Source organism: Thermoactinospora rubra (assembly GCF_002093975.1).
In the GTDB taxonomy this organism is placed as follows: domain Bacteria; phylum Actinomycetota; class Actinomycetes; order Streptosporangiales; family Streptosporangiaceae; genus Nonomuraea; species Nonomuraea rubra_A.
This window is the reverse complement of record NZ_MSZZ01000024.1, coordinates 1-114,384: the sequence shown is the minus strand read 5'-3', so window position 1 is coordinate 114,384 and position 114,384 is coordinate 1. Positions and strand designations below refer to the sequence as shown.

Annotated in this window: 96 protein-coding genes, 1 tRNA gene, 2 other RNA genes and 1 pseudogene; 53 read left to right on the top strand and 47 right to left on the bottom strand. The window is 72.3% G+C overall.

Annotated elements, in window-relative coordinates:
* Position 1: 1 nt before the first annotated feature.
* On the bottom strand, positions 2 to 1,567 hold the full coding sequence (locus BSB02_RS24105; RefSeq protein WP_084962110.1) for a penicillin-binding transpeptidase domain-containing protein: 1,566 nt from the start codon (positions 1,565 to 1,567) through the stop codon (positions 2 to 4).
* Between the two features lie 87 nt (positions 1,568 to 1,654).
* Here BSB02_RS24105 and BSB02_RS24100 point away from each other — a divergent pair, with 87 nt between their 5' ends.
* From BSB02_RS24100 to BSB02_RS24090, 3 genes are read left to right on the top strand one after another with little or no spacing between them, the layout of a single operon-like run.
* The gene (locus BSB02_RS24100) at positions 1,655 to 2,563 is read left to right on the top strand and encodes a LysR family transcriptional regulator (RefSeq protein ID WP_084962108.1); all 909 of its coding nucleotides are present in this window, start codon (positions 1,655 to 1,657) and stop codon (positions 2,561 to 2,563) included.
* Entirely contained in the window at positions 2,560 to 3,411 is an 852-nt protein-coding gene (locus BSB02_RS24095; protein ID WP_084962106.1) for a serine hydrolase, read from the top strand. Before BSB02_RS24100 ends, BSB02_RS24095 begins: the two co-directional genes overlap by 4 nt.
* Before the next feature lie 56 nt (positions 3,412 to 3,467).
* Positions 3,468 to 5,420: an acetoacetate--CoA ligase gene (locus BSB02_RS24090; RefSeq protein WP_084962104.1), complete on the top strand. Its 1,953-nt coding sequence runs from the start codon at positions 3,468 to 3,470 to the stop codon at positions 5,418 to 5,420.
* On the opposite strand, the gene BSB02_RS24085 is transcribed toward BSB02_RS24090, so the two are convergent.
* The 6 genes from BSB02_RS24085 to BSB02_RS24060 form a co-directional block, all read right to left on the bottom strand.
* Positions 5,395 to 6,045 (bottom strand): GNAT family N-acetyltransferase, encoded by a 651-nt coding sequence (locus tag BSB02_RS24085; RefSeq protein WP_084962102.1) that lies wholly within the window; start codon positions 6,043 to 6,045, stop codon positions 5,395 to 5,397. The genes BSB02_RS24090 and BSB02_RS24085 overlap by 26 nt on opposite strands.
* Before the next feature lie 18 nt (positions 6,046 to 6,063).
* Complete coding sequence (locus BSB02_RS24080) at positions 6,064 to 7,476, bottom strand: FAD-binding oxidoreductase (protein ID WP_158088714.1); 1,413 nt, start codon at positions 7,474 to 7,476, stop codon at positions 6,064 to 6,066.
* 96 nt (positions 7,477 to 7,572) lie between these two features.
* Positions 7,573 to 9,042, bottom strand: a complete 1,470-nt coding sequence (locus tag BSB02_RS24075; RefSeq protein WP_084962098.1) for an NADH-quinone oxidoreductase subunit NuoF family protein — start codon at positions 9,040 to 9,042, stop codon at positions 7,573 to 7,575.
* Positions 9,039 to 9,764 carry a hypothetical protein gene (locus BSB02_RS24070; RefSeq protein ID WP_143591067.1) on the bottom strand — a complete coding sequence of 242 codons (726 nt, stop codon included), beginning with the start codon at positions 9,762 to 9,764 and terminating at the stop codon, positions 9,039 to 9,041. The genes BSB02_RS24075 and BSB02_RS24070 overlap by 4 nt, the downstream gene beginning before the upstream one ends.
* 61 nt (positions 9,765 to 9,825) lie before the next feature.
* Positions 9,826 to 11,196: a DUF1996 domain-containing protein gene (locus BSB02_RS24065; protein WP_084962094.1), complete on the bottom strand. Its 1,371-nt coding sequence runs from the start codon at positions 11,194 to 11,196 to the stop codon at positions 9,826 to 9,828.
* On the bottom strand, positions 11,193 to 11,801 hold the full coding sequence (locus BSB02_RS24060; RefSeq protein WP_206184856.1) for a DUF4142 domain-containing protein: 609 nt from the start codon (positions 11,799 to 11,801) through the stop codon (positions 11,193 to 11,195). Before BSB02_RS24060 ends, BSB02_RS24065 begins: the two co-directional genes overlap by 4 nt.
* A 109-nt stretch (positions 11,802 to 11,910) precedes the next feature.
* On the opposite strand from BSB02_RS24060, the gene BSB02_RS24055 reads away from it, so the two are divergent.
* The 4 genes from BSB02_RS24055 to BSB02_RS24040 are packed head-to-tail and all read left to right on the top strand — an operon-like array spanning position 11,911 to position 18,373.
* A complete protein-coding gene (locus BSB02_RS24055; RefSeq protein WP_084962092.1) occupies positions 11,911 to 12,441 on the top strand; it encodes a sigma-70 family RNA polymerase sigma factor in 531 nt (176 codons plus the stop codon).
* Positions 12,441 to 12,614, top strand: a complete 174-nt coding sequence (locus BSB02_RS24050; RefSeq protein ID WP_084962090.1) for a zf-HC2 domain-containing protein — start codon at positions 12,441 to 12,443, stop codon at positions 12,612 to 12,614. Before BSB02_RS24055 ends, BSB02_RS24050 begins: the two co-directional genes overlap by 1 nt.
* Positions 12,615 to 12,670: 56 nt before the next feature.
* Positions 12,671 to 13,465 carry a tryptophan 2,3-dioxygenase gene (locus BSB02_RS24045; protein WP_206184855.1) on the top strand — a complete coding sequence of 265 codons (795 nt, stop codon included), beginning with the start codon at positions 12,671 to 12,673 and terminating at the stop codon, positions 13,463 to 13,465.
* 45 nt (positions 13,466 to 13,510) lie between these two features.
* On the top strand, positions 13,511 to 18,373 hold the full coding sequence (locus BSB02_RS24040) for an NAD-glutamate dehydrogenase (RefSeq protein ID WP_084962088.1): 4,863 nt from the start codon (positions 13,511 to 13,513) through the stop codon (positions 18,371 to 18,373).
* A gap of 7 nt (positions 18,374 to 18,380) precedes the next feature.
* Here the strand turns inward: BSB02_RS24040 and BSB02_RS24035 are convergent, their stop codons facing one another.
* Positions 18,381 to 19,409 (bottom strand): DUF8094 domain-containing protein, encoded by a 1,029-nt coding sequence (locus BSB02_RS24035; protein WP_084962086.1) that lies wholly within the window; start codon positions 19,407 to 19,409, stop codon positions 18,381 to 18,383.
* A gap of 36 nt (positions 19,410 to 19,445) precedes the next feature.
* Between BSB02_RS24035 and prfB the strand changes: the two genes are divergently transcribed.
* The 6 genes from prfB to ssrA (BSB02_RS24000) all read left to right on the top strand — a co-directional run bounded on the left by prfB (position 19,446) and on the right by ssrA (BSB02_RS24000) (position 26,013).
* Positions 19,446 to 20,561: a peptide chain release factor 2 gene (gene prfB / locus BSB02_RS24030; protein ID WP_084962084.1), complete on the top strand. Its 1,116-nt coding sequence runs from the start codon at positions 19,446 to 19,448 to the stop codon at positions 20,559 to 20,561.
* A gap of 482 nt (positions 20,562 to 21,043) precedes the next feature.
* Positions 21,044 to 21,733, top strand: a complete 690-nt coding sequence (ftsE, locus tag BSB02_RS24020) for a cell division ATP-binding protein FtsE (protein WP_084962080.1) — start codon at positions 21,044 to 21,046, stop codon at positions 21,731 to 21,733.
* 33 nt (positions 21,734 to 21,766) lie between these two features.
* A complete protein-coding gene (ftsX, locus tag BSB02_RS24015; RefSeq protein ID WP_084962078.1) occupies positions 21,767 to 22,672 on the top strand; it encodes a permease-like cell division protein FtsX in 906 nt (301 codons plus the stop codon).
* Between the two features lie 23 nt (positions 22,673 to 22,695).
* Positions 22,696 to 23,163, top strand: coding sequence for an SsrA-binding protein SmpB (gene smpB, locus BSB02_RS24010; RefSeq protein WP_084962076.1), 468 nt, complete (start codon positions 22,696 to 22,698; stop codon positions 23,161 to 23,163).
* Between the two features lie 35 nt (positions 23,164 to 23,198).
* A complete protein-coding gene (locus tag BSB02_RS24005) occupies positions 23,199 to 24,998 on the top strand; it encodes an NTF2-like N-terminal transpeptidase domain-containing protein (RefSeq protein WP_240506615.1) in 1,800 nt (599 codons plus the stop codon).
* 627 nt (positions 24,999 to 25,625) lie between these two features.
* Positions 25,626 to 26,013, top strand: a transfer-messenger RNA (tmRNA) gene (gene ssrA / locus BSB02_RS24000).
* A 148-nt stretch (positions 26,014 to 26,161) separates the two neighbouring features.
* On the opposite strand, the gene BSB02_RS23995 is transcribed toward ssrA (BSB02_RS24000), so the two are convergent.
* The 3 genes from BSB02_RS23995 to BSB02_RS23985 form a co-directional block, all read right to left on the bottom strand.
* Entirely contained in the window at positions 26,162 to 26,683 is a 522-nt protein-coding gene (locus BSB02_RS23995; RefSeq protein WP_084962072.1) for a phospholipase, read from the bottom strand.
* A 205-nt stretch (positions 26,684 to 26,888) separates the two neighbouring features.
* Positions 26,889 to 28,070: an ROK family transcriptional regulator gene (locus BSB02_RS23990; protein WP_084962259.1), complete on the bottom strand. Its 1,182-nt coding sequence runs from the start codon at positions 28,068 to 28,070 to the stop codon at positions 26,889 to 26,891.
* Positions 28,071 to 28,125: 55 nt separating this feature from the next.
* Entirely contained in the window at positions 28,126 to 29,952 is a 1,827-nt protein-coding gene (locus tag BSB02_RS23985; protein WP_206184854.1) for a glycoside hydrolase family 9 protein, read from the bottom strand.
* A gap of 384 nt (positions 29,953 to 30,336) precedes the next feature.
* Between BSB02_RS23985 and BSB02_RS43650 the strand changes: the two genes are divergently transcribed.
* Entirely contained in the window at positions 30,337 to 32,502 is a 2,166-nt protein-coding gene (locus BSB02_RS43650; protein ID WP_143591063.1) for a cellulase family glycosylhydrolase, read from the top strand.
* Positions 32,503 to 32,635: 133 nt separating this feature from the next.
* Here the strand turns inward: BSB02_RS43650 and BSB02_RS23970 are convergent, their stop codons facing one another.
* Positions 32,636 to 32,836 carry a hypothetical protein gene (locus tag BSB02_RS23970; protein ID WP_084962070.1) on the bottom strand — a complete coding sequence of 67 codons (201 nt, stop codon included), beginning with the start codon at positions 32,834 to 32,836 and terminating at the stop codon, positions 32,636 to 32,638.
* Between the two features lie 542 nt (positions 32,837 to 33,378).
* Between BSB02_RS23970 and ssrA (BSB02_RS23965) the strand changes: the two genes are divergently transcribed.
* Positions 33,379 to 33,766: a transfer-messenger RNA gene (gene ssrA, locus BSB02_RS23965) on the top strand.
* Between the two features lie 98 nt (positions 33,767 to 33,864).
* On the opposite strand, the gene BSB02_RS23960 is transcribed toward ssrA (BSB02_RS23965), so the two are convergent.
* Complete coding sequence (locus BSB02_RS23960; RefSeq protein WP_084962068.1) at positions 33,865 to 34,983, bottom strand: FAD-dependent monooxygenase; 1,119 nt, start codon at positions 34,981 to 34,983, stop codon at positions 33,865 to 33,867.
* A 92-nt stretch (positions 34,984 to 35,075) separates the two neighbouring features.
* Between BSB02_RS23960 and BSB02_RS23955 the strand changes: the two genes are divergently transcribed.
* Together BSB02_RS23955 and qcrB are read left to right on the top strand one after the other, a co-directional pair.
* The gene (locus BSB02_RS23955; RefSeq protein WP_240506614.1) at positions 35,076 to 36,011 is read left to right on the top strand and encodes a TetR/AcrR family transcriptional regulator C-terminal domain-containing protein; all 936 of its coding nucleotides are present in this window, start codon (positions 35,076 to 35,078) and stop codon (positions 36,009 to 36,011) included.
* Between the two features lie 90 nt (positions 36,012 to 36,101).
* Positions 36,102 to 37,397 carry a cytochrome bc1 complex cytochrome b subunit gene (gene qcrB / locus BSB02_RS23950; protein WP_084962064.1) on the top strand — a complete coding sequence of 432 codons (1,296 nt, stop codon included), beginning with the start codon at positions 36,102 to 36,104 and terminating at the stop codon, positions 37,395 to 37,397.
* Positions 37,398 to 37,409: 12 nt separating this feature from the next.
* Here qcrB and BSB02_RS23945 read toward each other — a convergent pair whose 3' ends face one another.
* The gene (locus tag BSB02_RS23945) at positions 37,410 to 38,153 is read right to left on the bottom strand and encodes a poly-gamma-glutamate hydrolase family protein (protein ID WP_084962062.1); all 744 of its coding nucleotides are present in this window, start codon (positions 38,151 to 38,153) and stop codon (positions 37,410 to 37,412) included.
* 25 nt (positions 38,154 to 38,178) lie between these two features.
* Positions 38,179 to 38,340: a hypothetical protein gene (locus BSB02_RS40700; RefSeq protein WP_158088713.1), complete on the bottom strand. Its 162-nt coding sequence runs from the start codon at positions 38,338 to 38,340 to the stop codon at positions 38,179 to 38,181.
* Between the two features lie 110 nt (positions 38,341 to 38,450).
* Here BSB02_RS40700 and BSB02_RS43075 point away from each other — a divergent pair, with 110 nt between their 5' ends.
* Together BSB02_RS43075 and BSB02_RS43645 are read left to right on the top strand one after the other, a co-directional pair.
* The gene (locus tag BSB02_RS43075) at positions 38,451 to 38,573 is read left to right on the top strand and encodes a hypothetical protein (RefSeq protein WP_276206348.1); all 123 of its coding nucleotides are present in this window, start codon (positions 38,451 to 38,453) and stop codon (positions 38,571 to 38,573) included.
* Positions 38,574 to 38,617: 44 nt separating this feature from the next.
* Positions 38,618 to 38,746: pseudogene (locus tag BSB02_RS43645) on the top strand (CHRD domain-containing protein); the annotation flags it as partial.
* 67 nt (positions 38,747 to 38,813) lie between these two features.
* Here the strand turns inward: BSB02_RS43645 and BSB02_RS23940 are convergent.
* Positions 38,814 to 39,863, bottom strand: coding sequence for a S1C family serine protease (locus tag BSB02_RS23940; protein ID WP_084962060.1), 1,050 nt, complete (start codon positions 39,861 to 39,863; stop codon positions 38,814 to 38,816).
* Positions 39,864 to 39,907: 44 nt separating this feature from the next.
* Positions 39,908 to 41,335 carry an AMP-binding protein gene (locus BSB02_RS23935; protein ID WP_084962253.1) on the bottom strand — a complete coding sequence of 476 codons (1,428 nt, stop codon included), beginning with the start codon at positions 41,333 to 41,335 and terminating at the stop codon, positions 39,908 to 39,910.
* Positions 41,336 to 41,506: 171 nt separating this feature from the next.
* Between BSB02_RS23935 and BSB02_RS23930 the strand changes: the two genes are divergently transcribed.
* Together BSB02_RS23930 and BSB02_RS23925 are read left to right on the top strand one after the other, a co-directional pair.
* Positions 41,507 to 42,142 carry a hypothetical protein gene (locus BSB02_RS23930; RefSeq protein ID WP_143591059.1) on the top strand — a complete coding sequence of 212 codons (636 nt, stop codon included), beginning with the start codon at positions 41,507 to 41,509 and terminating at the stop codon, positions 42,140 to 42,142.
* Between the two features lie 46 nt (positions 42,143 to 42,188).
* The gene (locus BSB02_RS23925; protein ID WP_084962056.1) at positions 42,189 to 44,342 is read left to right on the top strand and encodes an acyl-CoA dehydrogenase family protein; all 2,154 of its coding nucleotides are present in this window, start codon (positions 42,189 to 42,191) and stop codon (positions 44,340 to 44,342) included.
* Here the strand turns inward: BSB02_RS23925 and BSB02_RS23920 are convergent.
* Positions 44,339 to 46,216: a hypothetical protein gene (locus tag BSB02_RS23920; RefSeq protein ID WP_084962054.1), complete on the bottom strand. Its 1,878-nt coding sequence runs from the start codon at positions 46,214 to 46,216 to the stop codon at positions 44,339 to 44,341. The two genes, BSB02_RS23925 and BSB02_RS23920, sit on opposite strands and share 4 nt — an antisense overlap.
* A 92-nt stretch (positions 46,217 to 46,308) precedes the next feature.
* Here BSB02_RS23920 and BSB02_RS23915 point away from each other — a divergent pair, with 92 nt between their 5' ends.
* The 5 genes from BSB02_RS23915 (at position 46,309) to BSB02_RS23900 (ending at position 54,124) form a co-directional block, all read left to right on the top strand.
* Complete coding sequence (locus BSB02_RS23915) at positions 46,309 to 47,835, top strand: MmpA family trehalose lipid delivery protein (protein WP_143591057.1); 1,527 nt, start codon at positions 46,309 to 46,311, stop codon at positions 47,833 to 47,835.
* A gap of 141 nt (positions 47,836 to 47,976) precedes the next feature.
* Complete coding sequence (locus BSB02_RS43070; protein WP_276206347.1) at positions 47,977 to 48,111, top strand: hypothetical protein; 135 nt, start codon at positions 47,977 to 47,979, stop codon at positions 48,109 to 48,111.
* Between the two features lie 10 nt (positions 48,112 to 48,121).
* Entirely contained in the window at positions 48,122 to 48,937 is an 816-nt protein-coding gene (locus BSB02_RS23910) for a glycosyltransferase (RefSeq protein ID WP_084962052.1), read from the top strand.
* The gene (locus BSB02_RS23905) at positions 48,934 to 50,040 is read left to right on the top strand and encodes a glycosyltransferase family 4 protein (protein WP_240506613.1); all 1,107 of its coding nucleotides are present in this window, start codon (positions 48,934 to 48,936) and stop codon (positions 50,038 to 50,040) included. The genes BSB02_RS23910 and BSB02_RS23905 overlap by 4 nt, the downstream gene beginning before the upstream one ends.
* The gene (locus BSB02_RS23900) at positions 50,033 to 54,124 is read left to right on the top strand and encodes an alpha-(1->3)-arabinofuranosyltransferase domain-containing protein (protein WP_084962050.1); all 4,092 of its coding nucleotides are present in this window, start codon (positions 50,033 to 50,035) and stop codon (positions 54,122 to 54,124) included. The genes BSB02_RS23905 and BSB02_RS23900 overlap by 8 nt, the downstream gene beginning before the upstream one ends.
* Here the strand turns inward: BSB02_RS23900 and BSB02_RS23895 are convergent.
* Together BSB02_RS23895 and BSB02_RS23890 are read right to left on the bottom strand one after the other, a co-directional pair.
* Entirely contained in the window at positions 54,024 to 55,160 is a 1,137-nt protein-coding gene (locus BSB02_RS23895) for an acyltransferase family protein (protein WP_158088712.1), read from the bottom strand. The genes BSB02_RS23900 and BSB02_RS23895 overlap by 101 nt on opposite strands.
* Positions 55,161 to 55,165: 5 nt before the next feature.
* A complete protein-coding gene (locus tag BSB02_RS23890) occupies positions 55,166 to 55,873 on the bottom strand; it encodes a class I SAM-dependent methyltransferase (protein WP_084962046.1) in 708 nt (235 codons plus the stop codon).
* Positions 55,874 to 56,001: 128 nt separating this feature from the next.
* On the opposite strand from BSB02_RS23890, the gene pgfA reads away from it, so the two are divergent.
* Entirely contained in the window at positions 56,002 to 56,922 is a 921-nt protein-coding gene (gene pgfA / locus BSB02_RS23885) for a cell envelope lipid trafficking protein PgfA (RefSeq protein WP_084962044.1), read from the top strand.
* Between the two features lie 143 nt (positions 56,923 to 57,065).
* Positions 57,066 to 58,169, top strand: a complete 1,104-nt coding sequence (locus BSB02_RS23880; RefSeq protein WP_084962042.1) for an NAD(P)H-dependent flavin oxidoreductase — start codon at positions 57,066 to 57,068, stop codon at positions 58,167 to 58,169.
* Between the two features lie 45 nt (positions 58,170 to 58,214).
* Here BSB02_RS23880 and BSB02_RS23875 read toward each other — a convergent pair whose 3' ends face one another.
* Positions 58,215 to 59,024, bottom strand: coding sequence for a crotonase/enoyl-CoA hydratase family protein (locus tag BSB02_RS23875; protein WP_084962040.1), 810 nt, complete (start codon positions 59,022 to 59,024; stop codon positions 58,215 to 58,217).
* A gap of 171 nt (positions 59,025 to 59,195) precedes the next feature.
* Between BSB02_RS23875 and BSB02_RS23870 the strand changes: the two genes are divergently transcribed.
* From BSB02_RS23870 to BSB02_RS23850, 5 genes are read left to right on the top strand one after another with little or no spacing between them, the layout of a single operon-like run.
* Entirely contained in the window at positions 59,196 to 60,752 is a 1,557-nt protein-coding gene (locus BSB02_RS23870; protein ID WP_084962038.1) for an acyl-CoA synthetase, read from the top strand.
* Positions 60,753 to 60,778: 26 nt separating this feature from the next.
* A complete protein-coding gene (locus tag BSB02_RS23865) occupies positions 60,779 to 61,675 on the top strand; it encodes a Zn-ribbon domain-containing OB-fold protein (protein ID WP_084962036.1) in 897 nt (298 codons plus the stop codon).
* Entirely contained in the window at positions 61,676 to 62,704 is a 1,029-nt protein-coding gene (locus BSB02_RS23860; protein ID WP_084962034.1) for a lipid-transfer protein, read from the top strand.
* Between the two features lie 41 nt (positions 62,705 to 62,745).
* Positions 62,746 to 63,894, top strand: coding sequence for a thiolase domain-containing protein (locus BSB02_RS23855; RefSeq protein WP_084962032.1), 1,149 nt, complete (start codon positions 62,746 to 62,748; stop codon positions 63,892 to 63,894).
* Entirely contained in the window at positions 63,894 to 65,477 is a 1,584-nt protein-coding gene (locus BSB02_RS23850) for an acyl-CoA synthetase (protein ID WP_084962030.1), read from the top strand. Before BSB02_RS23855 ends, BSB02_RS23850 begins: the two co-directional genes overlap by 1 nt.
* Here BSB02_RS23850 and BSB02_RS23845 read toward each other — a convergent pair.
* From BSB02_RS23845 to BSB02_RS23835, 3 genes are all read right to left on the bottom strand, one after another.
* Entirely contained in the window at positions 65,474 to 66,094 is a 621-nt protein-coding gene (locus tag BSB02_RS23845; RefSeq protein WP_084962028.1) for a LysE family translocator, read from the bottom strand. The two genes, BSB02_RS23850 and BSB02_RS23845, sit on opposite strands and share 4 nt — an antisense overlap.
* 148 nt (positions 66,095 to 66,242) lie before the next feature.
* On the bottom strand, positions 66,243 to 66,605 hold the full coding sequence (locus BSB02_RS23840) for an NYN domain-containing protein (protein ID WP_084962026.1): 363 nt from the start codon (positions 66,603 to 66,605) through the stop codon (positions 66,243 to 66,245).
* A gap of 293 nt (positions 66,606 to 66,898) precedes the next feature.
* Positions 66,899 to 67,804 carry a LysR family transcriptional regulator gene (locus BSB02_RS23835; protein WP_084962024.1) on the bottom strand — a complete coding sequence of 302 codons (906 nt, stop codon included), beginning with the start codon at positions 67,802 to 67,804 and terminating at the stop codon, positions 66,899 to 66,901.
* A 64-nt stretch (positions 67,805 to 67,868) separates the two neighbouring features.
* On the opposite strand from BSB02_RS23835, the gene BSB02_RS23830 reads away from it, so the two are divergent.
* A complete protein-coding gene (locus BSB02_RS23830) occupies positions 67,869 to 68,399 on the top strand; it encodes a cysteine dioxygenase family protein (RefSeq protein ID WP_084962022.1) in 531 nt (176 codons plus the stop codon).
* On the opposite strand, the gene BSB02_RS23825 is transcribed toward BSB02_RS23830, so the two are convergent.
* Positions 68,378 to 71,299 (bottom strand): AfsR/SARP family transcriptional regulator, encoded by a 2,922-nt coding sequence (locus tag BSB02_RS23825; RefSeq protein WP_084962020.1) that lies wholly within the window; start codon positions 71,297 to 71,299, stop codon positions 68,378 to 68,380. The two genes, BSB02_RS23830 and BSB02_RS23825, sit on opposite strands and share 22 nt — an antisense overlap.
* A 63-nt stretch (positions 71,300 to 71,362) precedes the next feature.
* Between BSB02_RS23825 and BSB02_RS23820 the strand changes: the two genes are divergently transcribed.
* A complete protein-coding gene (locus BSB02_RS23820) occupies positions 71,363 to 72,223 on the top strand; it encodes an NAD(P)-dependent oxidoreductase (RefSeq protein WP_084962018.1) in 861 nt (286 codons plus the stop codon).
* Here BSB02_RS23820 and BSB02_RS23815 read toward each other — a convergent pair.
* From BSB02_RS23815 to BSB02_RS23800, 4 genes are all read right to left on the bottom strand, one after another.
* Entirely contained in the window at positions 72,210 to 72,749 is a 540-nt protein-coding gene (locus BSB02_RS23815; RefSeq protein ID WP_084962016.1) for a TetR/AcrR family transcriptional regulator, read from the bottom strand. The two genes, BSB02_RS23820 and BSB02_RS23815, sit on opposite strands and share 14 nt — an antisense overlap.
* Entirely contained in the window at positions 72,746 to 74,965 is a 2,220-nt protein-coding gene (locus BSB02_RS23810) for a YhgE/Pip domain-containing protein (protein WP_084962014.1), read from the bottom strand. The genes BSB02_RS23815 and BSB02_RS23810 overlap by 4 nt, the downstream gene beginning before the upstream one ends.
* Entirely contained in the window at positions 74,965 to 75,528 is a 564-nt protein-coding gene (locus tag BSB02_RS23805) for an ABC transporter ATP-binding protein (protein ID WP_158088711.1), read from the bottom strand. Before BSB02_RS23805 ends, BSB02_RS23810 begins: the two co-directional genes overlap by 1 nt.
* Before the next feature lie 90 nt (positions 75,529 to 75,618).
* Positions 75,619 to 76,128, bottom strand: a complete 510-nt coding sequence (locus tag BSB02_RS23800) for a nuclear transport factor 2 family protein (RefSeq protein ID WP_084962010.1) — start codon at positions 76,126 to 76,128, stop codon at positions 75,619 to 75,621.
* A 120-nt stretch (positions 76,129 to 76,248) separates the two neighbouring features.
* Here BSB02_RS23800 and BSB02_RS23795 point away from each other — a divergent pair, with 120 nt between their 5' ends.
* Positions 76,249 to 77,166, top strand: coding sequence for a LysR family transcriptional regulator (locus BSB02_RS23795; protein WP_084962008.1), 918 nt, complete (start codon positions 76,249 to 76,251; stop codon positions 77,164 to 77,166).
* Positions 77,167 to 77,207: 41 nt separating this feature from the next.
* On the opposite strand, the gene BSB02_RS23790 is transcribed toward BSB02_RS23795, so the two are convergent.
* A complete protein-coding gene (locus tag BSB02_RS23790) occupies positions 77,208 to 78,047 on the bottom strand; it encodes a nitroreductase/quinone reductase family protein (protein ID WP_084962006.1) in 840 nt (279 codons plus the stop codon).
* A 211-nt stretch (positions 78,048 to 78,258) separates the two neighbouring features.
* Here BSB02_RS23790 and BSB02_RS23785 point away from each other — a divergent pair, with 211 nt between their 5' ends.
* A complete protein-coding gene (locus BSB02_RS23785) occupies positions 78,259 to 78,750 on the top strand; it encodes a COG4315 family predicted lipoprotein (protein WP_206184853.1) in 492 nt (163 codons plus the stop codon).
* A 19-nt stretch (positions 78,751 to 78,769) separates the two neighbouring features.
* Here the strand turns inward: BSB02_RS23785 and BSB02_RS23780 are convergent, their stop codons facing one another.
* Together BSB02_RS23780 and BSB02_RS23775 are read right to left on the bottom strand one after the other, a co-directional pair.
* Positions 78,770 to 79,495, bottom strand: coding sequence for a phytanoyl-CoA dioxygenase family protein (locus BSB02_RS23780; RefSeq protein ID WP_084962245.1), 726 nt, complete (start codon positions 79,493 to 79,495; stop codon positions 78,770 to 78,772).
* Between the two features lie 48 nt (positions 79,496 to 79,543).
* Positions 79,544 to 80,212: a class I SAM-dependent methyltransferase gene (locus tag BSB02_RS23775; RefSeq protein WP_240506612.1), complete on the bottom strand. Its 669-nt coding sequence runs from the start codon at positions 80,210 to 80,212 to the stop codon at positions 79,544 to 79,546.
* Between the two features lie 39 nt (positions 80,213 to 80,251).
* Here BSB02_RS23775 and BSB02_RS23770 point away from each other — a divergent pair, with 39 nt between their 5' ends.
* Positions 80,252 to 80,524 (top strand): MerR family transcriptional regulator, encoded by a 273-nt coding sequence (locus tag BSB02_RS23770; RefSeq protein ID WP_084962003.1) that lies wholly within the window; start codon positions 80,252 to 80,254, stop codon positions 80,522 to 80,524.
* 66 nt (positions 80,525 to 80,590) lie between these two features.
* On the opposite strand, the gene BSB02_RS23765 is transcribed toward BSB02_RS23770, so the two are convergent.
* A complete protein-coding gene (locus BSB02_RS23765) occupies positions 80,591 to 81,940 on the bottom strand; it encodes a dipeptidase (protein WP_084962001.1) in 1,350 nt (449 codons plus the stop codon).
* A 226-nt stretch (positions 81,941 to 82,166) separates the two neighbouring features.
* On the opposite strand from BSB02_RS23765, the gene BSB02_RS23760 reads away from it, so the two are divergent.
* Positions 82,167 to 83,546, top strand: coding sequence for an aspartate aminotransferase family protein (locus BSB02_RS23760; RefSeq protein WP_084961999.1), 1,380 nt, complete (start codon positions 82,167 to 82,169; stop codon positions 83,544 to 83,546).
* Between the two features lie 55 nt (positions 83,547 to 83,601).
* On the top strand, positions 83,602 to 84,711 hold the full coding sequence (gene ald / locus BSB02_RS23755) for an alanine dehydrogenase (protein ID WP_084961997.1): 1,110 nt from the start codon (positions 83,602 to 83,604) through the stop codon (positions 84,709 to 84,711).
* Between the two features lie 372 nt (positions 84,712 to 85,083).
* On the opposite strand, the gene BSB02_RS23750 is transcribed toward ald, so the two are convergent.
* The 5 genes from BSB02_RS23750 to BSB02_RS23730 all read right to left on the bottom strand — a co-directional run bounded on the left by BSB02_RS23750 (position 85,084) and on the right by BSB02_RS23730 (position 89,786).
* A complete protein-coding gene (locus tag BSB02_RS23750) occupies positions 85,084 to 86,475 on the bottom strand; it encodes a tetratricopeptide repeat protein (RefSeq protein WP_084961995.1) in 1,392 nt (463 codons plus the stop codon).
* Positions 86,476 to 86,544: 69 nt separating this feature from the next.
* Entirely contained in the window at positions 86,545 to 87,519 is a 975-nt protein-coding gene (locus BSB02_RS23745) for an urease accessory protein UreH domain-containing protein (RefSeq protein WP_084961993.1), read from the bottom strand.
* A 187-nt stretch (positions 87,520 to 87,706) separates the two neighbouring features.
* Positions 87,707 to 87,955 (bottom strand): SHOCT domain-containing protein, encoded by a 249-nt coding sequence (locus BSB02_RS23740; protein ID WP_084961991.1) that lies wholly within the window; start codon positions 87,953 to 87,955, stop codon positions 87,707 to 87,709.
* Between the two features lie 95 nt (positions 87,956 to 88,050).
* On the bottom strand, positions 88,051 to 88,698 hold the full coding sequence (locus BSB02_RS23735) for a response regulator transcription factor (protein WP_084961990.1): 648 nt from the start codon (positions 88,696 to 88,698) through the stop codon (positions 88,051 to 88,053).
* Positions 88,695 to 89,786 (bottom strand): sensor histidine kinase, encoded by a 1,092-nt coding sequence (locus BSB02_RS23730; protein ID WP_084961988.1) that lies wholly within the window; start codon positions 89,784 to 89,786, stop codon positions 88,695 to 88,697. Before BSB02_RS23730 ends, BSB02_RS23735 begins: the two co-directional genes overlap by 4 nt.
* A 94-nt stretch (positions 89,787 to 89,880) precedes the next feature.
* On the opposite strand from BSB02_RS23730, the gene BSB02_RS23725 reads away from it, so the two are divergent.
* Positions 89,881 to 91,587 carry a gamma-glutamyltransferase family protein gene (locus BSB02_RS23725; RefSeq protein WP_084961986.1) on the top strand — a complete coding sequence of 569 codons (1,707 nt, stop codon included), beginning with the start codon at positions 89,881 to 89,883 and terminating at the stop codon, positions 91,585 to 91,587.
* A gap of 39 nt (positions 91,588 to 91,626) precedes the next feature.
* Positions 91,627 to 93,141 (top strand): alkaline phosphatase family protein, encoded by a 1,515-nt coding sequence (locus tag BSB02_RS23720; RefSeq protein ID WP_084961984.1) that lies wholly within the window; start codon positions 91,627 to 91,629, stop codon positions 93,139 to 93,141.
* Here BSB02_RS23720 and BSB02_RS23715 read toward each other — a convergent pair.
* Entirely contained in the window at positions 93,135 to 94,598 is a 1,464-nt protein-coding gene (locus BSB02_RS23715) for a flavin-containing monooxygenase (protein WP_276206346.1), read from the bottom strand. The two genes, BSB02_RS23720 and BSB02_RS23715, sit on opposite strands and share 7 nt — an antisense overlap.
* A gap of 171 nt (positions 94,599 to 94,769) precedes the next feature.
* Complete coding sequence (locus tag BSB02_RS23710) at positions 94,770 to 94,943, bottom strand: flagellar basal body-associated FliL family protein (protein WP_206184852.1); 174 nt, start codon at positions 94,941 to 94,943, stop codon at positions 94,770 to 94,772.
* Between the two features lie 104 nt (positions 94,944 to 95,047).
* Here BSB02_RS23710 and BSB02_RS23705 point away from each other — a divergent pair, with 104 nt between their 5' ends.
* Together BSB02_RS23705 and BSB02_RS41570 are read left to right on the top strand one after the other, a co-directional pair.
* Positions 95,048 to 95,827 carry an SURF1 family protein gene (locus BSB02_RS23705; protein ID WP_084961980.1) on the top strand — a complete coding sequence of 260 codons (780 nt, stop codon included), beginning with the start codon at positions 95,048 to 95,050 and terminating at the stop codon, positions 95,825 to 95,827.
* A complete protein-coding gene (locus BSB02_RS41570) occupies positions 95,827 to 96,075 on the top strand; it encodes a DUF3817 domain-containing protein (RefSeq protein WP_240506630.1) in 249 nt (82 codons plus the stop codon). Before BSB02_RS23705 ends, BSB02_RS41570 begins: the two co-directional genes overlap by 1 nt.
* Positions 96,076 to 96,135: 60 nt before the next feature.
* Here BSB02_RS41570 and BSB02_RS23695 read toward each other — a convergent pair whose 3' ends face one another.
* The 3 genes from BSB02_RS23695 to BSB02_RS23685 form a co-directional block, all read right to left on the bottom strand.
* A complete protein-coding gene (locus BSB02_RS23695; protein ID WP_084961977.1) occupies positions 96,136 to 96,330 on the bottom strand; it encodes a hypothetical protein in 195 nt (64 codons plus the stop codon).
* Positions 96,331 to 96,419: 89 nt separating this feature from the next.
* Positions 96,420 to 97,817 carry a protein kinase domain-containing protein gene (locus BSB02_RS23690; protein ID WP_084961975.1) on the bottom strand — a complete coding sequence of 466 codons (1,398 nt, stop codon included), beginning with the start codon at positions 97,815 to 97,817 and terminating at the stop codon, positions 96,420 to 96,422.
* A 49-nt stretch (positions 97,818 to 97,866) separates the two neighbouring features.
* A complete protein-coding gene (locus BSB02_RS23685) occupies positions 97,867 to 98,796 on the bottom strand; it encodes a GlxA family transcriptional regulator (RefSeq protein WP_084961973.1) in 930 nt (309 codons plus the stop codon).
* Positions 98,797 to 99,513: 717 nt separating this feature from the next.
* Between BSB02_RS23685 and BSB02_RS41565 the strand changes: the two genes are divergently transcribed.
* Complete coding sequence (locus BSB02_RS41565) at positions 99,514 to 99,777, top strand: Rossmann-fold NAD(P)-binding domain-containing protein (protein ID WP_206184851.1); 264 nt, start codon at positions 99,514 to 99,516, stop codon at positions 99,775 to 99,777.
* Here BSB02_RS41565 and BSB02_RS23675 read toward each other — a convergent pair.
* On the bottom strand, positions 99,763 to 100,593 hold the full coding sequence (locus BSB02_RS23675; protein WP_143591055.1) for an arylamine N-acetyltransferase family protein: 831 nt from the start codon (positions 100,591 to 100,593) through the stop codon (positions 99,763 to 99,765). The genes BSB02_RS41565 and BSB02_RS23675 overlap by 15 nt on opposite strands.
* Positions 100,594 to 100,666: 73 nt before the next feature.
* Here BSB02_RS23675 and BSB02_RS23670 point away from each other — a divergent pair, with 73 nt between their 5' ends.
* From BSB02_RS23670 to BSB02_RS23645, 6 genes are all read left to right on the top strand, one after another.
* A complete protein-coding gene (locus tag BSB02_RS23670) occupies positions 100,667 to 101,467 on the top strand; it encodes a response regulator transcription factor (protein WP_276206345.1) in 801 nt (266 codons plus the stop codon).
* A complete protein-coding gene (locus tag BSB02_RS23665) occupies positions 101,464 to 104,733 on the top strand; it encodes a DUF4153 domain-containing protein (RefSeq protein ID WP_084961971.1) in 3,270 nt (1,089 codons plus the stop codon). The genes BSB02_RS23670 and BSB02_RS23665 overlap by 4 nt, the downstream gene beginning before the upstream one ends.
* 17 nt (positions 104,734 to 104,750) lie before the next feature.
* Positions 104,751 to 106,289 (top strand): N-acyl-D-amino-acid deacylase family protein, encoded by a 1,539-nt coding sequence (locus BSB02_RS23660; protein ID WP_084961969.1) that lies wholly within the window; start codon positions 104,751 to 104,753, stop codon positions 106,287 to 106,289.
* Between the two features lie 32 nt (positions 106,290 to 106,321).
* Positions 106,322 to 107,380 carry an alanine racemase gene (locus BSB02_RS23655; protein ID WP_240506611.1) on the top strand — a complete coding sequence of 353 codons (1,059 nt, stop codon included), beginning with the start codon at positions 106,322 to 106,324 and terminating at the stop codon, positions 107,378 to 107,380.
* Positions 107,377 to 107,757, top strand: coding sequence for a RidA family protein (locus tag BSB02_RS23650; protein ID WP_084961967.1), 381 nt, complete (start codon positions 107,377 to 107,379; stop codon positions 107,755 to 107,757). Before BSB02_RS23655 ends, BSB02_RS23650 begins: the two co-directional genes overlap by 4 nt.
* 112 nt (positions 107,758 to 107,869) lie before the next feature.
* On the top strand, positions 107,870 to 109,000 hold the full coding sequence (locus BSB02_RS23645; protein WP_240506610.1) for a hypothetical protein: 1,131 nt from the start codon (positions 107,870 to 107,872) through the stop codon (positions 108,998 to 109,000).
* A gap of 17 nt (positions 109,001 to 109,017) precedes the next feature.
* Here BSB02_RS23645 and BSB02_RS23640 read toward each other — a convergent pair whose 3' ends face one another.
* Complete coding sequence (locus BSB02_RS23640; protein WP_158088710.1) at positions 109,018 to 109,926, bottom strand: alpha/beta hydrolase; 909 nt, start codon at positions 109,924 to 109,926, stop codon at positions 109,018 to 109,020.
* Positions 109,927 to 110,001: 75 nt separating this feature from the next.
* Positions 110,002 to 110,619 (bottom strand): LysE family translocator, encoded by a 618-nt coding sequence (locus BSB02_RS23635; RefSeq protein ID WP_084961961.1) that lies wholly within the window; start codon positions 110,617 to 110,619, stop codon positions 110,002 to 110,004.
* Between the two features lie 188 nt (positions 110,620 to 110,807).
* Here BSB02_RS23635 and BSB02_RS43065 point away from each other — a divergent pair, with 188 nt between their 5' ends.
* Positions 110,808 to 113,534, top strand: coding sequence for a helix-turn-helix transcriptional regulator (locus BSB02_RS43065; RefSeq protein ID WP_084962237.1), 2,727 nt, complete (start codon positions 110,808 to 110,810; stop codon positions 113,532 to 113,534).
* A 90-nt stretch (positions 113,535 to 113,624) separates the two neighbouring features.
* On the opposite strand, the gene BSB02_RS23625 is transcribed toward BSB02_RS43065, so the two are convergent.
* Positions 113,625 to 114,026: a response regulator transcription factor gene (locus BSB02_RS23625; protein ID WP_084961960.1), complete on the bottom strand. Its 402-nt coding sequence runs from the start codon at positions 114,024 to 114,026 to the stop codon at positions 113,625 to 113,627.
* Positions 114,027 to 114,141: 115 nt separating this feature from the next.
* Between BSB02_RS23625 and BSB02_RS23620 the strand changes: the two genes are divergently transcribed.
* A tRNA-Arg gene (locus BSB02_RS23620) sits at positions 114,142 to 114,216 on the top strand.
* Positions 114,217 to 114,384 lie beyond the last annotated feature (168 nt).

The following is a 114,384-nucleotide window of genomic DNA, read 5'->3' as shown; positions in this document are numbered from 1 at the left end:
GTCACGAGAGGCGGGCGAGGAAGCCGGCGGCGATGGGCGCGGCGACCGCGGCACCCTCGCCGCCGCCCTCCACCACGACCGCGAACGCCAGGTCGCCGCGGTAGCCGATGAACCACGAGTGCGTCGGGGGCTCCTCGCCCGAGCCGTACTCCGCCGTCCCCGTCTTGCCGGCCGTGCCGGGCGGGAACCGTACGGCGTGCGCCGTCCCCTCGCTGACGACGGCGGGCATCAGCTCGCGCAGCGCCTCGACCACGGCGGGCTCCAGCGCGCGCTCCTGCGTGGGCACCAGGCCGGCGGGCACCAGCCGGGGCGAGCGCCACACGCCGCCCGCGATCGCCGCGGCGACGCCCGCCATGTTGAGCGGGCTGGCCAGCACCCGCCCCTGGCCGATCGACGCCGAGGCCAGGTCGGTGTCGTCCTTGGGCGCGGGGAAGTCGGCGCGTACGGCGGGCACGCCCGGGTCGATCGGCACGCCGAAGCCGAAGTCGCCCGCGACCTTGGCCAGCCGCCGCGCGCCCAGCCTGGCGACGGCCTGCGCGCCGAAGGTGGTGTTGCACGAGTGCGCGAAGGCATCGCGGAACGGCAGGCTGCCGAAGTCGTGGAAATGCGCGTTGTGGAACGTGAAGCCGCCGATGTTCTGCTCGGCCGGGCACCGGACGATCTGCCCGGGGCGCATCCCGGCGGCCACGAGCGCCGAGGCGGTGACGACCTTGAAGGTGGAGCCGGGCGGGTACTTGCCCATGAGCGCCCGGTCGAACCCGCCGCGGTTGTTGACCACGGCCAGCACCTCGCCGGTCGAGGCGCGCATCGCCACCAGCGCGGCGGGCTTGCGGGTGCGTTCCAGCGCCGCCGCGCCCGCGCGGTGGTGGCGCAGGTCCAACGTGGTCCTGAACGGCTCGCGCCGGGCGGCGGCCCGCTCGGCGAGGGTCCTGACGGCCCTGTCGCCCTCGGACAGGACGATCCGCGAGACGCCGGGCACGGTCAGGCGGTCCCCGTGCCGCGCTTTGAGCGAGGCGACGATCTGCTGGATGGAGCCCGGGGTGCCGGGCGTGTCGATCCGCGTGCCGTCGGCGGCCAGCACCGGCACGGCCTCCTCCCGGGCGGTGACCAGGGTGAGCCGGCGTCCCGGCGCCAGCTCCGGGTGGATGGCCGCCGGGCTCCAGGCGACCTTCCACTCGCGGTCCCGCTCCACCAGCCGGAGCCGCCCGTCGTAGGCCAGGTCGGGGCCCCGCCCGCTGAGCGTGGCGTGGAACCGCGCCCGGCCCTCGCCGGTCTCGCGCAGCTCGGCGGCCACGCGCGTCAGCTTGAGCCCGGCCTCCACGTTCCTGTGCCACCGCTCGAAGTCGGCCGGCGGGTCGGCGACGAGCCGGCGCATGGCCGGGTAGTCGCGCCGCTGCCAGGCCGCCAGATAGTCCCGCGCGGTCTGCGCCGCCGAGCCCCGCGTGCGCGTCACCCAGATCACCGCCGCGGCGACCAGGGCCGGGACCAGGACGGCCGCGACGACGAGGGGCCAGCGCCGCCGTACCGGCCGATGGCTCCTGAGCTGGGACAGCTGGTCGATCGTCATGGCCTTGAGCCCACCAGACGCCCGCCCGTGCTGTCCAATACCGATATCGAGGAAGGACCAATATGAAAAGCGATATAATACGAGGTCGTGGACCTCGTGCGGCACCTCCGCTACTTCGTGGTCGTGGCCGAGGAACTCCACTTCGGTAACGCCGCGATCCGCCTGGGCATGGCCCAGCCGCCGCTCAGCCAGCGGATCAAGCGCCTGGAGGAGGAGCTCGGCACGCGCCTGTTCGACCGCTCGGCCCGCCAGGTGCGCCTCACCGAGACCGGACGGCTGCTGCTCGCCGAGGCCCGCGAGATCGTCGCCCGCGTCGACCGCCTGCACGAGCTGGCCAGGCAAGGCCAGGGGACCGTGCTGCGCGTGGGCGTCCCGCCCGACCTGGCCGCCACCGTCGTGGCCGCGCTGGTGGCCGCCTTCCGCGAGAGCGATCCCGACGTACGGCTCGCGCCGGTCGAGCTGTGGACGGCCGACCAGGTCGCCGCCCTCGCCGAGGGGACGCTCGACGCGGGCCTGCTGCGGCAGCCGGTCGCCGCGCCCGGCTTGCGGTCCGGCCCGGCGCTGGTGCAGACTCCCGGCGTCCTGCTGCCCGAGGGCGATCCCCTGGCCAGGCTGGGCGAGGTGCACCTGACCGACCTGGCCGGGCGCGAGCTCGTCATGCTGCCCGAGGACGGCCTGGTCGCCGAGACCCTGGCCGAGTGCCGCAGGCGCGGCTTCCTGCCCGCCCGGGTGCACCAGGGCCTCGGCCTGGGGCTGGTGGTAGCCGGGTCCGCGGTGGCGTTCGGCGGGCCGGCGCAGGTGCCCGGCGTGGTCTGGCGGCCCCTGCTCGGCTCGCCGCTGGCCTGGCGCGTCGCCGTCGCCTGGCGCACGGACACGCCGCTGGTCACCCGGTTCGCGGCGGCGGCCGCGGGAGCCTTGAAGGAGAGGGCGGGAATGCGCGACGAGGGCGCGGCCCCGGGACGGCGGGTCAGCCGCAGGCCGGGGCTCCTGGCATGATCGACTTCGCGAAGGAGTTCGGCGCCGCCGGGGTGGAGGGCTGGCTGCACGCCGTCGACCTCGACACCGGGGCCGAGGTCGGGCACGGCGCCGACCGGCCCGTGGTGCTCGCGTCGGTGTTCAAGCTGCCGCTGCTGGTGGAGTTCGCCCGCCAGGCCGACGCCGGCGCGCTGGACTGGACCGAGCCGGTCACGGTCGGCCCCGGCGAGCGCGTCTTCGGCCCGACGGGGCTGTCGGCCATGCTCGACGAGGCCACCCTGTCCCTGCGGGACCTGGCCTACCTGATGATCGCGGTGAGCGACAACACCGCCGCCGACGCGCTGCTTCGCCGCGTGGGGCTCGACGCCGTCAACGCCATGCTGGACCGGTTCGGGCTGGAGCGCACCCGGCTGGTCGGCGGCGCCGCGGACCTGTTCCGCAGCATGCGGCAGGACGCCGGGAGGGAATGGCCCGTCGTGGACCCCGACGACCTGGCCCGGCTGCGCGTGCTCGATCCCGCGCGCACCAGCCGCGGCACGCCCCGCGAATGCACCCGCCTGCTCGCGCTCATCTGGCGGGACCAGGCCGCCTCGCCAGAACGGTGCGCCTGGATGCGCTCGGTGCTGGGGCTGCAGGTCTGGCCGCACCGCCTGGCCTCGGGCTTCCCGTACGACGACGTCGAGGTCGCGGGCAAGACCGGCACGCTGCCGACGCTGCGCAACGAGGTGGGCGTGGTGGAGTACCCCGACGGCGGCCGGTACGCCGTCGCGGTCTTCACCAGGTCGTTCTCCTCCGCGGTCAACCAGCCGCGGGCCGACGCGGTCATCGGCACCGCCGCGCGTATGGCTGTGGACCACCTGCGTGGGTAGCCCGATGTGTGTGCCCCGATGATGACTTGGGGCGGGCTCGACGCCAGGATGGGGCTATGGTTGCTGAAGGTGCGCTGCTCTGGGAGCCGACCCAGGAGGTCGTCTCCCGAGCCAGGATCACTCGCTATCTCGAGTCTCGCGGATTCGCCGACTACGACGCGGCGTGGCAGTGGTCCGTCGACGACCTCGAGGGGTTCTGGACCTCCATCTGGGACTACTTCGGGGTGATCGGCGAACGTGGTGACGGGCCCGTCATCACTGGGACGATGCCCGCGGTCGAATGGTTCACCGGCGCGTCGCTCAACTACGCCGAGAACGTCTTCCGCCGCACCGAGGGCACCGCGGTCGTCTTCCGCTCCGAGAGCGGCGCCCGTCAGGAGCTCACCTTCGCCCAGCTGCGGGAGGAGGTGGCCAGGGTCAGGGCCGGTCTGGTACGGCTCGGCGTCCGCCGCGGCGACCGCGTGGCCGCCTACCTGCCCAACATCCCCCAGGCCCTCATCGCCTTCCTGGCCACCGCGTCCCTGGGCGCGATCTGGTCGGCCAGCTCGCCCGACTTCGGCGTGCCCAGCGTGGTCGACCGCTTCCGGCAGATCGAGCCCAAGGTGCTCATCGCCGTGGACGGCTACCGCTACAACGGCAAGAGCTTCGACCGCTCCAAGGCCGTCAGCGACATCGCCGAGGCCCTGCCGTCCCTGCGCGCCACGGTCTGGATCCCCTACCTGACGGCCGCCGACGAGGGCCGCCCGCCGCAGCAGGCCGTGCCCGAGCCCGGCCACGCGGCGGCGATGCCGCGGGGGGAGGTCCTCGGCTGGGAGGGCCTGCGCTCGGAGGAGGGCCCGCTGGAGTTCGAGCGCGTGCCGTTCGGCCACCCGCTGTGGATCCTGTACTCCAGCGGCACCACCGGCCTGCCCAAGCCGATCGTCCACGGCCACGGCGGCGTCGTGCTGGAGCACCTGAAGGCCCTGACCTTCCACCAGGACCTGGGCGAGGGCGATGTGTTCTTCTGGTACACCACCACGGGCTGGATGATGTGGAACTACCTCATCGGCGGCCTGCTGGTGGGCGCCGTCCCGGTCCTCTACGACGGCGCGCCCAACGACCTGTGGCGGCTGGCCGCCGAGGAGGGCGTCACCTACTTCGGCGTCGGCGCGCCGTACATCCTGTCGTCGATGAAGAGCGGCGCACGGCCGGAGGGGCTGCGGGTCAAGGGCATCGGCTCCACCGGCTCGCCGCTGCCGCCCGAGGGGTTCGCCTGGCTGGCCGAGACGCTGCCCGGGGTGCCCGTGGGGTCGTTCTCCGGCGGCACGGACGTGTGCACCGGCTTCGTCGGCTGGACGCCGCTCCACCCGGTGCGCGCCGGGGTCATCCCGTGCCGGTCGCTGGGCGCGCGGGTGCGGGCGTTCGACGCCGCGGGCAAGCCGGTCGTCGGCGAGGTGGGGGAGCTGGTCATCACCAGGCCCATGCCCTCCATGCCGGTGATGTTCTGGAACGACCCCGACGGCTCCCGCTACCGCGACAGCTACTTCGACGTCTATCCGGGCGTCTGGCGGCACGGCGACTGGATCAAGATCAACGAGGACGGTTCCTGCGTGATCTACGGCCGGTCCGACTCGACGCTGAACCGCGGCGGCGTGCGGATGGGCACCAGCGAGTTCTACCGGGTGGTCGAGCGCTTCCCCGAGGTGGCCGACAGCCTGGTGATCGACACCGGGCAGCTCGGCCAGGAGGGGCGGCTGCTGCTGTACGTGACGCTGGCGGAGGGCGCCCGGCTGACCGACGACCTCGCCGGCGCCCTGCGCAAGGCGCTGCGCGAGGAGCTGTCGCCGCGGCACGTGCCGGACGAGATCATCGAGGTGCCGGGCATCCCCCGCACGCTGTCGGGCAAGAAGCTGGAGGTGCCGGTGCGGAAGATCCTGCTCGGCACCCCGGTGGAGGAGGCCGCCAACCCGGACGCGATGGCCAACCCCGACGTGCTGCGCTACTTCACGAAGCGCTCTCCGGCGGGGTGACGCCCAGCAGCGGCAGGCAGGGCTCCAGCCCGTGGATCTCGATGTCCGGCCTGGGCGTCCAGTCCTCCCTGGCCAGCCGCAGCCGCCGCGACGTGGCCCGCCTGCCCTGGCGGTTGTACAGCTCGACGCCGTCGTCCCGGTAGCCGAGCTTGCGGCTGACCGCCAGGGAGGCGTGGTTGTCCTCGAAGGCGCCGGAGACGGCGTGGTCCGCGCCGAGCCCCTCGAAGGCGAACTGCAGCACGGCCGCCCGCATCTCGGTGCCGATGCCCTGGCCCTGGAACCGCCTGCCCAGCCAGGAACCGGTGGCCACCTCGCGAGTGACGGCGAAGTCGGTGGCCCACACCTCCTGGGTACCGGCCACCTGTCCGTCGCCGATCACCACGAAGGGGCAGGTCCACTTCTCGGGCGTGATCTCGGCCCACTTGCCGAAGTGGTACCGGATCGTGGACAGGGCCCGCTTGTCCGGCGTGGTGTCCGTCCAGGGCATCAGGAATGGCATGACCCCCTCGTCGTGGACACCTTCGGCGGCGCGCTCCGCCAGGTCGTCGAGGTCCTCCAAGGTCGGGAAGCGCAGTTCCAGCCGGGGCGTGGTGATCCGGAGAGAAAACAATGGGAAGTGCCGCATCTCCCCATGCTCCCGGCGTCAGAAACCCTGGGGCAACCGAAATACCCGGCCGGGGTCGTAGGCGGCCTTCACCTGGGCCAGGCGGGCGGCGTTGGGGCCGTAGTAGGCCTCGCGCCAGGAGGCGATGTCGGGGTCGATGTAGTTGACGTAGGCGTGCTCGCCCAGGTGCGGCCGCATGGCGGCGCGGGCGCCGCGGATCCAGGAGCGGTCCGAGCCGGAGGCGTAGTACTGCACGCTGAACAGCGCCTGCCGGTGCGGGAAGGCGGTCGCGCCGGCCGGGACCCGGGCGATCGCCCCGCCCATGGCGTCGAGCAGCACCATGTGGCTGCCGCGGCGGGCGACCTGGTCGACGAGCGCGCGGACGCCCTCGGCGGACAGAGGGCGGTAGGCGACGTGGGAGGTGGCGACGAACGCCGCGCGGGACAGCCGCCCGTCGCGGGTCTGCCCGGGCAGGTGGCACTGGGACGGCGTGAGCCCCGAGCAGCCCGCCATGGTCATCATGGCCCGCAGGTGCGAGGTGTCCCTCGCCGACACCCACGACGGCGCCACGCGGGAGGTCAGCGGCCGGAGCAGCCGGCGCAAGGCGTCGGACCGGCCCAGGTAGACGCCCGCGAGCTCGACGGTGAGCTCACCCCGGTCGCGGGACAGGTGCAGCGTGGACCACAGCTCGTCGGGCGCCTCCACGGCCCAGGACTGCCAGGCGCGCAGCACGGCCCCCGCCTTGGACCAGGGCCAGCCGGCGAAGAACACGGTGACGCGGCCGGCCCGGTGGGTCAGGAACGTGAAGGAGACCGCGACGCCCACGTTGCCGCCCCCGCCGCCGCGTGCCGCCCAGTACAGGCCCGCGTGGTGGTGGGCGTCGCAGGTCAGCAGCCGCCCGTCGGCGGTGACGATCCGCACCGACTCCAGCGCGTCGCACGTCAGGCCGTACTTCCTGGACACCACGCCGATCCCGCCGCCCAGCGTCAGGCCCGCGATGCCCACCGTGGGGCAGGTGCCGGCCGGGATGCTGGCGCCATGGGCGGCCAGCCGCTCGTAGACGTCGACGAGCCTGGCGCCCGCGCCCACCACCGCCCGCCCGTCGCGGTAGCCGACGTCGTTCATCCGGGCCACGTCGACGACCAGGCCGGGACCGGTCGACCAGCCGGCGTAGGAGTGGCCGCCCGACCGGACGTGCACCGGCACCCCGGCGGCGCGGGCGAAGGACAGGCACGCGGCCACGTCGGCGGGGTTCTCGCAGTAGGCCACGCCGCCCGGCCTGACCCGGTCGAAGGACGGGTTGAACAGGCGGCGGGCCGTGCCGTACGCCCTGTCGCCGGGGAGCACCAGCGTGCCCTTCAGCGCGCGACGCAGCCTCGCCCAGTCCGGCGGCGGGGCCGCGGCGAGCAACGGCACCGCCGCGGCGGCCTGCAGGAACTGGCGTCGGTCCACACCTGGTGAGACGGGCGGGCGGCGACTCCGGTTCGTCACAGTCGTGTCACTTCCCGACAAATCACTTCCCGGCAAAAGGGGATCCGTGCCGGCGGCTCACCCGGTGTCGGCCAGCCGCAGGGCCAGCGCCGGGCACATCTCCACCGCCCTGCGCGCGTCCTTGACCATCCACCCGGGGATCTCCCGGAACGACGGGTAGCCGAAGGCGTCCAGGTCGACGAACTCCGGCAGCAGGTGCGCGCACAGCCCGTGCCCCTCGCAGCGCGTCCAGTCGATGTCCAGGTGGTAGGACGGCTCGGCCTCGGCCTCCGGCAGGGGCAGCACGCCGCGCACCGGGCGGCCGCAGGGGCCGTGCTCCAGGTGCGTGGTGACGTGGTCGGCGAACACCTCCAGCGCCGACAGCACGAACCTGGCCGTGCCGTCGGGGTGGAAGCACGCGCCGCGGCGCTCCACGGCGCGCACCGCCCGCCGTACCGCGTCGACGGACCCCTGACCCGAGCACAGGCCCGAGACGGCGCGCGCCGCCTCCGGCAGGCCCAGCCGGCACGGGCCGCACTGGCCGGAGGACTGGCCGGCCAGGTACGCGGTGACCCTGGCCAGCTCGCCCAGCGGGCACGTCGACTCGCCGACGGGCACGATGATGCCCGCGCCGAGCGTGCCCCCGGCCAGCGCGACGCCCTCGCGGGACAGCTCCACCCCGGCCGCGGTCCGCGCGTCGAGCCAGGCGCCGTGGTAGCCGCCGATGAGCACGCCCTCGCCCAGCTCGGCCCCGCACAGGTCGAGCACGCTCGTCAGCGGCATGCCGACGGCCGCCTCGACCACGGCCGTGCCGCCCACGGTCAGCAGCAGCGTGCCGGGCTCACGGGCGGTGCCGACGCCGGCGTACGTCGCGGGCCCCAGTTCGGCCAGGACGGCGGCCTGCGCGAAGGTCTCGGCGTTGGACAGCAGCGTGGGCAGCCCGTCCACGCCCTCGACGGCGGCGCGCCGCTTGCGCCCGGGTGGGACCGCGGCCAGGCCGTTGACGCCCCGCACCAGCGCGCCGCCCTCGCCGGTGATGAAGCGTTCCGGCAGCCCCACGACCCTGACGCGCAGGCGGCTCTCCGCCGCGCCCGCCACCGCCGCGGCCCGCCGCTCCTCGACGGCGGCCGTGACCGAGGCGTGCGACACGCTGTCCTCGGGGACGGCGATGACCACCTCGCGGGCGCGCAGCGCGTCCGCGGCCAGCAGCGCGCCGTCGATCACGAGGTGGGGCGTGCGCACGAGCAGCATGGCGTCTTTGGAGCTGGCTGGCTCGCCCTCGGTGGCGTTGACCAGCACCACGCTCTCCCGCGCCCTGGCCGCCTCGGCGACCGCGCGCAGCTTGCGGGCGAAGGGGAAGTGGGCGCCGCCGCGCCCGCGCAGGTCCACCTCGTCGGCCATGGCGATCAGCTGCTCCAGGTCGAGCGTGGGAGGAGTGCCGTGGACCGTGCGGTGCGCCGGCAGGTCCAGCCGCCTGGTGTGGTCCAGCCCGGCGGTGAGCCTGGCAGGTCCCAGCCGCAGCACCGGCGGCACCCTGTGGGGAATCATCCGGCCCTCCGGTACCGCGCCATGTCGATGACAGGATCGGCCGCGGGCGCCGGCTCGGCGGCCGCACCGGCCTCCGGAGCCTCGACGTTCTCCGGTACGGCCGGCGGCCGCATCAACTCGGCCCAGGCGCGCACCAGCAGGGCGGCGCCGACGGCGGCCAGGCAGGCGACGTAGGACCAGGCCACCCATCCGGCAGGGGTACGGCCAGCGGTCAGGCCGTGGAGGATGGACAGCGGCCAGGCGAGGTAGGAGGCGCCGTGCATCACCCGCCACAGCCACGGCCGTGCCGTACCCGCGAACCTGCCGCGCAGCAGGCCGCTCACGGCCACGGCCGCCATCAGCGCGGCGGCCACGACGCCCAGCTGGACGTAGAGCCCGGCGGGCGAGCCGAGCTTCATGATGACGTGGACGGCGAGGAAGACCATCCCGGCGGCGGCCGCGGCGCGGTGGGCGAACTGGGCGCGGACGCGGCCCGCCGCCGGGAGGAACACGCGCTCGCTGGCCAGCAGGCCCAGCGCGACCGTGAGGGTCAGCGTGACGAGCGCGAAGACGCCGACGTAGAAGTCGAGGAAGGCCAGCAGCTCGGCGCCCTTCCGCGAGCGCGTCAGCGCGAAGACCGACAGCAGCAGCGCGGTGATGGACGCGATCATGCCGATGCGGACGTTCCTGGTGTCGAGCCCGGTCGCGAGGGGAGCGTGCCGGGGTTGTCGTCGGTGAAGCAAGTGATCCCTCCCTGGGTTCGCGTGAGGGTGCGGCTCGGAAAGGACCCGGAAAGGAGCGATCTCAGCAGCGGCGGCCGCGGTTGATGCAGGACACGACGAAGTTCATGAGCCGGTCCGGCATGACGTTGGCGAAGTCGGCGTGGTCGGTGATCGGGTTGTGCTTCTGCTCGGGGAAGGCGTCGAGGGCGTAGGACAGGCCGGGCGCGACCGAGTACGTCAGGATCATCCTGAGCTGCGGGATCGCCCTGAAGCCCTGGGGGCACGACCCGCCCTGCGGGAACACCACGTGGGTGCGGTGGTTGGCGCTGTCGGTGTTGCGCCCGTCCCAGCAGCTGGGGAAGTCGAGGATGCGCACGACCTGGCTGCCGCGCGGGCACAGCGGGTACTTGGTGGTGATCCGGTTGGTGAAGCCGGTGCAGGTCCACTTGGCGTTGGCGTTCGCGCCGCCGTTCGTGGCCGCCTTGGCGTCACCGGTGATCATGCGAAGGAACCGGGGCATCGCGGTGACCCGGCCGCTGCCGCGGAACAGCATGATCGCCTGGCGTGGACGCAGGACCCGGCCGACGTTGCCGTCGGGGTCGCCGATGTTGTCGTCCACGCGCCGGTCGCGCAGGACGGGCCAGAAGTAGGTGGACTTGTCGCCCAGGCGGCACGTGGTTCCGGCGGCGGCCAGCGACTCGTCGGTGGAGAAGGCGTCGGTCGACAGGTTGCCCACGTAGTCGTGCAGGTGGTGGGCGCCGTTGCGGACGCCGGGGGCCACGATGAAGTTGTCGGGGTTGTTGTGGCCGTTGGCGTTGGTGCCGCAGCGGGAGATGAAGCTGCCGCGGGAGCGGCCGAGGACGTCGCCGCCCGGCGGCACCCGGCGGATGTCGATGAAGTCCTCGGGGAAGGGCCCGAGGTCGGCGCACTCGTTCTGCTCCTGGGTCGCGGTGGGCGAGGGCGACCCGCCGGGCTCCTCGGTCGGCTCGTCGGTCGGCTCCTGGATCGGGTCGGCCTGGCCTTGCTGACCTTGCTGACCTTGCTGGTCCTGCTGGTTCTGCTGACCTTGCTGACCTTGCTGGTCCTGCTGGTTCTGCTGGCCGTCCTGACCTTGCTGGTCCTGCTGGTTCTGCTGGCCGTCCTGACCTTGCTGGTCCTGCTGGTTCTGCTGGTCCTGCTGGCCGTCCTGGCCCTGCTGGCCCTGTTGACTCTGCTGGTCTTGTTGATCTTGCTGGTTCTGGTTGTTCTGCTGTTGCTGTTGCCGGTTCCGCTGGTCCTGCTGGTTCTGCTGGTTCTGCTCGGCGGCGTTGTGGTCGCCGGGCAGGCAGTGGTCGGCCAGAGCCGGAGCGGCGCCGACGACCGTGACGGCTCCCGTGGTGCCGACGGCCACCAGGCCGCCGGCCACGAAGGCCAGCGTCGAGATGACCGCGGTCGCGCGATTGGATCTTCTCATCGTGTCCCTCCTGGAACGGACGAGGGTGTGGGTGGTTCGGGCAGCGTGTGGTAGTCGACGAGCCCCGTGGACTCCAGCAGCGTCATGTGCTTGAGCACGACCGCGTTCGCCTTGGTGGCGAACGCGCGGATCTCGTCGTTGCGCGTGCCCGCCCGGACCTGGGCCACCACGGCGAAGACCTTGCCGTGCGCGGCCCTGAGCAGGTTGGCGAAGTCCCTGTCGTAGTCGGCGCCGCTCACGCTCGACAGCTGCGCCATCCAGCGCTGCTGGTCGGCGCTGGGCTGGCTGGGCAGGGCCACGTTCAGCCTGGCCGCCAGCGCGACGACCTCCTTGTCGAGCTTGGTGTGATCCTCGACCAGGTGCATGCCGACCTCCTTGACGCGCTGGCTCAGCGCGCGCTGCTGGGCCTGCTGGCCGGTGGGGATCTCCCACAGGCCCGCCTGCCGTACCTTGATCAGCAGGTCGCGGTCGGCGGCGGAGAGCGAGCCCGTGGCTACGTCGGCGCCCGCGGTCGGCAGGACGAGCACCACCGTGACGGCGGCCGCCGCGGCGAAGCCGCCGAGCATGACAGCCGTGCCGGCGACGTCGGCGAAACCTCTTCGCATGCCCCGAGGTACGCGGACCCCTGGGGAGCGGTTCACCCGATGTGGCGAGATAGTCAGAAATGACTGGAGTTATCGGAGTGACTACCGATGCGATAACGAAGGTGTAAAGATGTGCGCCGTGTTAGCTCACTCCAAGGAAGAGGAGCAACGCATCGCGCTGCTCTATCAGCAGTTCGGTGGCCCGCTGCTGCGCCACGTGCGCCGGTCGACCGGCAACGACCTGCAGTGGGCCGAGGACGTCGTCCAGGAGACCCTGGTCAGGGCCTGGCGCAACTCCGCGCGGCTGCGATGGGAGCCGGGACTGCTGTGGGCCTGGCTGCTCACGGTGGCCCGCCGCATCGTGATCGACGGACGGCGCCGCCGCAGCGCCCGGCCCACGGAGGTGGAGCCGCCGGAGGCCGACAGCATCGCCGTGCCCGACACCTCCGAGCGGGCCCTGTCGGCCATCGTGGTCGCCGAGGCCCTTCGGCAACTATCGGATGAACACCGGGAAGTAATTGAACAGACTTACCTACGGGACCGTACGATAAAGGAGGCGGCGGAGACTCTGGGGATCCCGCCGGGCACGGTGAAGTCTCGGCTCTACTACGCGATCCGAGCCCTCCGTGAACTGCTGCGCGAGAAGGGGGCAGCCGGCTGATGCATGAGGAGGTGGCCGCCTACGTCCTGGGCGTCCTCGACGAAGAGGACCTCGAGGCGTTCGAGCGCCACCTCGACGGCTGCGCCCGGTGCCAGCAGGAGCTCAAGGACCTCGCCGAGGTCCCCGGAGCGCTGGACGAGCTCAAGCGACAGTCCTCCCACGTTGACGATTAGCGGCTTTTCGGGTGATATCGGAACGGCCCGGTAAGTCTTTCGGGGAGGAGCCTCCGGTGGCAGTGAGCCAGATGCCACCCGACAGGCAGTTCGGCGAAGAGGGCGGCCGCCTGTCGTACGGCGCCTACCTCCGGATTCCCGAGCTGCTCAAGCAGCAGGTGCCGCAGTCGGAGGCACCCGACGAGCTGCTGTTCATCACCATCCACCAGGTCTACGAGCTGTGGTTCAAGCTGCTGCTGCACGAGCTCGAGGCCGCGCGCGACGCCATGCTCAAGGGTGAGCTGTGGCGTGCCCGGCACCTGTTCCGGCGCGTGCACGCGGTGGAGCGGGTGCTGATCGAGCAGGTGGAGGTCCTGGAGACGATGACGCCTCAGGACTTCCTGGAGTTCCGGTCGAAGCTGGCGCCCGCCAGCGGCTTCCAGTCCGTCCAGTTCCGCGAGCTGGAGTTCCTGTCCGGCCTGAAGGACCCGCGATACCTGACCGGCCTGCGCGACGCGACCGAGGAGGAGGTCGCCCGGCTGTGTCGCCGCATGGACGAGCCCACATTGTGGGATGCTTATCTCACCGCTCTCGCCCAGCGTGGCCTCGGCACCTCCGACCAGGAGATCATGGGCTCCCTGCTGGCCGTGGCCCGGGACCGCGGGACGTACGACGACCTGTGGCAGCTGGCCGAGGATCTGCTGACGCACGACGAGACCGCCGCGCTGTGGCGCATGCGCCACGTGCAGATGGTCGAGCGGCAGATCGGCACCAAGTCCGGCACGGGCGGCTCGACCGGCGCTCCCTACCTGCGGGATCGCGCGCGCCTGCACTACTTCCCCCTCCTGTGGGAACTAAGGGCCTGGCTGTAATTCACCACAAAACATGGCAAAACCTCACAAAGGAGTGAGAGCGACATGCCGCTTGACGAGGCCAAGGACGAATTGCTCCGGCGCGCCGCGGAGCAATGCGGGGACGTGACGACCGAGGAGGCCTTGGCGTTCCTGCGGACCTACTACCGGCACGTCGCACCCGAGGACCTGCTCGAGCGCAACCCCGTGGACGTGTACGGCCCGGCGATGTCGCACAAGCACCTGGCGGAGGTGCGCCCGCAGGGCAGGCCCGTGGTCCGCGCCTACACGCCCACGGTCGACGAGTACGGCTGGGACCCCGGGCACTCCGTCGTCGAGGTGGTCACCGACGACATGCCGTTCCTGGTCGACTCGGTGACCATGGAGCTGGCCCGCCACGACATCGGCGTCCACCTGATCGTCCACCCCCAGATGAAGGTCCGCCGCGACATGACCGGGCGCCTGCTGGGCCGCGGCCAGGAGGACGTGACCGGCCAGCTGCTGAGCGAGTCGTGGATGCACATCGAGATCGACCGGCAGAACGATCCGGCCGTGCTCAAGGAGCTGGAGAACGACCTGCAGCGCGTGCTCGCCGACGTGCGGCACGCGGTCGAGGACTTCAGGAAGATGCGCAGGCTGGCGGTCCAGACCGCCGACGACCTGGCGGAGAACCCGCCGCCGCTGGAGCCCGCCGAGGTCGAGGACAGCCTGGAGCTGCTGCGCTGGCTGGCCGACGGGCACTTCACGTTCCTGGGCTACAAGGAGTACCGCTTGGAGCGCTCCGAGGAGGGGGAGACGCTCCGGGCCGTGCCGGGCGCCGCGCTGGGCATCCTGCGCGACGACAAGATCAGTTCCGAGAGCTTCTCGTCGATGCCCGCCGAGCTGCGCGCCAAGGCGCGGGAGAAGCACCTGCTGATCATCACCAAGGCCAACTCGCGTGCCACCGTGCACCGCCCGGCCTACCTGGACTACATCGGGGTCAAGATGTTCTCGCCCGAGGGCGAGGTCATCGGCGAGCGGCGCTTCCTCGGCCTGTTCACCCACGTCGCCTACAACGAGTCGATCTCCCGCATCCCGGTCGTGCGCCGCAAGCTCGCCGAGGTCCTGGAGCAGGCCGGGCTGGACCCCGACTCGCACGACGGCAAGGACCTCATCGAGATCATGGAGACGTTCCCCAGGGACGAGCTCTTCCAGACCTCGGTGGAGCAGCTGGTGCCGGTCGCGCTCGGCGTGCTGCGGCTGCGCGAGCGCAAGCAGGTCAAGCTGTTCCTGCGCCGCGACGACTACGGCAGGTTCATCTCCTGCCTGATCTACCTGCCGCGCGACCGCTACACCACCAAGGTCCGGCTGAAGATGCAGGACCTGCTGCTGAAGGCCCTCGGCGGCACCACGCTCGACTACAGCGCGATGATCGGCGAGTCGGTCCTGGCCCGGCTGCACGTCGTGGTCCGCGGCGAGCGCGGCAGGCCGCTGCCCCCGCCCAGCGTCGACGTGGAGGAGCTGGAGGCTCGCCTGGCCACCATCGCCCGCGCCTGGGAGGACGACCTGGCCGACGCGATCCGCGAGATGACCTCCGAGGAGGAGGCGCCCGCGCTGACCCGCCGCTACCAGGCCGCCTTCCCCGAGGGCTACAAGGCCGACTTCCCGCCCAAGGTCGCCGTGATGGACCTCAAGCGGCTGGAGTCCCTCGCCGACCAGCCCGACGACGTGGTCGGCATCAACCTCTACGAGCCCTACGACGCCGCCGAGGGGGAGCGGCGCCTGAAGATCTACAAGCTCGGCTCGCCCATCTCCCTGTCCAAGGCGCTGCCGCTGATTCAGCGGCTGGGCGTGGAGGTCGTCGACGAGCGGCCCTACGAGATCGACCGCGACCAGGACCCGGCCACCAAGAACGCCTGGATCTACGACTTCGGCCTCCACTACACCCCCTCGCCCGAAGTCGACCGCCACGACTTCAAGCGGCTGTTCCAGGACGGCCTGGAGGCGCTGTGGCGGGGCCGCGTGGCGGCCGACAACTTCAACGCCCTCATCCTCAAGGCCGGGCTGAACTGGGAGCAGGTGGAGATCCTGCGGGTCTACGCCAAGTACCTGCGCCAGGCCGGCGCCACCTTCAGCGAGCGCTACATGGAGCGCGTGCTGCTGGGCAACGTACGGCTGGCGCGGCTGCTGGTGAGCCTGTTCGAGGCGCGCCTGGACCCCAAGCGGCCCGAGGAGACGCGCAACGACCTCAGCGCGGCGCTCAGGGAGGAGATCCTCGGCGCCCTGGACGAGGTCGCCTCGCTGGACGAGGACCGCATCCTGCGCGCCTACCTGGAGATGATCCAGGCCACGCTGCGCACCAACTACTTCCAGCGCGACGCGGAGGGGCGGCGCAAGCCGTACATCTCGCTGAAGGTGGACCCGCAGGCCATCAGCGTGCTGCCGCTGCCGCGGCCGCAGTACGAGATCTTCGTCTACTCGACGCGGGTCGAGGGCGTCCACCTGCGCTTCGGCAAGGTCGCCCGGGGCGGGCTGCGCTGGTCGGACCGCATGGAGGACTTCAGGACCGAGATCCTCGGCCTGGTCAAGGCGCAGATGGTGAAGAACACCGTCATCGTGCCCACCGGCTCCAAGGGCGGCTTCGTCGTCAAGCGGCCGCCGCGGTCGGGCAACCGGGAGGACCTGCTCGCCGAGGGCGTGGCCTGCTATCGGATGTTCATCTGCGGCCTGCTGGACGTCACCGACAACCTCGTCGACGGCGCCGTGGTGCCGCCTCCTGACGTGGTACGGCACGACGGCGACGACCCCTACCTGGTCGTGGCGGCCGACAAGGGCACGGCCACCTTCTCCGACATCGCCAACAGCGTGGCCAAGGAGTACGGCTTCTGGCTGGGCGACGCCTTCGCCTCCGGCGGCTCGGTCGGCTACGACCACAAGGCGATGGGCATCACGGCGCGCGGCGCCTGGGAGTCGGTCAAGTACCACTTCCGCACCATGGGCAAGGACGTGCAGACCACCGACTTCACGGTGGTGGGCATCGGCGACATGTCCGGCGACGTCTTCGGCAACGGCATGCTCCTGTCGGAGCACATCCGGCTCGTGGCCGCCTTCGACCACCGGCACGTTTTCGTCGACCCCACGCCCGACGCCGCCGCCTCCTACGCCGAGCGCAGACGGCTGTTCGAGCTGCCGCGCAGCTCGTGGGCCGACTACGACCCGGCGCTGATCTCGCCCGGCGGCGGGGTGTGGCCGCGCACGGCCAAGTCCGTCCCGATCTCGCCGCAGATGCGCCAGGTGCTGGGCATCGACACCGGCGTCACCGCCATGACGCCCAACGAGCTCATCAGCGCCATCCTCAAGGCCCCCGTGGACCTGCTGTGGAACGGCGGCATCGGCACCTACGTCAAGGCGTCGTCGGAGTCGCACGCCGACGTGGGCGACAAGGCCAACGACGCCGTGCGGGTCAACGGCAACGAGCTGCGCTGCAAGGTGATCGGCGAGGGCGGCAACCTGGGGCTCACCCAGCTGGGCCGCATCGAGTTCGCCCTCAACGGCGGCCTGGTCAACACCGACTTCATCGACAACTCCGCCGGCGTGGACACCTCCGACCACGAGGTCAACATCAAGATCCTGCTGGACCAGGTGGTGCGCGACGGCGAGCTGACCGACAAGCAGCGCAACCAGGTCTTCATGGAGATGACCGACGAGGTCGCCCAGCTGGTGCTGCGCGACAACTACGCGCAGAACGTCGTTCTGGCGGCGGCCCGCGCCCAGGCCGTGGACATGCTCCACATCCACGCGCGCTACCTGCGCAAGCTGGAGCGCGACGGGCTCGTCAACCGCGAGCTGGAGTTCCTGCCGTCGGACAAGACGCTGGCCGAGCGGCGCCAGGCCAGGCTGGGCCTGACCGCGCCGGAGTTCTGCGTCCTGCTCGCCTACACCAAGCTCATGGTCGACGCCGAGCTGCTGAACTCCGACCTGCCCGACGACCCCTACCTGGCCGGCTGGCTGGTGTCGTACTTCCCGTCGGCGCTGCGCGACCGGTTCCGCGCCTACATGGACCGCCACCCGCTGCGCCGCGAGATCATCACCACCTGCGTGACCAACGAGCTGGTCAACTCCACCGGGACGACGTTCATGTTCCGCCTGGGCGAGGAGACCGGCGCCTCCGCCGCCGACATCGCCAAGGCCTGGCTGGTCACCCGCGAGGTGTTCGACCTGCCCAGCTTCTTCCGCGCGGTGGAGGAGCTGGACAACAAGGTCGAGACCGCCACGCAGATCTCGATGCTGCTGGAGGCCAGGAAGCTGGCCGAGCGGGGCACCCGCTGGCTGCTGACCAACCGGCGCCCGCCGCTGGACATCGCCGGGTCGGTGAGCTTCTTCGTCAAGGGCGTCAACGGCCTCCTCGCGCACCTGCCGAAGCTGCTCACCGGGCCCGACCTGGCCGCCTTCGAGGAGCGCAGAGACTCCTTCGCCGCCCGCGGGGTGCCCCTGGAGCTGGCCGAGCGCGCCGCCGCCATGGTGCCCGCCTACTCCACCTTCGACCTGGTCGAGGTGGCCGCCATGACCGGCCGCCCGGTGGGGGAGGTGGCCGAGGTCTACTTCGACCTGGCCGACCGGCTCCAGCTGGCCCGGCTCCGCGAGCGCGTCATCGCGCTGCCGAGGGACAACCGCTGGAACTCCATGGCCCGCTCGGCGCTGCGCGACGACCTGTACGCCGCCCACGCCTCGCTCACGCGGGACGTGCTGGCCCACAGCGCCTCGGGGCTGTCGCCGGAGGAGCGCCTGGCCCGCTGGACGGAGGCCAACTCGGCGGCCGTCGGCCGGGCCCGGCAGACGCTGTCGGAGATCTGGGAGAGCGACACCTTCGACCTGGCGACGCTGTCGGTGGCGCTGCGGGCCATCCGCACGCTGGTGGCCTCCAGCAGCCTGCCGCGCACCGAGGCCTAGCCGCCTCTCAGCCTGGGGCGGTGGCGCGGGTCACCGCGCCGTCGTGGGCGACCACGACGGCCGGCTGGCTCGCGCCCGCGGGCGGTACGGCTGTCGCGTACTGGTGCATCTCGAAGACCTTCAGCGGCTCCAGCTGCGCCACCGACACGTAAGACCGGCCGACCGCCCACTGCGCCGCCTTGGGCACCCCGATCGGCGTCGACGCGGCCGAGTCGGTCACCGGGGTGATCGTGGTCTGCCGGGACAGGGAGTACTGGACGAGCGCGCCGCCGTCCTCGGTGCGCAGGGCGTAGACGGGCAGCTCGCCGGTGGAGAAGATCGAGTCGTAGTCGTAGCCGGTGCCCTTCCACCGCTCCCGGTCCTCGGCGATCTGCTCGGCCACCTCGGTGGTGAACGGCCCCGGCGCGATCAGCCCGGCGGCGATGCCCTGGGGTCCGGCCTCGGCGATCGTGGCGTGCAGCGGCGCCATGAACTTCGGGCTGATCGCCACGCTCTGGTCGCCGCTGGCCAGCGGCTCGGCGTAGCCGTCGGCGTCGAGCTTGACCGCGGGGAGGCGCCGGTCCCTGGCGAGCGCCGCCGCCGAGCTCAGCCGCCAATCCTCGCCGGCCCGGACGAACGTCAGGATGGCGGGCGTGCCGTCGCGCTCGACGACCACCGAGAACCACGGGTTGCGGTCCCCGGCCGCCAGCCGGGGCACCAGCACCGTGGGCTCGCCCCACGCGGGACGGCGCGGCTCGCCGCCGGTGGACTCGTACTCCGCCTTCGTCAGGTCGTGGCGCCCGCCCGTGACGGTGTCCAGCGCCCAGCTGAGGTCGCCCGCGCCGCGGACCCGGTCATCGGTGGCGACGTACGCGGCGAACGCGGCCCGCGCCTTCGAGGGGGTGATGGGCGGCTCGCTGGGAGTGGGGCTGGGCGTGACCGTGGACCGCGCCGCCACCTGCGTGGAGCGGGGGGCCGGCTGGCTGGTGCAGCCCGCCGCCCCGGCCACGAGGCCGAGGGCGAGGGCGAGGAACCGCCGCCGACCGTATGCACGCACCTCGACATGGTATTGCGTGCCGTACCCTTGGTAGACGTGGCAGTCAACGATCCGGCAGAAGAGATCACAGAGCTCGCGAACACCATGGCGAGCATCAAGGACGTGCTCGACCTCGACTCGATGCGCAAGCAGATCGCCGAGCTCGAGACGCAGGTCGCTGCGCCGGATCTGTGGGACGACCCCGAGCAGGCGCAGAAGGTCACCAGCAAGCTGTCCCACCTGCAGGGCGAGCTCAACCGCGTGGAGGGGCTGCAGCGCCGCCTCGACGACCTGGCCGTGCTGTACGAGCTGGCGGCCGAGGAGGACGACCCCGACACCCGCGCCGAGGCCGACAAGGAGCTGGCCGCGCTGCGCTCCGAGGTCAACGCGCTGGAGGTCCGCACGCTGCTGTCGGGCGAGTACGACTCGCGCGAGGCGCTGATCACGATCAACTCGCAGGCCGGCGGCGTCGACGCGGCCGACTGGGCGCAGATGCTGCTGCGCATGTACCTGCGGTGGGCCGAGCGCAAGGGCTACCCGACGGAGGTCTACGAGACCTCCTACGCCGAGGAGGCCGGCATCAAGTCGGCGACCTTCACCGTCAAGGCCCCCTACGCCTACGGCACGCTCCGCGGCGAGCACGGCACCCACCGGCTGGTCCGCATCAGCCCGTTCGACAACCAGGGCCGCCGCCAGACCTCCTTCGCCGGCGTGGACGTCGTGCCGGTGGTCGAGCAGACCGACCACATCGAGATCAACGAGGACGAGATCCGCGTCGACGTCTACCGCTCCAGCGGGCCCGGCGGCCAGGGCGTCAACACCACCGACTCGGCCGTCCGCATCACCCACCTGCCGACCGGCATCGTGGTCTCCTGCCAGAACGAGCGCTCCCAGCTGCAGAACCGCGCCACCGCCATGGCCGTGCTGCAGGCCAAGCTGCTGGAGCGCAAGCGGCAGGAGGAGGCGGAGAAGATGAACGAGCTGCGGGGCGCGACGACGACGTCCTGGGGCACGCAGATCCGCAACTACGTGCTGCACCCCTACCAGATCGTCAAGGACCTGCGCACCGGCACCGAGGCGGGCAATCCGGCGGCCGTCCTCGACGGGGAGATCGACGAGTTCATCGAGAGCGAGATCCGCTGGATGCGCCGCCAGGAGGCGGGGGCCGAGTAGGCGGGTTCGTCCGCGACCCGCCGTGGGTCACAGGGAGCTCATGGCGAAGGCCCCCGCGGCGCGGGGGCCGGCGCTCGCGAGGCCGCGTCAGCCGTACACGAGGTGCCGCAGCGCCAGGGTGAGGAGCAGCGCCGCCAGCAGGACCGCGGCGACGAGAGCCGGTGACAGCGCGCCGAAGCCGTGCTGGTGCATGCGCTCCCGGCTGGCGCGGCAGACCGAGCAACGGCCCTCGATGACAGGGTGGGCGCACTGTGCGCAGACAAGGTGTTCGCAACTCATACTGCTCCCCAGTCTAAGCGCTCAATCGTTTTGTTTCCGTTATGGACCTTCCATGCCAGTCTTCCCCCTAGACTGTCCTCCAGCCCATCGGAACGTCGATCAACAGTAAAGATAGACGCCCCCGATAGGTGAGCGGTGGGAAGTGGGCATGTGCCACCCTCCCCTCCAGCTTGGCCCCTAGACTGGTACGCCGTGATGCTCTCGTGATCCATTTCGACAACGTCACCAAGGTCTACGCGAATCAGAACAGGCCCGCGCTGGACCATGTCTCCGTAGACATCGACAAGAGCGAGTTCGTGTTCCTCGTCGGCCCCTCGGGGTCGGGCAAGTCCACCTTCCTGAGGCTCATCCTCAAGGAGGAGAAGCCCAACTCCGGGACCATCCACGTGGCCGGCAAGGACCTGTCCAGGCTGTCCAACTTCAAGGTGCCTCACCTGCGCCGCCGCATCGGCTGCGTGTTCCAGGACTTCCGGCTGCTGCCCAACAAGAACGTCTACGAGAACGTGGCGTTCGCGCTGGAGGTCATCGGCAAGCCCAGGCGGTTCATCCGCAAGGTCGTGCCGGAGGTCATCGAACTGGTCGGCCTGGAGGGCAAGGCGCACCGGATGCCCGAGGAGCTGTCCGGTGGCGAGCAGCAGCGCGTCGCCATGGCGCGCGCGTTCGTCAACCGTCCGATGATCCTGCTGGCCGACGAGCCGACGGGAAACATCGACCCGGCCACCAGCATCGGCATCATGAAGGTGCTCGATCGCATCAACAGGACCGGCACCACGGTCGTCATGGCCACGCACGACGCGGCCATCGTCGACTCCATGCGCAAGCGTGTCGTGGAGCTGGAGGACGGCAAGATCGTCCGTGATCAGTCGCGCGGCGTGTACGGCCAGGCGTACTGAGCGTCCAAAGATAGAGGGAGCTGCAGGACGAACATGCGGGCGAATTTCATCCTCTCCGAGGTCTGGATCGGCCTTCGCCGAAATCTGACCATGACCATCGCGGTGATCGTCACCGTGGCGGTCGGCATGGCCATGTTCGGCGTCGGCCTGTTGATCTGGGCTCAGGTCAATACCATGAAGGACTTCTGGGATGACAAGGTGGAGGTCTCGGTGTTCATGTGCACCAAGAACTCCGCCGACTCCGACTGCAAGGGCAAGGCGATCACCCCCGACCAGGTCACCGCGCTGCAGGAGCGGCTCAAGAGCACCCCGGGCGTGACCGAGGTCATCTACGAGGGCCAGGAGGCGGCCTACCGCCGCTTCCAGGAGAACCAGGCCGTCGAGAAGACCCTGCGCGAGGTCACGCGGGTCGAGGACATGCCCACGTCCTTCCGGGTGAAGCTCGCGAACCCGGATAACTCCGACGTCGTGGTGAAGGCGGCCGAGGGCCAGCCGGGCGTCTCGTCGGTCAAGAACCACCGGGACCTGCTCGACGACTTCTTCGGCCTGCTCGACTCCCTCCAGCTGGCCGCCTTCGCGCTGGCCATCATCGTGGTGATCGCCTCGATCCTGCTGATCGCCAACACCGTGCGGCTGTCGGCCTACAACCGCAGACGCGAGACCGCGATCATGCGGCTGGTGGGCGCGTCCAACGTCTACATCCAGCTCCCCTTCGTGATGGAGGGCATGATCGCCGGGCTGGTCGGCGGCGTCGTGTCCTCCGTCATGCTCATCGTCGCCAAGATCGTGATCTTCGACAGGTTCCAGGCCTACCTGGCCATCGGCTCGCAGCTGCAGTGGGACACCGTGGCGTCGGCGATCCTCGGGTCGCTGGTGGCGGGCGTGTTGATCTGTGTGCTGGCCTCCTTCGTCACGCTCCGCCGCTACCTGCGGGTGTGACGCGACGCCGGTAAGGTCGAGGTATGCCACGTGAAACCGGGCGGAAGCTCATCGCCCAGAACAAGCGTGCCCGGCACGACTACCACATCTCCGACACGTTCGAGGCGGGCCTCGTGCTCCAGGGCACGGAGGTCAAGTCGTTGCGCCAGGGGAGGGCCACGCTGACCGACGGCTACGCCACGGTCGAAGGCGGCGAAGCGTGGCTGATCAACGTCCACATCCCCGAGTACGCCCAGGGGACGTGGACCAACCACGCCGCCCGCCGCAAGCGCAAGCTCCTGCTGCACCGCAAGGAGATCGACAAGCTCGCCGCCAAGCTCAAGGAGGGCGGGCTGACGATCGTGCCGCTGTCGCTGTACTTCAAGGACGGCAAGGCGAAGATCGAGATCGGCCTGGGCCGCGGCAAGAAGGACTGGGACAAGCGGCAGAGCCTGGCCGAGCAGCAGGCCAAGCGGGAGATGGCGCGCGCTCTGCGGTACCGCACCCGATGAGCACGAGGCGCTTGAAGCGGGTCGTCTCCGCGACCGTGACTCTCGCGGTCGCGAGCATGACGCTGACCGCCTGCTTCGAGGAGCCCTCGCCGCACGACGCCATCCGCGACTTCCTCGTCGGCTGGAAGGAAGAGGACTACGCGCTGGCGGCCGGCCGTACCGACGCCGACCCCAAGGCCGTGGCGAAGGCCCTGGCGGACGCCAAGCTCGACCTGGACGCCACGTCGTTCCGATTCAAGATCAAGAACGTGGCGCGCAGCGGCGGCCAGGCCCGCGCGGACTTCACCGCCGAGGTCGACCTGGGCGAGAACAACCCGCTGTGGGTCTACGACGGCACGCTCCCGCTGCGGCTGGTCGACGGCGTGTGGAAGGTGCGCTGGTCGCCGTCGGTGCTCCACCCCAGGCTGCAGCCGGGCCAGCGCTTCGCGGTGCAGGTCAAGCCCCTGTCGCGGCGCCCGATCGTCGACCGCGACGGGGCGGCCCTGCAGCAGGACACCACCCTGTACGTCGCGGGCGTGGTGCCCAGCCGGCTCGGCGACCGCGCCGAGGAGGTGGCCGCCCAGCTGTCCGCGCTCACCGGCTACGCCTCCGACCGGCTGCTCAGCAAGATCAGGTCGGCGCCGCCCTCCGACTTCGTCCCGCTCGTGACGCTGGGCCGCCTGCGCTACGCCCAGCTGGAGGCGCGGCTGAAGGCCATCGAGGGCATCGAGATCGACCCGCAGAAGCACCCGTTCGCCCCCGCCGACCCCAAGCAGATCATCGGCACGGTGAGCACGCTGACGGCCGAGGGCGAGCAGCGGCTGGGCGGCCCCCAGCGCGCCGGCGACTCCATCGGCCGCACCGGCCTGCAGAAGGCCTACCAGGACTACCTGACCGGCTCCACCGTCACCCGGGTGATCACCCTCGACCTCCAGACCGGCCGCCAGGTGGCCCAGCTCCACGAGCTCGCGGGCCAGCGCGACGCCGTCGAGGTGCACACCACGATCGACTCGGCCCTGCAGCAGGCGGCCCAGACGGCCGTCACGGGCACGCAGTCCAGCGTCCTGGTCGCCGTCGACGCGGCCAACGGCCACATCCGGGCCGTGGCCTCCGAAGGCATGGCGCAGGACAAGCACGGGCTGGGCGGGCGCTTCCCCGCCGGGACCGCGATGTCCATCGTCGCCACCGACGCGCTGATCAAGGCCGGGGTCCAGCTGGGGCTCAAGGTGCGGTGCGTGCCCGAGCGGACCGTGGGCGGCGCGCGGTTCCGGTACGCGGGCCTGCCGCCCACCACCGAGACCTTCCTCAACGGCTTCGCCAGCGGCTGCGTCACCGCGCTCGCCGCGCTCGCCCGCCGCGTCAAGGCCGCCGACCTGACCAAGAGCGCGCAGATCTTCGGCATCGAGGGACCGTGGACCCTGCCGCTGCGGTCGTTCAGCGGCTCGTGGCCCGCGCTGTCCGGCGACGCCGACAAGGCCATGGCCATCGCGGGGCAGAACGTCGAGGTCAGTCCCCTGTCCATGGCGCTGGTCGCCGCGGCGGTCGCCGACGGCACCTGGCACCCGCCCGTGCTGGTCACCAAGCCCGCCAGCCCGGCCCCCGCGCAGCCGCAGACCCTCGACCCGCAGGTCCACGCGGCGCTGAAGGCCATGATGCGGGCGGGAGTCGTGTCCGGTACGGCACGCGCCGCGGGCGCCACGCCGGGCGTCCACGGCATCCGCGCCGACGTACCCGGCAAGGACCTGTCGTGGTTCGTCGGCTGGCAGGGCGGCGTGGCGGTGGCCGTCCTGGCGGAGAAGACCGACCCTTCGGCCATCGCGGGACGGTTCTTCTCGGCCGTGCGTGACGTTTCGTAAGATTTCTGTAACGGTAAGCAACCTTCGTGGGCTTCTCGGGCGTCTTACCTAGTGACTGGACCGCTCGGGGGGTTGCGGGTTCCAGTCACCGTGAGGGCCAGGGCTTCATCTCGGGGGAAGCCCTGGCGTCCGGACCGGCTCGACCCTGCCGGTCGGCCCCCGGGGATGTGCGCGGTTCGCCGCATCCCCGGGGGATTCGTCTCTGTTGATTTGTCGCGCCTGGCGGCGCGACGGTGCTCGGGGCGCCGGGAAGGCTCGGTCTTCCCTCGTCGCGGCTCGGGCGCTGGGCGCCCTCACCGCTCCTCAGTCCAGACCGAGCCGCGCCCCTCGCGGCCTCGGGCGTTGACCGCCCTCGGCACCCCTCAGTGGTTGCTGTCTTGGGTTCTGCCGGCGTTTGCAGGCGTTGGTTGGTGGGGTACCACTGCTCTGTCCTTTGTGCTGGCCTCGGCCGGGGCGAGGTGGTGTACGGCCAAGACGGCTTCGCGGCCACCGGGGACGGTCGGAAGGGTCAGCCGGCCGTACGGTGCGGAGTCATGTCGTGGGCGGGAATGGAGTTGGCGTCATCGGTGTTGGGAAAGTATGGTTCTTGCTGCGCGCCTCTTCGTGAGGCGTGTTGATAACTCCACAGGGGGTGACTGGTCTCGACTTTGACCTTGCAAGTCAGGGGAAGCGGGCCGAGGACGGCGGACATAACCTCGTTAATCCTGTGACCGCGACAAATAAGTGCCAACTCTAAGCGCACTGCGGTTAGCCAGGACTCCCTGGCTCTCGCTGCCTGATCGCAGCGACCCGCTGTCAGCCTGAGAGCGCCTTCGGCTCAGGATCTGGCATCGACTAGAAGGCTCAACCGGTAGCCCCGGCCACGGGGGCTGCCGGGAAATCTCACAGTGGCTGAGCCTGTCGGCGACTTGCCTGCGTGAGCGCCGGGGCTGAGAAAAGCGACCAGCAGGCTGCGCCCGGAGAAGCCCTGATTTGGGGTTGAAGGACGCGGGTTCGATTCCCGCCACCTCCACCACATCAGACCGCCCCTGGCCCGCCGAGACATCGGCGGGCCAGGGGCGGTTTCGTGTCCGCCGCCGGCGTCGTGGACGCGCCGGCCGTGTCGCGACGCGCGTCACGGTCCTCTCGCAACACCGAGAGGACCGTGGTTCGTGCCGGATCGGTCAGGCGTCCGTGTTCTCGTGGGATTGTTCGGCCGTTTGGCGGATCTGCTCGATCTCGGCCTCGCTGACGTTGAGGTCGCCGAATTGCCTGACCGCCTGGTAGTAGGTCCACGCAACGCTGTTGCACGTGGATCTGGAGGCGCCGGAGTATCTGGCGCAGACCTGGCGCATGTCGAAGTAGAAAGCGTCGTCCACGCGCGCCTTGTTCTCCGGGAACCGGTTCACGGCCTTGTAGTTGCGGTATCCGAAGTCGTGGCGCCGGCACGGCATTCTGAAGTCGAAGCCGAGTGGCTGGTCGGGGCTGCTGCTGCACAGGTCGGTCGACCAGTCGAAGGCGTAATCGGCCCACGCCGCCTGGTTCTCCCAGGCCGAGCGCCAGCTGGAGAAGCTGGCCGAGGTGGGCTGGGTGAAGCTGGAAAGCGCGGCGAGTTTTTGCTCAAGCGTCACCGCGTATGCGGGTAGCGTTAATCCGGATAAGGTCGCGAAGGAGAGCGTGACGACGGCGAGGGAGCGTCTGACCATGGGGCCTGCCTGTCTTCGGGGGGGTGCCTTTCGCGGCCGTTGACTGTGCCGCGGCATAACAATGAGGCGTGAGTTCCCACGGTGTCGAAGCCGATCCTTATCAAAGATCGTCCCCTGGTTTCGGGAACAATCGCTCTTTACAGCAGGGCTGCCTTCTGTCAGCGGCCCGGTCATGCGAAAAGGACCGCTCCAAAGAAGGGTCGCGCTACAGCGCGGCGCCGAAGATCTCGTCGCGAACCGTGGTGAGGGCGAGGCTCAGGGCGCCGGCGAGCACCGGGTTGCCTTCGACGGCCGACAGGCGGACCTGCGGCCGCGGGATGGTGAGCGCGTAGAGCTCGCGTTCGACGAGATCCCGCAACAGCTCGCCGCCGGCCTGGGGCACGCCACCCGCCAGGACGATGAGCCCGGGATCGACGACCGATGTGATGGAGGCCAGGCCGAGCGCCAGCCGGGCGGCCACGACACGCAGCCCCGCTCGCGCGTCGTCCGCCCTGGCGCCGGATCCCTGCTCGGCCAGCCGGACCGCCGTGGCGACCGCCCGCTGGAAGTCGTGGCTGCGCACGCCGTACGACCGGAGCAGGTCGCGTACGGCGGGGCCGCCGACCAGCGCCTGGTAGCCGTGGTTGGCCAGCGGCCCGGTGTCGCGAGCCGTCGGGGCGCCGGGGGTGGGCATGTAGCCCACCTCACCCGCGCCTCCGGTGACGCCGCGATGCAGCCGGCCGTTGATGACGAGCGCCGCGCCGAGCCCCTCGTCGGCCCACAGCAGGACGAAGTCGGAGCAGCCGGCCGCCACACCGTGCGCTTGCTCGGCCAGCGCGGCGAGGTTGACGTTGTTCTCGACGTCGACCGCCACGCCGAGCTCCTCGCTGAGCGTGGACACCAGGTTGGGGATCTGCCAGCCCGGCATGTCGCCGGCGGTGGCGTAGCCCAGCTCGCCCGTGGTCGGGTCGAGCGCTCCCTGCACGCCGATGACCACGCGGCGCAGCGGCCCTGGGGCGGCCGCCCCCTCGAGGGCGGCCTGGAGGCGCTCGACGAGCCTGTCCGCGGGCCGGCGGGGCGTGGGCAGCTCGTGCTCGCCCACGGTGGCGCCGGTGATGTCGGCCACCCGGGCCGCAATGCCCTCGGGCGTGACGTCGAGGGCGGCGACGTAGGCGGCGGCCGGGTTGATGCGGTAGGTCTCCGCCACCCGGCCAGGCTGCCCGGACCTGACCCCGTCGCGGATCACCAGCCCCGCCGCCTGCAGGCGGGCGAGCAACTGGAACGCTGTCGGCTTCGACAGCCCGGTGAGCTCGCCGATCTGCGGGCGGGTCAGCGGGCCGCGCTCCAGCAGGACCCGCAGCGCGGCATGGTCGTTGATCGCGCGCAGCAGGCTCGGTGTTCCGGGCATCGGGGTCTTCACGTCACCTCACGTCATGGGCGGTCCGACATCCCAGCAGCTCACGTTAGCGCGAGTGCAAGGTGAGCGCGTAGAGGGCGATCGCGGCGAAGTCGTCGGCCGGTTCGGAGGCCTGCCAGGAGCGCACGTCGTCCACGAAGCGGCTGCCGCGTCCGGTGAACGGCTCGTAGCGGTCGACGCCGTCGGCCGGGCACCTGGTCATCTCCTCGAAGTGGCCGCCCAGGCCGTCGTCGAACAGCGAGGAGCTGTTCGGACCGTTGACCACCGCGCCCACGGCGGGTTCGCCGGTGAGGTTGGCGATCTGGTGGTGCGGGCACTGGATGGGGTTGTCGCCGACCCCCGCGACGAAGGAGACGCCCCAGGCGTTGCCGCCCAGCGCCCAGTTGCGCTGCGCGGTGCCGAAGGGATCGTAGGAGCGGTCCCCGGTGAGGTCCCGGTACAGCCGGGCCGTGGCGGCCAGCCCGAAGGCGTGGGGCACGGAGTCGAACTGGTCGTAGTGCGCGCCGGCGCGGAAGGGGTCCGCCGACGCACGCCGGGCCCCTGTTTCCAGCTGGGCCTTGAGGCCGCCGATCAGGTCCGCCTCGGTGACGGCCAGGCCGGTGGCGCGCGCCTTCCGCAGCGCCCGCGCGAGGTCCGCGTGGGCCAGGGCGCTGACGTCGTAGAGGTTCAGGGTGTCACCGGCCTCGTGCTCCATGTACTGCGAGGCCCAGTGAGCCGCCTGGGACAGCCACTGCGAGGCCCGGGGGTCGCCCAGGCGCAATGCCGCGAGTGCTAGCTCGGCCCCGCCCAGCTCCATGTCGTCGCGCCACACGCTCTCCGGATAGAAGGCGTGCGGGAGCGAGGTGACCAACTCGCCCACGTCCGTGGTCTTGGCCATGGCGTAGATGGAGGCGGCTTGCTCCAGCAGGCGTCGGGCCCGGGCGCGGGAAGGCTCGACCTGGGCGGCCAGCGCGAAGGCGGCAGCCGTACGGCCCGCCAGGTTGGGGCTGATGGGCTCACCGGGGGGAGCGGCGCGGAAGACGGGGCGATGGCGGATGAACTGGTGGCCGGGGGCGGTGTCGTGGTCGTCGGCCTCGGGCAGGCGCCAGATGTCGTGGTCGCCGACGAACGTGCCCTCGGCGTTACCCGCTCCGATGCCCACCTGGATGTAGAGCGTCTTGGACGCCTCATCCCACATCTTGTCCAGATATTTCAGGCCGTGGGTGGCTTCGTGGCAGAGGCGGGGATCGTGATTGCCATCCCGCTTGGCTGCCCAGAGGAGCGTGTCGACGTACGCCAGGATGTGCGTGAACTTCAGGTAGTCGCCCGCGTCGAACCAGCCGCCTTCCACGTCGACCGGCCCGCCGATCCTGGTCAGCTCGCCCTTGATCTGGTCGGTGCCGAGGCCGCTGAAAACCGGCCATTCGTAGACGGAGGCCGCCCGGTCGTTGAGGTGGCTGGGCTCGCGCAGGGCGTCGGCGCCGTCGCGCTGGCGCCCGAAGAAGGTGATCACCTTGGCCGCGTGCCGGGCGAACGCCTGGGGCGGCGCCACCTCGAACTCGGCCGACGTGGCGGCGCCCACCTTGATCCGGTAGCTGCCCGGTCGACGGAGCGAGCTCAGGTCCAGGTCGTAGACGTGGGGATGCCTGGCGTTCCACGGCCCCAGATCGCGGCCGGCCGTACCCTGGAGGACCACGTGGCCACGACGGTCGACGACCACGAATCGGGCGCCGGCGGCGGACGTCTCGGACATGAAGGAGGCGTGCTTGGCCTCGCCGGGCGCGAAGCCCACCTGGTCGACCCGGACGAAGCCGGCGGGCGTCGGCACGGCCAGGGCGGGGCTCCCCATGGTCAGGGCGGCCAGGGCTAAGCCTGCCGCGAGCGGTTTTCTCACCGGATCCTCCTAGGTCAGGTCAAAACGCTTACGACACCTTCGATCAATAGTTAGTAAATCTTCCTAACTTGCCTCGAAGCTACGAAGTCATCACCGGAGGGTCAAGAGCGGCGACCAAGCTGTGACATTGGCCTGCATGGGCGCGGCCGGTCGAGTTTGGGTCTTGCACGCGGACCGGCGGGCACCTACGCTCCGCACCAAAGTTAGGAAATTTTCTTAACTACAGGCGTTGCCTGCAAAGCGGACCTCCGAGCCCCATCGGCCCTCCTGGCCTCGGCGACACCCCTGGTGGCGGGGCTGGTCCCAGCTCCAGGCATGATCAAGGTGACGGGTGACCACGGGGTGCCCTGACCGTGATCCTCACCCCCAACAGGAAGAAGGACGATGAAGGGAAGAACCTTCGGGAAGCTGATCGCGGCAACGGTCCTGTCCTTAGGCATGCTCATCACGCCGGGAACCGGTGCCCACGCGATCGGCGGCGCCTCGGCCACGGTCGCCTATCCGGCCTGGCAGGCGGGAGTGCCGTACGCCGTGGGCGACCGCGTGACCCACAACGGCACCGATTACGAGTGCCTGCAGGCGCACACCTCGCAACCCGGCTGGGAGCCGCCGAACACGGCGTCGCTGTGGAAGCCTCTCGGCTCGGGCGGCGGCGACACGACAGCGCCCGACGCACCGGGGAACCTGCGGGTGACCGGGACGACGTCCTCCAGCGTGAGCCTCGCGTGGAACGCCTCCACCGACAACGTCGGGGTCACGGGCTACGAGCTCTATCGCGGGTCCACCCTGGTGGCGACGGTGACGGGCACCTCGCACACCGACGGCGGCCTGACCGCCTCCACCGGCTACACCTACACCGTGAAGGCCAAGGACGCGGCGGGCAACCGGTCGGCCGCCGGCAACAGCGTCACCGCCACGACGCCGGCGGACAGCTCGGAGACGCTGCTGTCCCGCGGCAAGCCCGCGACCGCGTCCTCGATCGAGGCCGCCGGGTTCGAGGCGGCCAAGGCCGTGGACGGCACCACGTCGACGCGCTGGGCGAGCGCCGAAGGACACGATCCCGAGTGGCTCCGCGTCGACCTCGGCTCCACCGCGACCATCACGCGCGTGAAGCTGACCTGGGAGGCCGCGTACGGCATGGCCTACCGGATCCAGACCTCGGCGGACGGCTCGACCTGGACCGACATCTTCTCGACGTCCTCCGGCGACGGCGGGACCGACGATGTGACGGTGTCCGGGTCCGGCCGTTATGTCCGGATGTACGGCACGCAGCGCGGCACCCCCTACGGCTACTCCCTGTGGGAATTCGAGGTCTACGGCCAGAGTCCGGGTGGCGACACCACGCCGCCCAGCGCCCCCGGCAACCTTCGCGTGACCGGCACGACCTCCTCCAGCGTGAGCCTCGCGTGGAACGCCTCCACCGACAACGCGGGCGTCACCGGCTATGAGGTGTTCCGCGGCTCCAGCCTGGTGGCGACGGTGTCGGGCACCTCGCACACCGACGGCGGCCTGGCCGCCTCGACCGGCTACACCTACACGGTCAAGGCCGTGGACGCGGCCGGCAACCGCTCGGCGGCCAGCAACAGCGTGACCGCCACGACCCAGCCCGGCGGCGGGGGCGGCACCCCGGTCCAGGCCAACGGCCAGCTGCGGGTGTGCGGCCTCAAGCTCTGCAACGAGCACGGCAAGCAGATCCAGCTACGCGGCATGAGCAGCCACGGCCTCCAGTGGTATTACCAGTGCCTCAACACCGCCTCCCTCGACGCGCTCGCCACCGACTGGAAGGCCGACGTCTTCCGCATCTCCATGTACATCCAAGAGGGCGGCTACGAGACCAACCCGCGGATGTTCACCGATCGGGTCCACAACCTGATCGAGATGGCCACCGCGCGTGGGATGTACGCGATCGTCGACTGGCACATGCTGACCCCCGGCGACCCGATGTACAACCTCGACCGGGCGAGGACGTTCTTCACCGAGATCACGCAGCGGCACAACGCCAAGAAGAACGTCATCTACGAGATCGCCAACGAGCCCAGCGGCGTGTCCTGGTCGAGGATCCGCGACTACGCGCACCAGATCATCCCGGTGATCCGCCAGCATGACCCCGACGCCCCGATCCTGGTCGGCACCCGCGCCTGGTCGTCGCTCGGCGTGTCCGAGGGCGGCAACGAGACCGAGGTCGTCAACAACCCGGTCAACGCTTCCAACATCATGTACACCTTCCACTTCTACGCGGCCTCGCACGGCGACCAGTACCTCGCCACGCTCTCCCGGGCGGCGGACCGGATCCCCGTCTTCGTGTCGGAGTTCGGCACCCAGACCGCGTCGGGCGGGGGCGGCAACGACTTCACGATGTCGCAGCGGTACCTCGACCTGATGGCCCAGAAGAAGATCAGCTGGGTGAACTGGAACTACTCCGACGACCACCTGTCCGGCGCCGTCTTCACCGGCGGCACCTGCCCGAACGGCCCGTTCGCCGGAACGAGCCGCCTCAAGGAGGCCGGCGTCTGGATTCGCGAGCGTCTCAGAACGCCCGACGACTTCTGACCGCCACGACCTCCGGCTGAGCCGGGGTGCGTCTCGTACGCGGGTCCACCCCGGCTCCCTTCTCGGACAGGCCGGAGGGCCGGCCAGACCCGTTGTCCGCAGGTGGCCGGTCGTCAGCGGAGGTCTCGTGGGGCTACTCCCGGCAGGTCCAGGAGAGTGATCTGGACGGGCCGGGTGCGGGATGGCCGGTGGGGACGGCGCGCCAGCGGAGCCCGGCGTCGCCGGCTCCCCGGCCGTCGTGCGCCACGACGGCCATGCCCACGGTCTCCAGGGCCTCCTTGATGATGGGCTGCGGGCCGTCGGCGTCGAGCAGCCGGGCCGGGATGAGCAGCACCCTCGCCCGGTAGACCGCGGAGTCGGGCGGCGTCTCGCCCGCGTCCAGCTCGGCCGTCGCGGGGTCGAGGATCCTGGCCTCGTAACGGTCCAGCAGGTGCTTGGGGAAGACCAGCTCGGGCGGGAGCGGCTGGAGGCCGGCCGAGTCTTCGGGTGTCAGGGCCGGCTCCGGCCGGTGCTCGGGACGCCGGGAAGGCTCGGTCTTCCCTCGTCGCGGCTCGGGCGCTGGGCGCCCTCACCGCTCCTCAGTCCAGACCGAGCCGCGTCCCTCGCAGCCTCGGGCGTGAACGCCCGAGGCACCCCTCAGGGGTTGCTGTCTTGGGTGCTGCCGGCGTTGGTGGGTGCCGCTGCACGGTCGTGGTGTACGGCTGGCGCCACGGCGGGGCTGCTTTGCGGCGACCAAGGCGTTCGGAGGGGGCGCCGTCATTCCCGGCCGTACGGTGCGGAGTCATGTCGTGGGCGGGAATGGAGTTGGCGTCATCGGTGTTGGGAAAATATGGTCTTGCTGCGCACCTCCTCGTGAGGCGTGTTGACAACTCCACAGGGGGTGACTGGTCTCGACTTTGACCTTGCAAGTCAGGGGAAGCGGGCCGAGGACGGCGGACATAACCTCGTTAATCCTGTGACCGCGACAAATAAGTGCCAACTCTAAGCGCACTGCGGTTAGCCAGGACTCCCTGGCTCTCGCTGCCTGATCGCAGCGACCCGCTGTCAGCCTGAGAGCGCCTTCGGCTCAGGATCTGGCATCGACTAGAAGGCTCAACCGGTAGCCCCGGCCACGGGGGCTGCCGGGAAATCTCACAGTGGCTGAGCCTGTCGGCGACTTGCCTGCGTGAGCGCCGGGGCTGAGAAAAGCGACCAGCAGGCTGCGCCCGGAGAAGCCTTGATTTGGGGTTGAAGGACGCGGGTTCGATTCCCGCTACCTCCACCGACGTTCCGCGCTTTGCGCGGCAGGTCGTCCGCAGGGCGGTCGGTCGGCGATCTCGCCGATCCGGCCGCCCTTTGTGTTTGTGCCGGGAGGCGCGGGTGTCAGGGGAGCTCGATCGCGTTCTTGACGCGGTCGACCGGGCTCACGGCCTGCGGGTCCTGCTCCATATGCCTGCGGTTGTCCTCGACGATGGCCTGGTTGGCCTCGGCGAAGGGCCGCATCCGCCTCTCGTACGCGGCCAGGCCCCCCTCCACGTCATCGGCCGCCGCCAGCTCCGCCGCGAGCACGTACGCGCCCACGAGCGCCAGGCTGGTCCCCTGGCCGGACAGCGGCGAGGCGCAGTAGCCCGCGTCGCCGAGCAGCGTCACCCGGCCGGACGTCCAGGCGTCCATCCGCACCTGGGCCATCGAGTCGAAATAGAAGTCCGGCGCCCGCCACATCGCCTCCAGCAGGCGCGGCACCTCCCAGCCGGTGCGGGCGCAGTGCTCGGCGACGAGCCGCTTCTGCGCCTCGACGTCGCGGTAGTCGTAGGCGATCGGCTGGGGCGACTCGAAGCCGATCGTGACACGCAGCTCGGCGTTGCCGCGCACCGGGTAGACGACGCCGCCCACCGGCCCGTCGGTGAACCACTTCTGCCAGTCCTCCAGGCCGAAGAGGTTCTCCATGGAGTAGACCGCGACGTACTGCCCCAGGTGGCGGACGAACCGCTCCTCGGGGCCGAAGGCGAGGCGGCGCACGGCCGAGTGGAGGCCGTCGGCGCCGACCACCAGGTCGAAGTCGCGCGGCGCCGACCGCTCGAAGGCGACGCGCACCCCGCGCCCGTCCTGCGCGAGCGAGGCGACGGAGTCGCCGAAGAGGTACTCGACGTCGTCTCGCGTGCGGTCGTAGACCAGGCGGACGAGGTCCTCGCGGAGGACCTCCACGTCGTCTGTGTCGAGGCGGCCGCTTGACAGGGCCATCTCGGTCGACCGCCACAGTTCCGCTCCCGAGCCGTCGACCATGTTCATGCCCTTCATGGTCGTACGGCGGAGCCGCAGGCCGGCCAGGATGCCCAGGCGGTCCGCGACGGTGAGGGCAACGCCGCGGACGTCGATCGCCTGGCCGCCCGGCCGGATCGCGGGTCCGCGCTCGACGACGGTGACGGTGAAGCCGTGGCGGCGAAGGAAGAACGCGAGGGCGGGACCTGCCACGCCCGCGCCGGAGATCAGTACGGAAGTCATGGGTCATGGATAGCCCGGCCAGGCGCAACAGGCCCACCTGTGCTAGAACAGACCCGGCCCTGCCGCCCCTGACTGTTCTAGGACAGATGCCAATGGAACCTCCCTACCTCCGCATCGCGGCCGAGCTGCGCCGCCGCATCCAGGCGGGCGAGCTCGCCCCGGGCGACAAGGCGCCCTCCACGCGGGCCGTCGCACGCGACTTCGGCGTGGCGCTCGCGACGGCGGTGCGGGCGCTCGCCGTCCTGAAGGAGGAGGGGCTGGTGGAGGCCAGACCCAGGTCGGGGACCGTGGTGGCGGCGACGCTGAGCAGGCGGCGCAGGCGTGCCGGGCCGGCCGAGCTGACCCGCGAGCGGATCGTGCGCGAGGCGATCGCGATCGCCGACGCCGAGGGGCTGGGCGCGGTGACCGTACGGGCCGTGGCCTCGCGGCTCGGCGTCGCCCAGGTGGCGATACACCGCCACGTGCGCGGCAGGGACGAACTGCTGCGCACCATGGCCGACCTCGCCTACGGGGAGGAGCGCTGCCCGGCCCGGGAGCCGGCGCCCCTGGACGAGGCCGCCAGGCGGGAGCGGCTGGCGGCCGTCGCCAGGGCGCTGTGGCGGACCTACCGCCGCCATCCCTGGCTCGCCCATCTGGCCCCGCTCAGCCGTCCGCTGCCCCTCCCCGGGTTGCTCGCGTACGGCGAGCGCCTGCTCGGCGCCCTCGACGGCCTCGGCCTCGACGCCGACGCCATGCTCACCATCGAGGTGCTGATCTACGGCTACGTGCAGGGCCTCGCCGTCCACCTGGAACGCGAGGCACAGGCGGTGTCAGCCACCGGGCTGACGGACGACCAGTGGACCGGCACCCAGGCCGCGGCGATGAACGGCTTCGTCGCCTCCGGCCGGGCGCCGCAGTTCGCCAAGCTGATCAGGGCGCTCGGCCCGGCCGGCTACGACTTCGACCTCGACAGGGTCTTCGAGTTCGGGCTCAGGGCCCTCCTCCAGGGCCTGGATCTCCGACCGGGATCAGGCAGGGCCGTTCTGTGAGCACACGGGCGAAGCGCGCCGAAAGCGAACCGCTCCGGTTTCGCGCATGCCGACCTGTCACATCCGCCGCCCGGCGGGCGTCTTGTGGGCATGAGGTCACGCACGGATCATTGGTCGTTCCTGTTCGGGGAGATCGCGTTGTACTCCCTGGTGGTGCTCTTCGTCACCGGGGCCGGGTTGACGGTGTTCTACGACCCTGACATGTCCCTGGCCGGCTACGACGGCGTGTACACCCCGCTGCGTGACGTGCCGGTCAGCCGCGCCTTCGCCTCCACCATGGAGATCAGCCTGGAGGTGCGCGGCGGCCTGCTGCTGCGGCAGGTCCACCACTGGGCCACGCTGGTCTTCGTCGCCGCGGTCTGCCTGCACCTGCTGCGCCTGTTCTTCACCGGAGCCTTCCGCCGCCCCCGGGGGCTGAACTGGCTCATCTGGGTCGGCCTGCTCGTCCTGGGCATGGCCGCGGGCGTCACGGGCGGCGTCCTGCCCGACGACATGCTCTCGGGCGGCAGCCTGGGGCTGATCCAGGGCATCACCCAGTCCGTCCCGCTCGTCGGCAGCTATCTGACCGGCCTGCTGTTCGGCGACGCCGTACCGGGTGAGCGGGTCATCCCGCTGTTCTACTGGGTGCACGTGCTGGTGCTGCCGCTGGTCATGGCCGGGCTGTTCGCCGCCAGGAGGTGGCTGCTGCGGCGGCACGGCCGCACGCACTACCCGGGCGCGGCCCGCGTGTCCCGGCCGGCCTCCTTCGCGCTGTTCGCCGTCACGGCCGGGGTGCTCACGCTGCTGGGGACCGTCGCCGAGATCAACCCCATCTGGCTGTACGGCCCGAGCCGGCCCGGGACCATCGGCGCGGGCGCGGTCCCCGACTGGTACATGGGCTTCCTGGACGGCGCCATCCGCATCATGCCCGGGTGGGAGCCGGTGATCGCGGGCCATCCGCTGACGTTGTCGGTCCTGATTCCCGCGCTGGTCGTGCCGGGCGGCTTCTTCACCCTCCTGGCCGCCTACCCGCTGATCGAGCGCAGGCTGACCGGCGACCGCGGCCTCCACCACACCCTGGACCGCCCCCGCGACGCCGCCACCCGCACCGGGCTCGGGGCGGCCGGCATCGCCTTCTACGGCCTGCTGTGGGCCGCGGCCGCCAACGACCAGCTCGCCCACCACTTCGACCTGTCCCTCTTCGCGGTCACCTGGTTCTTCCGCGTCGCCGTCGTCGTGGGGCCCGTCGTGGCCTTCGAGGTGACGCGCCGCGTCTGCCTGGCGCTGCGGTGGCAGGAGTCCCAGCTGCTCACGCACGGGGTCGAGACCGGGGTCGTCGTGCGTTCCCCGCAGGGTGGATACACCGAGGTCGTCCGCGCCCCCAGCCGCGTGCCGTCCCGGACCTGAGGCCCGGGCAGGTCAGGACAGCGCGCTGTTGACGGCTGCGACGTAGCGGTAGAAGGCCCTGGTGCGGTGGGCCGGGTCCTCGATCCAGGCGCGGCTGAGATCACCCCGCGCGAAGAACTGCTCCCGCTGCCCGCGGCTCAGCTCGAGCTGCACGCCCATGCCCCTGCGGTTCCTGTTGGCGATGTTGGCGGGGCTGTCGGCGTCGAGCTCTTCGGACGCCGACGCCGCGACGGTGAACCCGGCGGCGCGCAGTGCGGTGGCGATCTTCTTGGCCAGCTTCGTGTCACGGCCGCCGACGTAGGTGGTCGCCTTGGTGCCGGCGGCGCCGTGCCAGGAGACGGTGTAGTCCACCGAGGCCACCAGCTTGCGCGCTCGCGGCTCGTCGAAGTGGGTGGACGTGAGGTGCAGATCGCCGTTGCCCGAGGGTTTGACGCCCTCGAAGGAGTAGAAGGCGTGCCTGCGGCCTGCCGCGTGGCCGGCCAGCTGGGTCGTGGGCGCCTCGATCGCGCCGCCGTGGATGGCGATGTGCGCCACCTTGACTTTCTTGGGCAGGGCTTCCTTGGGCAGGCGCCAGACGCGCCGGTAGTCCTCGCCCTCGGTCTCGTGCGCGGCCAGGTCGGCGTAGTTCCGGTAGACGTCGGCCGTCTTGGCGTTATGAGCGGTCTGAGCGGTATAAGCGGCATGGGCGGCGGAACCGGTGGAGGCGCCGCCCAGCATGATAAGTCCGGCAAAGCCGACCGTAATGCTCCTTTTCATGCGGCAGCATACGACGATGTCCCTTTCATGGACCTTGCTCCGCGGTTGCACCGCTGACGCGGTCGTCCACGGCCGGGGGCCGGGTGGCCGCCTCACCGCTGGAGCGAGGTCCCGTCAGCTGGAGGAGCTGGAAGATCCACGCCTCCAGGCTCGGCGTGTCGGGCGGCGCAAGGTCGTCGTCGGTCATGTCGCCTCCTTGACGATCCCGGTGATGACGGTGCGGCTTGGATTCGGCACACCCCGGAAACACTGCGCACAGTAATACGCCACTACTGACAGTTATCAAGGAGGCTTGCCGTGATCAAGGCAAGCATCGTGATTCCGGCACTCGCCGCGGCAACGGCGATCCTGCCCGGTACGGCTGGCGCAACCGAGACCCATCCCACGTCCGACCGGTTCGTCGAGATGACCGGGGCCTAGGAGGTTCCCGGTCCCGGCGACCCGGACGGCGTGGGCGCCAGACCACCGGCAACGCCGCCACCACGCTGACCCGCGACGAGCTGCGGGCCATCGTCCGGAACCCGAGCCGGTGCTACACCAACGTCCACAACGCGGAGTTCCCGGACGGCGCCATCCGCGGCCAGCTGGGCTAGCTCGGCCAGCTCGGCTGGATCGGTCGGGCGCCATCCAGGCCACGCGCGGCCGGGCCCGGATGGCGCCTCACTCCGCCTGCAGCTCGCCCAGCGTCACCGTGACCGTCTCGCGGGAGCCGTCCAGGCGGATCACCTCGACCTTCGCCTGGTCGCCCGGCTGGAAGCGGGCGAGCGCCTCGGCCAGGGCCGCCATGGTGGGCGTCGCCGTACCGTCGACGGACACGATGACCTCGCCCGGCTGGATGCCCGCCTTGGCCGCCGCGCCGCCGGGGACGACGCCGAAGACCAGCACGCCGGACGGGCTGCCGTTGCCGCCGATGACCGTGTTCCCGCGGATGCCCAGGGCGGCGCGGCGGGTGTTGACGACCTTGCCGTGCTCGATGATCTGGTTGGCGACGTCGGTGGCGGTGTTGCTGGGGATGGCGAAGCCGATGCCGGGGGCCGCGCCGCCGCCCAGCTCCGGGTTCGTCGCCGCGAGCGTCGGGATGCCGATCACCTCGCCCGCCAGGTTGACCAGGGCGCCGCCGCTGTTGCCGGGGTTGATGGCGGCCGAGGTCTGGATGGCGTTGGCGATCACGCCGCCGGGCTGGGGTTCCGACACCGTGCGGCCCGTGGCGGAGACGATCCCGTTCGTCACGCTTCCGGTCAGGCCGAGCGGGTTGCCCATGGCCAGGACGATCTGCCCGACGCGGAGCTTGGAGGAGTCGCCGAACCTGGCGGGCCTGAGCCCGCCCGCGTCCTCCACCTTGATGACCGCCAGGTCGCCCTGCGGGAAGGAGAAGACGAGCCTGGCGGGCCGGGGCGCGCCGCCGGTGGCCAGCGTGACCTCCATCTCCCGCGCCTGGCCGACCACGTGGGCGTTGGTGACGATGTGGCCCTTGGCGTCGTAGACGATGCCCGAGCCGAGGCCCACCCGGGTGTTGATCTGCACGATGGACGGCAGCACCTGGGTGATGACCCGCTCGAAGGCCCTCTCCAGGGCCAGGGCGTCCGACGCGGCGGCGGCCGGCGGGGAGGAGGGCGGCGCCGAGGTCGGGCCGGAGACGGCCGACGGGGCGGCGGAAGAGCATCCTGCGAGCAGGAGAGCCACGCAGAGACCGGCGAGTGTCGTCCTCATGCGCCGGTACTTCCCGGCTCGGGCCGAAAGATACGCCGCTTCGCCTAGGGCCGGTCGGGGGAGAGGTACTGCTGCCGCAGGCTCGTCCGGCTCAGCTTGCCGGTGGGGGTGCGCGGCAGGCTCTCCCGGTACTCGACGACCCGCGGGTGCTTGAGCCGGGCCAGCTTGGCCGAGCAGTGGGCGAGCAGCGATTCGGTCAGCTCGGGACCCGGCTCCACGCCGGGGACCGGCTGGACGAGCGCGACGACCTTGTGCCCCCACTCGGGGTCCGGCACGCCGATCACGGCGACGTCGGCGACCGCGGGGTGCTCGACCAGCACCGCCTCCACCTCGGCGGAGTAGATGTTCACCCCGCCCGAGATGATCAGGTCGGTGCGCCGGTCGAGCAGGAACAGGTAGCCGTCGGCGTCGAGGTAGCCGATGTCCCCGGGGGTGTAGGCGTCCCCGCGCATGGAGGCGGCGGTCTTCTCCGGGTCGCCGAGGTACTCGAAGCGGTTGACGCCGCCGATGTAGACCAGGCCGGGCTCGCCCGGCGGCTGCTCGCGGCCGTCCTCGCCGACGATGACGAACCGCATGCCGTCCAGCGCCCTGCCGACGGTCCCCGGCTTGGCCAGCCACTCCTGCGACGACACCATCGTGGCGACGGCCGCCTCGGTGGAGCCGTAGTACTCCCACAGGACGGGCCCCAGCCAGTCGATCATGGCCTTCTTGGTCGCGGGCGGGCAGGGGGCCGCGCCGTGGTAGAGGTGCGTGAGGCTGGACAGGTCGTACTTCTCCCGATCCGGTACGGCCAGCAGCCGGTGGAACATCGTGGGCACCATGAAGGCGTTGGTCACGCGGTGGCGCTCGATCAGCTCCAGGGTGGCCACCGGGTCGAACTTCTCCGGCGCGACGATCGAATGCCCGTGGTGCAGCGCCATCATGGCCTGGCCGTACGGGGCGGAGTGGTAGAGCTGGGAGCACACCAGGTGCACCCCGCCGAAGGGCAGGCGGAAGTGCCGGTAGCTCTTGCGCACGAGGATGGGGTGCAGTTCCTCGGGCGTCAGGTCCAGCAGGCGCCGCCGCACTCCCTTGGGCCTGCCCGTCGTGCCGGAGGTGTAGAGCATCATGGACCCCGCCCACCGCCGCTCCGGCGGGGTGGCCGGCCGGCCCTCGCCGAGGTCGCCGAGGTCGCCGGTGATGACGACCCTGGCCCGGCAGTCGCCGACGATGTAGTCGATCTCGTCCTGGGTGAAGTGCCAGTTGACCGGCACGTGGTAGGCCCCGATCTGGTAAGTGGCCAGCATGACGGTGATCGCGTCCGGGCCGTTGCGCAGCACGCTCACCACCGCGTCGCCGCGCCGTACGCCTCGCGCGATGAGCCCGTGCGACACCTGGTTGACCCTAGCCAGCAGCTCGCCGTACGTCAGGCCGGCCTCGGGCAGCGCGGGGCGGCCCGGGTCGGCGGCGGCGATCTCGTAGAAGCCCCTCATGACCCGGACCATACAGAACAACGTTCTGTGGATGAAAGGGTGACTAGGCTCGGACATATGGGCGACTACGATCCTTATCAGCCGTCCCACGAGGCTCCGACCACACCCTTCAGGCGCATAACCGTCCCGCCTCCGCCGCCTCCGCCGCGGCGGGGCATCGGCGACCTGCCCATGCGCGTGGTCTATCTCGCGGGCGCGGCTGTGGCCACCGTGCTGGCGATCGTCGGCGTCTTCCTGCTGTTCTCCGGCGACCAGCCGGAGCCGCGGCCCGCGCCCAACTCGCCCACGCCGACGGAGATCCCCGACACGCCGCTGGCCCGCCAGCCCGGCAAGGCCGCCAAGGTCGTGGGGAGGGTCGCCGACGAGCGCACCGGGCTGGTCTACCCGCGTCTCGGCAAGCCGTGGAAGGCCCGGGACTACGCCCCGTTCTCCGTCGCGCAGCGCATCGGCGAGGTCGCCGTGCCGCAGACCGTCATCGCCTCGGCGATGGTGCCGCTCGACGTCGAGCCGCCGCGGTCCGACGCCGACTACCGCGACATCGCCCGGCGGACCGCCGCGTGGGCGCTGCGCACCCAGCATCCGCAGGGCAGCACGCTGGAGTTCATCGCCTCGCAGCCGGCGCCGCAGGCCAGGGGCTGGATCATGGGCTTCGCCGTCTCGTACGCCGGAGGCTCCTCCCGCGGCCTGGTCGCCGTCGTCGACGTGGGCAAGGAGAAGCCCGCGATGCTCCTGGCCACGATCACCGACAAGCACCGGGAGCGCTGGCGGGACCTCAACACGCTCGTGAAGGGGCTACGAACCTCTTAGAAGCATCCTCTAGAATATCCTTCTAGGGTTCGAATGGAGGATGCGCATGGCGATCGGGTTGAGCGAAGAGCACGAGGCGCTTCGCGAGTCAGTGGCGGGCTGGGCCGAACGGCACGTCAAGCCGCGCGAGCAGGCCGAGGGACGCCCGGCGTTCTGGAACGGCCTGGCCGAGCAGGGGCTGCTGGGCCTGCACCTGCCCGAGGAGTCCGGCGGCTCGGGCTACGGCCTGCTGGAGGCGGCCGTGGCCGTCGAGGCGCTGGCCGAGCGGGTCACGCCGGGGCCGTACGTGCCGACCGTCCTGGCCGGCGCGGTGATCCACGCCTCCAAGCGGCACGAGCTGCTGCCCGGCCTGGCCGACGGCACGCTCACCGGCGCGGTGGCCCTGACCGCCTCGCTGACCGGCGCCCGCGGCGACGACGGCGTCCTGGTCGTCTCCGGTACGGCGGAGCCGATTGTCGGCGGCGACCTGGCCGACGTGCTCGTCCTGCCGGTCAGCACGGGCGAGGGCGAGGAGTGGGTCGCGGTCGACGCCTCGGCCGTCACGGTGACGCCCATCAAGACGCTGGACCTGACGCGCGGCGCCGCCAAGGCCGAGCTGGACGCGGTAGCCGTACCGGAGGAGCGGGTCCTGGAGGGCGTCGAGCGGCTCGACGTGCGGAACCTGGCGGCCGTCCTGCTGGGCGCCGAGGCCGTGGGCCTGGCCTCGTGGTGCGTGCGCGCCGCCGCCGACTACGCCAAGGTGCGCGAGCAGTTCGGCCGCCCGATCGGGCAGTTCCAGGGCGTCAAGCACAAGCTCGCCCGCATGCTCGTGGCGCTGGAGCAGGCGCGCGCCACGGTGTGGGACGCCACCCGCGCCGAGGGCAGGGAGCTGGAGTTCGCCGCCGCCGTGGCGGGCGTCATGGCTCCCGACGCGGCCGTGCAGTGCGCCAAGGACGCCATCCAGACCTTCGGCGGCATCGGCTACACCTTCGAGCACGACGTCCACCTGTACTACCGCCGCGCGCTCACCCTCCGCGCCGTGCTGGGCTCCTCCGCCGAGTGGTCCGAGGCCGTGGCGGAGCTCGCGCTGCAGGGCGTGACCCGCGATATGGAGATCGACCTGCCCGAGGAGGCCGAGGAGCTGCGCGAGCGGATCCGGGCCGAGATCGCCGAGATCGCCGAGCTGGAGGGCAGGGAGCAGAAGCGGGCGCTGGCCGACCAGGGCTTCGTGATGCCGCACCTGCCCAGGCCGTGGGGCCGCGACGCCAAGCCGCTGGAGCAGGTCCTCATCCACCAGGAGCTCAGGGCCGCCAAGGTCAGGCTGCCCCAGATGATCATCGGCGCGTGGGTGGTGCCCTCGATCGCCGTGTACGGCACGCCGGAGCAGCAGCAGCGCTTCCTGCCCAAGACGCTCAGCGGCGAGATGATGTGGTGCCAGCTGTTCTCCGAGCCGAACGCCGGCTCCGACCTGGCCAACGTGCAGATGAAGGCCACCCGCGTGGAGGGCGGCTGGAAGCTCAACGGGCAGAAGATCTGGACCTCGGTCGCGCACGTCGCCGAGTGGGGCATCTGCATCGCCCGCACCGACCCGAGCAAGCCCAAGCACGACGGCATCACCTACTTCCTGGTCGACATGAAGGCGCCGGGCGTGACCGTCCGCCCGCTGACCGAGATGACGGGCGAGAACCTGTTCAACGAGGTCTTCCTGGACGACGTGTTCGTGCCCGACGAGCTGGTGGTCGGCGAGGTCAACGACGGCTGGCGGGTGGCGCGCAACACGCTGTCCAACGAGCGCGTGTCGCTGTCGTCCGGCTCGGGCGGCACCGGCTCGTCGGTGCCCGACCTGCTGGGGCTCATCTCGCGGCTGGATCGCGAGCTGACCCCGGCCGAGCGGCTGGAGCTGGCCTCGGTGGTCTGCGAGGGCCACTCGATCAACGCCCTGGCGCTGCGGGTCACGCTCAAGCAGCTGGCCGGGACCGAGCCCGGCGCCGACGCCTCGGTGCGCAAGCTGCTGTCCACCTCGCACGCCCAGCACGTGGCCGAGTGCGCGGTGAACCTGCTCGGCCCGGCCGCGGTGGTCGCGGCCGACATGAAGCTGGGCGACGCGGGCTACTGGAACCGCGCCGTGCTGGCCACCCGGGCGATGACCATCTACGGCGGCACCACCGAGGTGCAGCTCAACATCATCGGCGAGCGCCTGCTGGGGCTGCCGCGGGACTAGGGCTTGACCGGCTGGAGCGGGATGGGGGTTCCGGCCCGGGCGGGTTGCGGGAGGCCGACGACGACCTTGCCGACGCACAGGCCGGAGCCCTCGACCGCGCGCAGCCGTACCTGGTCGCCCCGGCCGTCGAGGGAGGTGAAGGTGGCGGTCAGCCCCGCGTCGGCCGCGACCTCCTTGACGGCCTGGCCGAAGGCGACCGACACCCGGCCTGGCGTGCCGTTGAGGTAGGCGATCCGGATGGTCCAGCCGCCCTGCGGGAGCGAGGCGGGCAGGGGGAAGGCCACCTCGCGGCCCGGGGGCAGCTTCCGGCAGGTGTTCGGCGCGGGCGTGGTGGACTCGGTGCCGCCGACGTCCACCGGCCGCAGCCGGCCTTCCTTGTCGAAGATGAGCGCGCCCGGCAGCGTCCCGTCGAGCCGCTGGACCCACCTGATGCCGGGCGGCGTGACCGGCCGCAGCATGACCGAGGCCTTGGCGTAGCGGTAGAAGAACGCCGGCTGCATGATGTGGGGCGGCACGTCCTGGTCGACGATCACCGCGCCCTTGGGCACGCTGCGCAGCGCGACCCTGGCGGTCTCCACGTAGCTCTTGGCGGTGGCGCCCAGCGAGCGGTCGCCGTAGCCCTCGGCGGACCACAGCGAGCCGAGCGCGAACGCGCCCGCCAGCGACCCCGCCAGGAACCCCGTGACGCCCCGGTCGGGCAGCGGGCGCAGCCAGGGCCTTTCCTCCTCGGGGAGGGGGATGAGCACCAGGGCCAGGGCGATGGCCAGGATCACGGCGGCGTCGGCGACGTAGCGCAGCTCGTGCCCGGCGAGGGAGCCCGACATCGAGACCCTGCCGAGCAGGATGGGCACGATGTCGGCGGCGACGAAGTAGAGCGCCGCCACCAGCCAGGCCGCCCAGGCGCGGCGCCGGTAGAAGAGGCCGGCAGCCACCACCACCGCCGCGACCGCGAGGGAGGCGTACAGCAGGCCCGTCGGGGGCGCCGCCATGGCGTAGTCCTCGCCGACCGGCATCCACTTCCACGGGCCGCCCAGCGCCGAGGGGATCAGCGACCGGGAGGTCAGCAGCCAGGCGAACTCGGCGGCGAGCCCCGGGTCGGGCAGCTGCGGCGTCTGCTTGCCGTCGTTGAGCTGCACCGAGCCGTAGAGCTGGACGAAGTACACCACGAGGTAGGCCGCCAGCATCGCCCCGTATGTCAGCCAGGCGCGCCAGTGGCGGCCCAGCGCGCTCCACCACGGCCCGCGGGTGAACCAGAAGGCGGTGACCGCCAGCAGCAGGAAGGGGATCAGCGCCGCCTTGACGTAGAAGGCCAGCCCGAACAGCGTCCAGGCGCTCGCGGCCAGCACGTGGCGGAAGCGGCCGTCGCGCAGGTACAGCACGTGGGCGTGGAGCGCCATCGGCACGGCCACCTGCAGGGGCAGCACCAGCAGCATCGCCACCCACCACCCCAGCGCCGGGACGATCATCGGCGTGAGCAGGAAGAAGGCCAGCGGCACGAGGATGGCCGGGCGGGCGCCGAACATCGTGCGCAGCAGCCGCAGCAGCGCCAGCCCGGCGGCGGCCTGCAGGCCGATGGTCACGGCGTGGACGAACGCCTCGTTGTACCCGCCGGCCCGGGCCGCCGCCCAGGACAGGGCCAGCCGGCCGGGGGACAGGTGCCCGGTGTCGACCCACATGAGGAAGTCCCAGGACAGGCTGTTCTCCAGGCCCCGCACGATGTAGTGGAAGTCGTCCTGGCGGAAGTAGGTGCGCCGGATGAGGTCGTACCGCCACACCAGCTGAACGGCGATCATGACGAGCCCGATCGCCAGCACCGACTCCTCGCGCCGCCAGGTCCGCGGCGGCGACTGCCTCGGCGCCGTGCTGATGGCCACGCTGTCTCATCCCTCCTCGTCGCTGGACCGAGCGTAGTGGCCGGGACGATCGGGGTGAAACGGGCGTTGTGCCGTTGTGATGTCATATCCGAATGCGTCACGTGCTCACCGACCTGGGGCGACGGCTGCGCGGCCGGCACGTCGCGCCGGCGCTGCTGGGGCTCGCGCTGGGCCTGCTGGCGCTCGGCCCGGCCCTGCGCCCGGGGTACGTGCTCGTGCAGGACATGGTGTTCGTCCCGGACCCGGCGTTCACACGCTTCACCTTCGGGCTTTCGGGCGGCGCGGCGCGGGCGGTGCCCAGCGATGCGGTCGTGACGCTGCTGTCCATGGCGCTGCCGGCCTGGCTGGTGCAGAAGCTCGTGCTGCTGGCCGTGTTCGTCCTGGGCTGTTCCGGTACGGCGGGGCTGGTGCCGGCGGGGCTCGCGCCTCGCCTGGTGGCCGGGGCCTGCTACGTCTGGAACCCCTACGTGGCCGAGCGGCTGCTCATGGGGCAGTGGGCGCTGCTGCTGGGCTACGCGGGGCTGCCGTGGGCGGTCAGGGCGGTCTGCGCGGGCCGGCGGACGGCCGTGGCGCTCCTCCCGGCGGCGGCCGGGGGCTTCGCGGCGATGGCGATCTCGGCGCTCACGGTCCTGCCGATCGCGCTCCTCACGCGCCGGGCGTGGCGGACCGGGCTGTTGCTGCTGGCCTTCAGCCTCCCCTGGCTGGTGCCCACGATGCTGCGGCCCGAGGGGCTGGTGGGCGACCCGGCGGGCGTGGAGGCGTTCGCGGCGCGCGCCGACAGCCCGTTCGGCGCGGTGGGGAGCCTGCTGGCGCTCGGCGGGATCTGGAACGCCCACGCGGTCCCCGTCGGCTACGACGTGCCGGTCGCGGCCGTGGCCAGGCTGGCGGTCGTCGTGACCGGCGTGGCGGCCTTCTGGCTGGTGCGGGCCGAGCTGCCCTTCCGCGTGGGCCTGACGGTCGCGGCGGCGGCGGGCTTCGCGATCGCCTGCCTCGGGGCCGTGGCGCCGGAGGCGCTGAAGTGGCTGGTGGGCCTGTGGGCCGGGTTCGCGGTCCTGCGGGACGCCCAGCAGTTCGTGGCGCCGCTGGCGCTGCTGGCCGCCGTGGGCGCGGGGCTGGCGGCCTCTCGGGTGCGGGCGGCGGCGCCCGTGCTGGTGGGCGTGCCGCCGGCGGTCCTGCCGACGCTCGCGTGGGGGGCCTTCGGGGCGCTGGCGGCGGTGCCGTACCCGGACGGCTGGCATGCGGCGCGGGCGGTGCTGGCGGCCGACCGGGAGCCGGGCGACGTGCTGGTGCTGCCGTTCGAGTCCTACCGGCGCTTCCCGTGGAACGGCATGCGGGCGGTGCTGGACCCGGCGCAGCGGTTCTTCGCCGTGCCGGGACGGGAGGTGGTGGTCAACGACGCGGTGCGGGTGGGCGGGATCGTCGTCGCGAGCGAGGATCCCCGGGCGCGGCGCGTGGGCGGGCTGCTGCGGGGACCGTGGACGGGGCTGGCGGCCGAGGGCATCCGGTACGTCGTGGTGGACGCGGAGATCGGCTCACCGTCCTTGCAGGCGTGGCTGACCGGAGCAAAGCTGCTGGTCGACACCCCGGAGATCCGGTTGTATCGGCTCGGCCGTACCTAGAACGTGATATGGGTAAGTTTCGTGACCAACATCGTGAACAGCGGATTTATTAAGATTTTGTAGAGCTACTTCCGAGTAGCGAGAATTGGTTCTAGTCTCGGGACGGTCCCGACCTAGCCGCCGCTCGAGGAGGAACCCCCCGTGATCAAGATCCTCTTAGCAGCGATCATCGGTGTCGCCGTGGCCGCCCTCGTGACGACGGTCGCCACGGTATCCCTCACGGGAGCCACGAGCACTCCGGTCAACCAGCCGCTGTACAACTACGGCGACCGGTAGCCGGGTAGTCATGCCGGTCTCTCGCCAAGGGGACGAGAGGACGAGCCGACCACCACTGCTAGAGATCGTCGTTCCTGCCTACAACGAGGAAGGGCGTCTCCCCGGGGGCTTGATGCAGCTGTGCGCGAAGCTTGCCCGAATGCCGTTCCCGACCTCAGTCATCGTCGTCGACAACGCCAGCACCGACAACACCGCCGCCATCGTGCGGCAGTGGCGGGGTCCGGTCCCGGTCCGGCTGCTGGAGTGCCGCATCCGCGGCAAGGGCGCCGCCGTCCGCGCCGGGCTGCTGGAGACAACCGCTCCGCTGGTCGGGTTCTGCGACGCCGACATGGCGACCGACCTGGCCGCGCTGGACGTGGTGGTCGGCCTGCTGCTGTCCGGTGAGCGCGTCGTCGTCGGCTCGCGTGCCCACGTCTTCTCGGACGTGGCCAACCGGCACAGCGCCGTCAGGGAGCTGGGGGCCGTCGGCTTCCGCGCCCTGGCCAGGGCCATCGTGCGCGACGTCAGCGACACCCAGTGCGGGTTCAAGTTCTTCGACGGCTCCCTGGCCAGGGCGGCCGCGAGGCGGCTGGGCACCACCGGGTTCGCCTTCGACGTCGAGCTGCTGGCGCGGTGCACCGCCCTGGGCGCGCGGGTGCTGGAGATCCCGGTCCGCTGGCGCGACATGCCCGGCTCGCGCTTCTCGGTGGCCCGGCACGGCGCCGGGATCCTCCTGGAGCTCGGCCGGATCTGGCTGCGCCTGCGCGCCGACCGCTCCTGGCACGAGGCGCTCGCCGTGTCCCCCGTCGCCCAGACCTCGCCCCTCAAGACCGTCGGATACCTGTGACCTCCGCTGACCCGCACGATCTGTACGATCTGCATGACCTGCGCATCGCCGTGGTGAACTGGCGGGATCCGTGGCATCCCGCCGCCGGCGGTGCGGAGGCCTATGCCTGGGAGCTGGCCACGCGGCTGGCCGCCTGGGGCGCCCGCGTGGACTACGTGACCGCGCGGGCGCCCGGGCAGAGCAGGACGCAGACCGTCGACGGCGTGCGCGTCTCCCGCATGGGCGGCACCTACACCGTCTACCCGCTCGTGCTGGGCTGGCTGGCCCGGCGCGGGCGGCGCTTCGACGTGGTGATCGACTGCCAGAACGGCATCCCCCACTTCTCGCCGTGGGTGCTGCCCCGCCGTACCAAAGTCCTCATGGTCGTGCACCACGTGCACGACCGGCAGTTCGGCGTGCACATGCCGCCGTGGCTGGCGGCGGTCGGGCGCTTCCTCGAAGGGCCCGTCTCGCGCTGGAGCTACCGGCGGCACGCCTGTGTGGCGGTCTCCGAGTCCACCGTGCGGGCCATGCGCGAGCGGCTGCGCTGGACCGGTCCCGTCCACGTGGTGCCCAACGGGCTGTCGGTCACCGGCCGGGTCCAGGAGCCGCGCAGCCCCGAGCCGCGGCTGGTGTGCGTCGGCAGGCTCGTCGCCCACAAGCGGCTGGACCTGCTGCTGGACGCCTTCGAGGAGCTGCGGGCACGCCGGCCGGAGGTACGGCTGGACATCGTCGGCCGCGGGCCGGAGGAGGCCCGGCTGCGCGCCCGGCTGCCGGAGGGCGTCACGCTGCACGGCTACCTGCCAGACGAGGACAAGGAACGGCTGGTCGCCCGCTCGTGGCTGCACGTGAACGCCTCCCAGGGCGAGGGCTGGGGCCTGGTCGTCCTGGAGGCCGCCGCGCTCGGCGTGCCGACCGTGGCCTTCGACGTGGACGGGCTGCGCGACGCCGTACGGCACGGCGAGACGGGCTGGCTGGTGCCGGAGGGCGGGGACCTGGCCAAGGCGATCGACGTCGCGCTCGACGAACTTGATGACTCCCATTCCATGAAATGTCGGGAATGGGCGGCTCGATTCTCCTGGGACCACAGTGCTCGACTGTTCGTGAGGCTGATCCGTGACTGAGCGTCACCGGCACCGGTTGTGGCTGGCGATCTGCTGCTTCGCCTTCGGCGTGCTGTCCTTCACCACTCGGCCGGGCCACCTCATCTCCGACACCAAGATCGATCTCGCGCTCGACCCGATCCGCTTCCTGGAGCGGGCCGCCCACCTGTGGGACGTCCAGCACTTCGGCCAGCTGCAGAACCAGGTGTCCGGCTACCTGTTCCCGATGGGCCCGTTCTTCGCCGCCGGGCACCTGGCCGGACTGCCCGCGTGGATCACCCAGCGGCTGTGGATCACGCTGGTGCTGTGCGTCGCCTTCCTCGGCGTGGAGCGCCTGGCCCGGCGGCTGGAGATCGGCACCCCCGGCACGCGGATCGTCGGCGCGCTCGCCTACGCGCTGGCCCCCCGGGCGCTGTCGATCATCGGGGAGATCTCCATCGAGTTCCTGCCGGCGGCGATGCTGCCCTGGATCCTGCTGCCGCTGCTGACCGCGGCCGAGACCGGGCAGCGCGGCCGGGCGGCGGTCCGCTCGGGCGTGGCCGTGGCGCTGTGCGGGGGAGTCAACGCGGTCGCCGTGGGCGCCGTGCTCGTCGCGCCGGTGCTGTACATCCTCACCCGGCCCAAGCCCGTGCCGCGCTGGCGCATGCTCGGCCTGTGGACGGCCGCCGTGGCGGTGGCGACGCTGTTCTGGTCGCTGCCGCTGCTGCTCGCGGGCCGCTACGCCTTCTCCTTCCTGCCCTACACCGAGACCGCCTCGGCCACCACGCAGGTCACCTCGCTGACCAACGTGCTGCGCGGGGCCTCCGACTGGGTGCGCTACCTGGCCGTCGGCGGCGTACCGGTCCAGCCCGTCGGCTACACGATCGCCACCGGCTGGACGATGATCGTGGTGACCGGCGTGCTGGCCGCCCTCGGCCTGGTCGGCCTGGCCCGCCGCGACCTGCCCTCGCGCGGCTTCCTCACCGTGCTGTTCCTCGTGGGCCTGGCCGCGCTGGTCGCCGGCCACATGAGCGTGCTGGAGCCCATCGTCGCCGAGCCGGTCAGGTGGCTGCTGGACGGCCCGCTGGCGCCGCTGCGCAACCTGCGCAAGTTCGACCCGCTCGTCCGGCTCGCCCTCGCGATGGGGCTCGCCCACCTGCTGTGCTCGGTGCGCCTGCGGCTGCCCCTGGTCAAGGCCGTGACGGCGGTGGCCTTCGCCGCGCTCCTGCTGCCCGTCCTCGACCGCGGCGTGGCCGCGCCCGGCGACTTCGAGGACGTCCCGCCGTACTGGAGGGAGGCGGCCGCCTGGATCAACGCCAACGCCGGGGACGACGGCGTGCTCGTCGTGCCGGGAGCCAAGTTCGGCGAGTACGTGTGGGGCCGCCCGATCGACGACCCCATGCAGTCTCTCTTCGCCGCCCGCTGGACCGCCCGCCAGGTGACCGCCGCCGGATCGGTCGGCCTGAGCCGGCTGCTCGACGTCGTCGACCAGCGCCTGGCCGCCGGGCACGGCTCGGCCGGGCTCACCCGGCTGCTGCGCCGGATGGGCATCCACTACCTCCTGGTGCGCAACGACCTGCTCCGCGTCACCCTGCAGGGCGCCTGGCCCGCGCGTGTCCACGAGGCGCTGCGCGAGTCGCCCGGCATCGTGCGCGTCCGGTCCTTCGGCGGCGAGGTGGGCGACGGCTTCACCGACGACGTGGTCAACTCGGTCGACTGGCCCTTCCCCGCCCTGGAGCTGTATGAGGTGCAGGACAGCACCGACGTGGTGAGCGTGGCGCCCGCCGACGCGGCCCTCCGCGTGCGGGGCGGACCCGACTCGCTGCTGTCCATGGGCGACCTCGGCGTGCTCGGCGACCGGCCGGTGCTCGTCAACGACGACGGCGCGCAACGCCAGGCGCCCACCGTGGTCAGCGACGCGCTGCGGCTGCGCGAGCGCCACTTCGGGGAGATCAGGACCAACTGGACGCAGACGCTGCCGGCCGACCGGCGCGCCGACTTCACCGGCGTGCGGGAGCTGGACCTGCTGGAGGATGGCTGGCTGGAGAACACCGCCACCGCCCGCTACGAGGGCGTCGCCGCCGTCACCGCCTCCACCTCGGCCGCCGACGCCGAGGTGCTGGCCGGGGTGAGCTCGCCCGCCGCCAACCCGTGGGCGGCGCTGGACGGCGACCTCACCACGGCGTGGGAGAGCAGCGGCTGGGAACCGGTTGACACCGAGTGGCTGCGGATGGACTTCTCCGGCCCTCTGGAGCTGTCGCAGATTCAGATCAGCTTCGTCGCCAACGAGATGCTGGGCCCGCCCGTCACCAGGATCGCCGTCGACACCGAGCAGGGCACGGTCGAGCACGACCTCGGCAAGACGGGCGCCGCCGAGTCCCTCGCCACGCCTCGCGGCCCCTCAAGCTGGCTGCGCGTCAGGATCCTCGACGCGGCCGGCGAGCCCGACTTCGGCCAGCGCGTGGGCATCGCGGAGATCAAGATCCCGTCGCTGCTGCCCGGCCGTACCATCGACCTGCCCGCCGCCCAGGGCGACGCCTACGTCATGGACCGCGGCCTGGACGGCCGCCCCGCCTGCATGCGCAACCAGTCGCGCTGGATCTGCAACCCCGTCCTGGCCCGCCCCGACGAGGAGGGCGCGGGCTTCGACCGCACCTTCATCGCCGCCGAGGCCCGCCACGCCGACGTGTCCGGCCTGGCGGTGCTGCGCGACGCGGCCCTGGTCGAGCGCTACACCAGCTTCGGCGGCGACCTGCCCGAGGTCGTCGGCTCCTCCCAGGCGGGCGAGGAGCCCGTGGCCGCGCCCCGCTCGGCCTTCGACGGCGACGACTCCACCACCTGGATCGCGGCGCCGCTGGACGCCGAGCCCACGCTGACGATCGACTGGAAGCGGCCGCTGAAGGTCTCGCGGATCCAGGTGGCCCGGCCCGGCGGCGACAAGCAGCCCCTCGACCTCGTCATCACGGGCGACAAGGGACAGGTGCGCAGCGGCCGGGCGGACGCGGGCGGCCGCCTGACGTTCCGGCCGATGCTCACCAGGAAGATCCAGATCCGCTTCCTGCCGGCCTCCAGGCGGCTCCAGGTCACCGAGCTGTTCATCCCGGGCGTCGACCCGGCCGTCCGGCCCAAGGACGTCCCGCTGCGGCTGCGCTGCGGGCTCGGCCCGCGGCTGGAGGTCAACGGCCACCCGGTGCCCACCAAGGTCGAGGGCACCATGACCGACCTGCTGGAGCGCCGCCCCGTCCGCTTCACCGCCTGCGGCGGGACCGACCTGCGCGAGGGCGCCAACCGCGTCAGGGTGGCGGGCTGGGACCCCTACGCCCTGCAGAGCCTGCTCGTCGGGGAGGTCCCCGAGGCGCCGCGCGCGGGCGAACCGGCGGCCGCCCGCGGCACCTGGACGCCGTCGGTCCGCGAGGTGCAGGTCACCGCGCCAGAGGCGGCCTACCTCGTGGTCAACGAGAACTTCAACGCGGGCTGGCAGGCCACCCTCGACGGCGTGACGCTGCCGCCGGTGCGCATCGACGGATGGAAGCAGGGCTGGGAGCTGCCCGCCGGGACCGACGGCGTCGTGCGGCTGGAGTACTCGCCCGACCGGGCGTACGGCTTCGCGCTCGTCGCCGGCCTGGTCGGCATCGCGATCCTCATGGTGCTGGCCCTGGTCATGCGCGGCCCGCGGCCGGAACACGTGCTGGAGACCGCGCCCGCGGGCAGCTCGCGGGCCGGCCGCTGGCGCCTGCCGGCCACGATCGCCGTGAGCCTGGCCTTCGGCTTCTGGGCGGCGGGCTGGGCCGGGATGGCGGTCGTGCCCGCCGCGCTGGCCGCCGTCGTGTGGGGACGTGGACGGCTCAGGCACCTGGACTCGCCGTGGGTGCCGGGCCTGGCCTTCGGGGCGGCCACCCTCGCGCTGGCGGCCGCCCAGCTCATGGCCGAGCACGGCGTCCCCGAGTCCACCTTCACGATCTTCTACGACTCGGTGCCGCAGCTGGCCGCGTGCGCGGCGCTGGGGGCGCTGTTCGGCTCGCTGGTCACGGAGGAGTCGCCGCCGCGGCCGCTTCCGGTTCCCGAGCGCGTCCCGGCCGGGGCCGGACGAGCCGCAGCGCCGGCAGCTCGACCAGGTGGTAGGTGACCGCGCTGGCCAGCGTGGTGAAGGTGAACGCGAAGGCGAAGACCAGCAGGAAGCTGCCGTCGAAGCGCGCGGTGCCGGTCGCCTTGTAGTAGAACGCGATGACCGCCGCGTGCCAGAGGAAGAAGCTGTAGGAGATGCGGCCGAAGTAGGCCGTGACCGGGTTGGCCAGCAGCCGGTGCGGCAGCCGCGTGCGGTCGCCGGCCAGCGCGAACGGCGCCACGACCAGCACGGCGATGGCCGCCTCCAGCCCCATCCGCCACAGCGACTGCGCCAGCGTGGGCAGCTCCAGCTGCCGCGGCCCGGCCAGCTCGGTGGACAGCACGCAGAACAGCAGGAAGGCGGTGACCAGGGCCTGCGGCGCCAGCGCGTCGACGACGCGGCGGTCCTTCAGCGTGACCGACAGCACCGCCAGCGCCATCCCGGCGCCGAAGTAGATCAGGTGGTGCGGCAGCCACAGGGCCGTGCGCGGCTCGCCGTACCAGTGGCTGAACAGCACGGTGGCCACCGAGATCACCGGCAGGACGGCGATGCCGGCCAGCAGGCGGCGGGCGTCGCCCCGGGCGAAGCGGCCCAGCGCCCAGGCCAGCACGGGCAGCGACACGTAGAAGGCCAGCTCGATGGGCATGGTCCACATCTGGTAGAGCCCCTCGGGCTGCTCGCCGTCCTCGACGTAGTTCTGCAGCATGAGCATCCAGCGCAGCCGGCCGCCCGCGTCCAGCGAGCTCCACGCCCACAGCACCAGGCCGGTGACCAGACAGTAGGCCGGCATCACGCGGAGCATGCGGCGCAGCAGGTAGCGGCCCGTGCCCGGGGGCTCGGCGCCCTCCAGCGCGGCCCGCGCCCACGGCCGGTAGAGCAGCAGCCCGGACAGCAGGAAGAAGATCGGTACGGCCAGGCCGAGCCGCGAGGTCATCCAGGCGACCATGCCGTCGGTGTACATCGTGCCGGTGTTGCCGGCGACGTGCAGCACGCAGACGCCCAGCGCGGCCAGGCCGCGTATCCCGTCGAGGGCGGCGTCCCTGCCGGCTTCTCGCACGGGGCTCACTTCCTGCGCAGGACCAGGACCAGGTTCCATGTGGCGAACTCCCTGAGGACGGGCACCTTCAGCACCGGGCGCCACCACCATGGCAGGTAGCGGGGCAGCGCGTCGACCAGCTCGGCGTCGCGGGCCCGCCGGGCCCAGCGCAGCCCGGCGGCGACGGAGACGGGGAACAGCGAGTGCCGGTAGCGGTTCTTCGGCGGCCTGCCGTGCCTGGCCTGGTATCTGCGCGCGGCCCGCTCGCCGCCCAGGTAGTGCCAGGGCGAGGTCTCGTGGCCGCCCCAGGGGGACAGCCAGTTGGTGTAGGCGAGGAAGACCACGCCGCCCGGCTTGGTCACCCGCACCATCTCCTCGGCCATCCGCCAGGGGTCCGGCACGTGCTCCAGCACGTTGGAGGAGAAGCAGACGTCGACGCTGGCGTCGGCGAAGGGCAGCTCCAGCGCGCTGCCCAGGATGCCGCCGCCGGCCAGCTCGCCCGCGTTGACGTCCACGCACACGCCCCGGGCGCCGTGGCGCGCGAACTCCCTGATGAAGTAGCCGGGCCCGCCGCCCACGTCGAGCACCACGGCCTTGTCGAGAGGGGTGTAGGACAGCAGCTGGGCGGCGGTGTCCGCGGCCAGGACGCTGTAGTAGCCGCCGGGGTCGTCCTGCTCGGTGCGGAACGCGCGGAACAGGCGGATGGAACGTGTCAGGCCGGGGCGTGTCTGCATAGGGAAACCCACGATAGAACCTGTTTCTATCAATTTGGTTGCGTCTCCATACCGGCCGGTGACGTCGATCATGCCCTGGCCTACTTTGATGCGAAACATCACAACATGTTCTAGACGCGGAGGCCTTGATGAGCCGAATTGTCACGCTCGTTCTGATCGGAGCGGGGGCTTTCTTCATCGCGCTCGCCCCGCTCGTGAAGTTCTGGGCGGCAGACAAGATCATCGCGTCGGGGGTGAAGCCGCACCAGTTCAGCGTCAGCAGGCTCGAAGCCAAGGGGGCGCAGTACTTCTCCCGGCAGGACCTCAAGGTTCTCACCGCGGATCTCGACATCATCGTCACCACGCGCGGCGACGTGAAGGAGGCGACCGCCGACCGGGTGGTGTGGGACGAGGCCACCGTGGTCAACGACCGCACCAACAACCGGCGCCTGATCGACCTGTCCGAGCGGCGCAGCGCCTTCAGCCGGGTGACCGGCGAGGGGATCAACTGCTGCGGCGTCAACGTGGGCAAGGAGCCCGTGCAGCTGGAGGGGCAGATCTACAAGTTCCCCTTCAACGTGGAGAAGAAGACCTACAAGGTGTTCAACTCCACCGCCCGCAAGGCGCTGGACGCCACGTTCGTGCGCGAGGAGAAGGTCAACGGCCTGGACGTCTACGTCTTCGAGCAGGTCGTGCCGCCCACCAAGACCCAGACGCTGACCATCCCCGCCGAGGTGCTCAAGGTGCCGGGCGCCACCGGCGACCTGCAGGTGGACCGCTGGTACGAGGGCAAGAACACCTACTGGATCGAGCCGGTGACGGGCTCGCCGGTCAAGCAGGAGCAGCAGCGCAACGAGGTGCTCAAGACCCAGGACGGCGTCGAGCGGTCCAAGGCGTTCGTGGCCACCGCCGTGATGACCGACAAGACCGTCTCCGACCTGGCCAACGCCGCCCAGGAGGGCAAGAGCCAGATCAACCTGCTCACCAACGTCATCCCGCTGGTCCTGCTGATCGTGGGCGTGGTGCTCGTGCTGGCCGGGCTGGTGCTGGGGCGCCGCCGTACCGGCTGATCCGTCGCCGCGAGAGGGCCCGCCGCGAGGCGGGCCTTTTGTTTTAGAACACGTTCTCCCTGATGTTACCGACCAGTACAGACGAAATGTTCTAGAGATAGAACACGTTGCAGTTTCGCGTGGCGTGGACGTATTGTCGGCCCATGCGGACGCGCGTCACGGACATGTTGGGTATCGAGTTCCCGATCTTCGCCTTCAGCCATTGCCGCGACGTGGTCGCCGCGGTCAGCCGCGCCGGGGGCATGGGCGTGCTGGGAGCGCTCTACTTCACGCCGGAGGAGCTCGAGGTCGAGCTCAAGTGGATCGACGAGCACGTGGACGGCAGGCCGTACGGCGTGGACGTCGTCATGCCCGCCTCCTACGCCGGGGCCGAGTTCGGCGCCGAGGACCTGGTCGGGCGGCTCCAGGCGATGATCCCCGAGGGGCACCGCAGGTTCGTCGAGGACCTGCTCGAACGGCACGGCGTGCCCCCGCTGAGCGGCGGCGAGCCGGGCAAGGTCCTGCTGGGCTGGACGGACGTCACCGCCCGGCCCCAGGTCGAGGTGGCGCTGCGGCACCCGATCGCGCTGCTGGCCAACGCTCTCGGGCCGCCCCCCGCCGACGTCGTCAAGCTCGCCCACGAGCACGGCGTCAAGGTCGCAGCGCTCGCCTCCACCCCGCGGCACGCGATCAAGCAGGTGGAGGTCGGCGTGGACATCGTCGTGGCCCAGGGCACCGAGGCCGGCGGGCACACCGGCGAGATCACCACCATGGTGCTGGTCCCGCAGGTCGTCGACGCGGTCGACGTGCCCGTCCTGGCCGCCGGCGGCATCGGCGACGGGCGGCAGATGGCGGCCGGCATGGCGCTGGGCGCCGAAGGGGTGTGGACGGGGTCGATCTGGCTCACGGTCGAGGAGGCCGACACCCCCGAGCTGGCCAGGCGGCGCATCCTGCAGGCCACCTCGCGCGACACCGTCCGGTCGCGGTCGTGGACCGGCAAGCCCGCCCGGCTGCTCAAGAACGAGTGGACCGACGCCTGGGAGTCGCCCGGGTCGCCGGGCACGCTGCCGATGCCGCTGCAGTTCATGCTCGTCTCCGACGCGCTGCGGCGCATCGGGCGCTCGGAGGCCGCCGAGCTGGCCACCTTCCCGGCCGGGCAGATCATCGGGACCATGAACCAGGTCAAGTCGGCCAAGGACGTGGTGTTCGAGATGGTCTCCGAGTACGCCGAGACGATGGAGCGGCTGGGCCGGCTGACGGGCGAGTGAGGAGCGCCGCGGCGTGCCGCCCCCGCCACGGCACGCCGCGCTCCCTCACCGGCCGTGGTAGGCCGGCGGGCGCTTCTCCTTGAACGCCAGCGCGCCCTCCCTGGCGTCCTGCGAGCCGATGACGGGCCAGCCGTACTCGTCGGAGACCTTCAGCGCCTCGGCCTCCGGCAGGCCCAGCGTGTCGCGGTAGGTGCGCAGGATCGCCTGGACGGCCAGCGGTCCGGAGGCCGCGACGTCGTCGGCGATCTCGCGTGCGACGGCCAGCGCCCGGCCGTCGGGCACGACCCGGTTGACCAGCCCCATCGACAGCGCCTCCGCGGCGGTGATCGGGCGGCCGGTGAGCAGGATGTCCATGGCGTGGCAGTAGGGGATCTGGCGCGGCAGGCGGATCGCGGCGCCGCCCATGGGGAACAGCGCCCGCTTGGCCTCGAACAGCCCGAGCGTGGCCGACTCCGCCACCACCCGCAGGTCCGTGCCGATCAGCAGCTCGGTGCCGCCCGCGACGGCGTACCCCTCGACCGCGCACACGACGGGCTTCGTGGGCGGGATCCCGCGCAGCAGGCCGTTCCAGTGGAAGTCCGGCATCCTGGCGGCCCGCTCCTGGACCTCGGGGTCGTCGGAGGGCCGGCCCATGGCCTTCAGGTCGGCGCCCGCGCAGAACGTGCCCCCGGCGCCGGTCAGGATCGCCACCCGGACCTGCGGCTCCTGCGACACGTAGGCCCAGGCGGAGGCCAGGCCGACCAGCATGTCGGTGGACAGGGCGTTGCGCGCCTCCGGCCTGTTCATGGTCACGACCACGACGTGCCCGTCGCGCTCGATGCGGCAGTGCGGGGTACTGATCGGCAGCAGCTCCATGGCGGCCAGCTTAACCGCATGGATCAAGCGCTTGCTAGGTATTCCGGGCCGGGTTACGCTGCCGCCAAGGCAAATGAGAACAGGTTCTCATTTGCCTGGACGGAGCTTGTCGCGGCCCGGGGAACGTGATTCGCTCCGATCGCCGACGCAACGACCTGCGAGGGAGTTCCGATGGGCACGCTCGGCTTCTGGAGGCTGGCGCAGGCGGATCCCGGCTGGATCGCCGCCGTGGACCCCGACGGCACGGAGCACCGCGCCGGCGACCTGCTCGCCCGGGCCAACCAGCTCGTGTACGGCCTGCGCGAGCTCGGCCTGCGGCCCGGCGACGGCATCTGCGGCCTGGTGCCCAACGGGGTCGACGGGCTGGTGCTGTACCTGGCCGCGCTCCAGGCGGGCTGGTACTACACGCCCGTCAACTGGCACCTGACCGGGCCGGAGATCGCCTACATCGTCGCCGACAGCGAGGCCAGGGCGTTCTTCGTGCACGAGCGCTACGCCACCGAAGGGACGCGGGCCGCGGAGGCGATCGAGCCGTCCCGGCGCTTCGCCTTCTGTACTGAGCCCGGTTCCGTGCCCGGCTTCCGCCCGTTCTCCGACCTGACCGACGGCCGCCCCACCGCCCTGCCGCCGGACCGTACGGCAGGCGCCACCATGCACTACACCTCGGGCACGACCGGCAAGCCGAAGGGCGTCAGGCGCAGGCTCAGCGGGCTCGACCCCGACGACGGAGCCGAGCTGATGACCTTCCTGCTCACGCTGTTCGGCATCACGCCAGGGCAGCCCAACGCGCACCTGGTCACCTCGCCCAACTACCACACCGCGGTCACCCAGTTCGGCGGTACGGCCCTGCACATGGGCCACACGCTCGTCTACATGGACAAGTGGGACGCGGAGGAGACGCTGCGGCTGTGCGAGCGGTACCGCGTGACCAGCTCCCACATGGTGCCCACGCACTTCAAGCGGCTGCTGGCGCTGCCGCCATCCATCCGTGACAAATACGATTTATCCTCCCTCAAGTGGATGATCCACGCGGCCGCGCCATGCCCCATCCCCGTCAAGCAGGCGATGCTCGACTGGTGGGGTGACGTCGTCTACGAGTACTACGCGGCCACCGAGGGCGGCGGCACGCTGGCCACGCCCGAGGACTGGAAGGCGCACCCCGGCACGGTCGGCAAGGCCTGGCCGATCAGCGAGATCCTCATCGTGGACGACGACCTCAAACCCGTCCCCACCGGCACGCCCGGGACCATCTACATGAAGATGATGGGCGTCTCCTTCGAGTACAAGGGCGACAGGGCCAAGACCGAGGCGTCCCGCCTGGACGACTACTTCACCGTCGGCGACATCGGCTACCTCGACGAGGACGGCTTCCTCTACCTGTGCGACCGCAAGGCCGACATGATCATCTCCGGCGGGACGAACATCTACCCCGCCGAGATCGAGAACGAGATCATGGTCCACCCCAAGGTCGCGGACGTGGCCGTCTTCGGCATCCCCGACGAGGAGTGGGGCGAGCAGATCAAGGCCGTCGTCGAGCCCGCCCCCGGCGTCGCGCCCGGACCCGAGCTGGCCCGCGAGATCCTGGCCTCCCTGGAGGGACGGCTGGCGCGGATGAAGTGGCCCAAGTCGATCGACTTCATCGACGAGATGCCGCGCGAGCCCAACGGCAAGCTCCTCAAGCGCAAGCTCCGCGACCCGTACTGGGCCGGGCGCGACCGTGCCATCTGAGTGCCATCTGACCCGCTGGAGAGCCGATGACCAGTGAGCCCCTCGTCGCCGACCACGTGCTGGAGTTCCCCGGCGGCTACACCCGCTCGACCGGACCGGTGATCGGGCGCTTCCTCACCGAGCTGCGCGACGGCCGCGTCGTCGGCGTCAAGACCGCCGGCGGCCGGGTGCTGGTGCCGCCCCTGGAGTACGACCCGGCCACCGGCGAGCCCGTCACCGGCGAGTGGGTCGAGGTCGGTCCGGCGGGCACGGTGACGGCCTGGGCCTGGGTGCACGAGCCGCGCAAGGAGCACCCGCTCGACCGGCCGTTCGCGTGGGCGCTGATCAGGATGGACGGCGCGGACACCGCCCTCGTGCACGCCGTGGACGCGGGCAATCCCAAGGCGATGCGCCCCGGGCTGCGCGTGCGGCCGCGCTGGAAGACCGACCGGGAGGGCGGCATCACCGACATCGCGTGCTTCGTCCCCGAGGTCACGATGATCGTCTCGCCGACCCGGGCCGAGTACAGGATCCGCGCGAGCGCCTCCCTCACCCGCTTCCTGGAAGGGATCAGGGACGGCGTCTTCCGCGGCGGCCGGTGCGCCGCCTGCGACAAGGTGTACGTTCCCATCCGCGTCTCCTGCCCGGAATGCGGCAACGTGATCGGCGAGGAGGTGGAGCTGCCCGGCACCGGCACGGTCACCACCTTCGCGATCAACAACCTCCCCGACCCCCGCGCCCCCGAGGTGCCCTTCATCTCCGCCTACATCCTCCTCGACGGCGCCGACATCCCCATGATCGCGCTCGTCGGCGGCGTCCCCGCCCACGAGGTACGGCAGGGCATGCGCGTCAGGGCCGAGTGGGCGCCCGCCGAGGAACGCACGCCGTCGATGTCCAGCGTCAAGTGGTTCACCCCGACGGGCGAGCCGGATGTGGAGCTGTAGATGCGACAGGTAAGGGACGTGGCCGTCGTCGCCTTCGCCCAGACCCGGCACACCGGCCACGACACCGGCGCGAGCGAGCCGGAGCTCATCCTGCCCGTCCTCGAGGAGGTGCGCGCCCAGACCGGGCTGCGGCGCTTCGACTTCACCTGCTCGGGATCCTGCGACTACCTCGCGGGGGCGCCCTTCTCCTTCGTCTCGGCGCTCGACGCGCTCGGCGCGTGGCCGCCGATCTCCGAGTCGCACGTCGAGATGGACGCGGCCTGGGCGCTGTACGAGGCCTGGGTGCGCCTCCAGCACGGCGACGCGGACACGGCGCTGGTCTACGGCTTCGGCAAGTCGTCGATGGGCGACCTGCGCGCCATCATGACGCTCCAGTTGGACCCGTACTACCTGGCGCCGCTCGGGCTGGACCAGCTCTCCTACGCGGCGCTCCAGGCGTCGGCCCTCGGCGCCTCCCGCGACGAGCTCGACCGGATCGTACGGCGCAGCCGTACCGCAGGCCGGGAGAACCCCTACGCGCTGGACCTGCCCGCCGACGAGGACGGCGGCTTCCTCGTCGAGCCGCTCAAGGCGCACGACGTCGCGCCGGTGACGGACGGGGCGGCGGCGGTGGTGCTGGCGGCCGGCGACCGCGCCGGGGAACTCGCCACGCGCCCCGCCTTCATCAGAGGCATCGCGCATCGCATAGAGCCTCACTACCTGGGTATGCGGGATCTTGCCCGGTCGGCCTCCGCCGCCGATGCCGCACGAGCGGCGGGGGTCGGCAAGGGCCCCGTGGAGGTGGCGGAGCTGCACGCGCAGTTCAGCCACGAGGAGATCATCCTCCGCGAGGCGCTGGAGCTTCCCGCCGACACGGTCGTCAACCCCTCCGGCGGCCCGCTGGCGGCCAACCCGGTCATGGCCACCGGCCTCATCCGCATCGGCGAGGCCGCCCGCCGCATCCTCGACGGCTCCGCCTCCCGCACCGTCGCGCACGCCGCCGGCGGCCCCTGCCTCCAGCACAACCTCGTCGCCGTCCTGGAGGCCTGACATGCACACGAACGCCATGAGGGTCGTGAGGGTGAGGAACCGTGGGTAACCGCTGCGCGGTGATCGGCGTCGGGCAGACGAAGTACACCACCAAACGCCAGGACGTCTCCATCGCCGGGCTGGTGCGCGAGGCCGCCCTGCGCGCCCTGGAGGACGCCGGCCTGACGTTCGCCGACATCGACGCCGTCGTCGTCGGCAAGGCGCCCGACCTGTTCGAAGGCGTGATGATGCCCGAGGCGTACCTCGCGGACGCCCTGGGCGCGGCGGGCAAGCCGATGATGCGCGTGCACACGGCCGGCAGCGTCGGCGGGTCGACGGCGCTGGTGGGGGCGAGCCTGATCCAGGGCGGCGTGCACGACCGGGTCCTGGTGGTCGCCTTCGAGAAGCAGTCGGAGTCCAACGCCACCTGGGCCCTGTCGACGCACCTGCCGTTCAACGCCTCGCTGGTGGTCGGCGCGGGCGGCTACTTCGCCCCGCACATCCGCGAGTACATCCGCCGCAGCGGCGCCCCCGCCCACATCGGCACGCTGGTCGCCGTCAAGGACCGGCTCAACGCGCTGAAGAACCCCTACGCCCACCTCAAGATCCACGGCATCAGCCGCGAGATGGTCGAGTCGACCCCGATGCTGTGGGAGCCGATCCGCTACCTGGAGACCTGCCCGTCCAGCGACGGCGCCTGCGCGATGGTCCTGGCCTCGGAGCAGGCGGTCACGGGCACCCCGGCGTGGGTCCACGGTACGGCGATGCGGTCCGAGCCGATCTTCCGCGCCGGCCGGGACACCGTGAACCCGCAGGCCGGCAAGGACTGCGCCGCCGACGTGTACGGCCAGGCCGGCATCGCCGACCCCCGGCGCGACATCGACGTGGCCGAGGTGTACGTGCCGTTCTCCTGGTATGAGCCGATGTGGCTGGAGAACCTCGGCTTCGCCGCCGAGGGCGAGGGCTGGAAGCTGACCGAGTCGGGCGCGACGGCCCTGGACGGCGACATCCCGTGGAACGCCTCCGGCGGCGTGCTGTCCAGCAACCCGATCGGCGCGTCCGGGCTGATCAGGTTCGCCGAGGCGGCGCTGCAGGTGCGGGGGATGGCGGGGGAGCACCAGGTGGACGGGGCCAGGCGGGCTCTCGGGCACGCCTACGGCGGGGGCGCGCAGTTCTTCGCGATGTGGATCGTCGGAAGCGAGAAACCCTGATGGAGTTCAACCACGCCGACCTGTTCGAGGGCCTCGCCGACGCGATCGGCGACCGGGTGGCGGTCGTCTGCGGCGCCGAGCGCCTGACCTTCGCCGAGCTGGACGCGCACGCCAACCGGCTCGCCCACCACCTGCTGGAGCAGGGCGTCGAGCCGGGCAGGCACGTGGGGATCCAGCTCTACAACGGCATCGAGTACGTGGCCGCCATGCTGGCCGCGTTGAAGATCCGCGCGGTCCCCGTCAACGTCAACTACCGCTACGTCGAGGACGAGCTGCGCTACCTCTACACCGACTCCGACATCGTCGCGCTGCTGTACGACGTGGAGTTCGAGCGCCGCGTGGCCGCCGTCGCCCCGGACGCGCCCGAGCTGCGGCACCTCGTCGCGGTCGGCGGGGAGCCGGGGATCCCGGCGGCCGTGCCGTACCGGCGGGCCTTGGAGGGCATGCCCGCCACGCGCGGCTTCCCGAAGCGGTCGGGGCAGGATGTGTACATCATCTACACCGGCGGCACCACCGGCATGCCGAAGGGCGCGATGTGGCACGTGGAGGACCTGTTCATGGCCTTTGGCGGGGGCAACCCGTACGGCGAGCCGCGCGCGACGCCGCAGGAGGTGATCGACGAGGCGGCCAAGGCCAACCCGATGATCATGATGGCGGTGGCGCCGCTCATGCACGGCGCCGCGCAGATGGCCACGTTCATCGCGTGGTGGATGGGCGCGACGATCGTCTACGTGCGCAAGTTCGACGCCGCCGAGGTCTGGCGGACCGTCGAGCGGGAGCGGGTGTTCACGATGAACATCACGGGCGACGCGATGGCCCGTCCGATGGCCGAGGCGCTGGCGGCGGGTTCCTATGACGTGTCGTCGCTGTTCGTCATCAGCTCCACGGGCGCGATCCTGTCGGGCGCGGTCCGCGACCGGCTGCAGGAATTACTTCCCAACGTGATGATCCTGGACAACTTCGGGTCGACCGAGTCGGGGTACACGGCCTCGGGCGTGGCCGGGTCGCGGCCGGAGAACGGGCTGCGGTACCAGCCCAACGCCACCGCGCGGCTGGCGGTGCTGGACGACAAGCTCCAGCCGGTACGGCCCGGCGAGCTGGGCACGGTCGCCAAGAGCGGGCACATCGCCTTCGGCTACTACAACGACCCCGGCAAGACGGCCAAGACGTTCGTCACCGACGCGGACGGGACGCGCTGGCTGCTGACCGGCGACCTGGCCACCGTGGAACCGGACGGCACGATCACCGTGTTCGGGCGCGGCTCGCAGTGCATCAACACCGGCGGGGAGAAGGTCTTCCCCGAGGAGGTCGAGGCCGTGCTCAAGGGGCATCCCAAGGTCTTCGACGCCGTGGTGACCGGGATCCCGGACGAGCGCTGGGGGAGCAGGGTGGCCGCCGTCGTCGAGCCGCGCCCGGGGGAGAGCGTGACGGCCGAGGAGCTGGACGCCTACTGCCGGGGGCGGCTGTCGGGGTACAAGGTGCCGCGGACGTACGCCTTCGTGGCGGAGATGGTGCGCTCGCTGGCGGGCAAGGCCGACTACCGGTGGGCCAGGCAGACGGCGCAGGCGGCAGCCGGCGGCTAGTTCTTGCTCGCGGCCAGGTAGGCGCCCAGGCCCAGGTACACCAGCCCGCTGCCGACGTCCAGCCGCCTGCGGGCCCGCGCCGAGCCGCGCAGCTTCCCGGCCAGCGCGGAGGCGGCCAGGGCGTAGGCGCTGTCGGTCGTCATGCCGAACACGGTGAAGATCGCGCCCAGGACGAGGATCTGCGGCGCCACCGGCGAGGCGGTGTCCACGAACTGCGGCAGGAACGCCAGGAAGAAGATCGCGGTCTTGGGGTTCAGCACGTTGACCACGAACCCCTCCCAGAACAGGCGCTTCCTGCTGTGCGCCGTCAGCTCGACCTCCTCGGTGGCCTCCTTGCGCAGCAACGCCCGGACGCCGAGGAAGAGCAGGTAGGCGACGCCGGCCCACTTGACGATCGTGAACGCCGTCGCGGAGGCCGCGAGGATGGCGCTCAGGCCCAGCGTGGCGGCCAGGACGTGCACCATCGAGCCGAGGTGGATGCCCGCCACCGACACCAGCCCGGCGACCCGCCCCTGGACGACGCTGCGGGTGACGATGTAGACGACCGCGGGCCCGGGGACGAGGAGGAGACCGAGGGTGGCGGCGCAGAAGAGGGCGAGCATTCCGAGGTCGGGCATGGGGCCATCGTAAGAAGGGCGTCAACCTGTTTACCGCAGGTGATTTGACAGTCACGCGGGGATACTGTTTACTGATCTCAGAGACCCTCGGCGGGACACGTTCCCAGCCGGGCGCAGGCCTCGTCCGTCGGACGAGGCCTTGCACTTTTTACCACCCTTGCGGCCTGCAGAAGTCGCCGTGCTCGTCGGTCAGCTTCTCCGGGAACTGCGAAGCCTGAAGCGCGCTTTCGCGGATCTTCCTCAAGAAGGTCGGCTGCGTGGCCAGCAGGTAGGGGCTGTGGTGGCGGCGCGTCGGGTTCACGATGCCCACCTTCAGACCGAGTTCGTGCCGGACTGCTCGAATCGGCCCGGCCAAGTCGGCATCGTTGGAGATGATCACAGCCACCTGGCAGTCGTTGCGGAAGGCGTCCAGGAGGAGGTCGGTTGCGAGGTTGACATCGGTGCTCTTCTCCTCCGTCTTGATCACCTCCACGGTGGACGGACCGTTGGCCGGCGGATGCGCCAGGCGCATGCGGACGGATTGTACCTGGAAACGGCCCCAGGTGAATGCTGAGGTTGGGGATCGTCGCGAGTGCTCGGAGATAGAAGTCCTGGCGCTGGTGCTGTCCAGGGTTGTCGGGACGGGGGATGACCCGAGCGGTGTAGTACCGGATGCGATGGATGTGGTTGTGCGGCAACAGCCGCTGGGTCAGAGCTCCGAGATCGAGCCACTTGTAGCGCGTGTCCTTGAGACAGCCGTAGTACAGGTTGAAGCCGTCCACATAGACATTAGTCAACATGCCGTAAAGATATCGTCACACACCGTCATCTCACGGCCGATTCCTCGAAAGAGTGAGCGAGGGACGACACGGCCTCACGCAGGGCGGCCAGCAGCGCCGCGGTTCCCGGCTGGTCCGGCGGCTCGCCGTACACCGCCGCGAACACGTGCCGCGTCGACCCCGGGATGCGCGCCACCCCCACGTCCGGATGCCGGTGCGCCCGCAACGCCAGGCCCGGCAGCACCGTGAGCCCGATCCCCGCGGCCACCAGCGCCTGGACGGCCACGATGTCGTCGCTGGTGAACCCGATGCGCGGGTGGAAGCCCTCCCGGGCGCACATGTCCAGCAGGTGGCTGCGGCACCTGTCGCAGCCCGCGATCCACCGCGCCTCCGCGTGAGGCGCCAGCTCCCCGCTCGCGAGCGGCCACGGGGAGATCAGGTAGCTCGGGTCGTCGAGCAGGTGGATCATCCGGATGTCGCCGTCCTCCGGCGCCGTGTCGTCGTAGCGGAAGATCACCGCGACGTCGACCCGGCCCGCGTGGAGCAGGCGCAGGGCTTCGGGCGGTTCGGTCTCGGTGAGCTGCAGGTGCAGGCCGGGATGCGCGGCCGTCAGGTGGCGGGCCGCCGCCGGGATGAAGGTGCCCAGCGCCGAGGGGAAGGCGGCCAGCCGTACCCGGCCGGAACGCAGGCCGACGTGGGCGGCCAGCTCCTCGGAGGCGGCGTCGAGCCGGGCGATGATCTCGGCGGCGCGTTCGGCGAGGAGCCGCCCGGCTTCGGTGAGGCGGATGCCGCGGCCGACCCGCTGGATGAGCTTGGCGCCCGTCTCGGCCTCCAGCCGGGCCAGGTGGTGGCTGACGGAGGGCTGGGCGTAGTGCAGCTCGCGCGCCGCGGCCGTCACCGAACCGTGGCGGGCGACGGCGACCAGGACGCGCAGCCGGGATACATCGAGCATGTCTATAGATAACCCTAAATACTTCTGTTGGACCTATAGGTGGGGTCGGGTGGACCGTGGAGGTATGAGCATCACGGTGACGACAACCATCCGGCCCGGCCTGGACGTCCTGATCGAGGGCGTCCGGGAGATCGTGGCGAGGCGGCTGCCGCCGCGGCGGACCGCCGTGGCCGTGGCCGACATGCTGCGCGCGAACCTTCCGGGACTCGACATCCTCACCCCGCGGGAGCGTGAGGGCATGCCCGGCAGCTACCACTCCTTCCCCCTGCACACGCAGGAGGAGTTCTCCATCGTGGCGGTGGTCTGGCGGCCCGGGCAGCGGACGGCGATCCACGACCACCTCGCGTGGTGCGCCTTCGGCGTGGTCAGCGGCAACGAGCACGAGACGCTCTACCGTGACATGGGCGACCACCTGGTGGAGATCGGCCGGGCCGACAACCGGCCGGGCGACGTCAGCGGCTTCGCCCCGCCCGGCGACATCCACGCGGTCGTCAACACCAGCGACGAGACGGGCGTGTCCATCCACATCTACGGCGCCGATATCGGCAAGACCGGCAGCAGCGTGCGCCGCGTCTACGACCTGCCGATCCGCTGACGGATCCGATCGACGTCGGCGCGCTCGCCCGGCGGCAGCGGGGCGCCCACCGACTCCCGCAGCGCCGCCGCCTCGGCCAGCAACGCGGCGGCCTCGCTCGCGCGACCGGCCAGCGAGCGGGCCCCGGCCAGCCCTTCCAGCGCCAGCGCGACCGCCCGGGGATCGCCGGTGGCGCGTGCCGCCTCATAGCCCTGTTGCTGCAACGCCAGGGCCGTCTCGGCGTCCCCGCGCTGCTCGGCGACGAAGCCCAGCTCGGCCAGCACGAACGCGGTCCCGGCGGTGCCGCGCACCTCGCCGAGCCAGCCAAGCCAGGCGCCGAGCCGGCGCTCGGCCTCCTCCAGCCGCCCCCGCCGCCGGGCCACCATGCCCAGCCCCACCTCGGCGAACTCCAGCGCCGACCGGTGGGACTGCGCGGCGGCCAGCCGTACGGCCCGCTCGTGCAGGTCCTGGGCGCGGTCCAGGTCTCCGGTCAGCATCGCCGTACGGCCCAGCCGGGCGAGCGCGAAGGCCACCTGCGGCCACAGGCCCAGCCGTTCGGCCAGGTGGAGCCCTTCGGCACGCAGCTCGGCGGCACGCTCGTAGTCGCCGGTCGTCTCCGCCAGGGAGCCCAGCGCCTCGCCGGCCTCGACCTGGCCCCAGGCGTCGCCCAGCTCGCGGAACAGGGCCAGGCCGCGCTCGCCGTCCCGGCGGGCCGTCTCCAGGTCGCCGCGTCCCAGGGCCAGGCGGGAGCGGACGGCGAGCGCCGCCGCGACGGTCCACGTGTCGCCGATCGCCTCCGCGGCCGCCAGCGCGCGCAGGATGCGCCGCTCGTTGGCGGCCAGGTCGCCGTAGGCCCAGCGCACGTACCCGAGGAACCAGGCGGCACGCGGGTGGGCGCCCTCCTCCGGCTCGACGCCGGGTTCGCCCAGGGCGGCGGCGAACCCGGCCAGCCACGCCCGGGCCGTGGGGTCGTCGCCCGCCGCGGCGGCCAGGTGCGCCCGGCCCTCCGCCAGCCGCCCGCGCAGGTGCCAGTACCAGGCCAGCGCGGTGACCAGCCGCCGTGCGACGGGCGGCGGCGCGCCGTCCAGCGCCAGGCGCAGGTTGGCCGACTCGGCGTCCAGCCGGGCCAGCCACTCGCGCTGGTCCGGCCCGCGCAACAGCGGCTCGGCCCGTTCCGCCAGCTCCAGGTAGTGGCGCCGGTGCCGCTCGCGGACCGCCTCCTCCTCGCCGGACTCGGCCAGCCGGCCGGCGGCGTAGGCGGCGATGGACTCCAGCAGCCGGTACCGCGGTCCCTGGGTGGCCACGACCAGCGACTTGTCCACCAGCCTGGCCAGGACGTCGGCCGGTCCGGACACCGCCTCGGCCGCCTCCAGCGTGCACCCGTCGGCGTGGACGGCCAGCCGCCGCAGCATCACCCGTTCGGGCTCGGTGAGCAGATCCCAACTCCAGTCGATCATCGCGCGCAGCGTGCGCTGCCGGGCCGGGACGCCGCGCAGCTCCACGCCCAGAGCGGAAAACCGGTCGTCCAGCCGTGCCACCAGCTCCCGCACGCCCAGCGTCCTGACCCTCGTGGCGGCCAGCTCCAGCGCGAGCGGCAGCCCGTCGAGCCGCCGGCAGACGGCCGCCACCGCCTCGGCGTCCTCCGCACCGAGCGACGCCCCGGCGGCCAGAGCCCGGGCGCGGAACAGCTCGGCCGCGGCGTCCGGGTCCAGCGGCGGCACCTCGGCCAGCGCCTCCGCGGGCACCGCGAGCGACTGCCGGCTCGTGGCCAGGATCCGCAGGTACGGCGAAGCCGCCAGCAGCTCCTGGACCAGCCCGGCCACCTCCTCCACGACCTGCTCGCAGTTGTCGAGCACCAGCAGCATCCGCCTGCCCCGCAGCGCCCGCGCCAGCGGGACGTCGTCGGGCAGGTCGAGGGCCGCGGAGACGGTCGCGGCCACCTCGGCGGCGCCGCGGCAGGCGGCCAGCTCCACGAACCAGGCGCCGTCCTGCAGCTCCGCGGACCAGGCGCCGTCCCTGGCGCGGCCCGCCGCCTCCAGCGCCAGCCGGGTCTTGCCCACCCCGCCGGGTCCGGTGAGCGTCACCAGGCGATGGGCCTCCAGCAGCGAGCACACCCGCCGCGTCTCGCGTTCCCGCCCCACGAGCCCGGTGGCCGGGGCCGGGAGGTTGCTCGCCGGCCGGGCCTGCGGTACGGCGAGCGCCGGGTCGTGCCGCAGGATCGCCTGGTGCAGCGCGGCCAGCTCGGGCCCGGGGTCGACGCCCAGCTCCTCGGCCAGCAGCTCGCGGAACGCCCGGTAGCCGGCCAGTGCCTCGGCCTGCCGTCCGGTCCGGTAGAGGGCCTTGAGGTGGAGGGCGCGCAGCCGCTCGCGCAACGGGTGGCGCCGCACCGCGTCGTCGAGCTCCGCGGCCGTCTCGGCGTGCTCGCCGAGGCCCAGCCGTACCTCGGCCCAGTCCTCCAGCGCCGTCAGGCGCCGCTCCTCCAGCGCGGCGGCCGCGGTCCGCGCGAAGGCGAAGTCGGCCAGGTCGGCCAGCGCGTCGCCGCGCCACAGCGCCAGCGCGTCGGCCAGCAGCGCGGCCTTGGCGCGGTCGTCGCGGTCGTCGCGGGCCCGCGCCAGCAGCGCGTCGAAATCCCGCAGGTCGAGCCGATCGGCCGCGACGGCGTAGCCGGCCGGGTGCCGGATGACCAGCGAGCGGTCGCCCAGGGCGGTCCTGAGCTGGGAGACCCTGGCCTGCAGGGTGCCCGTGGGGTTGCGTGGCGGGCGGTCCTCCCACAGGTCCTCGACCAGGCGGTCCGCCGAGACGGGACGCGGCGCGTGGAGCAGCAGGTCGGCCAGCAGCGCCCGGACCTTGGTGTCGTGGACCGCGACCGGGGCGCCGTCGTCCGTCCACACCGCGAGCGGCCCCAGCACCCCGAAACGCACGCCACCAGGCTAGCCGTAGCGGTTCCGTAGGGTTCCCGTAGCCGGTCGCGCCAGCCTGGTGGCATGACGAAGAACGTGACCGTGATCGGGCTGGGCGCGATGGGGTCGGCGATGGCCGCCCGGTTCCTGGACGAGGGCCATTCCGTGACCGTGTGGAACCGTACGGCCGCCAAGGCCGGGCCGCTCGTGGCCAGGGGCGCGGCGGGCGCGGCCACCGCCGCCGAGGCCGTGGCGGCGAGCGACCTCGTGGTGTTCAGCCAGCTCGACTACCAGGCGATGTACGACAGCCTCGGCTCGGCCGACCTGACCGGCAAGGTGCTGGTGAACCTCAGCTCCGACACCCCGGCCACGCTGCGCGAGGCGGCGGGCTGGGTGCGGGAGAGGGGCGGCGAGCTGGTCGCCGGCGGCATCATGGTGCCGCCGCCCGGCATCGGCACGCCGGCCGCCTACGCCTTCTACAGCGGCCCCGAGGAGCCGCTTCAGGCCCACGCCGGCACGCTGCGCGCGCTGGGCGAGGTGCGGTACGTGGGCGCGGACCACGGGCTGGCCATGGCCTACTACCAGGCGTTGCTGCTCGTCTTCTGGACCACGCTGACCTCCTTCATGTACGGCGCGGCGCTCGTGGGCGGTGCCGAGCGGCTGCGGCCGTACGCCATCGAGATGCTCGCCGCGATGGCCGACGACGGGCCGATGGGGTTCGTCACCGAGCTGGCCGGGGAGCTGGAGAAGGGCGTCTACCCGGGCGAGCTGAACAACCTGCGCATGCAGGCCGTCGGCATGGAGCACGTCGTGGAGGCGGTACGGCAGGCGGGGCTGGACGCCTCCTTCCCGGCGGCGCTGAAGGATCTCTTCCGGCGGGCGGTCGAGGCAGGCCATGGCGCGGAAGGGCTGGGCAGCGTCTCGGAGGTGATCAGGACGCGGTGACGCGGCTGTGCAGCAGGTCCACCAGCGTGGCGTGGACCTGCTCCACCGGGCGGTCCGGATGGAGGGCCGCCCGCTCGATCGACACCGTGAGCACCATGCCGAACAGCGCGGTGGCCGCCGTGCCCAGCTGCGCGTCGGGCACCTTGCCGCGCAGCACCTGGACGTAGACCCCGATCGCCTCCTCCCGGAGCCGGGTCACCGCCGCCTGCCACGCCGTCCGCCACATCTCGCCGAGCAGCACGCGGGCGAACGGCCCGTAGCGGGCGAAGAACCGCAGCTGCGCCAGCACGACCGCGTCCAGCCCCTCGGGCGCCGCCTCCGCCATGGCCTGGGCGAGCAGGTCGATGCCGTAGTCGAGCAGCTGCGCGAACAGCCGCTCCTTGCTGCCGAAGTTGTAGAAGACGGTGCCCTTGGCCACCCCGGCGCGCTCGGCGATGGCCTCGACCGTGGTGGCGGTGTAGCCCTGCTCGGCCATCAGCTCGATGGCCGCGGCGAACACCTTCAGCCGGGTCTGCTGCCTGCTCACAGCGACAGCTCCGGGTGCAGGCGGCGCGGGGTCCAGGTACGGCCGCGCGTCACGGCGAGCACCGTGAGCGACAGGCCGAGGATGAGGAACGCGGTCAGCACGCCGCAAGCCTGCCACACCACGGCCAGGTCGCCACCGCTCACCAGCCTGCGCAGCGCCGCCACCACCCAGCTCATCGGCAGCCAAGGCGAGATCGTCCGGAAGAACCCGGGCGAGGTCTCGATCGGGTACGTCCCGGCCGCCGAGGTCAACTGGAGCATGAGCAGCGCCAGCGCCGCCACCCGCCCGGGCGGTCCGAGCAGCGCGTTGACGGCCTGCACCAGCGCCAGGAACGCAGCGGTGGTCAGCAGCAGCAGCCCGGCCACGCCGGCCCAGTGCGCCGCCTCCAGCCCCAGGCCGAAGCGCAGGACCGCGAGCAGCACGCCGACCTGCGCGAAGCCCAGCGCCACGGCGGGCAGCCAGCCCGCCAGGGCGACGCTCAGCGCCGGGCGGGTTCCGGCCAGCAGGCGGGGGTTGAGCGGGCGGAGCACCATGTAGGCGATCATCGCGCCGACCCACAGCGCCAGCGGGACGAAGAACGGGGCGAAACCGGTGCCGTAGTTGGGCACCGCGTTGTCCACGTCCTTGGCCAGCCGTACCGGATCGCTCATGTCGGCGGCGCGCTCCTGCCGTTCCCGCTTGTCGTAGTCGGGGATCCGGCCCGCGCCGTCGGACAGCCCGTCGGCCAGGTCCTTGGAGCCGTCGGCCAGCCGGTCCAGGCCCCTGTCCAGGCTTCCCGCGCCGTCGTGCAGCCGGTCCACGCCCGCGCGCAGCCGGGTCGCGCCGTCGCTCAGCCTGACCAGGCCGCCGCCCAGCCGGCCCAGCCCGTCGCTCACCTGGGCTGAGCCGTCGTGGAGCTTGCCCACGCCGTCCGCCAGCTTGGTCGCGCCCTGCGCCGCCTGGCCCAGCTTGGCGTCGACGGTGGCCGCGCCCTCGGCGAGCCGGGCGAGGCCCGCGTCGAGCTGGTTGACCTTGTCCCTGACCTCCTCCAGGCGGGGACCCAGCTCGGGCGCGATCGCGGCGAGCCGGCGGGCCACGCGCGCCAGCTCGCGCGCCCGGCCGGGCAGCTCGGAGGCGCCGCCGAGCCGCTGGTCGAGCGTGGCGGCCTGGCTCGCGGCCCGCTCGGCGGCATCCGCGGCCGCCCGCAGCAGCTCGCGGGTCCGCGGGTCGGCGTCGGGCGGGAGGGAGTCGAGGGCGGCCCGTGCCTTGTGCGCGGCCTGCTGGGCGTCGCCGCCGACCCGGCCCGACAGCTCCTCCAGCCCGCCGACGACCGCGTCGGCCGCGTCCGCCACACCCTCGGCCGCCTCCGCCACCTGCGGGCCGTACTCGTTCAGCAGGGGCACGTACCTGTCGGCCAGCTGGTTGACCTTGCCCGACTCGGCGTGCACCTGCTCGTACGCCTCCCGGCTGCCCCGCGCCAGCTCGCGGGTGCCCTCCCGCCGCAGCCTGGCCAGGCCGTCGCGCAGCTCGCCGGTCTTCTCCTCCAGGGTGGCCAGCCCTGCGGTGACCTTGGACGAGCCGTCGGCCAGCCTGGCGGTCGCCGAGTTGGCCGAGCCGAGGCCGGTGCTGAGCTGCCGGACGCCGGACTCGGCGCTGCCCAGCCCCTGGTTCAGCCTGGCCGCGCCGTCGTCGGCCCTGCGGGTGCCGTCGTGCAGCCGGCTCGCTCCGTCGGCGGCCTCGACCGTCTTGTCGTGGATGTCGCCGAAGGACAGGAAGACCTGGTCGAAGTACTCGCCGATGGCAGTCCTGGCCGCCGCCGCGCGCACCTCGCCGAAGACGGCGTCGGAGATCGAGCCCATGATGTAGGAGCGGCCGGTGTCCACCTCGACGCCGAGATGGGCGGGCGGCCTGCGCAGCCGCCGGCTGAAGTCGGCCGGGATGGTCAGGGACAGGTAGAAGCTGCCGTCGCGCACCCCGTCGGCCGCCTCGCGGGCGGTCACGTCGTGCCAGTCGAACACCTTGCGCTCGTGCAGCTCCTCGGCCAGGTCGCGCCCGGCGTGCAGGCCGCCCGAGGGCCTGTCCTCCATGACCAGCGCCACGGGCACGCGGTCCAGGTGGCCCTGGGGGTCCCAGAAGGACCACAGGTACAGGCCCGCGTACAGCAGCGGCAGCAGCACCACCGCGGCCAGCGCGAGCCGGGTCAGGCGCGAGCGGGTGAACCGCCGGAGTTCTCTCATCACAGCTCCACGAGGTGGTCGCAGGGGCCCTCGGGGTGCACGCAGGAGGCGACGACCGTCGTGCCCCGCGCGGCGAGGCGCTGCAGGAGCCGCCAGACCGCCTGCCGGGCTTGCCGCGGCAGTCCGGCGTCCACGTTGTCGGCCACGATCACGCGCGGCTCGTCCAGCAGCGCCATCGCCAGGCCCAGCCGTACCTGCTGCTCGCGGTCCAGCTCGCCCGCCCGGGTGCCCGGGGCGACGGCCAGGCCCACCGTCTCCAGGGCCTGGCCGTACGGCTTGCGCCGCCGCTCGCGCAGGTGCTCGTGCACGGTCAGGGCCCTGTCGAGGTCGGTCATCCCGTCCACGAGGGCGGGCGCGACGACCTTGCGGATGGCGCCGCGCCTGGTGTGGCCGGCGACGGCGAGGGTGCCGCCGGTGGGCTTCATCCGGCCGGCGAGGGTCAGCAGGAGGCTGGTACGGCCGCTGCCGGACGGGCCGGCCACGGCGGTGAGCGTGCCCGGGCCCGCTTCGAGACAGACCCCCTGATATGCCCCTTCGACGGCGAGCTCCTTCGCGACGATCACCGGTGCGGTCTCCTCCTCCGATTTGAACTGACCAGTCAGTACAAATCAGAATACAGGAGCCGTCCCCGCGACCACGCGCCGGCCCGGGCGTCAGCCGGTGAAGACAGCCGTGGGATCGCCGGTGTACCAGACGTTGTCGATGCGCATGCGGTGGATCGTCCACCGCCGCCCGTCGCGGACGAGGTCGACGTCGTAGAGGTTCTTCAGCAGGGCGAAGGTGCCGTGGTCGGCGGTGAACAGGTGCTGCGCCTCCACCAGGGCCGTCAGGCGCGCGCTGTCGCCGTCCACGACGACGCGGGGATTGGTCACCTGGTGCGTGGTGTCGACCCGGCCGGAGAACAGGGCGAGGATGGTGGTGGCGATCGTGTCCCGGCCGGACATCACCGGCGGCCGGCCGCCCCACCTGGCGGCCGCGGGACGGAAGTCGAGCTCGGCGTCGGCGGCGAAGGCGGAGGCGAGCAGATCCTTGTCCTTCAGGTCCTGGCCCAGCCCGAACCGGTACAGCGCGTCGACGATCTCGGCGCGGTCCCGCAGCTCGCGGACGACCGCGGCCGTGTCGGCGGCGGGGGCGGACAGAGCGTACTCGCGGGTGACGAACATGTGGGTGCTCCTCATGCGATCCCATGGCGGTCAAGCGGTTCCACTCTCGGCCGCGGCCGTGAGCCGATCAACGCGGTCCTGTGCAACAATCGTGAAGCCAGGATTAACGGTCGGAGCGTCATGCTGGAGCGACACGAGCTGGAGGCCTTCCTCACCCTCGCCGAGGAGCTGCACTTCGGCCGGACCGCCGAACGGCTGCGCGTGTCCACCGCCCGGATCAGCCAGACCATCGCCAAGCTGGAGCGCCGCGTCGGGGTGCCCCTGTTCGACCGCACCAGCCGGCGGGTGGAGCTGACCGCGGTGGGCCGGCAGCTGTACGACGGGGTACGGCCCGCCTGGGACCAGATCGCCGCCGCGGTCGAGCAGGCCGCCGCCGTCGGCCGTGGCGTGACGGGAACGCTGCGGGCCGCCTTCGTCGGCGCCGCGGGCGGGCAGCTGCTCGCCTCGGCCGCCGAGCTGCTGCGGCGGCGCCATCCCGGCTGCGAGGCCGAGCTCCGCGAAACGCGGCTGGCCGACCTCATGCCCTGGCTGCACGACGGCGAGATCGACATCGCCCTGACGATCTTCCCCGTCCGCGAACCCGGCATCGCCACCGGGCCGGTCCTGGTGTCGGAGGCGCGAATGCTGGCCGTGCCGTCCCGGCATCCCTTCGCCCGCCGAGACCGGGTCTGCCTGGAGGACCTGGCCAGGGTGACGCTGCTCCAGCTGCCCGGCTCGCTGCCGGACTCCCTGCGGGAGGACCTCACCCCGCGCACCACCCCCGCCGGGCGGCCGATCCGGCCGGGCCCCTCGGCCTCGACGTTCAACGAGCTGCTCACCCTGGTCGGCGCCGGTCACGGCGTCCTGCCCGTCGGCGCGCAGGCCAGGCGCTATTACATGCGCCCGGACGTCACCTACGTGCCCTTCGACGACGCCCCGCCGCTGGAGTGGGGGCTGCTGTGGCGAGCCGACGCGGCCACCGCCCGCGTCCGCGCGTTCGCCCAGGCCGCCCACGACCTCCTCCACGATCGCCCCGAGCCTCGGCAGGGGTACGGCTGAGCCGGGGCGGGGGAGTGCGGCCCCGGGCGGCACGGCACGGCTCAGGAGGGGGTGGCGGCGTCCAGGAGGGGGATCAGCTGCTCCTCCTCGTAGTCGAGGTGGCGTTCGAGCTCGCCGGCCAGCCGTTCCACCTCGGCGAGCACCGCCTGCGGGGCCGCCGTCTCCGACGACACGGCTCGCCGCAGGTCCTCGAGCAGGGCGGCGATCTTCTCGTGCTCGGCGCCGAGCCGTTCGACGACGGGCGCGAGCTCGGGGTGGCTCGCCGCCAGGCCGGGGAACATCCCCGCGTCCTCGGCGGTGTGGTGGTGGTGCAGGCCCCCGCAGAGCGTCAGGCAGTTCACCCGGAGCTGGGCCCCGAGCCCGGCGCCCGACGCCGCGACCTCCTTCCTGATCAGGCCGATCTCCCGGCGGAAGGCGTCGTGGACGAGCTTGAGCGCCGCGCCCCAGGTCGGCGCGTTGGGCCTGGGCGGTCCGGGAACCGCGCGCAGCGCCACCACCGGCAGGGCGCGGCCGGCCCTGCGCTGGTATTCGGCCCACCCGGGATCGGCTTCGACGGCGCGGGCGAACGCCTCGTCGCGCTCGGCGCCCTCCAGGACGACGGCGTCGGCCTCGTAGGTGAACACGCCGTCCTCGACGGTCACGCGGGGGTCGGCGACGAGGTTGCGGTACCAGTCCGGGTGCCGTGGCGCGCCGCCCGCCGAGGCGATGACCAGGACGCGGTCGCCGTCGGGCAGGTAGGCGAGGGGAACGGTGTGCCGGGCTCCGGTGCGCGGGCCGGTGGTGGTCAGCAGGAGCAGCCTGGCCCCCTCGAAGGGGCCGCCGACGCGACCGCCGCCCGCGCGGAACTCCTCGATGATCTGCTGGTTGAAGTCGTTGGGCATGCGTGGCTTTCTTCTTCGGCGTTGTCTTCTGCGCTGGGCTTCGTCGATGGACGGAAGAGATCGACGCGGAAGAAGCGGCGGGCCTCTCGCCCGCCGGGCGCTCACGCGATGGCCGGGTGCCTCACTCGCTCGTGGCCCTTGGCCGACCCGGCAGTCACGACAGGGATCTTACCCGACTGAACCGGGGCCTGATCGACGCCGTGTCCGGGGTATGAGGAGATATCTGATACCGGCAGCCGCCTTCGTCCTGGTCACGGGATGCGGCGGCGCGCCTCAGCAGGCCGCCTCGCCCGCTCCGGCGGCCACCACGAATCCCGCGGCGAACTCGACCCCGCCCGCCTCCGGCGCGGTGGTCCGCGTCGCGGACTCCAAGGTCGGCAAGATCCTCGTGGACGGCGACGGCCGCACGCTGTACCTGTTCGAGAAGGACAGGAACGGCGAGTCCACCTGCTACGGCGAATGCGCCGAGGAGTGGCCGCCCTACCTGACGGAGGGCGAGCCCCAGGCCGGCGAGGGCGCCAAGGAGTCGCTCGTCAAGACCGTCAAGCGCAGGGACGGCAGCACCCAGGTCGTGTACGGCGACTGGCCGCTGTACTACTACCACGACGACACCAAGCCCGGGGACCTCACCGGGCACGACAAGGAGGAGTTCGGCGCCGAGTGGTACGCGCTCACCGCGTCGGGCGAGAAGGCGAAAGGCTGATCGACGCTGCGGGACCGCCTCACCAGCCCGCGGCCCGCGCCAGCGGCGTGTCGTCGCCCGGCGCCAGCGGTTTGACCAGCGGGATCGGCAGCTGCGCCATGAACCGCGGCTCGGTGCCCCGGTGCTCCTGGGCGGCATGGACGGTGAACGGATGCAGCAGGTAGGCGTCCCCCGGCTGTCCCGTCGCCAGCGCCACTGGACGGTCACGGCCCGTCTCGTCGAAGAGCGGCCCGTTCCGCATCGGGTCGATCACCCGCTCGTCCAGCACCTTGGCCATGTCACGCTGGGACCCGGCCCGCACCCGGGTCGGCGCGTCGTCCGGGCCGACGTCGGAGAACAGCACCAGCAGCAGGAGCGTGCCCGGACGGCCGCTCACTCCCCAGGTGCCGTCGGGCAGCTCGGTGTTGAGGTCGATGTGCCAGCCCCGGTCGTCGGCCGGCGCCATCCGCGGGAAGCGAACGGGGATGTTGCCGACGCTGCCGCGCGGCACCCATCCGCCCGGACCGGCGACGGCGTCCAGCGCCGCGTGCAGCCGCGGGCTGGCCATGATCTGTCCGAACGGTCCCTCGCCGGTCAGGTCCGCCGTCCACACCACCGGCTGCGTCCACCCGGACGGATCGTCGGGGGACAGGCCGATCCGCTTCCACAGCAGCGCCCTGGCCGCGTCACCGACCTGGCGCGGCACCACTGCCTCTACCTTGGCGAACCCGTCGGCGACGAACCGGTCGAGGTCGATGACTCCCATGCCCAGCACGTTACCGACGCTGTCCACCGCTTTTCCCAGCAGCGCCGATCACGACGGCCCTGGCGCGCCCGGGTCCTGGTTGGCGGCGAGGACGCAGACCACGGGAGGATCGAGGTCGAGGATCTCGGTTCTCGGCTGCGCGAAGCCGGCGGCCCGGAGCAGGTCTGTGATCTTACGGGCGGCGTCGAGTGAGGTGCTCCTCGTGGCTCCCGGGCAGCGCGGCTGGGAGGCGATGGCGATGCGCCCGCCGGGCGCGAGCCGCCGGCGCAGCTCTTGGAGCCGCGTGACGGGCTCCTTCCAGAACCCGAGGGCGTTGACGGCGAAGACGGCGTCGAAGGGGCCGTCGAGGGCGGGCGGCAGCCGTTCGACGGTGCCCTGGATGAGCGTGACGCGCCCGGCCCGGATGGCGGCGGCGTTGCGCCTGGCCGCCTGCCGGACCATTACCTCGGAGTGGTCGACGCCGTAGACGTGCCCCGAGGGGCCGACCCGGCGGCTCAGCTCGGCGACGGCGAGGCCGGGGCCGAAGCCGATCTCCAGGACCTTCTCATCGGGCCGCACGTCGAGCAGATCGGCGACCCAGCTGTTGCGCCGGCGGTTGGAGGAGCGGTGCGCCATCACCCAGCCGGCCACCCGCCCCGGCACGCCGCGGGGGTGGTGGAACTGGCCGATGCTCCACCTCAGGACGGCCTGCTTCACCGTCATGGTTTTCGTGTCCACGGCTGACAGCCAACACCTTCAAGTACGCTTGAAGGCAAGATGTCCGAGCGCTTGCTGACCGTCGGCGAGCTGGCGCGCCGCGCCGAGTCGCCCGATGGGTGGCGGAGGCTCGCCCGGCGCAAGCTGGCCGACCTCGACGAGCAGATCGCCAAAGCCCGGGCTGCCCGCGAGGCCGTCGAACACGCCCTGCGCTGCGGCCGGCAGGACATCCTGCAGTGCCCCACCTTCGGCGGCCTGGTCGCCGCCCGCCTGGCCGGCCGGTCGCTGCAGGAGGCCCACTCGCACGCCCATGACCGAGGGGACGCGCTCTGACACGTGGAGTCAGGAGCGTTCCCGGGCGAAGGCCACACGCCTGTCACCCGGGACGCGCCAGGGGCCTCAGACGGTCGCCGTCTGCCCGAGCTCCAGCAGGAACAGCGCCTCCGTCGTCGCTGTGCGGCGCAGCTCCTCCAGGTCCAGCCGCTCGTTGGGCGCGTGGGCCGCGCACCCCTCGTCCTCGGCGCCGAACAGCAGGATCTCCGCCAGCGGGAACTGCCGGAGCAGCGTGTTGACCAGCGGGATGGAGCCGCCCTGGCCGACATCGCGGGGGGCCCTGCCGTACGCCCGCTCCATCGCCCGGTTGAGCGCCGTGCGGGCCTTGCCGCCGGAGTCGGCCTGGAAGCCCGAGCCGATGACGAGGTCGGAGAACATGACCTGCGCGCCCCAGGGCGCGATCTGCTGGAGGAACTCCATCACCGACTCGGCGGCGATCTTGGGGTCGCCGGCCGGAGGGACGCGGACGGTGACGCGGGCCCGCGCGACCGGCTGGACCGCGTTGACGGCGCCGGAGACGGACGGCACGTCCAGCCCCGTGACGGTGATCGCGTAGGAGGCCCACAGGCGGTCGGCGAGCGAGCCGGAGCCGACGAGCGAGACGCCGTTGAGGACGCCCGCGCTGGCGCGGAACTCCTCCTCCGTGGGCCCCTGGCCGAGGAACGAGCCGCGCGGCAGGCCGGGCACGCGGATGTCGCCGTGCTCGTCGTGCAGGCCGCTGAGCATGCGCATGAGCGCGGCCAGCGCGTCGGGCGCCGCGCCGCCGAAGGAGCCGCTGTGGACGGCCTCGCGCAGCGTGCGCACCTCGACGGTGAAGGCGCTCATGCCGCGCAGCGAGGTCGTGACGGCCGGGTCGCCCAGCTTGGGGTTGCCGCAGTCGGCCACGACGATGGCGTCGGCGCGCAGCAGCTCGGGGTTGCGCTCGACGAAGGCCTCCAGGCGCTCGCCGGCGTACTCCTCCTGGCCCTCGACGATGACCTTGACGCCGACGGGGAACTGCCCCTGGAAGGCGCGAAGGGCCAGCACGTGCGCGATGACGCCCGACTTGTCGTCCGCCGCGCCCCTGCCGAACATCTGGTTGTTGACGATCGTGGGCTCGAAGGGCGGGGTCCGCCAGGAGGACAGGTCGCCGGGCGGCTGGACGTCGTAGTGGGCGTACAGCAGCACGGTGGGCGCGCCGGGCGGGGCCGGGGCCTCGCCGTACACGGCCGGGAAGCTGTTCTCCACGGGGATCTGCTGGACGTGGGTCAGGCCCGCCGAGCGCAGCAGTTCCTCGGTCACCGCCGCCGCCGCCAGGACGGGCTCTTCGGGGTGCCCGGGAAAGGCCACGGACGGGATGGAGACAAGGCGCTTGAGCTCCTCCACCGCCTGGGGCATCCCGGCGGCGACAGCGCGCTCGATGTGGTCTGGAGTCACCGGACTTACTCCCCCGGTCGATCTGGTCGTTGCGTTCGAATCATCTCATTGGAGCATGCCGAGTGCGGTAGGTGACTCGCCGGTGAAATGCTCCTGCGGATTTCGTCGTGGTTACATGGCGGATTTGCGGATCTCGGATTTCTTGCACAGTGTTGCCACCGATTCGCTTGGCAAGTCTCGGATCACCATGCAGACTGTGGGAAGTTCGACACGAGGGAAGATAGCCATGACGCACCCAGACCCCACGCAGCGAGCTGCACAAGATCATCTGTGGTTGCACTTCACCAGGCACGGCGCCTACGAAAAGTCCGACATCCCCATGATCGTCAGGGGCGAGGGCTCCTACGTCTACGACTCCCAAGGCCGGCGTTACCTCGACGGCCTGGCCGGGCTCTTCGTCGTCCAGGTGGGCCACGGCCGCGCCGAGCTGGCCGAGGCCGCCGCGAAGCAGGCCCGGGAGCTGGCCTTCTTCCCGCTGTGGTCCTACGCGCACCCCAAGGCCGCCGAGCTGGCCCAGCGCCTGGCCCAGCTCACGCCCGGCGAGCTGAACCGCGTGTTCTTCACCACCGGCGGCGGCGAGGCCGTGGAGACGGCGTGGAAGCTGGCCAAGCAGTACTTCAAGATGACCGGCAAGCCGCTCAAGCACAAGGTCATCAGCCGCCAGATCGCCTACCACGGCACGCCGCAGGGCGCGCTGTCCATCACCGGCGTCCCGGCCTTCAAGCAGATGTTCGAGCCGCTGGTGCCGGGCCGCGTCGCCGTCCCGAACACCAACTACTACCGGGCCGAGGAGATCTCCGGCATCGCGGGGATGACCCCGGAGGAGTACGGCATCTGGGCCGCCGACCGCGTCGCCCGTGCGATCGAGATGGAGGGCCCCGACACGGTGGCCGCCGTCTTCGCCGAGCCGGTGCAGAACGCCGGCGGCTGCTTCCCGCCGCCGCCCGGCTACTTCCAGCGGCTGCGCGAGATCTGCGACGAGTACGACGTGCTGCTCGTCTCCGACGAGGTCATCTGCGCCTTCGGCCGGCTGGGCACGATGTTCGGCGGGCAGAAGTTCGACTACGTGCCCGACATCATCACCTGTGCCAAGGGCATGACCAGCGGCTACTCGCCGATCGGCGCGATGATCGCGCACGAGCGGCTGTTCGAGCCGTTCAAGGGCGAGGGTGAGATGTTCGCCCACGGCTACACCTTCGGCGGCCACCCCGTGTCGGCCGCGGTCGCGCTGGCCAACCTCGACATCTTCGAGCGCGAGGACCTGCTCGGCCACGTCCAGCGCAACGAGCCGGTCTTCAAGGCCACGCTGGACAGGCTCAAGGACCTGCCGATCGTCGGCGACGTGCGCGGCTCGGGCTACTTCTGGGGCATCGAGCTGGTCAAGGACCGCGACACCAAGGAGACCTTCGACGCCGAGGAGTCCGAGCGGCTGATCCGGGGGTTCCTCAGCCACGCGCTCTTCGACGCGGGCCTGTACTGCCGGGCCGACGACCGCGGCGACCCCGTCATCCAGCTGTCGCCGCCGCTGATCGCCGGGCCGAAGGAGTTCGACGAGATCGAGTCGATCCTCCGCGGCGTGCTCACCGAGGCATGGAAGCTCCTCTGATCACTCCCTCCGGTACGGCAGGCCGTACCGGGCGATATCCGGAAAGGATGCGAAGATGAAGATCGGCGTCCCCGCCGAGGTCAAGAACCACGAGTACCGGGTGGCCGCCACCCCCGCGGGCGTCCACGAGCTGGCACGGCACGGCCACGAGGTGTTCGTCCAGCGGGGCGCCGGTCTCGGCTCGCACATCACGGACGAGGAGTACCTCGCCGCCGGCGCCAAGATCGTCGACAGCGCCGACGCCGTGTGGGGCGAGGCGGAGATGATCCTCAAGGTCAAGGAGCCCATCGCCGAGGAGTTCCACCGCATGCGGGAGGGCCAGGTGCTGTTCACCTACCTCCACCTCGCGGCGGGCAGGGAGTGCGCCGAGGCGCTGCTGCGCAACAAGGTCACCGCCATCGCCTACGAGACCGTCCAGGTCGGCAACGCGCTGCCGCTGCTCGCGCCCATGTCGGAGGTCGCGGGCCGCCTCGCCCCGCAGGTCGGCGCCTACAACCTCATGCGCTTCAACGGCGGCCGCGGCGTGCTGCCCGGCGGCGTGCCCGGCGTGGCCCCGGCCAAGGTCGTGGTCATCGGCGGCGGCGTGTCGGGCCTCAACGCCGCGCAGATCGCGGTCGGCATGGGCGCGGACGTCACCGTGCTCGACACCAACATCGACCGCCTGCGCCACATCGACGCGATCTACCAGGGGCGGCTCAAGACGCTGGTGTCGACCTCCTACGCGATCGAGCGCGAGGTGCTCCAGGCGGACCTGGTCATCGGCGCGGTGCTCATCCCCGGCGCCAAGGCCCCGACGCTGGTCTCCAACGACCTGGTCTCGCGCATGAAGCCGGGCTCGGTGCTCGTCGACATCGCCATCGACCAGGGCGGCTGCTTCGAGGACTCCCGGCCGACCACGCACGCGGACCCGACCTACAAGGTCCACGAGTCGATCTTCTACTGCGTGGCGAACATGCCGGGCTCGGTGGCCAACACCTCGACCTACGCGCTGACCAACGCGACGCTGCCCTACGCGGTGCGGCTGGCCGACCTGGGCTGGCGGGAGGCGCTCAGGGCCGACGCCGCCCTGGCGCCGGGCCTCAACACGCACGACGGGCTGATCACCAACGAGCCGGTGGCGCAGGCGCTCGGCCTGCCGTACACGCCGGTGTCCGACGTGCTCTGACGTCTCTTTTCGCAGAAAGGGGTACGGCCGGGCCGTACCCCCTTGCATATCCCCAGCAGGGTGAGCACCGGGCTGCCCGAGCGGGGTCAGCCGGTATTGACGCGCCCTTCGGCGTTCACGCCGAAGATTCGGCTTGTACCGCGTCGACGGCACTTCCGCGGCTTCCTGCTTCACCGACCTATGCCACCGAGGTGGCCTTACCGGGTCTCCACAGGCTTTCGAGCCTTGCGGCCCCGTTCCCGCCCGCCCAGCGGTACCTGACGGTGACGACACTACCGCATTCTGTATTGCTCTGCCGGTGAAACGACGGTTCTCGTATCGGTGTGCGGCTGGTCGGCGGTGTTCAAGGACGACGAGGGCCACCTGTTCCACCTAGGCCAGAAGGACTAGCCGCAGCATCCTCACGGTCGCCAGCACGCGCTCGACCTCGCCGTGGCCGGGCCACGGCGCCGAGCCGGGACGCAGCAGCGTGGAGCGCACCGAGGCCAGGTGCTCGATCGCGGTGGCGTGCAGCCCGCTGCGCTCGGCCAGCCAGGCCACCGCGTCGCCGTGGTCGCGCAGGGGTCGCGTCACCAGGTCCCACGTGCCGAGGATCTCGGTCAGGTCGCCGACCCGCAGCGGCACGTCGCCGCGCCTGCCGGTGGCCGCCGCGGCCAGCTCGGCCCGCGCGGTCAGCTCCGGCTCCACCATCCGGTTCCAGGACGGCGGGGGCGGGTCGGACAGCCACCGCTGGGCCTCGCCGGCCTGCCCGGTGGCCGACAGCAGGCCGCCCAGCTCCAGGGCCGCCCGGTGGTGGCCGGCCAGCGCGGCCTGGCGGAACCAGTGCTGGCCGCCCGCGATGTCGCCGTTCTCGGCGATGAGCAGCAGCCCGAAGTTGAAGGCCGACTCGGCGTCGCCGGCCGCCGCCGCCCTGCCGAACCAGTGGCTCGCACCCGCCGGGTCGTTCAGCTCCACGCAGACGAAGCCGGCCATGCGCTGGTCCTCCAGCCGCCCGGCCGCCGCCGCCCGCTCGAACCAGGCCAGCGCCGTGCGCAGGTCGCGCCGCGACAGCGCCAGCGCGCCGAGCCGGGAGGCGGCGCCGGGATGCTCGCTCTTGGCCGCGAGCCGGTGGTAGGCCTCGGCCCCCTCCGGGTCCCGGTTGGCCTGCAGCAGCAGCCCGAGGTGGTAGGCGGCCTCGGCGTGGCCGCCGCGGGCGGCGTGCTCCCACCACGTGACCGTCTCGGTCTCCTCGCCCGCCGCGTAGGCCAAAAAGCCCAGGTCGTGGGCGGAGTCGGTGTCGCCGGCCGTGGCGGCGCGGCGGTGCCACTCGCGGGCGACCGGCTCCTCGCCGGCGTCCTCGCAGATGAGCGCCAGGCGCCGCATGGCCGGGCGGCAGCCGCCGTGCGCGGCCCGCTCGTACCAGCCGCGCGCCGAGGCCAGGTCGCCCCGCTGTTCCAGCAGGATCGTGGCCAGGTTCAGCGCCGCCTCGCCGTCGCCCATCCCGGCCGCCAGCTCGTACCACGTCACGGCCTCGTCCACGGTGCCGTGCTTCTCGTGCCAGACGCCCAGGTTGAAGGCGCTGTCGACGTTGCCGGCCGCCGCCGCCCGCTCCCACCAGTGCCGGGCCGCGGACCGGTCGCCGCGCCCGGCGTAGAGCCTGCCGAGCCGGTGCGCGGCCTGCGCGTCACCCTGCTGCGCCGCGACCAGCAGCTCGGGCTCCTCCCCCGGGCGCGGAGCGGGTACGGCCGGCGCCGCCACCTCTTGCTCGCTGTGCCACCACGACATGGGCCCCTCCTGTGTAGGACAGGGTGACATGTAACCAGAAGACAGCGGAGCGTAATTGGCGAGTCCGTGTCAGTTCGCGGCGACGAACCTGACGAAGCCCTGGTACATGCCCATGGAGCAGGAGTAGCGCAACGTGCCCGGAGGGCGCGGCGGCAGCCGTACGGTGGCCGGCAGCCGCACGTCGCGCCCGTCGATCGCCACGGTGCCGGTGCAGCCCGCCTCGGCCACGGCGAAGACCAGCTCGACCGGGACCCCGGCGGGTGCGGTCACGATGCCGGGCCGGTAGCCGTCGCGCGTGGCGTGGACGGTGATCCTGCCGCTCGGGGCCGCCGCCGCGGGGGCGTCCGGCCGGGGCAGCCAGCCGCCCAGGCCCAGCCCCGAGCCGACGGTCCACACGCCCACCGCCACCGCCGCTGCCCCCGCCGCCAGGGCCAGCCAGGTCCGGGAGAGCCCGCGCAGCAGCAGCCCGAGCAGCGCGAGGGCGGGCGCGGTGCCCAGCGCGAACCCGGCCATCGCCGCGGCCCCGCCCAGCGCCGTGCCGCTGGAGACGGCCGTCAGCTCCACGCCCAGCGTGACGCCGCACGGGACGAGGATGGTGGCCGCGCCGAGCAGGAACGCGCCCAGGCGGGCGGGCGGCCGGGGCCGGCACGCGGGGCGGCGGCGCATGAGGCGGACGCCGAAGCCCGCCACGGCGCACCCGGCCACGACCATGGTGACCGCGCGGGCGGCCGGCGGCAGGCTGACGGCCGAGCCGAGCAGGCCCAGCAGCGCCCCGGCCAGCACGTGCGAGCAGAACCGGCCGGCCAGGAAGCGGCCCACCGCCCACCGGTCCGCCGACCGGCCTGGCGCCTGCCGGTCCGCCGACCGGTCTGCCCGCTGGTCAGCCGGTCGGCCTGTCCGCTGGCCGGCCTGCTGGTCAGGCCGATGCTCGCAGGGGGGCTGCGCCAGGCCGGCGAGCAGGCCGCCCTGCACGGCCGTGCACGAGGCGAGACCGGCCACGAGCCCCGCGGCCAGCCCGCCGGCGAAGAGCGTGAGGGCCTCCACTCGTCAGCGGGGATCGCGAGAGCCGGGACCGGGCGGGAGAAGGCGGAGCGGGAGGAGATGGAGGAGACGGAGCGGGAGGAGACCGATCGCAGGAAAGCCGAAGCCGGAGAGCCACCGCGTCATGCGCGTGACGGTAGCTTCCGGCTTCGACTACTACCAGCGACAGTTTGCTCACCTTGCGCCGGGATCAACCCGAGGCGTTCTTGAGCACGGAGACCTTCTCGAAGTACTCCTCGTCGCTCAGTTCCCCGCGGGCGTACCGCTCGGCGAGGATCTGCTCGGCCGAGGCGGTCGGGGACGCGGGAGCCGTACGGCTCGGCGCCCTCCAAGGCCCCCGCGGCCCCCTGCGCCACCGCGTGACGGCGAAGGCGGCCAGCGCCGCCACGGCCACCCAGAACAGCGGGACGATCGGCCAGAAACCCCAGTGTGCGTGCATGTTCTCCTCCTTGTGCCTGTGCTTCCAGGGTGGGCGGCGCGGGCGCCGGGCGAATCGGCCGCCGGTCGCGCCGTGCCGTACACCCCCGGGAGGAGTCAGAGCCAGCCCGGCTTCACCAGCCCGCTCTCGTAGGCGATGACCACCAGCTGGGCGCGGTCGCGGGCGTGGAGCTTCATCATCGTCCGGCTGACGTGTGTCTTGGCGGTGGCCGGGGACATGAACAGCTTGGCCGCGATCTCGTCGTTGGTCATCCCGGTCGCCACCAGCGCCAGCACCTCGCGCTCGCGTTCGGTGAGCTGGTCGAGCCGGTCGGCGGCCACCGGCTCCTTGGCCCGCGAGGCGTACTCCGCGATCAGCCGCCGGGTGACGCTGGGCGACAGCAGCGCGTCGCCGGTGGCCACGACGCGGACGGCCTGGATGAGCTCGGCCGGCTCGGTGTCCTTGACCAGGAAGCCGCTGGCGCCGCCGCGCAGCGCCTCGAAGACGTACTCGTCCAGCTCGAAGGTGGTCAGGATGATGACGCGCGGCCCGGGAGGCATCTGCCGGGTGGCGGTCAGCCCGTCGGTGCCGGGCATGCGGATGTCCATCAGCACCACGTCGGGCCGGTGCTCGCGGGCCAGCCGTACGGCCTCGGCCCCGTCGGAGGCCTCGGCCACCACGGTCATGTCGGGCTGGGCGTCCAGCAGCGCCCTGAAGCCGGCCCGCACGAGCGCCTGGTCGTCGGCGAGCAACACCTTGATCATGAATCCTCCAGTGGGAACCGCGCCTCGACGCGGAAGCCTCCGTCGAAGGGCCCGGCGGTGAAGTCGCCGCCCAGGGCCGCCGCCCGCTCCCGCATGCCGGGGATGCCGTTGCCGCCGCTCTCGCCGGCCAGCATGGGCGGCTTGGTGCCGCCCGTGTCGGTCACCTGGACCAGAAGCTCGCGCGGAGCGTACTCCAGGCGGACGGTCACCTTCGCACCGGGAGCGTGCTTGGTGACGTTGGTGAGCGCTTCCTGGACGATGCGGTAGGCGGCCCGCTCGACCCCGGCGGGGAGCGGCCGGGAGCCCACGCGCTTGAGCGTGACGTCCAGGCCGGAGCGTTGGACCAGCTCGTCCAGGTGGTACAGCCCCGAGGTGGGGGCACGGGGGGCGCCCTCGCGCAGCACGTTCAGCACCGAGCGCATCTCGCCCAGCACGTTCTTGGAGGCGCTCTTGATCGTCGCCAGGGCGGTGCGCGCCTGCTCGGGGTGCTCGTCGATGAGGTGCAGCGCGGTGGAGGCCTGCACGTGGATGAGCGAGATGTTGTGCGCGAGGACGTCGTGCAGCTCCTGGGCCATGGTCAGGCGCTCCTCGCTGGCCTGCCGCCGGGCCTCCTCCTCCCGGGCGCGGTGGGCTTCCCGGCGGCGCTCGCGCACGATCCCGGCCAGCTCCCCGCCCAGCATGACCAGCAGGATGAAGGCGGTCACGGCCATGGTGTGGAAGACGTCGTGCCGGCCCAGCGTCCAGGAGTAGCCGAGGAAGAACGCCAGCGTCACCCCCGCCATGCCCCACGCGATCGGGCGGCGGCCGTCCAGCAGCAGGGCGACCAGCATGATGACCGGGCTGAGGAAGACCGGGCCCATGGGGTAGCCGCCCACGACGAAGGCGTAGGTCGCCAGCAGCGTCACCACGGCCGAGGCGACCGGGAAGCGGCGGCGCGCCACCAGCATGACCGGCCCGGCCAGCAGCAGGGCGTAGGCGTAGGCGTCCAGCGGCTCCCGCCAGCTGCGCTGACCCCAGGCGGCGCCCATGGAGAGGACCACCTGCACGGTGGCCACGATCAGCGCCGTGAAAAGGTCCTTGGTCTTCACGGCCTCACGCTATGCCAGCGCGCCCCGGCCCGGCATCCGCCCGGTGTGGCAGGTGGGACTACCCCGGAAGGCGTAGCTGGGCGATGGTGGATGCATGATCCGACTCATCCTCGCCGCGGCGCTCGCCGCTCCCTCCGTCCAGGCCCACCCCGACGTGGGCAAGGTCCCGGTGCAGGAGGGGTACGGCGGCGCGGTCGCCACGGTCGACCACGACGCGAGCAAGGCCGCCGTCGCCGTGCTGCGCAGGGGCGGCAACGCCGTCGACGCGGCGGTGGCCGCGGGCGCGGTACTGGGCGTCACCGAGCCCTACTCGGCGGGCGCGGCCGGCGGCGGCTTCATGGTGATCTACAAGCGGGGCAAGGTCCACACGATCGACGGCCGCGAGACCGCGCCGCGGGCGATGACCGCCACCTCCCTGGAGGGCATCCCGTTCGAGGAGGCCGTCACCAGCGGCCTGTCCGCCGGGGTCCCGGGCGCGGTCGCCCAGTGGGACCTGGCGCTGCGCCGCTTCGGCACGCTCTCGCTCAAGCAGGCCCTCAAGCCCGCCATCGAGGTGGCCGAGAAGGGCTTCGTGGTCGACCAGACCTTCCACAACCAGACCGCGGCCAACGCCGCCCGCTTCAAGGACATCGCCTCCACCGCCAAGCTGTACCTGCCGGGCGGCGCCCCGCCGCCGGTCGGCTCGGTGTTCAGGAACCCCGAGCTGGCCGAGACCTACCGCCAGCTGGCCAAGCACGGCCCCGGCTGGCTGTACGGCGGGCGGCTCGGCGCGGAGATCGTCGCCACCGTCAAGAACCCGCCCGTCACGCCCGGCGCGACGCGCAACGTCCGTCCGGGCCTCATGGAGCTGTCCGACCTGCGCGCCTACCGCGCCCTGATGCGCGAGCCGACCCGCGTCGACTACAAGGGCCTGCAGGTGTACGGCATGGCCCCGCCCTCCTCGGGCGGCTCGACCGTGGGGGAGGCGCTCAACATCCTGGAGGCGCTGCCCAAGGTCGGCCTGCACGAGTACCTGGAGGCCTCCCGGCTGGCCTTCGCCGACCGCAACAAGTACGTCGGCGACGTCCCCGGCGTGCCGCTGGAGGAGCTGCTGTCCGACGGGTTCGCCAAGGAGCGCTCCTGCCTGGTCGGCGAGCGGGCGATGCCGCACCCGGCCCCGCCCGGCGAGCCCGACGGCTCCTACTCCGGCTGCCCCTCCCCGGCGGGCGCGGCGCCCGAGGTCACCACGGAGGGCCCGGAGACCACCCACCTGGTCGTGGCCGACCGCTGGGGCACCGTGGTCGCCTACAACCTCACCATCGAGTCCACCGGCGGCAACGGCATCGTCGTGCCGGGACGCGGGCTGCTGCTCAACAACGAGCTGACCGACTTCACCTTCGGCCCGGCCCCCGGCGACCCCAACCTGCCCGGACCCGGCAAGCGGCCGCGCTCGTCGATGGCGCCGACGATCGTGGTCAAGGACGGGCGCCCGGTGCTGGCCGTCGGCACCCCGGGCGGCTCGACGATCATCACGACCGTGCTGCAGATCCTGGTCAACCGCTACGAGCTCGGCATGAGCCTGCCCGAGGCGCTGGCCGCCCCGCGCGCCACCCAGCGCAACACGGCGGCGACGCAGGCCGAGCCGGAGTTCCTGCGGCTGCACCGGGCCGAGCTGGAGGCACGCGGCCACGTCTTCGCCGAGAACCCCGAGATCGGCGCGGCGACCGGGCTGGAGTTCCTGGGCCGCGGCCGCATCCAGGCGGTGGCCGAGCCCACGCGCCGCGGGGGAGGGAGCGCGCTGGTGGTGCATCCCGTGCCGTGACGCCGGTTGCCCGCCGCACGGGCGGGGGATGAGTGCGGTGTGGCGCCACGGATCGAGCACGTCGTCGTGCTGATGCTGGAGAACCGGTCCTTCGACCACATGCTCGGGTTCCTGCGGCATCCCTCCGGCGACTTCGACGGGCTGCTGCGCGGCGGGCCGTACACCAATCCCGGCTGGGACGGCGGCCCGCCCGTCGCGGCGGCGCCCGGCGCCACGCCCGTGGTGCCGGGCGACCCCGACCACTCCCACGACGCGGCCGTGGAGCAGTTCTCCGGCGGCAACCAGGGCTTCGTCACCTCCTACGAGCGCAAGGCGCGAGGGCTGGCGCACCCGCGCTTCGGCGGGCTGCTGGGGCCGCTGATCGAGCTGGGCTACCGGCTGTTCGTGCGGCCCACGCCGGTCTCCGGCGTGGGCCCCCGGGTGATGCTGTGCCAGGACCCGGCGAACGTGCCCGTGCTGGCGACGCTGGCGCTGGAGTTCGCCGTGTGCACGCGGTGGTTCTGCTCGGTGCCGGGGGAGACCTGGCCGAACCGCAACTACCTGCACGCGGCCACCTCCGACGGGGAGACCTCCATCCATCCCCGCTTCTACACCGATCCCACGGTCTTCGAGCTGCTGGAGGAGGCGGGGCACGGCTGGCGGATCTACCACGACGACGTCCCGCAGGCGTGGGCCTTCAGCAACCTGTGGACCTCCGCCGGCCGGCTCGCCAACTGGCATCCCTTCGACGACTTCGCCGCCCACGCCGCGGCCGGCGACCTGCCCGCCTACTGTTTCGTCGAGCCCAACCACCGCCCGCCGGTACGGCTGACCGACCGGCCGAGCAACAGCCAGCATCCCGGCAACAACGTCGCCTCCTCCTGGCGGCCCGGCGACGACACCGACTTCGCGCGGGCCGAGGCGCTCATCGCCTCCGTCTACGAGTCCTTACGCGGCAACCCGGATCTTTTCGCCAGGACCGTCCTGCTCATCACCTACGACGAGCACGGCGGGCTGTACGACCACGTGCCGCCCGCCCGCGGCCTGCGCGATCCCGGCTCGCGCACCGGGCTGCTCGGCCGGATCCTGCGCTTCCTCGCGCACAAGAAGAGCGCCGCCTTCGACTTCAGCTGGTCGGGCGGGCGGGTGCCGGCCGTGGTGGTCTCGCCGCTCATCCCGCGCGGCACGGTGTGCGCCACGGTCATGGAGCACGCCTCGGTGCCCGCGACGCTGCGCGCGCTGTTCGCTCCCGGCCGCCCGCCGCTGACCGTGCGGGACGCCGACGCCGCCCGCTTCGACACCTTGTGCTCGCTCGACGAGCCACGTGCCGACCTTCCCGACTTATCCGCCTATGTCCGGCCGGCTTCCACCCCGGCGGCGGTCATGGACCGGCTGCCCGGCCACGTCCGCGACCTCGCCGTGCTCGCCCGCCGCGTCCGGGCGCGCCTCCACGCGCGCCCGGCCCTGGCGCCGCGGCTCAGCTGGCAGGCCCGCGACCGGAGCTCGCTCGATGCGGCCCTCGCCGACTTCCGCTCGGCCGCCGCGGCGGCCCGCCGTACCCGGCGGAGTCAGTAGATCAACTCGAACGCCGCGGGGTCGATCCGGCGGGTCCTGGCCCAGTACTCGAAGGTGAAGCCCGGCCAGATCGTGCGGTTGACCCCGTGCTCGTCCAGGTACCACGACCGGCAGCCGCCCTCGTTCCACACCAGCCGGCGCAGCCGCTCCTGGAGGCGGTCGTTGTAGGAGCGCTGGTGCTGCGGGCGGACGTCGAGCGCCCGGGCCTTGGTCCTGGACAGCAGGCGCAGGCACTCCAGGACGTAGTGCACCTGCGACTCGATCATGAAGACGACCGAGTTGTGCCCCAGGCCGGTGTTGGGCCCGAGGAGGAAGAACAGGTTGGGGAAGCCCGCGGTGGCCACGCCGTAGTATGCCTCGACGCCCTCGCGCCAGGCCTCCTGGATCTTCAGCCCGCCGCGGCCGATGATGCGCTGGTCCTGCAGGGCGTCGACGACCTTGAAGCCGGTGCCGTAGATGATGACGTCGACCGGGATCTCCTCGCCCGAGGCGGTGACGATCGAGTTCTCGGTGATCGAGGCGATGCCGGAGGTCTCCAGCGTGACGTTGGGCCTGGTCAGGGCCGGATAGTAGTCGCTGGAGATGAGGATGCGCTTGCAGCCGATGGTGTAGTCGGGGGTGAGCTTGGCGCGCAGCTCCGGATCGGGGACCTGGCGTTCGAGGTGGCGCAGGGCCAGGCGCTCGTGGACCTTCATCAGCCGCGGGTCGACGGCGAAGCCGAGCGCGCGGGTCTCCAGCAGCCAGTAGATGCCGGTGCGCAGGGTCCTGGCCGCGCCGGGGAGGGCGAGGGCGCGCTTGACCGCCGGTGGAAAGGCGAAATCGGGCTTGGGCTGGATCCACGGGGGCGTGCGCTGGAAGACGGTGAGGTGGGCGACCTCGGGCGCGATCCGCGGGACGAACTGGATGGCCGAGGCGCCCGTGCCGATGACGGCGACGCGCTTGCCGGACAGGTCCACCGAGTGGTCCCACTCGGCGGAGTGGAAGGAGGGGCCGGCGAAGGAGTCACGCCCCGGGATCTCCGGAAATTTCGGGATATGGAGGGCGCCGATGCCGGACACCACCGCGTTGGCCCGCCACACGCCCCCGTCCTCCGTCGTGACCTCCCACTCCCGCGCGTCGTCGTCCCACTCCAGGCCGACGACGTGCCGGCCGTACCGCAGATGCGGCCCGACGCCGTACTTGTCCACGCAGGCCCGCATGTACTCCCAGATCTCCTGGCGCGGGGAGAACATCCGCGACCAGGAGGGGTTCAGCTCGAAGGAGAAGGAGTACATGTGCGAGGGCACGTCGCAGGCGCAGCCGGGATAGACGTTGTCGCGCCAGGTGCCGCCGAGGTCGGCGGCCTTCTCCAGGATGACGAAGTCGTGGTACCCGGCTTCCTTGAGCTTGACGGCCATGCCGATGCCGGAGAAGCCGGAGCCGATGATCACTATGCCCGACCTGGTGGTGGTCTCCACGAGCCCTCCTATTGGACGCTGAGTCCAATGTAATCGCCCCCGCGTGGCCCGGTCCAGAGTGAGACCCCTCACACCCGGCTGTGACCGCCCCGCGCCGCTGCGTGGCCGGGTGCGGGCGTGCGCCAGCCGTCCGGCCTCCGCATGCGGTACGGCCGGCGGCGGAGGCGGGCGTCAGCGCAGGAGCAGGTACGCGACGACGCCGATGATCGCCACGGCCAGGACGACCGCGACGATGGGCAGGACCGGGGAGCGCTTGGGCTCCTGGCTCGCTTCGTTCTCCACGCGCTTGGCGTACGCGCGGAACTGCTGGGTGTTCCCCGCGGGGTCGAGATGCTGGTCAGACATGGGTGACAAGGTAGCCCACCACGCTGGTGGATTTGTACCTTTTGCTGCTATCGGTGTGGCGGGCTGCCGGAGAGACCACGCTGGTCGGGGGATACCGTGGATCCATGCTCAGGACCCTCCTCGCCCCCCGCCTCTTGGGGCTGCACATCGTGGCGATCGGGGTCCTCATCGCCTTCATCCTGCTGGGACGCTGGCAGCTCGGCGTGTTCGAGGACTCCGGCCGGCCGCGGGCCGCCGCCGACCCCGCGCCGGTCGCCGTCGACCAGCTGGTCAAGTTCGGCGCCCAGCTCGACGGGGAGGCGCTCGGCCGCAGGGTGACCGCCTCCGGCGTCTACGACGGCGGCAAGCAGCTGCTCGTGGCCGACCGCAGGCCCGACGTCGACGCGATGGGCGGGCGGGCCGCACGCGGGGCCGGATACTGGGTGCTCACCCCGCTCCGGCTCGCCGACGGCACGCTCGTGCCGGTCGTGCGGGCCTGGACGGCCACGCCCGAGGCGGCGCCCGCCGTACCGCCCGGCCAGGTCGCCGTCACCGGCCGCGTCCGGCCGTCGGAGGCCACCGACGGCGTACGGCGGTACGCCGCGCTGCCGTCAGGCCAGGTGGCGACCGTCTCGACCGCCGAGCTGATCAACCTGTGGCCCGGGGAGAAGGTGCGCAACGGCTTCGTGGTCGCCGACGGGTCCGGCGTGCGCATCCCGCCCCCGCAGACCGGCGGCGAGCTGACCTGGCGCAACCTCGCCTACGCGCTCAACTGGTGGATCTTCGCCGGATTCGCCGTGTTCATGTGGTTCCATTTCGTGCGCGACGCCGTACGAACGGCAAGAGGAGAACAGTGGAGTCGGCCCTCAAGCTCTTCCGAGCGCTCGCCTACGTCGTCGGCGTGATGCTCCTGATCCTGTGCGTCGGCATGGTGCTGAAGTACATCGTCGGGGTGACCTGGTGGCCGTCGCTGATCGTCGCGCAGGTCCACGGCTTCCTCTACATGGTGTACCTGGTCGCGACCATGAACCTGGGCATGAAGGCGCGCTGGAGCTGGCCGCGCATGCTCGGCGTCATGCTCGGCGGCACCGTGCCGTTCCTGTCGTTCTACGTCGAGCGCAGGGTCACCAGGTCCGTGCACGCCACCGTCTGACGTGCTCTGACGTGCTCTGACGTGCGAAGCGGGGACCCGAGCCCGGATCCCCGCTCGTCGTCAGCGGCCGATCTGGCGCCTGCGGGCTCTGCGCAGGCGCTCGCGCTGCGACGGGTCGAGCATGAAGTAGCCGATGACCGGGGCCGCGACCACGCCGAGCACGACCAGGGTGGTGATCCACCCCCATCCGAAGACGATCAGGGACAACAGAACGGCGGCGCCTGCGCCGATCGCGTACTTCTGGACTGGCGACATCTCAACTCCTAGGGACGCGGGCCCTTTCCATTCTGCAACGCGCGAGGGCGGCGGCTCGGTTCCTGACCGAGATATATCTCATCCGGCACCTAGGCTTCCGCGACGGCCTTGAGCTCCTCGCGCAGGGCGTCGGGCGCGGGACGCTGGGCCGGGTCGCCGGACAGCAGGCGGAACAGCACGGGAGCGAGGGCGTCGGCGTGGGCGAGCGGCGCTCCCGGGGCCGGGGGGCGGCCCTCGACGGCCATGTAGAGGGTGGCGCCGAGGGACCACAGGTCGGAGGCCGGGCCGAGGTTGCCCTCCGGGGCGGTGAACGGCGACAAGCCGGTGATCGGGGTACGGGGGGCCAGGCTCGCGCGTCCCCCGGGGTGGAGGACCACCGTGCCGGGGCGTACGTCGCCGTGGTGGGCGCCGCGCTGGTGGAGCGCCACCAGCTCGTCCAGGAGGCAGAGGCCGAGGGCCGCGACCTCGCGCGGGGGAAGCGGCCCCTGGGCGGCGACGCGGGCGTCGAGCCGCAGCTCGGCCGGAGGCAGCGGCTGCGGCGCGGGCTGCTGGGCGGATGGCGGCGCCGGTACTGGTCCCGGTGCCGGTACAGGCGCGGACTGCGGTTCCGGCATCGGTTGCGGTTCCGGGGTGGGCTGCTGGACGGATTGTGCCGGTGCCGGCGCGGGTTGCGGCTGCTGGACGGGGTGTGGCTGCTGGATCGGTTGCGGGGCCGGCGCGGGTTCGGGGGCCGTCGCGCGCTTGCGGCCGAAGATGCGCCGCAGGCCGGACCTGCCCTCCTCGGCGGACGGCTGCGGCCCGGCCATGGGCTGGGGGACGGCCGGTGGAGGCGGTGGAGCCGGTGGCGGTACGGCGGGCGCCGCGGGACGGCCCGACGCGAGCCCGGCCAGCGCCTCCCGCGCCACCTCGACCGGCACCCGGCCGTCGAGCAGGTCGCGGATGAGGGCGCGCAGCGGGTCCGCCGCGGGGGCCGGCTCGTGCCCCGGCGGCCGTCCCTCCACCGCGAAGTGCAGGCTCGCGGCCAGCGACCACAGGTCCGCCGACGGCGGCAGGGCCGGGCGGGGCCCGCACAGGCCCATGAGCACCGCGCGCCCGGTCGTCGTCAGCATGACGTTGCCCGGGTTGACCCTCCCGTGGACGAGGCCCGCGGCATGGACGGCCGACAGCGCCTCCAGCACCTGGACCCCGGCGCGCGCCGCCTGCACGAGGGGCAGCGGATGCCGGGAGGCGACGGCGCGATCGAGCGAGCACCCGGAGACGAACTCCATGACGAGCCAGCCGTCGTCGAGGACGTCGAACACCGTCACCAGGCAGGGGTGACGCACCGTGGCGGCGGTGCGCGCGTCCCGCACCGCGCTCTGGAGTTGGTCGGCGGGAACCCGAAGCTCCTTGACGACCACGTCCCGGTGGAGCTCCTCGTCGAAGGCCAGCCGTACGGCACCCTCGCCGAGGGGGTTCAGCAGCCGATAGCGCCCGGCCAACTTCATGACATAGCACCATAACACCGGCCTCGGAGCCCGTCGCCTGGCGTGACGGTCAGGTGCGGCGAAAGGAGGCGCGGTACGCCGTAGGAGTCAGGCCGACGCGCGACCGGAGGTGCTTGCGGAGCGAGTCGGCGCCGCCCAGCCCGCTACGCCGCGCCACCTCGTCCATCGCCAGGCTCGTCGTCTCCAGCAACTCCCGCGCCCGGTTGACCCGCTGGTGCAGCAGCCACTGCAGCGGGCTCAGGCCCGTCTCCGCCTGGAAGCGGCGAGTCAGGGTCCGGACGCTGGTCGCGGCGTGCCGGGCCAGGTCGGCCAGGGTGAGCGGCTCGTCCAGGTGCGCCAGCGCCCAGGCCCGGGTGACGGCCAGCGACGTGCCGCGCTCCGGCGGCAGGGGCGTCTCGATGAACTGCGCCTGCCCGCCGGGCCGTACCGGGGAGACGACCGCCATGCGCGCCGCCGCGTTCGCCACCGCGGCGCCGTAATCCAGCCGGACCAGGTGCAGGCACAGGTCGATGCCCGCCGCCGCGCCCGCGGACGTGAAGACCCCGTCGTCCTCGACGTAGAGCACGCCCGGCCGGACGTCGACCTTCGGGTACCGCTCGGCCAGGACCCCGGTCAACCCCCAGTGCGTGGTGGCGCCGCGCCCGTCGAGCAGTCCGGCCTGGGCCAGCACGAACGCGCCCGTGCACAACGATGCGATGCGCGCACCGGCCGCATGGGCGTCCCGCAGCGCCTCCAGCACCTCGGCAGGGGCCTCCTCGCCGCCGCTGCCGACGACCATCACGGTGTCCGCCCCGGCCGCCCGCTCCAGCCCGTCGGGGACGTGGATGGCGGGACCGCCGACCGTCGGGACCGTGCCGGGCCGCGCCGTGCAGACCCGGACCTCGTAGCCGGGCCCGTCCACGCTCTCGAACACCATGTGCGGAATCGAGATGTCGAAGCTGAGGACGGGTTCGACGACGATGACCGCGACGTGATGCATTGGCCAGATCCTCCGGATGATTGGCGTTCAGGCCACTGTCCCACATGGCTCCCGCTCAAGAGCCTTGGAGCATGACCTTTCGCGTTATCACGGGTGCCGGTGCCACCGGCCAGGCCGCCGCGCTGCTGTTCGCCGAAGAGGGCGAGAGAGTGAAGATCGTCAGCCGTCGCGGAGCCGGCCCCGACCATCCCCTCGTCGAGAGGATCGCCGCCGACGCCTCCGACGCCGACGCGCTCACCTCGATCCTCGACGGCGCGTCCACCCTGATCAACTGTGCGGCCCCGCCGTACCACCGCTGGCCCGAGGAGTTCCCCGCACTGGCCGCCTCGCTGCTCACGGCGGTGCGGCGCACCGGGGCCGACTACGTGATGCTCGGCAACCTGTACGGCTACGGCCTGGTGGATGGGCCGATCACGCCGGACCTGCCGCTGAGGGCGACCGGGCGCAAAGGCCGCGTGCGGGCCCGGCTGTGGAAGGAGGCCGCCGCCTCGGGCGCCCGGGTGACGGAGGTGCGCGCCGCGCAGTTCTACGGCGTGGACGCCTACTCGGTGTTCTCCCTGATGGTCCAGCCGTACGTGCTGGCCGGGACGGTCGCCGTGGTGCCGCAGGAGCTGGACGTGCCGCACGCCTACTCGGCCATCCGCGACACCGCCCGCACGCTGGTGGCCGCCGCCCGGGACGAGAGGGTCCTTCGGCCGTGCCTGGCACGCGCCGACGGTGACGCTGTCGGTCCGCGAGCTGGCGGCGCGGCTGGCGGAGCTGGCGGGAGCGCCCACGCCGAGGCTGGAGCAGATGACCGAGCGCGACCTGGCCCTGCTCGGCCTGACCGCGCCGTTCTGGCTGGAGTTCCACGAGGTGCTGCACACCCCCGGCCACCCCTACCTCGTCGACTCCTCCGAGACCGAGGAGGTCTTCGGCATCGCGCCGACGCCGGTGGAGGAGGTGCTGAAGGAGGTGATCGCCGCCTCAGCCGCCCGCTAGCCACCGCTCGTGGGCCCGCGCGAGCCGGGCCCACAGCTTGTCCCTGGCCTCCGGCGGCACGTCGTCCAGCGTGAGGCCGAAGACGTCGGCGAGCGCGGCGTAGTAGTCCTCGGGCCGCTCCATCGTCGTGGACGTCGAGGCGTTGCCGATCCGGCTGAGCACCAGCCCCCGCATGCAGTCCACGCCCGAGGCGTCGCGCCGGTAGACGACCGCCGCCTGCACGAAGCCGGACTCCGGCGAGGTGGACAGGTGCCGGTGCATGTCGGTGAAGGCCGTCATGTCGGTCGGCTCCAGGCCGAAGTCCATGCCCGCGAAGGCCCCCGCCGGGTCGTGGTCCAGCCGCCAGCCGCCCGGCGCGACCTCCGAGGGGCGCAGGCCGTACTCGAAGGGCCCCTGCCGGTGGCGCCCCGCCACCAGGGGCAGCGGCTCGTGCGGCCCGTCGCCGAGGCCCACGTCGACCAGCCAGGCGCCCTCCGGCAGCGTCACCGTCAGCGGCAGGTGGTTGCCGGTGACGCCCGGCCGGGAGCGGTGGTTCTGCACCCCGCCCACGTGCCGCGCGACCTCGAAGCCCATGGCGGCCAGCAGGGCGGAGAGCGCCCCGTTGAGGTGGTAGCAGTAGCCGCCGCGCCCCCGCAGGATCCGCCCGGCCGACTCCAGCGGGTCGACGGTCGTCGGGCGGCCCAGCCAGATCTCCAGGCACTCGTACGGCACGCGCTCCACGTGCGCGGTGTGGACCGCGTGGAGCGTCTCGAGGGTGGGCGGCGCGCCGAGGAGGTCGGGACGGCCCAGGCGGTGAAGGTAGGAAGCGACATCCACCCGCCCAAGTCTGCACAGGATGTGCACAACCGGGGAATGCCTTTCTGCACAGCCCGCTTCTAGGCTGCCAGTCGTGAAACGGGTTCTCGTGGTTGAGGATGACGGGACGATCGCGCTGGCCGTACGGGACCGGCTGGCGGCCGAGGGCTTCGACGTCAGGGTCGCGGCCGACGGCCAGAAGGCCCTGGTCGAGTACGGCAGGGCCGAACCGGACCTGGTGATCCTCGACCGGCTGCTGCCCGGGCTGGACGGGCTGGAGGTGTGCCGCCGCATGCAGGCGGCCCGTCCGGTCCCGGTGCTGATGCTCACCGCCCTCGGCGAGGAGACCGACCTGCTGGTCGGGCTGGGCGTCGGCGCGGACGACTACCTCACCAAGCCCTTCAGCATGCGCGAGCTGGTCGCGAGGATCCACGCGCTGCTGCGCCGGGTGGACCGGGCGGCCCAGCTCGCCGCCGAGGACACGGTGCTGCGGGTGGGATCGATCGAGATCGACACGGCCGCTCGCCGGGTGTTCGTCGACGGCGTGGAGGCGCAGCTCACCAGGACCGAGTTCGACCTGCTGCGCCGCCTGGCCGAGCGGCCGGGCCAGGTCTTCGAGCGGGACCGGCTGCTGTCGGACGTGTGGGGCTTCTCGGAGGCCGCGGCCACCAGGACGGTCGACAGCCACGTGCGCGCGCTGCGCAGGAAGCTCGGCCCCGACGTGGTGCGCACCGTCCACGGCGTCGGCTACGCCCTGGCGCGCACGGGGCGCGGCCCGCTCTGGACTGAGGAGCGGGGAGGGCGTCCGGCGCCCGAGCCGCGACGAGGGAAGAGCGGGCCTTCTGAGCGCCCCGAGCACGTCGCGCCGGAGGCGCGACAATCAACACAGCCATGAGGCCGCTGGACTTCCTCGGCCGGATCAAGGTCAAGCTGGGCCTGCTCATCGTGCTGGCGGTGGCGACGGCGATCGCGGTCTACGAGTTCGCGGCGGCGCTGTCGCGCGAGTGGCGGATCGTCGTGGCCGTCGCGCTGGCGCTCATCATGGTCCAGGTGCTCGCGCGGGGGATGACCAAGCCGCTGCGCGAGATGGCCTCGGCCGCCCAGACGGTTGCCAAGGGCCACTACGACCTGCGGGTGAGCGCCACCTCGCGCGACGAGGTCGGCGAGCTGGCCAGGGCCTTCAACGCGATGGCGGCGGACCTGGGCGAGGTGGACCGGCAGCGGCGCGAGCTGGTCGCGAACGTCAGCCACGAGCTGCGCACGCCCATCACGGGCCTGCGCGCCGTCCTGGAGAACGTGGTGGACGGCGTCTCGCCGCCCGAGACCCTGCGGACGGCGCTGGCGCAGACCGAGCGGCTGGGGCGGCTCGTCACGCAACTGCTCGACCTGTCGCGCCTGGACTCCGGGGCCCGGCTGATCGAGCCGGAGGCGGTCGAGCTGGGCCCGCTGGTGGAGCAGGTGGTCAGCGAGGCCGGGCCGGCACGGGAGGACGTCCGCATCGCCCAGGCGGTGCAGGCCGGGCTGGCGGTGCGCGCCGACCCCGACCTGCTGGCCCAGGTGCTGGCCAACCTGCTGGACAACGCGGTACGGCACAGCCCGGCCGGCGGGGTGGTCACGGTGGCGGCGGCCGGCAGGGGGAACGGGGTGGAGATCTCCGTGACCGACCAGGGTCCGGGGATTCCGGCGGAGGCCAGGTCCAAGGTGTTCGAGCGCTTCTCGCGGCTGGACGCGGCCCGCGCCGCCGACGCCGGGGGCGCGGGGCTGGGGCTGGCGATCGTCAAGGAGATCGTGGAGCTGCACGGCGGCTCCGTTCGCATCGGCGACGGCGCGGGGTGCCGCATGGTCGTCGAACTACCGGGGAGGGTCGCGATGGCGGATGCGCCGTTAGAGCGTGAGGGTTCGGGAGACGAGGGGCGGCCCGTCGAGGAGCCGTCGGCCGCCGCGTCCTCCGGCGGCGAGCAGATCGGGGAAGCGCTGGACACCGCGCGGGAGGCGGTAGGCGGCGAGCCTGCCGAGGGGCGCGGGCCCGCCACGCCCGCCGCGGCGGGCGCAGGACCGCTCGCCGGTTCCGCGCCGCTTGCCGGTTCCGCCGCGGGCGCGTCTCCGGGCGCGGGCCCGTTCGCCGGTTCCGTCGCGGGCGCCGGACCGGCGACCGGGCCGCCGACCGGTCCTGCCGCGGGGGTCCCCGCCACGCATGGCGCCGGTGTCCTCAGCACGCACGCCGCGGAGGGCCCCGCCGGGCAGGCTGCGGGCATCGCGGGCGCCCACGCTTCCGGTGGCGGCGTCCCGTACGGAGGCGGCGTCCCGCACGGGAGCGGCATGCCGTACGGGCACGGTCCCGGGGTGCCGCCGGCCTCGATGCCCGCGCGCCTGCCGGTGGGCGCGCACGCGCCCGGCGCGCCCGGCGGTGCGACGGCGGCGCAGGCCGAGCCGTCCGGCATCGGCAGGCTGGTCGTCGGCGGGATCGTCGGCCTGGCCGTCGGCTTCATCGCCGCCCTGTTCGCCGCCGTCTTCGTCACCGTCGTGATCGGCGACGGGGCCGCGCTCGCCACGCTCGTCCTCGTCACCTCCGGCGGCGGCGCGCTCGGCGTCGCCCTGGGCGCGGCGAGCCGGGCGCGCGCCGCCGTCCCCGCCCAACCGGCTCCGCCGTACGGCGTGCCCGCCCAACCGGCTCCGCCGTACGGCGTGCCCGCCTACGTCCCCCCGCCGCTCTTCCCGCGCCCCGACGTCCCCGAGACCCCGAGCTGGCTGCTGCCGACCGTGGCGGGGGCCGGGATCTTCGGCGCGGTGGCGCTGCCGTACGCCCAGCCGGGTCTGGGCCTGGTGCTCGTCGCCCTGGTGATCGCCGCGGCCACGGTCCCCGCGGCCCTCAAGCGCATGACCCCCTGGACGATCGCCTACGGCCTGGTCGCCGCGGCGCTCATCTCGGTGACCGCCTGGCGCGACGCCGACTGGCTCGTCATGATCACGCTCGTCGGCGGCTTCGGCCTCGGCTCGCTGGCCGCCTCCGGCGCGGGCGCCGGGTGGCTCGGCGTCATCAGGGGCGGCGCCTCGGTGCTGCTGGCGTTCCTGCCGCTGCCGTGGTTCCTGGCCGCGCCGCTCAAGCGCCTGGTGGCCAGGAAGCGCATCCTGCCCATGGTCGGCGCGCTGGGCATCACCGCGGTCCTGCTGCTGGTCTTCGGCGGCCTGTTCGCCTCCGCGGACGCCGTGTTCGCCTCCTACGTCGAGCGGCTCCTCGCCACGCCGGAGTGGGCCCAGTCGGTGCCGCTGCGGCTGGTGGTCTTCGCGGTGACGGGCGGGACGCTGGCCGCGGTCGTGCTGGTGGCGCTGCAGCCCGTGGTGGACCCGGTCAGCCCGTCGGTCAAGGTCGCCGTCAACCCCAGCCTGTGGCTGGTCCCGCTGACCGCGCTCAACCTGCTGTTCGCCGCCTTCGTCGCCCTGCAGATCAGGGTGCTGTTCGGCGGCGACGAGCGGGTGCTGCGCACGGCCGGGCTGACCTACGCCGAGTACGCCAGGCAGGGCTTCTTCCAGCTGGTGTTCGTCAGCGTGATCGTGCTCGCCATCGTCGCCGTGACCGGCGCGGTCGTGCGCGCCGGCGGCCGGTCCCGCTGGCTGCTGGCGGCAGAGCTGGGCACGCTGTGCGCGCTGACGATGGTCATCCTGTTCTCGGCCCTGCACCGCATGGGCCTGTACACCGAGGCCTACGGCCTGTCCCGGCTGCGCATCTCGGTGCAGGCCACGATCTGGTGGCTGGCCGCGGTGTTCGCGCTGGTCCTGATCGCCGGAGCGGTACGGCTGGCCGGACGGGAGACGGGCTGGCTGCCCCGCACGATCGTGCTGGTGTCGGGGTTGGGGCTGTTCGCCTTCGCGGCGGTCAACCCCGACCTCCTGGTGGCCAGGTCCCAGCTGGAGGAGCGCGGCGTGTCCCGGATGGACTCCGACTACCTGGGCGACCTGGGCGCGGAAGCCGTACCCGAGCTGGACCGGCTGCCGGAGCCGCAGCGCAGCTGCGTGCTGGCCGACGTGTACGCGGTCAACGAGCTGGACCGGCCCCTGTCGTGGAACTCCTGGAACCTGGCCAGGGCGCGGGCGCAGGAGCTGCTGGCGCGCAGGCCGCTCGGGCCGCGCGTGAACTGCCCGCCGCCCCCGGGCCGGTCCTAGTCGGGTTTAATCCAGGGGTGGCTTTCGATGTGATCATCAGGGGCGGCCGGGTGCTCGACGGCACGGGCGCCCCGGCGTTCCGGGCGGACGTGGCGATCAGCGGCGACCGGATCGCGGCGCTGGGCCGCCTGGAAGGCGCAGAGGCGGCGGTGGAGGTGCAGGCCGCAGGCCGGTTCGTTGCCCCCGGGTTCATCGACTGCCACGCGCACGGCGACGCCGCCGTCTTCGACCCGCGGGTGCAGCTCGCCGCGCTCCGGCAGGGCGTGACCACCTTCGTGCTCGGCCAGGACGGGCTGTCGTTCGCGCCCGGTTCGGCGCGGACCGTCGCCTACGCGGCCCGCTACTTCGCCGCGGTCAACGGCTCGCCGCCGCGCGACGCGCCGCTGACCGTGGGCGACCTGCTCGCCGCCTACGACCGGGCCACGGCGCTCAACACGGCCTACCTGATCCCGCACGGCACGGTCCGGTACGAGGTCATGGGCCCCTCCCCGCAGGCGCCCTCCCCCGAGGAGCTGCGCCGCATGCTGCGCCTGGTGGAGCAGGGGCTGGCCGACGGCGCGGCCGGGCTGTCCAGCGGGCTGGAGTACCTGCCCGGCCGCCACGCCACCGCCGCCGAGCTGGCCGCCCTGTGCGCGCCGCTGGGGCGCCTGCCGTACGTGACCCACATGCGGGCCTACGGCGAGCGGGCCGGGATCGGGATGGCCGAGGTCGTCGAGATCGCCCGGCGCTCCGGCGCCGCCATGCACGTCTCCCACCTGCACGGCCCGGCCGACGTGCTGCTGCCGCTGGTGGAGGACGCCCTCGCCCGCGATGTCGACCTGACCTTCGACACCTACCCCTACCTGCGCGGCAGCACGATCCTGGCGATGGTGGTGCTGCCGGAGTCGGTGCCCGCCGCCGAGGTCGACCGGGCGCTGGAGGTGCTGGAGTCCGACCGGCTCGACGACTGGTGGCCCACGCTGGCCGGCCTGTGGCCGCGACTGACGATCTCGCACGCCCCCGGGTACGGCTGGGCCGAGGGCATGGGCATGGTGGCCGCGGCCGAGCGGGCGCAGATGGAGCCCGCCGAGTTCTGCCGCAGGCTGCTGATCGACACCCGGCTGGAGGCGGGCGTCGTCTCCGCCCGGCCCGACGAGGGCCCGGCCGGCGAGGAGTCGGTCCGGCGGATCCTGCGCCACCCTTCGCACACGGGCGGCTCGGACGGCATCTACGTCGGCGGGCATCCGCACCCCCGCGGCTGGGGCGCCTTCGCCCGCTTCCTCGGCCGCCACGTGCGCGAGCTGGGCGACTGGAGTTGGGAGCAGGCCGTCGTGCACCTGGCCTCCCACCCGGCGCGGCGGTTCGGCCTGGACGACCGGGGGCTGGTGCGGCCCGGCTGCGTGGCCGACCTGATCGTGTTCGACCCGGTCACGGTCGCCGACCTGGCCACCTACGCCGCCCCGCGGACCCCGGCGACGGGCGTGGGGGAGGTGTTCGTCTCGGGGGAGCGCGTGCTGTCCGCGGGAGCGCTCACAGGAGCCCGGGCCGGGCGTGCGCTGCGGCCCGGCGGGGGATAAGGTCGGACGCGACAAAGGGGGGTGCTCGTCCGGTGGGGTCGATCTTCGACGGGTCGTACGAGTTTCCCCTGATGGTGCTGTACCGCGACGCGCTGGAGCACAACATCGCCACGATGGCGGCCTTCGCCCGCGACCACGGGCTGGAGCTCGCCCCGCACGTCAAGACCCACCTGTCACGCGAGATCGCGACGCGGCAGCTGCGCGCGGGCGCCTGGGGCCTGACGGTCGCCACCCCGCGGCAGGCCAGGGCCGCACGGGGCTTCGGCGCCTCGCGGATCATACTCGCCAACCAGGTCATGGATCCCGCCGGGCTGGCCTGGATCCGGCGCGAGCTGGACGCCGATCCCGGCTTCGAGCTGCTGAGCTTCGTCGACTCCAGGGAGAGCGTCGACGCGCTGCCGGCCCGTCCGGGGGCCAGGCCGTACCGGGTGCTGGTGGAGCTGGGCCACGCGGGCGGCAGGGCCGGGTGCCGGACCCTGGAGGAGCTGCTCGACCTGGTCGGCTACGTGCAGGCGGCCGACGGCGTCGAGGTGGCCGGGGTCGCCGGGTATGAGGGGGCGCTGAAGACGGCCGAGGAGGTGCGCGGCTACCTGCGGCGGCTGCAGGAGGCGGTCGAGCACCTGCGGGTGCGCGAGCCGATCCTCACCGTCGGCGGCAGCCAGTGGTTCGACGTCATCGGCCGCGAGCTGGTCGCCACCCAGGCCAGGATCGTGCTGCGCAGCGGCGCCTACGTCACCCACGACGACGGCTACTACCGCGACCGCACGCCGTTCAACCGGATCGAGGGCGAGCTGAAGCCCGCGCTGGAGATCTGGGCCCACGTGCTGTCCACCCCGGAGCCGGGGCTCGCCGTCGTGGGCATGGGCAAGCGCGACGCGCCCTACGACGAGGGGCTGCCCGTCCCGCGACGGCCCGGCGTGACCGTGGTCAAGATGCTGGACCAGCACACGATCGTCCGCGGGGACCTGCGAGTGGGCGAGCTGGTCGCCTTCGGCATCTCGCACCCGTGCACGGCCTTCGACAAGTGGCGTTCCATGCCGCTGATCGACGGGGACTACCAGGTTGTCGAGACGATAAGGATCGAGTTGTGAAGAAGGAACTGCGCTCCGACCAGGGCGCGCCGCCCGTCGGCGCCTACTCGCAGGGCCTCGTGGTCGGCGACTTCGTCTACACCTCCGGCATGGGGCCGCTCGACCCCGAGACGGGCGAGGTGGTCGGCGACGACATCGAGACCCAGACCCACCAGGTGATGAGGAACCTCGGCGCCGTCCTGGCCGCGCACGGGCTGGGGTACGACGACGTGATCAAGGCGACCGTGCACCTGCAGCACCTCAAGCGCGACTTCGCCAAGTACAACGAGGTGTACAAGTCGTACTTCACCCAGCCGTATCCGGTGCGGACGACCGTCGGCTCGGACCTCATGGACATCCTCGTGGAGATCGACTTCGTCGCCCACAAGGGCGATTAGGTTTCGCGAGGGCGCGACCGATAAACACAGCGCCGGCTGGAGGGAGGCAAAGAAACTGGACAGTTCGGTATTCGTTTTCGCCGAGGACCTGCGCGGCGAGGGCGTCGACAGGGTGCTCGACCGGGTGCGCGGGTACGGCGTGGCCGGGGTGACCGTCGGCGCCGTCCACCACGCCTCCCGCGACGTGACGCCCCACGGACTGTCCAAGCTGACCGTGCGCCACGACGGCGCCCACTTCCCCCTGCCCGGCGACCTGTTCGCCGGGCAGCGGCTCAGACCCCCGCAGGGGTACCCCGACGTGTTCGACGGGCTGCGCGAGGCCTGCCGTACCAGAGGGCTGAAGCTGCACGGCTGGACCGTGTTCCTGCGCAACGGCACCCTTGGCGCCGCCAACCCCGACGTGACCGTGCGCAACTGCTTCGGCGACCGCGGCTATCCCACCGACCTGTGTCCCGGGCACCCCGACGTACGGCAGTACGCCGTGTCGCTGGCCAGGGCGGTGGCCAGGCTCGGCGTGGACAGCGTGGTGGCCGAGTCGCTGCACTTCCGCCCGCTCAGGGCCGAGCGCTCGTTCGTGCCGCTGGGGCCGATGGACGCCTACCTGATGGCGCTGTGCTTCTGCGACTACTGCCTGAGCCGCGCCGCCGACCTGGGCGTGAACGCCACGGGGGCGCGTGAGGAGTGCGCCAGGATCGTGGGCGGGGTGCTCGACGGCGACTCGCCCGCGCAGGGCGAGGTCACCCGGGCGGCGCTGACCGCCTACGCCGGGCCGGAGGTGGTCGCCTACGCCCGCGCCCGGTCCGAGACGGTGACGTCGCTGGTGTCGGAGGTGGCGCAGGCGGTGGCGGCCGAGGGGTCGCGGCTGGTGTTCGTCGACTCCACGGGCGCGGTGAAGGGCTACCGGGACGGGCTGCCCACCCCGGGGCTGGCCGCGCACGACGCCTGGCAGTTCGGCGTGGACCTGGTGGCGCTGGGGGACCTGGTGCCGTCCTTCGCGGTGCTGGCGTACGCCCGCGACGCGGCCCGGGTGGCCGACGACGTGGGGGCCTACCTGCGGTCGGTCGGCAAGGACCGGGAGGTGCGGGCGGTGCTGCGGCCCGGATACCCCGACAGCGACTCGGCCGACCGGCTCGCCGCCAAGGTGCGGGCGGCCAAGGCGGCCGGGGCCTACGCGGTCGACTTCTACGCCTACGGGCTCATGCCGTACCCGGTGCTGGACCGGATTCCCGAGGCGCTGATCTGAGCTGATCTGAGGGGTGTTCAGCGGAGTTCGCCGAGCAGGAGCGGAAGCGCCCGCCGCAGCTCTCTGGTCCAGTACGGCCAGCTGTGGGTGCCCGGGCCGTAGAGGTTCGCGGTGACCTTGACCCCGGCTGCGCGGGCGGCCGCGACGAAGGCGCGGTTCTGCCGCTCGATGACCGCCTCGCCCTCGTCCTTCGGCGTTCCCTCGGGGTCCAGCGGCCCTTTCTCGCCGTTTCCGCAGGAGACGTAGACCGGGATGTCCCTGAGCCGGGCCACGAGCGCCATGGGGTTGCGCAGCGGGATGTCCTGGTCGCGCCACAGGTCGTGGGAGTTCTCGCCGGACTGGCGGGTGATCCAGTCGGCGTCGGCGCGGGAGACGTCGGTCAGGCCGGAGAACGAGGCAGCGGCCCGGAACATGCCGGGATGGCGGGCCGCGTAGGACAGCGCGCCGAAGCCGCCCATGGACAGCCCCGCGATCGCCCTGCGGTCGGTCGCGCCGTACCTGGTCTCGATGAGCCGGCGCAGCTCGGTGAGGTGGAAGGTCTCCCATTTCGGGCCGTTGACCCAGTCGGAGTAGAACCCGGCGCGCCCGCCCTCCGGGATCACCACGATGACGCCGGCGTCCTCGGTCAGCTCGCCGGCCCGGCCGAGGGTGATCCACTCGATCCGGGTGTGGCAGCAGCCCTCCAGTAGATACAGGACCGGCCAGCGGGTGCCGGGCCGCCATCCGGCGGGGAGCAGCACCTCGGCCGTGGCCGTACCCCGGAGGGCGGGTGATCGGAGGGTCAGCGTGACCTGGCGGCCCGATCTGATCTCCTGCAGTACGGCAAGCGCGGGCTCGGCCGGGTGCCGGGTGGGCGGGGGAGCGGCGCCGCAGGCGGGCGCGAGGAGGGCCAGGACAACCGTCGACAGCAGCAGGCGCAGCGGCACGCCGCGATTGTCGCGCGGCGGGGGCTTCCCGGCTACCGGGGCGGGATTCCCGGCTACCACGTCGGGGCTTCCCGGCTACTTTCGTCCCGCGAACGCCGTCACCGCTCCCAGGCCGAGGTAGACGATGCCGCTGACGTAGCGCAGCGCCCGCGCCTTGGCGGCCAGGCGGGTGCCCAGGGCGCCCGCGGCCAGGGCGTACATCATGTCCGACAGCAGCCCGAGCAGCATGAGGGTCACGCCGAGCACCATGATCTGGAGCGCCGGGGAACCGGCTCCGGTGTCCACGAACTGCGGCAGGAAGGCGAGGAAGAAGAGGGCGACCTTGGGGTTGAGGACGTTGACCAGGACGCCTTCGAGGAAGACCTTGCGCAGGGGCTGCGGGCGGACGGCGTGGGCGGCGGCGTCGTCCTTGCCGGTGAGCGCCCGGATGCCCAGGTAGACCAGGTAGGCGACGCCGACCCACTTGACGATGGAGAACAAGGTCGCCGACCGGCTGACGATCATGGACAGTCCGGTCGCGGCGGCGGCGATGTGGACGAGGGTGCCGACCTCGACGCCGAGGGCGCTGGCCACCCCCGCGGCTCGCCCCTGGGCCAGGCCGCGGGCGGCGATGTAGAGGTGGTTCGGGCCCGGGATGACGACCAGCGCGAGAGCGGCGACGGTGAACAGGGCGAGCGTAGTCAGGGAGATCATACTTAGGACAATATTTCGGCATTGGTCCGTACATAAGGTCCAATGCCACCCCGAATCTCTGGACCAATGCGGCGCGGGGCGTCCGGCTCCCTTTCCCCGGCGGGGCCGATCCGCGGTTCCTGGGACCCGCTGCTGGGACCGGCCTCTGGACGGCGGGGCTGTCGGCCGGGCATGGCATAGTGGCAAGCGTGACCGGGGTGCTGATCGGGCGACGCTCCGAGCTGGAGGCGCTGGTCCGCGTGCTCGAGGCGGCCGCGGCCGGCACCGCAGGCGTGGCCCTGGTCGGGGGCGACGCGGGCATCGGCAAGACCCGGCTCGTGACCGAGCTGACCGCCGAGGCCCGCCGCCGGGGCTTCACCGTGCTGGTCGGGCAGTGCGCCGAGCTCGGCGACGCCCTGCCGTACCTGCCGCTGATCGACGCGCTGCGCGAGCCGTCCATCCGGAGCGCGGTGGAGGCGCGGCCGATCCTGCGCGGGGAGATGCTCGACGGCGGCGCGTCCTCCGGGCTGACGCAGCAGCGGCTGTTCGGGTCGCTGCTGGAGCTGCTCGGCGAGGTGCAGCCCGTGGTGCTGGTGCTGGAGGACCTGCACTGGGCCGACCGCTCCACGCGCGACCTGCTGGTCTTCCTCAGCCGCATGGTGCAGACCGGGCAGGTGTGCGTGGTCGGCACCTATCGCACCGACGACCTGCACCGGCGCCATCCGCTGCGGCCCGTGCTGGCCGAGCTCCAGCGGCTGCCCACGGTGAGCGTGCTGGAGCTGCGCCCGCTCGGCCCATCGGAGATGTCCGACTTCGTGGCCTCCATGGGCGAGGTACGGCCGGCCGTGCTGTCCCAGGTCGTGGCCCGCGCGGAGGGCAACCCGTTCTACGCCGAGGAGCTGCTGGCGGCGGCCAACGAGGGCGAGTCCCTGCCCGACGGGCTGGCCAGCCTGCTCATGTCCCGGGTCGAGGTGCTGTCGGAGGCCGGCCAGCGGGTCCTGCGCGCCGCGGCGGTGGCCGGGCGCCGGGTCGAGGACTCGCTGCTGCGCGAGGTCACCGGCCTGGACGTGGGCGAGTTCGAGCAGGCCGTGCGCGAGATCGTCTCACGCGGGCTGCTGCGGGTCGACGGGTACGGCTACGCCTTCCGCCACGCCCTGCTCCAGGAGGCCGTCTACACCGACCTGCTGCCCGGCGAGCGCACCCGGCTCCACGCGGCCTTCGCCAAACTGCTCACCTCGCCCGCCGAGCTGGCGCACCACCACCTCGCCAGCCACGACCTGGCGGGAGCCCTGGCGGCCTCCGCCGAAGCGGGCCGGCTGGCCGAGCGCCTCGGCGCGCCCGCGGAGGCCCACCGGCACTACGACCAGGTCCTCAGCCTGTGGGACCGCGTCGACGACCCGGCCCGCCTGGCGGGGGAGGAGCGCCTCACGCTGGCGCTGCGCAGCGCGATCACGGCCGCCGACTCCGGCGACAACCACCGCGCCGTCACCCGGCTGCGCGCCCTGCCGCCCACCTCCGAGGTCAACGAACGGCTGGCGTACTACCTCTACGAGATCGACCAGAACGACGCCGCGATCGCGGCGGCGGAGGCAGCCGTCGAAACCGCCGGCGACGACGTCATGCGGGCGCGTGCGCTGGCGACGCTGGCCCGCTGCCTGGGGTGGACCCCGCGCCACGAGGAGGCGCGGACCATCGCGCAGGAGGCGCTCGAGGTCGCGCGGGCCGCGGGCGCCCGCGACGCGGAGGTGAGCGCGCTGATCAGCCTGGCCGTCTTCGACGAGCTCGAAGGCCGCCACGCCGAGGCGCAGGAGCTGCTGAACGCGGCGCTGGAGAAGCCCTCGGGCGACCTGGCGATCGACCTGCGCGCCCAGTTCATCCGCGCCCGCATCGCCTTCGACGCCGGCGACCTGGCCTGCGCCGCCGAGGCGGTCGACCGCGGCATCCGCCGGGCCCGGGAGACGGGGCTGACCTGGAGCACGTACGGCACGGACCTGCGCTTCCTGGGCTTGCTCATCCACTACGTCGCCGGCGAGTGGGACCAGGCCGCCGCCGTGGCCGCCGGGTTCCCCATGCGAGTCGGCACGGTCCCCGAGGCCACGCTGTCCTCCTACGCGCTCTTCCTCGAGGTCGCCAGGGGCGCTCCCCAGGTCGAGGACCGCCTGCGCTGGCTGCGGCCGTTCTGGAGCGACAGCTTCATCGCCTATATCTCGCGCGGCCTGGCGGCGGAGCGGGCCCTGTGGAACGGCGAGCCCGCCGCCGCGCTGGAGCACATCCGCGCCGTCCTGGACGTGCTCGACCGCACGGACGCGGGCGTGGTCCGCATCGCCGCCACCGGCCTGGCCGCGCTCGCCGACCTCGGCACCGCCGACGACGCCGACGACTTCCTGGCCAGGGCCCGCCACGCCTTCACCACCGGGCCCACCGGGCAGCCGATCACGATGGGGCCGGAGGGGCGGGCCTGGATGCTGCGCGCCGAGGCCGAGTGGGAGCGGGCGCACGGCCGCTACGACCCCGGCAAGTGGCGCTCCGCCGTACAAGCCTTCGACTACGGGTTCGTCTACGAGGCCGCGCGCTCTCGCCGGCGGCTCGCCGAGGCGCTGCTCACCACCGGCGACCGCGACGCGGCCCAGGCCGAGTGGGGCCACGCCCGTGACACGGCGCTGCGGCTGCGGGCCACGCCGTTGCTGGAAGCCCTGGAGGACTTCGGGCGGCGCGCCCGTTTCGTGGAGCGGAGCGCTTCGGGGACGGGCCTCACCTCACGGGAGCTGGAGGTGCTCGCCCTGGTCGCCGAGGGCCTGCAGAACCGCGAGATCGCCGAGCGGCTGTTCATCGCGCAGAAGACGGTGAGCGTGCACGTCTCGAACATCTTGGCCAAGCTCGGCGTCTCGACTCGCACACAGGCCGCCGCCGAAGGCCGCCGGCTCGGTCTCGTCTAACGGGTGGCCGAGGCACCCATGTGTGGGCGTCGGCAGGACCTTCATGCGCCGGACGACGGCTTCACCGGCAGCGCACGAGGGTTCCGGACCTCACGAGAGACCCGCGCTCCGGTCACCGGCCGCGGCCAGCTCCCGGACGATCCTGATCAGCTCGGCCGGATCGAACGGCTTGGTCAGGTAGGCGTCCACCCCCAGGCCCAACCCCCGCCTCTTGTCCTCCTCCTGCGCCCTCGCGGTGATCAGAAGCACCTTGATGTGCCTGGTCTCCTCGTCCGTCCTCAGCCTGGTCGCGGTGACCCACCCGTCCAGGCGCGGCATCATCACATCCAGCGTGACGACGTCCGGCCTGACGTCGAGCACCCGATCCAGGCAGTCCTGCCCGTCCGTCGCCGTCTCGACCTCGAACCCCTCGAGGGTCAGATTGACCGCGATCAGCTGACGGATCACTTCGTCGTCGTCGACGACCAGAACTTTGCCGAGTACCTCGCCCACGGGCGCCAAGCTAGCTCCTGCGACGGCCTTCCCGTGCGGTTTTCCGCGGATGTGGGGCGGAGGATTATCTCGGTCCCGAGTGGTGGGCGGATGCTGGTAGCCTTATGCAGGCATCGCTCCCGTAGCTCAGGGGATAGAGCACCGGCCTCCGGAGCCGGGTGCGCAGGTTCGAATCCTGCCGGGAGCACCAGATCGCAGCCAGGCCAGACACCGTCTGACCTGGCTTTTCTCTTGTTGCACCAGGTTTTCGATCTTGCCGCCTTACGCCGCAGGATGACGTCCTGTGACAGGTTGCGCGATCCATACGCGATCCATGAGCCTTTTTCATCCTCTCGCGACCTCGTAGTTCTGCAGGACG

Excerpts from the sequence above, each read along its gene's own strand:
- BSB02_RS24105 (WP_084962110.1), bottom strand. The coding sequence starts at position 1,567 with ATGACGATCGACCAGCTGTCCCAGCTCAGGAGCCATCGGCCGGTACGG.
- BSB02_RS24095 (WP_084962106.1), top strand. The coding sequence starts at position 2,560 with ATGATCGACTTCGCGAAGGAGTTCGGCGCCGCCGGGGTGGAGGGCTGG.
- BSB02_RS24090 (WP_084962104.1), top strand. The coding sequence starts at position 3,468 with ATGGTTGCTGAAGGTGCGCTGCTCTGGGAGCCGACCCAGGAGGTCGTC.
- BSB02_RS24085 (WP_084962102.1), bottom strand. The coding sequence starts at position 6,045 with ATGCGGCACTTCCCATTGTTTTCTCTCCGGATCACCACGCCCCGGCTG.
- BSB02_RS24075 (WP_084962098.1), bottom strand. The coding sequence starts at position 9,042 with ATGATTCCCCACAGGGTGCCGCCGGTGCTGCGGCTGGGACCTGCCAGG.
- BSB02_RS24065 (WP_084962094.1), bottom strand. The coding sequence starts at position 11,196 with ATGAGAAGATCCAATCGCGCGACCGCGGTCATCTCGACGCTGGCCTTC.
- BSB02_RS24060 (WP_206184856.1), bottom strand. The coding sequence starts at position 11,801 with ATGCGAAGAGGTTTCGCCGACGTCGCCGGCACGGCTGTCATGCTCGGC.
- BSB02_RS24055 (WP_084962092.1), top strand. The coding sequence starts at position 11,911 with ATGTGCGCCGTGTTAGCTCACTCCAAGGAAGAGGAGCAACGCATCGCG.
- BSB02_RS24050 (WP_084962090.1), top strand. The coding sequence starts at position 12,441 with ATGCATGAGGAGGTGGCCGCCTACGTCCTGGGCGTCCTCGACGAAGAG.
- BSB02_RS24040 (WP_084962088.1), top strand. The coding sequence starts at position 13,511 with ATGCCGCTTGACGAGGCCAAGGACGAATTGCTCCGGCGCGCCGCGGAG.
- ftsX (WP_084962078.1), top strand. The coding sequence starts at position 21,767 with ATGCGGGCGAATTTCATCCTCTCCGAGGTCTGGATCGGCCTTCGCCGA.
- smpB (WP_084962076.1), top strand. The coding sequence starts at position 22,696 with ATGCCACGTGAAACCGGGCGGAAGCTCATCGCCCAGAACAAGCGTGCC.
- BSB02_RS23995 (WP_084962072.1), bottom strand. The coding sequence starts at position 26,683 with ATGGTCAGACGCTCCCTCGCCGTCGTCACGCTCTCCTTCGCGACCTTA.
- BSB02_RS23990 (WP_084962259.1), bottom strand. The coding sequence starts at position 28,070 with ATGCCCGGAACACCGAGCCTGCTGCGCGCGATCAACGACCATGCCGCG.
- BSB02_RS43650 (WP_143591063.1), top strand. The coding sequence starts at position 30,337 with ATGAAGGGAAGAACCTTCGGGAAGCTGATCGCGGCAACGGTCCTGTCC.
- BSB02_RS23960 (WP_084962068.1), bottom strand. The coding sequence starts at position 34,983 with ATGACTTCCGTACTGATCTCCGGCGCGGGCGTGGCAGGTCCCGCCCTC.
- BSB02_RS23955 (WP_240506614.1), top strand. The coding sequence starts at position 35,076 with ATGGAACCTCCCTACCTCCGCATCGCGGCCGAGCTGCGCCGCCGCATC.
- qcrB (WP_084962064.1), top strand. The coding sequence starts at position 36,102 with ATGAGGTCACGCACGGATCATTGGTCGTTCCTGTTCGGGGAGATCGCG.
- BSB02_RS23945 (WP_084962062.1), bottom strand. The coding sequence starts at position 38,153 with ATGAAAAGGAGCATTACGGTCGGCTTTGCCGGACTTATCATGCTGGGC.
- BSB02_RS40700 (WP_158088713.1), bottom strand. The coding sequence starts at position 38,340 with ATGACCGACGACGACCTTGCGCCGCCCGACACGCCGAGCCTGGAGGCG.
- BSB02_RS23940 (WP_084962060.1), bottom strand. The coding sequence starts at position 39,863 with ATGAGGACGACACTCGCCGGTCTCTGCGTGGCTCTCCTGCTCGCAGGA.
- BSB02_RS23935 (WP_084962253.1), bottom strand. The coding sequence starts at position 41,335 with ATGAGGGGCTTCTACGAGATCGCCGCCGCCGACCCGGGCCGCCCCGCG.
- BSB02_RS23930 (WP_143591059.1), top strand. The coding sequence starts at position 41,507 with ATGCGCGTGGTCTATCTCGCGGGCGCGGCTGTGGCCACCGTGCTGGCG.
- BSB02_RS23925 (WP_084962056.1), top strand. The coding sequence starts at position 42,189 with ATGGCGATCGGGTTGAGCGAAGAGCACGAGGCGCTTCGCGAGTCAGTG.
- BSB02_RS23915 (WP_143591057.1), top strand. The coding sequence starts at position 46,309 with ATGCGTCACGTGCTCACCGACCTGGGGCGACGGCTGCGCGGCCGGCAC.
- BSB02_RS23910 (WP_084962052.1), top strand. The coding sequence starts at position 48,122 with ATGCCGGTCTCTCGCCAAGGGGACGAGAGGACGAGCCGACCACCACTG.
- BSB02_RS23890 (WP_084962046.1), bottom strand. The coding sequence starts at position 55,873 with ATGCAGACACGCCCCGGCCTGACACGTTCCATCCGCCTGTTCCGCGCG.
- pgfA (WP_084962044.1), top strand. The coding sequence starts at position 56,002 with ATGAGCCGAATTGTCACGCTCGTTCTGATCGGAGCGGGGGCTTTCTTC.
- BSB02_RS23880 (WP_084962042.1), top strand. The coding sequence starts at position 57,066 with ATGCGGACGCGCGTCACGGACATGTTGGGTATCGAGTTCCCGATCTTC.
- BSB02_RS23875 (WP_084962040.1), bottom strand. The coding sequence starts at position 59,024 with ATGGAGCTGCTGCCGATCAGTACCCCGCACTGCCGCATCGAGCGCGAC.
- BSB02_RS23870 (WP_084962038.1), top strand. The coding sequence starts at position 59,196 with ATGGGCACGCTCGGCTTCTGGAGGCTGGCGCAGGCGGATCCCGGCTGG.
- BSB02_RS23865 (WP_084962036.1), top strand. The coding sequence starts at position 60,779 with ATGACCAGTGAGCCCCTCGTCGCCGACCACGTGCTGGAGTTCCCCGGC.
- BSB02_RS23860 (WP_084962034.1), top strand. The coding sequence starts at position 61,676 with ATGCGACAGGTAAGGGACGTGGCCGTCGTCGCCTTCGCCCAGACCCGG.
- BSB02_RS23850 (WP_084962030.1), top strand. The coding sequence starts at position 63,894 with ATGGAGTTCAACCACGCCGACCTGTTCGAGGGCCTCGCCGACGCGATC.
- BSB02_RS23845 (WP_084962028.1), bottom strand. The coding sequence starts at position 66,094 with ATGCCCGACCTCGGAATGCTCGCCCTCTTCTGCGCCGCCACCCTCGGT.
- BSB02_RS23840 (WP_084962026.1), bottom strand. The coding sequence starts at position 66,605 with ATGCGCCTGGCGCATCCGCCGGCCAACGGTCCGTCCACCGTGGAGGTG.
- BSB02_RS23835 (WP_084962024.1), bottom strand. The coding sequence starts at position 67,804 with ATGCTCGATGTATCCCGGCTGCGCGTCCTGGTCGCCGTCGCCCGCCAC.
- BSB02_RS23830 (WP_084962022.1), top strand. The coding sequence starts at position 67,869 with ATGAGCATCACGGTGACGACAACCATCCGGCCCGGCCTGGACGTCCTG.
- BSB02_RS23820 (WP_084962018.1), top strand. The coding sequence starts at position 71,363 with ATGACGAAGAACGTGACCGTGATCGGGCTGGGCGCGATGGGGTCGGCG.
- BSB02_RS23810 (WP_084962014.1), bottom strand. The coding sequence starts at position 74,965 with ATGAGAGAACTCCGGCGGTTCACCCGCTCGCGCCTGACCCGGCTCGCG.
- BSB02_RS23800 (WP_084962010.1), bottom strand. The coding sequence starts at position 76,128 with ATGTTCGTCACCCGCGAGTACGCTCTGTCCGCCCCCGCCGCCGACACG.
- BSB02_RS23795 (WP_084962008.1), top strand. The coding sequence starts at position 76,249 with ATGCTGGAGCGACACGAGCTGGAGGCCTTCCTCACCCTCGCCGAGGAG.
- BSB02_RS23790 (WP_084962006.1), bottom strand. The coding sequence starts at position 78,047 with ATGCCCAACGACTTCAACCAGCAGATCATCGAGGAGTTCCGCGCGGGC.
- BSB02_RS23785 (WP_206184853.1), top strand. The coding sequence starts at position 78,259 with ATGAGGAGATATCTGATACCGGCAGCCGCCTTCGTCCTGGTCACGGGA.
- BSB02_RS23780 (WP_084962245.1), bottom strand. The coding sequence starts at position 79,495 with ATGGGAGTCATCGACCTCGACCGGTTCGTCGCCGACGGGTTCGCCAAG.
- BSB02_RS23770 (WP_084962003.1), top strand. The coding sequence starts at position 80,252 with ATGTCCGAGCGCTTGCTGACCGTCGGCGAGCTGGCGCGCCGCGCCGAG.
- BSB02_RS23760 (WP_084961999.1), top strand. The coding sequence starts at position 82,167 with ATGACGCACCCAGACCCCACGCAGCGAGCTGCACAAGATCATCTGTGG.
- ald (WP_084961997.1), top strand. The coding sequence starts at position 83,602 with ATGAAGATCGGCGTCCCCGCCGAGGTCAAGAACCACGAGTACCGGGTG.
- BSB02_RS23750 (WP_084961995.1), bottom strand. The coding sequence starts at position 86,475 with ATGTCGTGGTGGCACAGCGAGCAAGAGGTGGCGGCGCCGGCCGTACCC.
- BSB02_RS23740 (WP_084961991.1), bottom strand. The coding sequence starts at position 87,955 with ATGCACGCACACTGGGGTTTCTGGCCGATCGTCCCGCTGTTCTGGGTG.
- BSB02_RS23735 (WP_084961990.1), bottom strand. The coding sequence starts at position 88,698 with ATGATCAAGGTGTTGCTCGCCGACGACCAGGCGCTCGTGCGGGCCGGC.
- BSB02_RS23725 (WP_084961986.1), top strand. The coding sequence starts at position 89,881 with ATGATCCGACTCATCCTCGCCGCGGCGCTCGCCGCTCCCTCCGTCCAG.
- BSB02_RS23710 (WP_206184852.1), bottom strand. The coding sequence starts at position 94,943 with ATGTCTGACCAGCATCTCGACCCCGCGGGGAACACCCAGCAGTTCCGC.
- BSB02_RS23705 (WP_084961980.1), top strand. The coding sequence starts at position 95,048 with ATGCTCAGGACCCTCCTCGCCCCCCGCCTCTTGGGGCTGCACATCGTG.
- BSB02_RS41570 (WP_240506630.1), top strand. The coding sequence starts at position 95,827 with ATGCTCCTGATCCTGTGCGTCGGCATGGTGCTGAAGTACATCGTCGGG.
- BSB02_RS23695 (WP_084961977.1), bottom strand. The coding sequence starts at position 96,330 with ATGTCGCCAGTCCAGAAGTACGCGATCGGCGCAGGCGCCGCCGTTCTG.
- BSB02_RS23690 (WP_084961975.1), bottom strand. The coding sequence starts at position 97,817 with ATGAAGTTGGCCGGGCGCTATCGGCTGCTGAACCCCCTCGGCGAGGGT.
- BSB02_RS23685 (WP_084961973.1), bottom strand. The coding sequence starts at position 98,796 with ATGCATCACGTCGCGGTCATCGTCGTCGAACCCGTCCTCAGCTTCGAC.
- BSB02_RS23665 (WP_084961971.1), top strand. The coding sequence starts at position 101,464 with ATGAGGCCGCTGGACTTCCTCGGCCGGATCAAGGTCAAGCTGGGCCTG.
- BSB02_RS23635 (WP_084961961.1), bottom strand. The coding sequence starts at position 110,619 with ATGATCTCCCTGACTACGCTCGCCCTGTTCACCGTCGCCGCTCTCGCG.